Origin of the sequence: Sorangium sp. So ce176, from assembly GCF_051519835.1 — a bacterium.
GTDB lineage: Bacteria > Myxococcota_A > Polyangia > Polyangiales > Polyangiaceae > Sorangium > Sorangium cellulosum_G.
In genome coordinates, this window is sequence record NZ_CP150371.1 from 691,277 (window position 1) to 806,619 (window position 115,343).

The following is a 115,343-nucleotide window of genomic DNA, read 5'->3' on the forward strand; positions in this document are numbered from 1 at the left end:
GGAGGGAGCGCGCAGTCGTTGAAGGGTGTCGCGTGCTCCCGTGTTGCCGGAGATAGCACGCAGCGGCGTGAATCATCGCGCGAGCAGTTTCCTGTCGCGCTCACGTGAACGGGTCGCGTGGAACCCCGAAGGGGTCGCATGGGGCCCCGAAGCGGTCGCGTGGAGCCCCGAAGCGGTCGCGTGGAGCCCCGAAGGGGCCACGTGGAGCCATGAAGGGGTCGCGTGGAGCCATGAAGGGGCCGCGTGGAGCCATGAAGGGGCCGCGTGGATCCCCGAATGGGGCGCGTGGTCGATCAAAAGGTGCGTTGATGAGCTTCGACGTGGACGAACTCCGTGAACCTTTGCTCTGCCGAGCAATGTCCCACCGCTGCTGTGTGGGCGCTTGCATCCATGGAGCGAGCGGGCGAGCGTGCGCGGGCGAGAAGGATCGTGGGGTGGAGGGAATGCGTATGCGTAGGAGAACGAGGCGGCGTGCGGCCGTCGTCGCGGCGGCCTTGGCCGCCCTGGCGCTCGGCGCGACGGCGGAAGGGTGCTTGTGGCCGCGCGAGGAACACGCGCCCGGCAGGTTCTGCGCGCAAGCGAACACCAGCACTCTCGCGCACTGCGTGGACGCGAGCGAGGGCCCGGGCACCGCATGGAGCAAGGCCGAGGACGACGGCGAGCTACCCATCCAGATGTGGGCGTTGCCGCCGTTCAGCGTGTCCGACGTGTTCGTCGCGAGCGAGGCGGAGCTCAGGGGCTGGTTCGACAACCTCGATCGGGCCGTGGCGTACGTGCGCGACGAGGAGAAGCACGCCGAGTCGCTCCGGGCGACGCTGCACGGCGAGCTCCTCGGGCTGCTCCTGACACACAGGCGTCATCAGAAGGAGATCCTCGACGAGGAGCCGGTCCGCGCGGCCGACAACTTCACGCGGGCGCTGATCGACAAGGCGACCGCCGAGGAGGAGCCGCTCGCCGCCGCGCTCGCGGCCGACAAGCAGGCGATGGCGGGCGTGCAGGCCGTCTTTGACGAGGCCCGGAGCGATGCCGCGCCGCTCGTGTCCAGGTACGCGGCCGTCGCGGCGCGGTTCGCGGACTACCGCGCGACCGAGGCGGCGGAGACGGCGGCGTACGCGGCGCACTCGGCGGAGGCGTCGCGGTCGGACATCAAAGGCCTCGACGGCGTGGAGGAGGCGGTGCTCGCCGCGGCGCGCGAGGCGAGCCGGGCACCGAACGAGCTCGCCGCGGAGATCATGACGCTGTCGGCGGAGCTCCGGGCGCTCGCGGTCTCGTTCGAGGAGGCGATCGCGCCGCACAAGGAGGTGCTCGCGACGCATGGCGCGGTGGTGCCGGACATGACGTCGGGGGCGCTGCGGTCGCTCGGCGCGATGCTGGGCTACGCGCAGCGGCGCGTCACACGGAGCGACGCGACAGCGACGGCGTTGCTCGGCGGTATCGCGCTGCGCCGGCAGGCGTTCCGCGTGCTGCAGGGCGATGAGGGGGCGCGCGAGGCGAGCGCGCGGTCGCGGATCGAGCGGGCGTCGGGGCGGTTCCGCGAGGGAGTGCGCGCGCGGGCGGCGGTGCTGTCGGCGGCGCCGCCGGTGAGCGAGAAGCTCGGGCTGCCGCTGCTGGCCGAGCGGTACGGGCAGCTCCTTGTGCTCGTGCAGATGCGGCCGCTCTGCGAGGCGGCTGGGTCGTCGTGGCGCGAGGCCGGGTGCGCGGAGCTCCGAGAGAGGTTCGACGCCGCGGAGGCGGAGCTCAGGACGGACCTACCGCGGAAGATCGCGGCGGGCCTTTCGGCGCTGCGGGAGAGGGTGATGGCCGCGGCGGCGCTCGACGCGGCGCAGGCGCGGCTCGACGCGGGCGACGTGAAGGGCGCCGCGATGGCGTACGACGCCGCCGTGCGCGGCGCGGAGGGGACATGAGCTGGTCGAAGGAGATAGCGCGGCGTGGCTTTCGCGCCGCGGTGCTGCAGAAGCTCGTCGCGCTGGTCACGACGCTGGCGGTGCTCTCGCCGTCGTTCGCGCGGGCCGGCACGCCGTACACCCTCCTCTGGAGCAACCGCCAGGACGTCGGCTCGTGTGGGATCGCCGAGCTGGAGACGGAGGGCGGCGCCTTCTTCGAGGCAAACCAGACGCCGCTGCCCACGTACTCGGTTCCGGACGCGCTGCAGATCGAAGCCGATGGTTCCCAGAGCAACACGTTCGAGGCGGAGTTCGATTCGGTGCTGCTTCGCATGGGCAGCAACGACTTCCACTTCCGGGCCCACACCGTCAACGGCGGCAACTGGTGCACCCACGCGCACGACGTTGTGCACCTCGTGTCGGAGCCGCTCGGGCTGAACAAGCCGCTCTTCAACATCCGCCGCGACGGGGCCGGGTTCGAGGGCAACACCGCGGTCGACATGAGCCTCGCAGAGATCAACCCGGACCTCGCGCGCGACATCGCGGAGCTGGAGGTCAGGATCGCCCGGCTGATGACGGAGCTCCTCCGCGACGCCGCCAGCGTCGCGGACCTCCGCGCGCGGATGGACGTCTTGCGGCAGCTCGACACGGAGCTGCACGACCTGGTGCAGCGGCCGCTGGACGAGATCTCGCGGACCGACCTCGACGCGATCCTCGACCGGTACAAGGACGTTGTCGACGCGGAGACGCGGGCGGCGATGCAGCAGCTCGTCGATGACCTGAAGAAGAGCGTCAGCGACCTCGAGGACGAGCTCGCGCGGCTGCTCGACGAGTTCGGCGCGCAGGCAGATGATGTGGCGGACCTCGCGACGCAGGACGCGCGCGCCGAGGGGTGGAACCCGGACGACGCGGGGGCGTACGCGCTCGGGGAGAGCGAGGTGCCGTGGGTCGAGGTGCCGGACGTCTCGGAGGTGGACGGGGCGTTCGACGAGGGGAGGGACCCGTACGCGGCGTACGCGGATGCGGTGCTCGCGGCGCTGGAGGCCGATGTGAGCGGCCGGGTGGTTGTCCTTCGGGCGGACTTCGTGGCGAACGTGAGGGCGTGGCGGGCGAACAGCGCGGCGCTGGAGATCGCGCTGCGCGACCGGATGGGGGTGTCGGTTGCGGAGACGAACGCGTTCCTGAAGGCGCAGAACCGGATCACCGGGTTCGTGCGGCGGTTCATGGATGCGTCGGACTGGTTCGAGGACTCGCCGGTGCCGCCGGACCTGCGGGCGCAGGTGGACAGGGTGCTGAAGCCGAGGTTCGATGTGCTCGCGGATCAGATGAAGGACAGCCTGAACCAGTGGACGGGCGACGGGCTCGACCTGGAGCAGACGCAGCTCTACCAGACGATCAGCGCGTTCGCGGGGGCGATGTCGACGGTCGGCGAGGGCTTCGAGGCGTACGGGGAGGTGATGCAGACGCTCGTCCACGCGACGACGCGCATCGGGGTGGGGTTCGTTCCGGTGGTGGGGCCGGCGCTCGACCTGTGCGAGGCCGTGACGGGCAAGGCGTGGTGCCTGTCGTCGGGGGAGGAGCTCAGCGACGAGGAGCGGATCTTCTCGGGGGTGGGCTTCGGGCTCGGGGCGGTCGGGCCGATGTGGCGCGCGGTCAGCGGCGCCGGTGGGCTAACGCCAGGTGCGATCCGAGTCACCAAAAAGATCGCGGAGATCGAGGATCCCGTTTGGGCAGCGATTCGTGCAAACCGGCGCAACTGGTACAAGACGCTGCGTGGGGCGGTCACGAGCAAGCCGCTCGATGCGATGGAAAAGAAGGCGGCCAAGTTCATGCTGGACGACGGGAGGGCCTTAATCGGCGTGGGGGACGACGGCGTGCGCGATGTCCTGGGCATCCCGAGAGATGGTCGCAACGGCATTGCGAAGGCGCCCGACTTCCTCACTGTGACCAAAGGGAATAAGCTGGCGTTGAGCGAGGCGAAGTCAATCGCCAGTGAAACTGGAAAGGTTGACGTTGACAAGGCGCTCGAGCAATTGGAAAATGCGATGAAGAAGCTCGATAAGGAGTGGGGACTTGCCGGTGATGTCGAGAGGGTTGAACTCATCATGCCGAAGGGCGCGCCGCTAAATAATAACGATCTGAAGGTCGTGAGCGGCTATTTGGTCAAGGTGAGCACGGGTGAGCGGGTCCGCATCCGAGGGTACAAGAACCTCGTCATGGTGATCGAACTGTGAGCGACGGAAGTCCCTATTTCTATGCATGGTGTGACGAGGCGGACAGGGTCGATGCGTTCGCGGCGGCGATGTCTGTCCTTGTTGCTCGCGGTGCAACGTGTAATGTTGATATTCAGTCGATCGATCATCCAGATGTAACATGGCGCCGATCGATTCCCATCGACGAGGCCATCCTGGCGGTGCGTACTGCTTTTGCCCCTGGTACGTACGTCTTCGCGTCGCTCCCAGTGACGTTGAGCTCCGGATCTAGTGTTCGCTTCGCCGTTGTATGCAACGGTGATAATTACGAACGTCGCGGACCCTCCGGGCCTCTGTCTGCGTCGCCGTTCGACCGGAGGGATCTGCTTCCGTGGAGTCTCAAGATCGCTATTGGCGGCAGCATGCGCGGCGTGGAGATCGAGGCGGCGATCGCGTCGATGCAAGTCCTGCAGGACATCGAGGATCTCCTGATTCGCGTCTGCGCGCCGGAGGCGCATGTGCGCGTGAAAACCGGCGCGTGCGTGGACGTCGGGGATTGGGGCGCTCCCGTCGAGACGTGCGCGACCTACCACGCGGACGCCGCGTCGGTTGCGCGCGATCTCGCCCTCTCGTGGGTCCATCTGTACGACGGTGACAAGACAGCACTCACCGCGGGGATGTCGCTTGAGCTGCTGCGCGCGCGCATTGACGCCGCTCCGCATGGGGCCTGCGTCGGCATCGCAAGCGACATCGATCTCGTGCGCCAGCACATGCGGGTGGACTGGGCCACGGCGGCATCGAGAGAGACGCGGCCCACGCGCGCCGACGCCGCTCGTCGCGGAGCGCGCACCGCCATCGACGGGGACGCCGAGCTCACGCGCGAGACCGTCCTCAAGGCGCTTGATACACCTCCGCCCGTGCTTCTCGACGCGCTCGAAGCCTCTGCAGTGCCGGACGACGAGTGGCGCAGCGTCGAGTTGGCCGCCATGGAGACCATCGCAGCGACGAAGGCGGGCGCGCCCGCCTACGAGGCCGACCTCACCTCGCGCAAGCACGTCCGGTTCATCGAGCGCCACGCTCCCTTTCACGTCCGCCGCCTCCCGAGCGGCGGCGTGGTGCTGGCCACCCACCCCTACCGCACGCTCTGGCCGCTCTGGTCCGACGCGCTCTTCGTGCTCGGGCTGATGTCCTGACGCACGTCGTGCACGTTCTCCCTTCTCCGAACCTCATACCCCGGCCGCAGGCACCAGACGGCCCACCCCTCCCTGAGCGCGCGGAGCGCGCGATTAGGGAGGGGCGGACCGCGCGCAGGCGCGAAGCGCCGAGCACGGGCCGGGGGTGGGCATCCGCTCTCGCAGTTCCATGCTCTGCTCTCTCTCAGTCGTCCTGCCGGATTGACACCGAGGGATGGGACCCGGACGACCCGGGAGCGTACGCGCTCGGGGAGAGCGAGGTGCCGTGGGTCGAGGTGCCGGACATCGCGGAGGTGGACGGGGCGTTCGACGAGGGGAGGGACCCGTACGCGGCGTACGCGGACGCGGTGATCGCGGCGCTGGAGGCGGACGTGAGCGGCCGGGTGGTTGTCCTTCGGGCGGACTTCGTGGCGAACGTGAGGGCGTGGCGGGCGAACAGCGCGGCGCTGGAGATCGCGCTGCGCGACCGGATGGGGGTGTCGCTTTCGGAGACGAACGCGTTCCTGAAGGCGCAGACCCGGATCACCGGGCTCGTGCGGCAGTTCATGGATGCGTCGGACTGGTTCGAGGACTCGCCCGTGCCGCCGGACCTGCGGGCGCAGGTGGACACGGTGCTGAAGCCGCGGTTCGACGCGCTCGCGGACCAGATGAAGGACAGCCTGAACCAGTGGACGGGGGACGGGCTCGACCTGGAGCAGACGCAGCTCTACCAGACGATCAGCGCGTTTGCGGGGGCCATGTCGACGGTCGCGGAAGGCGTCGAGGCGTACGCGGGGGTGATGCAGACGCTGGTGCACGCGACGACGCGCATCGGGGTGGGGTTCGTGCCGGTGGTGGGGCCGGCGCTCGACCTGTGCGAGGCGGTGACGGGCAAGGCGTTCTGCCTGCCGTCGGGGCAGGAGCTGAGCGACGAGGAGCGGATCTTCTCGGGGGTGGGGTTCGGGCTCGGGGCGGTCGGGCCGATGTGGCGCGCGGTCAAGGGCGCCGGCGGGTTAACGCCCGATGCGATCCGCGTTGCCGAGGAGATCGCGCAGATGGGCGAGGAGCTCGCCACAGCGCTGCGCGAGCCCCGGCGCACATCGTACAAGACGCTGCGCGGGGCCGTCACGAGCGGGGTGATGAATGACTTCGAGAAAAAGGCAGCGCTCTATCTGATAAAGGAAGAGGGACGGGCCCTGATTGGGGTCGGCGACGACGGGGTGCGCAGGGTGCTCGGGATACCGTTCACCTCCGACATCAAGGGCGTGGCGAAAGCCCCCGACTTCGTGACGGTGACACGGGGGGAGAAGCTGGCCGTGAGCGAAGCGAAAGGTGGGACTACCGTCAACGTCACCGAAGAAGCAATTCCTCAATTGACGAACGCGATGAAGAAACTGAAGGATAAAAGACTCGACGGAGACGTTGCCAGAGTCGAGATCCTCGTCCAACGAGGGGCCACGTTGGAAAATAACTACGGCCCCAAAGACGGGTACTTGTTCAACAAGGTAACCGGCAAGACCGTCCAGATCGAAGGCTTTTCGCTCCGCTTCATCAAGGTCGTCAAGCTATGAATGAATCGGGCCCTGAATTTTACGCATGGTGTGACGAGGCCGACAGGTACGACGCGTTCGCGGCGGCCCTCTCCGCCCTTGCCTACCCCGGGGGAAGCTGCGACGTCAGGCTCTCGACGCTTGGAGCCTCTGAGGACTTATGGCGCCATGGCGTCCCCGTCGACGAGGCCCTCGCGGTGACACGTGCCGCCTTCACGACAGGGTCGGAGGTGCGTGCACAGTTCGGCGCGCGGTGGCCTTGGTTGGCCAGGACCGGCTTGAGTCTGGCGTGCTGGGGCGAAGCGTATGAACGCCGGTACCCCCACGGCCCTCTGCGTGTCGGGACGGGCGAGCGGAAGCATGTGTTTCCCGCCCGCCTCGCGATCGCCATCGGCAGCGGCGTGCGCTCCACGCAGGCCGAGGCAGCGATCTCATCGATGCAAGTCCAGCTAGAGATGGTGGAGATATTGCTTGGCCTGTGCGCACCCGACGCGCACGCCCGCGTCGTGGCCGGCGCGTGCACCGCTGTGTGGTGGAGCTGGCCCGCACCGCTCGAGGCATGCGCGACCTACCATGCGGACGCCTGGGTTGCGCGCGATCTCGCCCTCTCCTGGGCGCACCTCTACGACGGCGACATCGTAGGGCGCGCCGCGCGCTTGTCGCTGGATGCGCTCGCCGCGCGTGTCGAAGCCGCTCCGAAAGGAGCACGAGTTGGCATCGCGACCAACCTCGAGCGCATCGAGGAGCACGTTCTGCTGGATATTGAGGCGTCCCGATCGCGGACCGAACGGCCGACACGCCCCGACGCCATTCGACGCGTACCCCGCGCCGTCCTCCCGGGCGACGTCGAGCTCACACGCGAACAGGTCCTTCGGACGCTCTCCATCCCGCCCGTCACGCTGCTCGAAGCGCTCGAAGCTTCGGCGGTGCCGGACGATGAATGGCGCTCCGCCGAGACACGCGCGCGCGAGATCATCAAGGGGACGAAAGCCGGCGCGCCCACCTACGAGGCGGACGTCACCTCGCGCAAGCACGTCCAGTTCATCGAGCGCCACGCCCCCTACCACGTGAGGCGCCTTCCAAGCGGCGGCGTCGTGCTGGCGACCCACCCCTACCGCACGCTCTGGCCGCTTTGGGCGGACGCCCTCCTCCTGCTCGGTATCACATCATGATGTGAAGGATCTGTTCGCTCTGCGTCGCGGCTCGCGATATTCCATCGAAGCCGCTGTCAACCATCAGAATCGGGATACATCGTCTATGAACAATGAACATGGCGAAAGGATGGGCGAGCTCTCGCGTCTCGTTGAGCTGGTACTCGACATCGCAAAGAGTGCTCTGGAGGGACAGGGAACATTTCTCCCCGGTTCCATCGCGGTCGACGCCGCCGGGAAGTATGCCATCGGCGTGGCGCCGCACGGCGGTGTTGACGGCTGGACGCTTCTCACGACCGCGTTCCGGCAGCGCGCGGCGGCCGAGGACCTCCGAGCGGTCGCGCTCTATCGAGACGTACGGGTCCGCGAACGAGGTGCATCGGAGGACGTGGACGCCATCCATGTCGTCGTGGAGCTCGCCTCGGGCCAAGCGGTCCAGGTGTTCCAGATCTATCGCAAGAATGACGCGGGGGAGATCGTCTACGACCGACAGGAGATCGAGCAGGCACCCTCCGTCATCTTCAGATGACGCACCCCTCCCTGAGCGCGCGGAGCGCGCGATTTGGGAGGGGCGGACCGCGCGCAGGCGCGGAGCGCCGAGCACGGGCCGGGGGTGGGCATCCGCTCTCCCGGAACCGTCCTCCGCCGCCGCAGAGCGGTCCTCATCGACGGCCAACACCGCGGGGTGGGATCCGGACGACCCGCGGAGCTACGCGCTCGGGGAGAGCGAGGTGCCGTGGGGGGAGGTGCCGGACATCGCGGAGGTGGACGGCGCGTTCGAGGAGGGAGGGACCCGCAGGCGGCGTACGCGGACACGGTGAGCGCGGCGGTGAGCGGCGAGGCGGTGGTCGCGCGGGCGGACTTCGCGGCGAACGCGAGGGCGCGGCGGGTGAACGGCGCGGCGCTGGAGATCGCGCCGCGCGACCGGATGGGGGTGTCGCTGGCGACGACGCGCCAGCGTTCGGCGCGCTCCGGCGCGCCTCAGTCGATCGCCTCGACGCGGAAGCTCGACTGGACCAGGCGGTGCGGCCGGGCGCCGAGGTCGGCGACGTCGAACCCGAAGCCCGCGCCCTGGTGGTGAATGCCGCCCGACGTCGCGCCGCTCGGCATCTTCACCGACGAGCTCACCGTGACGTAGACCTTCGCGCCCTTGGCGAACGCGGCGGTCATCGCGAGCGCGCGCCCGGCGAGCTGCGCGGCGGCCTCGCGCGCCACCAGCGCCCAGAGCGCGGTGGCCCCGGCCGTCGACGAGAGCGCGCGCACCCCGAGCACCAGGCCGGCGCCGCTGAGCTGCACCTCGAACACAGCGCGCGCCGTCGCGGGCGTCTCCGACGAGCGCACCGCGTCCGCGATCACAGACGCGATCGTGCCGGCGGCGGGAAGATCCAGCCCGAGCGTCTTGTCCCGATCGCGCATCGTCTCGCGCAGCACCTCGCCGGCCCTGTCCATCGAGGTCTCGCGCCGCGCAGGCGGCGCTGTCGGCGCCGCAGCCGGCGGCGCCTGATCCGGCAGCACCCCGCGGAGCTGCCACACAGGCACGCCGTCGAGCCCCGCCACGCGCGGCGGACCCTCCGCGATCGGCGGACCGCCGTACTCGGTGGACGGCGCCGTGACGGGCGGCGCCGCGGGGCCCTCCAGCGGCGGGGCCGCAGCCTCCGGCGACGGCACCTCCCGATCGCGCCGGTCGCGGCGCGCCGTCCGCCCGAGCACCGGCGGCTCCGCCTCCTCAGGCGGACGACGCGCCGCGTCCGGCGGCGCGGCGCGCGCCTCCTCCTGCGTCGGCCGCAGCGGCTCGACCTGCTGCACCTCGATCTCCACCTCGCGGCCCGCGCCGCTCGAGCGGGCCACGAGCGCCGGCGCCGCGCTGCCCGCGATGCGCGCCAGCCCCGGGATGGCGGCGTGGAGCAGCGTCGCTGCGAGCAGGAAGCGGACCTCACGAGGGAGCAAGCGCCGAGCACCTTGGTGGGGGCGCGAAGGGGGTGCAAGTGCGCGTTTCATCGCCGCCGTGCTCGCCCAGGCGCTCGCACCCCACCCGCGCGCCGCGAGCAGATCCCGCGCGCTCCCCCGCTTCGCTGGGCGGCCGCGCTCGCTCACGCGTGATCCAGCAGGGCACAGAGTATTCCGATCTCCCTTGAATCTGCGGGCACGGCACGGTTGCCGCTTGAGCTTAGTACCGTGCTGGTCGATGCTCCCGCCGCCACGGCGCCTTCCGGGCTCGGCGGCAGGAGCAGAGACGCAGCGCGGCGCCGTCAGTGCAACGCGCTCCAGCACACGAACCAGCGCCTGGCCGGACAAGGTCGAGCGCTACGTCCCCGTTGTAGAGGAGGGGTATCGCATGAAGGGAAACGTGCGCGCTGACAGGTCGCCTGCGGACCTCTCGATGACGCCCACGCCGCCGCCCGTGACCGTGGTCCAGGATCCCCTGGAGGGCGGTCTTCCCCTCGGTCCGCCGCCCCTCGGCGCGACGCCCGCTCCGGAGGAGCAAGGGTTCCTCTTCGATCCGCCGCCCCTCGACGCGGCGCCCGCGCTGCAGGACCAGGGGTTCCCTCCGGGCCTCGACCCGGCGCTGGGCCCCTCGCCGCTCCACCTGGCCGGGGTCGCGCCGTACGGGAGCTGGGCCGCTCCCTCCCCGGACGAGCGCCGCGCCCGCCGGTGGCGCGCCCTCGGGGCGTTCGCCCTGGCCGCTGCGACAGTGATCTTCGTCGTCGTGCTCACCGCGCGCGGGATCGCCGCGCGCATGCCGGGCGCCTCCGCCGAGGCCTTCCGCGGCATGACGCCCGCCAGCCGCGCGCTCCTCGTCGCGTCGCGCGCCGCGCGCGACGGCGCCGCGGCCAAGGTGCTCGTCGCGCCCGAGGTGTTCGCCCGCTGGCAGGGGGCGACCCCGCCGCCCGCGATCCGGCACGACGGGTACGCGTCGATCCGCGGCGGCGTGCTCTTCACGCCGGAGTCGTTCCAGCCCGCCGGATCGAGCTACGACCTCCTGCTGCACTTCCACGGCAACACCCAGCTCGTCCGCGAGAGCGCCGAGATCGCCGGGCTGAACGCCGCCGTCGCCGTCATCAACCTCGGCATCGGCTCCGGGGCCTACGAGGACCTCTACGCGCAGCCGGGCATGTACGAGAGCCTGCTCGCGGACATCGACAGGGCGCTCGCGCAGCGCGGGCTGCCGACCCCGCGGCTCCGCCGGGTCGCGCTCTCGTCGTGGAGCGCGGGCTACGGCGCCGTCGCCAAGATCCTGGAGCTCCGCCGCGGCACCGAGACGCTCGACGCGATCCTGGTCACCGACGGCATCCACTGCGGCTTCGCCCCCGAGCAGCCGAGCGGGCTCAACACGCTGCAGCTCGCCTCGTTCGCGCGCGCGGCGCAGCGCGCCGCCGAGGGGCAGGTGCTGTTCACGATCACGCACTCGGAGATCGACCCGATCGCGTACGCCAGCTCCAGCGCGACGGCCAGCTACCTGCTCGGCGCGGCCGCGGGATACCCCGTCGAGCGCGCGATCGCGCTCGACGCGCCGCCGCACCTCCGGCTGCGCGCGGCCGAGGGCGCCGTCTCGAAGAAGCTCGAGAAGCACTTGATGCCGACAACGGAAGCGCACGTGGGCGAGCTCCACGTGCGCGGGTTCCGGGGCAACACCCCCGAGCACCACATGGCGCACCTGCTCCAGATGGCGTCGACCGTGCTGCCCGAGCTCGTCGAGCGCTGGAGCGAGGGCGGCGACCCCCGCCCCCTCGACAACTGAGGCCGACGCACAGCAAACCGGCGGCGCCGTACGAGCGCGCGCCCGCCGGCCAGCCGCCCGCCGCGCGTCAGCTCCGGCGCCGCGCCTCGTCGATCCAGGCCTTGATCGCCGCCGTCACCGGGTGATCCGCCCCGAGATCCGCCTCGGCGAGCGCGAGCGCCCGCTCGTACAGCGGCAGCGCCGCGGAGACCCTCCCGGCGGCGTGGTGCACCTGCGCGAGCCGGACCAGGGTCGGCCGGAGCGACGGGTGGGAGGCCCCGCCGAGCGCCTCCCGCGCGGCGAGCGCGCGCTCGTACAGCGCCGCCGCCTCGGTCGGATCGCCGAGCGCCTCCCGCGCGGCCCCGAGGTTGTGGAGGATCGACGCGACGAGCGCCCCCTCGGCGTCCGGGTGGGCCTGCTCGACGATGTCGAGCGCCCGCCGGAGCATCGCCTCCCTTTCGGCGGCCGGGCGGTCCTCCTCGAGGAACGTCGCCGCGTTGTAGAGCGTCTCCGCGACGAGCGGGTGGCGGTCGCCGAGCGCCCCCTCGCGCAGCGAAAGCGCCCGCTGGAAGAGCGGCGCCGCCTCGGCCCGCGCCCCCCGCCGGCCGAGCAGCAGGCCGAGCCGGTTCAGCAGCGCCGACAGCTCGACCGGATCCGGGTCGCGCATCCGGTCGTACCCCGCGAGCATCCGGCGGAACAGCGCCTCCACGTCCTCGGCCTTGCCCTGCCGCTCGAGGACGGCGGCGAGCTGCTCGAGCAGCCTCGGCAGCGGCGGGTCGGCGCTCGCCCCGGCCACCTCCGCGATGGAGATCGCCCGCGCGGAGCTCGCCCGCGCCTCCTCCAGCCGGCCCTGCGCGAGCTGCGCCGAGCTCAGCGCGTAGAGCGGCCCCGTGAGCTCGGCGTGCTCGGGGCCGTAGATCTCCTCGGCGATCCGGAGCGCCAGCGCGCACGTCGCCTCCGCCTCGGCGTGGCGGGAGGCGGCCAGCGCCGACGCCGCCTCGTCGAGTAGGCGCCGGTACTCTCTCCCCCTCCACCAGCGCCGCAGGGCGCGATCGGGTCGCATGCCCCTCTACTACCTCGCCCCCGGCCGTGGGGGCGAGCCCGCGCTGTGGGGGCGGGGACGTCCGGCGGACCGCGGCGGCAAGACGACGCACGGACGGTCGGAGAAGGGCATCGCGCGGACGCGGAGCGGTGTAATCTGCTCGCAGGATCTCGTGGCACGAAGGTGGGATGCGGACGCTCGATGCCAGCAACTGGCGGTTCCCGTGGATCGGGGCTATGGCGCACGACGCAGGGTGCAGCGCCCCCCGCACGGCGTGCCGCAGGGCCAGTCGGAGGGGGGAGGCGGCCTCGCGAACGGAGCGATCGAGGAAAGGTCGCCAAGGACTTTTCTTCCGTTTAGACTGCCTCGACGGCCCCACGCGTCGACGTCCCCCACGATCATGAGGTCCAGGCTCACGCATCGCGAGGCATCGATACCGAGGGGAGGGCTCGCCCGCGCCCGCACGGGGAAGGCGACGGAGTTCATATGAGTGCCAACGAAAACGTCGTCGATGAAGTAGCGCGCAGCGAGCCGATCGATCCGTTGCTCGGGAAGGTGCTCAACAGCAAGTTCAAGATCCTGTCCCAGCTCGCGACCGGCGGCATGGGCACGATCTATCGCGGCGAGCAGATCCCGCTCGGGCGCCCGGTGGCGATCAAGGTCTTGATTCCGAACCAGGCCTCGCGGCAGCTCGACCCGAACTTCCACAAGCGCTTCTTCCTCGAGGCGAGCATCCTCGCGCGTCTCCAGCACCCGAACATCGTCACCGTCTTCGACTACGGCCGCATCGAGGCCGACGATCAGGACCGGTTCTTCATGGCGATGGAGTTCCTCGAGGGCGAGACGCTCTTCCGGCGCGTGCGCCGGCAGGGGCGCCTCCCGCCGCCCGAGGCGATGCGCATCGCGCGGCAGATCGCGCGCGGGCTGCGCGAGGCGCACAAGCACGGCGTCGTCCACCGCGACCTCAAGCCGTCGAACATCATGCTCGTCTCCAACGAGGACGCGGAGGAGGCGGTCAAGATCCTCGACTTCGGCCTCGTCAAGCAGCTCGGCGACGACTCGGAGGAGCTGACGCAGCAGGGCGCGTTCCTCGGCTCGCCGCGCTTCATGTCGCCCGAGCAGATCTCGCACGGCAAGGTCGATCTCAGGACCGACATCTACTCGCTGGGCGTGATCCTCTACCAGATGCTCTGCGGGAAGGTCCCGTTCGAGTCCGAGAAGTCGATCCAGATCCTGATGGCGCACCTGCAGCAGCCGGTGCCGCGCATGAAGGAGCGGAACCCGGACGTCGACATCCCCGAGCCGCTCGAGGCGCTCGTGATGCGCTGCCTCGCGAAGGATCCGGACGGCCGGCCCGCGACGATGGACGCCCTCATCCAGGGCCTCGGCGAGTGCGCGCGCGGCATGGGCGTGACCACCGCGTTTGGCGGCACGCAGATCACCTCGTTCGAGTCGCTGCCCGGCGTGCAGATCTCGTCGCGTTCGTCCACGGTGCAAGCGCTCAAGGAGGCGGTCACGCTCCCGGCGCCGGACGACGACGCGAGCGGCCGCACCTCGGGCGTCGGCACGGGCCCGGGAGGCGTGGCGGCGGCCGCGACAGATCCGTCGAAGGGCGGGGCGGGCGCGCAGGACGCGCGCCCCAGCGGCGGGCGGAAGGCGGCGATCCTCGCCGCGATCGGGGCCATCATCGTGGCCGCGGTCGTCTTCGTGCTCACCCGCAGCCCCGCGCAGAGCGAGGCGACGACGCCGCCGCCCGAGCCGGCGCCGGCGCCGACGCCGACCGCCGCGGCCAACGAGCAGAAGGGCGCGCCCTCGTTCATGCTCATCATCGAGTCGATCCCGCCGGGCGCCGAGGTGCTCGAGGACGGCAAGTCGCTCGGGCAGACGCCGCTCCAGCTCTCGATCGAGAACGAGCAGGTGCGCGCGGCGCCTCGCCGGCTGACGCTGCAGAAGGAGGGCTTCCAGCCCTACTCCATCGTGCAGGGGCCGTCCGAGATGTCCGTGCAGACCGTCGCGCGGCTCGCGCAGGTGTCGGCGCCGCCGAAGGTCGAGGAGCAGCCGTCGCAGGGCTCGGGCAGCAGCAGGAGGAACTGGGGACGGCCCCGCGCGCCGACGCCGCCCCCGCCCACGTCGAAGCCGACCGCGACCGAGCCCTCGGCGCCGTCCATCCGGATCGACCGGTAACGATCAGGAAGCGCCCGACGTCGAGCATCGGCGCGTCCTGATCGCGCTGCGCTCGACGGCGCGGCGCGCCCCTGATTTCGCCGCGCTGGACGGCGCGGCGAAGGGGCGATGCGCTAGCTTCCTGGCTGCGCATGTCCCGCCTGCTCATCGTCTCGAACCGCCTCCCCGTGACCGTCCGCGCCGAGCAGGGCGACGTGTCCGTCGTGCCCTCGACGGGCGGCCTCGTCACCGCGATCCGGGGACCGCACGAGCGCCACGGCGGGCTCTGGCTCGGCTGGCCGGGCGACGTCTCGCGCCTCGGCGAGGAGCAGCGCCAGGAGCTCGAGGCGCAGCTCGAGCAGCTCGGCACCGTCCCGGTGCACCTCACCCCGACCGAGATCAGCCACTACTACGACGGCTTCTCGAACGGCGTCCTGTGGCCGCTGTTCCACTACCTGGTCGAGAAGGTGCACCTCGACGCGCGGCGCGACTGGGAGAGCTACCGCGCGGTGAACGAGCGCTTCGCCGACGCTGTCGCCGCCCGGTACAGGCCGGGGGACAGGGTCTGGATCCACGACTACCAGCTCACGCTCGTGCCGGCGATGCTGCGCCAGCGCATCCCCGACGCGCGGATCGGCTTCTTTTTGCACATCCCGTTCCCCGCGGCCGAGGTCTTCCGGACCCTGCCGTGGCGGGAGCAGGTGCTGCGCGGCATGCTCGGCGCCGACGTCGTCGGGTTTCACACGGCGTCGTATCGGTACCACTTCGTCTACTCCGCCGCGCGCGTGCTCGGCCTCGATCCCGACCTCGAGACGCTCGCGTACGAGGGGCGGAAGGTGCGGCTCGGCGTCTATCCGGTCAGCATCGACGTCGACGAGTTCGTGCGGCTCGCGCGGGACGAGGACGTCCGCGCCGAGGCGCAGCGCCTCCGCGCGCGCGCCCAGGGGCGCAAGATCGTGCTCGGCATCGACAGGCTCGACTACACGAAGGGGATCCCGCGGCGCATGCTCGCCATCGAGCGCTTCCTGGAGCGCGAGCCCGAGCTGCGAAGCAAGGTCCGGTTCATCCAGCTCGCGGTGCCCACGCGCGAGAAGGTCGACGCGTACGCGGACTTCCGGCGGGTCGTGAACGAGCTCGTCGGCCACATCAACGGCGCCTACGCGACGCTCGACGACGTCCCGATCCACTTCCTGCACAGGTCGATGCCGATGGCCGAGGTGGTCGCGCTCTACCTCGCGGCCGACGTGATGATGGTGACGCCGCTGCGCGACGGGATGAACCTCGTCTGCAAGGAGTACGTGGCCTCGCGGCTCGACGACACAGGCGCGCTCGTGCTGAGCGAGTTCGCGGGCGCGGCCGCCGAGCTGATCGAGGCGCTCCCGGTCAACCCGTACGACATCGACTCGGTGGCCGCGACGATCAAGCAGGCGCTCGTCATGCCGCCGTCCGAGCAGCGCGTCCGGATGCAGGCGCTCCGGCGCCGCGTGGTGACGCACGACGCGCACCGCTGGTCGCACCGCTTCCTGAGCGATCTCGAGCGCGCGTGCGCCGCGGCGCCCGCGGTGGGCGCGGCGCGGCGGCGCACCGACGCGCCCCAGCTCAACACGATCGCGAGCGCGCGCAGCGCGCCGTCGCTTGTCGTGATGCTCGACTACGACGGCACGCTCGTCCCGCTCGCGGCGATGCCCGAGCTCGCGCCGCCGGACGAGGAGCTCATCACCGATCTGCGCGATCTCGCGGCGCGCCCGCGGACGCAGGTGCACGTGGTGAGCGGCCGGCCGCGCGAGGACCTCGAGCGGTGGCTGGGCGAGCTGCCGATCAGCCTCCACGCGGAGCACGGGTTCTTCTCGCGCGCCGCGCCCGGCGAGCCGTGGGTCGCGCTGCGCGACGCCTCGCTCGACTGGAAGCCGAAGGCCCGCGACGTCCTGCAGGGCTTCGTCGACCGCACGGCGGGCAGCTTCATCGAGGAGAAGGTGGTGTCGATCGCGTGGCACTACCGGAGCGCGGATCCGGAGCTCGCCAGCCAGATGGCCCGCGAGGTGCCCGCGCAGCTCGAGGAGCTGCTGCGCGAGAGCGATCTCGAGCTGATCCCTGGGCGGAAGGTGCTGGAGGTGCGGCTGCGCGGGGTCAACAAGGGGGCGATCGTGCCGCGCGTGCTGTCGACGGTGCCGCCCGACGCGATGGTTGTCGCGCTCGGCGACGACAGGACCGACGAGGATCTGTTCGCGGCGCTCCCCCCGACGGCGCTCACGGTCCACGTGGGCGGCGGGGAGAGCTCCGCGGCGTTTCAGCTGCCGGATCCGGCCTCGGCGCGGCGCCTGCTGCGCGCGCTCGTCGCGTGAGCGCGCGCGCTGGAGCTCACGCCCTCGGGCGGCGGCCGCGCCGGAGGGCGGCGCCGACGAGCGCCGTCGCCGCGGCGAGCGCGGCGGCCGCGCCGCCGGACGAGCCGCCCGCGAGCGCCCCGCCGACGGTGCACGAGCCCGCGTGGCCGGCGCACGGGGCGTCCGCGTCCGCCGCGCCGGCGTGCTCCTCCGCGGCCGCGTCGCAGCCGACCACGTCCGCTTCGCCCTCGGCGACGTCGCGCTCGAGGTCGACGTCGTCCAGGCCGATCTCGCTCGCGTCGGCGCGCATCGCGCTCACGAGCGCCACGGGGCCGGACCCGTGCTCGTAGGCGCCGATGTCGATGGCGCCCGCGGACGGCCGCGACAGCGCCTGCGCAGCGCGCGCCGCGCGCGTCGGCGTGAACCGCGGCGCGGCGAGCGGCCGCGGGAAGGGGTGCCCGGCCGGGCTCGGCGTCCACCCGGCGCCGGCGTTGACGAGCGGGCTGTTCGCCGACGGGCGGAGGTCGAGCGCGCCCACGTCCGCGAAGCCGGGGTCGGCGCCCTGGAGCGTGCCTGTCCACCCCGCGGGGATCGACGAGGAGCCGCTCGGGACCCAGTTGTTCGCGCCCGCGATCAGCGCCTTGCCCGTCGCCCAGCTCGCCGACCGATCCACGTAGACGTCGACGCCGCCGCCGCCGGACCGATAGAACACGTTGTTGCTCATCTCGACGCTCTCGACGCCGTCGAACATCCGGATCGCCACGTTCGAGCCGGGGGCGAGCAGGAACGTGTTGTTGACGAACCGGAAGCGGCCGAACGTCTGCCCCGTCCCGTCGCCGCCGACGCGCGCCACGAAGTGCTTGCCGGTCTTGCGGAAGACGTTGCCGACCACGTCGGAGTCCTCGCGCGCGAGCCCCTCGTCCTGGCCATCGGGCCCGATCAGCTCGATCTCGTGGTATTTCGCGCCCTCGATCCAGTTGTAATAGATCTCGTTCCGCTCGGCGCGGCTCTTCACGTTGTTGCCGCCGTTGCTGTCGTGCACGTAGCAATGCCGCATGCGGAACACCGAGCCGAGGCGCGTCTCCTCGTCGGTCGCGATGTAGATGGGGTGTCGCGTGTCGCCGGAGCCGCAGGCGTAGACCTCGACGTACTCCAGGGTGAACGAGCCCGACTCGGAGTCGGCCCCGAGGATGCCGTGACCTGGGCAGTCGTGCACCACCGCGTCGCGGATCGTGACGTCGTGCGCCCGGTTGAACACGCAGCGGCCAGAGCCCCCGGTGATCTCGAAGCCCTCGAAGACATAATGATTGCCGCCGAACACCACCGTGTTCGTCCCCCCGGATAGCACGGGACGCCGGCCGTTCACGCGGACGCCGCGGATCGTGATCTTCTGCGACTCGGTGCCTGATTTCTTGAAGATCAGGTCGCCGGGGTAGGTCGCGTTACCCTCGACCTCGACGACGTCGCCGGCAGCGAGGCGGGGGGCGACCTCCGCGAGGGTCGAATAAGGCTTTCCTCGGCCCACCTCGTATGTCGCCGCGCTCGCCGGGGAGGCGGTGAGCAGCGCCGAGAGCCCGAGGGCCGGCGCGACGAGAGAGAGCGTCAGGAGGTGCCTTGTGTTGAGGTGCTGCATCGCCCCAATCTCGCGTGCTGTGGAGTCAGGGCGCAAGCAGCTTTTTAATGAAATGCATGATGGGTAATTAGGGATACGCCTTACGACAAGCAGTCTCTGCCAGTCCTTCGATGTCGCCCGGCGTTCTCCCCATTGCCGACTCTCCCTGCCCGCGGCCGCGCTCGAGGGAATGCGGGTAAAAGAGAGCGAATCGCGGCGCAAGCACGAAGAGCGCCAGTCGCATGCGAGCGGCGCTCGGCACGGTAATTGGATGTGAACATGGGATGTGATTGGAGGAGCCGCGCGGCGCCGGCGGTTCTCCTCGGCACGCGCGTCGTTCCATGCCATGGATCCGGCCATGTCCCGGATTGTCCTCGCCTCCACGTCTCCCTTCCGGCGGGCGCTCCTCGATCGCCTCGGGCTCGCGTACGAGGCGCTCGCGCCGGCGTTCGACGAGATCGCGCCCGGGGGGCTGCCGCCCGCCGCGTGCGCGCGCCTGTTCGCGGAGGGGAAGGCGCTGAGCCTCGCGCCGGCGCGCCAGGACGCCCTGATCATCGGCGCCGATCAGGCGCTCGAGCTCGACGGCGAGCTCCTGCGCAAGCCGGCCACGCTCGACGAGGCGGCCGACCAGCTCGGGCGGCTGGCGGGGCGCGTCCACGCGCTCCATACCGCCGTCGCTGTGCACGCGCCGCCGGGCGTGCCGCCCGCGCCCGGCGACCAGCGGACGCTGACCGAGGTCGCGACAGTGGAGCTGCGCGTGCGCCCGCTCGGCCGCGCGCAGATCCGGCGCTACGTCGAGCTGGATCGGCCGATCGGCAGCGCCGGCGGGTACCTCTTCGAGAGGCGCGGGCCGTGGCTGTTCGACGACGTGCGCCACGCCGACGAGACGGCCATCGTGGGGCTGCCGCTCGTCCCGCTCTGCCGCCTGCTGCGCCGCTTCGGGGTCGACCCGCTCGACGCGTGAGCGCGGGGGCGTCTCGGGGCTGCGCGCCCCCTCAGCGCGCGCAGCCGCAGGAGCGGCGGACGATGAGCTCGACAGGCAGCCGGGACCGCGGCTCCGCGACGCCGCGCTGGATGAGCTGCACGAGCTCCCGGACGGCGAGGCGCCCGACGAGCTCCGTGGGCGCGCGGACGGTCGTGAGCGCCGGATCGAGGTGCCGCGCGGGGCTGATGTCGTCGAACCCCACGACGGACACGTCGGCGGGCACGCGCATGCCCTCGCTCCGCAGCGCGTCGATCGCGCCGATCGCGGCGCCGTCGCACCAGCCCACGACGGCGTCGAACGGCGCCCGCTCGCGGAGGAGCGCGACGGTCGAGGCGCGCGCCTCCTCGGCGCTGAGGCCGCCGCGGCAGAGCTGCGGGTCGACAGGGACGCCGTGGCGCGCGAGCGACTCCCGGTAAGCCTCCTCGCGCCGCGCCGCGTCCTCGCTGCCGGGCCGGCCCCGCAGGAACGCGATGCGCCGGCGGCCGTGCGCCTCGATCAGGTGATCGACCGCCGCCCGCACGCCCGCCTCGTTGTCGATGACGACGCTCGGCAGCGCCAGGCCCTGCGGCGACGATCGATACAGCAGCAGCGCCGGGAACCCCTCGGACGAGAGCCTCCTCAGGCTCGGATCCCCCATGGCGCCGCCGAAGATCAGGACGCCATCGGTGTTGTGCCGCCCGAGCATCCGCCGCTGCGAGCCCTCGGACCGCAGCGCGATCAGGAGATCATATCCCTCGTCCGTCGCCGCGGCGGCGACGATCTGGAGGAAGCTCGACATGAAGTCGGTGCTCACGGCGGGCAGGAGCAGGCCGAGAGCCCCTGTCTTGCCCTGCGCGAGGCTCCGCGCCGCCGCGTTCACCACGTAGCCGAGATCGCGTATCGCGGCGAGCACCCGCTCGCGGGTCTCGGCGCTGCACTTGCCACGATCGTTGAGGACCCTGCTGACCGTCGCCGGAGAGACCCCGGCGTGGCGGGCCACGTCCTCCATGCGCACCGACGGCCGCAGGCCGGCGCTCGTCGTGACCGCCTCAGACGAAGATTTCATGTACATCGACAAGCCAGCCTGAAGGCAAGCGCTTGCATCCTAGGGCGCGCGGCCGATTCCTGTCAAACCGGTTCAGGGCACGTCGGTACAGTTCGGCTGTCAGGGAAAAGTTCAAGTATCACCGTGGCGCGCGCGTTGCTACCGCTGTGGATCGTCGTTCGAGCCTGACACGAGGCCCTTCCGACTGAGCACCTTCTGCCGGGCGTCGCCCACGCGGCGGGCCAGGCGCTCGATGAGGTGAGGCGATGGTGGAACGCCCGCCCTCCAAGGGGGCCGAGACGATCACGGCAGCCGAGCTGTCCATGTCGTGGCCGGACCTCGGGAGCGAGGAGCGCGCGCAGGCCTATCGCCGCCTCCGGCGCGAGGACGCGGAGGACTTCTTCCAGGGTCTCTCGTCCGCCGACCAGGCCGCGCTCCTCGTCGCGCTCACGAAGGGCGAGCGCAGGCTGTGGCTCCGCCTGCTCGCGCCCGACGACGTGGCGGACATCCTCCACGAGGCGCCGGCGGGGGAGCAGGAAGAGCTCCTCTCGCTGCTCGACGAGCCGACGAGGCAGGAGGTGAGCGCGCTCCTCGCGTACGCGGAGGACGAGGCCGGCGGGCTGATGAGCCCGTGGTTCGCGCGCGTGCGGCCGGAGGCCACCGTCGACGAGGCGATCGCCTACCTCAAGCGGCAGGCGCGGGATCACCTGGAGACCATCTATTACGGCTACGTGCTCGACGCCGAGCAGCGGCTGCTCGGGGTGGTGTCGCTGCGGCAGCTCATGATCGCGCCGGGCTACAGGCGCGTGAGCGACGTCATGAAGACCGACGTCGTGGCGGTGACCGAGGACGTCGACCAGGAGGCCGTCGCGCGGCGCTTCGCGGAGCACGATCTCGTGGCGATCCCCGTCGTCGACGGCGAGGGGCGCATGAAGGGGATCGTCACCGCCGACGACATCGTGGACGTCGTGGAGGAGGAGGCGACCGAGGACATCCAGAAGCTCGGCGGCATGCAGGCGCTCGACGCGCCGTACCTGCGGACTCCGCTGCTCAGGATGCTCGGCAAGCGCGCCGGCTGGCTCTCGGCGCTGTTCCTTGGCGAGCTGCTCACCGCCACCGCGATGGGGCATTACGAGGACGAGATCGCCCGCGCGGTCGTGCTGGCCCTGTTCGTGCCGCTCATCATCTCGAGCGGGGGCAACTCGGGCTCTCAGGCGACGACGCTTGTCATCCGCGCGATGGCGCTCGGCGAGATCCGGCTGGCCGATTTCTGGCGCGTCTGCCGCCGGGAGCTCGCGTCGGGCCTGGCGCTCGGCGGGATCCTCGGCGCGATCGGCTTCGCGCGCGTCGTGGCCTGGGAGGAGCTGTTCGGCTCCTATGGCCAGCACTACCGGCTGATCGCGCTGACGGTGGCGATCAGCCTGGTCGGCGTCGTGACGTGGGGCACGCTCTCGGGCGCGCTCCTGCCGTTCGTGCTCCGGGCGCTGCGCTTCGACCCGGCGAGCGCCTCGGCCCCGTTCGTCGCGACCCTCGTCGACGTCTCCGGCCTCGTGATCTACTTCAGCGTGGCCGAGCTGCTGCTGCGGGGCGTCCTGCTGTGAGGCGGGGCGCGCCGCCGCGCTACGGGCTCACGCGCGACGCGAGGTAGCTGGACGCGGCCTCGCCGATGATGCGCGCGTCCTCGCGCCAGCGGCCGCCGCTCGTCAGCTTGTCCTCGTCGGCCCTGCTCAGGGACGTCTTCGGGTTGGGCGACGCCGTGCGGCTCGAGAGCTCGACCTCGTCGAGCACCTTGCCGTCCAGCGTCGTGATCCGGAGCGTCAGGATGATCTGGCTGGGGGACGAGGAGACGACAGCGAAAAAGCCGGGGTTCATGTAGCTGACATAGGGCCTGAGCACGAACGGACCGGACGTGGGGTCGCTGACCTGCGCGACCTCGATGCCGTGGTCCCTGGCGCCGGCGATCAGCTCCTTCGCGAACTGCTCGTCGATGGACGCCTTGTCGCTCACGAAGCGCCGGTGCTCTTCCTTGTCCTTGCTGGCGAGGTACCTGTCCTCGGGCTCGTCGACGATGCGGAGGTTCACGAAATCGATGGGCAGCAGGGCGAAATACCGCTGGCCCACGAACGGATCGGGGTTCGCCTGGGTCACGACGCGCCAGCGCGGCGCGCACCCGGCGAGGGCCGCGGCGCCGACCAGCGTGGCCGCGATGAAGCTGCGACGGTTCATGAGGGGCTCCTTCAGGGGGCCCGCCTTGTAGGCCATGTCCGCGCGCCCTGGCAAGGGCCGCCCGGCGCGCGGCGCGGCCGCAGGCGGGCCGGCGGCCGCGCGGGCGCGCTCCGACCCGGACGGGGCGGGCCTTCGCGGGAGCGGCGCGCGCCGGCGCGTCTGTGCAATGGGCGGACATGACGCGAGCTGGCCTGTGAGATGCAATGGTCATCTCGGACGAGCGATGGGTGTTCCATCGATGTTGGAGGTGAGCACATGATCCCGCACTTCGTGGCTGGTCTCTTCGGCCTCTGGCCTTTCGTGGTAGTTCCGGTGCTCGAGGTCGACCCGCCGGGGAACGCCGGCAGCGGCGCCGATCCGGGGAGCGCCGGCGAGAGCGCTCCGCGGTACGTTTATTCGATCTCGTGCGTCGAGGGCAGCACGGGGAGGAAGTCCTTCAGCACGGAGGACGAGTACTGCAGCGCCCTGCGCGGCGAGCAGGTCTGCTCCGAGAGCGCGGCGTTCTTCGCGTTGCTCCAGGGGTGTCCCTGAGCGGGCCCGCGCGGCGAGGGCACAAAGGCTTGACATCCGAGAGGCGCCTTGCTCTTCCTAGCGGGCGCGGATCGCCCTCGCGGCCCTCCCGTTCGCCAGGTTGCGCGCCTCGGAGGCTTCTATCGTGACGAACCTCTACCTCATCCGGCACGGAGAAGCGCTCGTCAACGTCAACCATATCGTGGGCGGGATGCGGGGGGACACCGGGCTGACGCAGCTCGGCGTGCTCCAGGCCGAGCGGCTGCGCGACCGGCTGGCCGCGACGCGCGAGCTCTCCGCCGATGTCCTGATCGCCAGCACCTTCCGCCGGGCGCAGCAGACCGCCGAGATCGTCGCCCCCGCCCTGGGCCTGCCGCTCACGCTCGACGACGAGGTGCAGGAGCTCCGCCCCGGCGAGGCGGACGGCATGCCGGTCGGAGAGGCGATGGTGCGCTACGCGATCGATTTCGAGCGCGAGCCGTACCGCCCGGCGAGCCCCGGCGGCGAGAGCTGGGCTCAGTTCATGCTCCGGGTCTCCGTCGCCCTCGACCGCATCACCCGCGAGCACGAGGGCCGGACGATCGCGGTCGTCACGCACGGCGGCTTCATCGACGTCGCGTTCCTCCATTTCTTCAAGATGAACGCGCTCTCCTTCCCGGTCGCGCACTTCGCCACCCGCCACACCTCGCTCACCCACTGGCAGCGCCGGCGGCGCTGGGGTCGAAACGAGGCCTGGCACCTCGTCTATTACAATGACAGCGCTCACCTGCGCGACGTCGAGCGGACTGTGCGCATCCCCTGGGCGGAGCTCTCCACGCTGGCTCCCAGGATGGTCGATGAAGCCGGGCCGCCGTCCTCGGAGAGCGGCGAAGGCGTCTAGCGCGCGCCAGGGGCGCGAGGGGCCTCCGTCTCGCCGCGCGCGCGTTCCCCGGCCGCCGCGCGTCCCGCCGCGCAGCGGCAGCCCGCGCGGCGGCTGGGCCCTGCGTCTGAGGCGCACCGGCGCGCGCCCGCGACGGTCGGTGGCGGCCCGTCGCCCTGCGCGGCTTGCACCGCCGCCGCCGGGCGAGCTACATGACCCGCATGATGGGTCCCGTTCACGCAACCTTCCTCATCGCCGCTCCCGATCAGCCCGGTCTCGTGGCGCGACTCGCGGGGTTCTTCTACGACATCGGCCTGAACATCATCGACGCGAGCAACCACACGGATGCGTTCACGGACGAGGGACCCCGCTTCTTCATGCGCCTCGTCGTCGATCTGTCGGGCCTCTCCTCGCCGGCCGCTGTCACCGCCCTGGGCGGGTCGGCCACCCGCAGCGCGATCGAGGCCGCGTTTCGCGAGCTCGCCACGTCGCTCTCGGCGCGATGGTCGGTGGACTACAGCGATCGCGTCTCCAAGATGGCGATCCTGGTCACGAGGGATCCGGCGTGCCTTTACGACCTCGTGCTCCGGCAGCGCGCGGGCGAGCTCCGCTGCGAGATACCGCTCGTCATCTCCAATCATCCAACGCTCGAGGCGGTGGCCGAGAGCTTCAGGATCCCGTTCTTCTGTCTCCCGATCACCCAGGAGACGAAGCGCGAGCAGGAGGCCCAGGTCCTGCACCTGCTGAAGAAGCACCATGTCGATCTCGTGGTGCTGGCGCGTTACATGCAGATCCTCTCCGAGCAGATGCTCGATGACGGCCCGCCGGTCATCAACATCCATCACGGGTTCCTCCCCGCGTTCCAGGGGGCGAAGCCGTACCATCAGGCGCACGCGCGCGGGGTGAAGCTCATCGGCGCGACGGCGCACTATGCCACCCGGGATCTGGATCAGGGGCCGATCATCGAGCAGGACGTCGCGCGCGTGAGCCACCAGATGGGACCCGAGGAGATGACGCGGGTCGGGCGCGACGTGGAGCGCCTCGTCCTCTCGCGCGCCGTGCGGGCGCACCTGGAGCGGCGGGTCATCGTCGAAGGCCGCCGGACGATCGTCTTTTAGGGCGGCGGTCAGAGAGAGCGGGGTGCGCTCTCCCCGGGAGCCCGGGGAGAGCGCGCTGGTGGGGTGTTACGGGTGGTGCTGCTGGCCCATCGCCGAGGTCTGGCCGGACGCGAAGGCCCCCGCCTGCCCGACGCCGAGCTGGCCGATCATGGCGCCCTGCTGGCCGACGCCGAGCTGCCCGATCATGGCGCCCTGCTGGCCGAAGGTCGACTGCCCGATCATGGCGCCCTGCTGGCCGACGCCCGATTGCCCGATCGCGGACTGGCCATAGCCGGCCTGTTGACCCGATTGCTGGCCGGCATAGCCGCCCACGCCGGTCTTCGACGGGAACTCGCCCTTGCTCGGGCCGAAAGAGCCCTTGCTGGGGCCGAGCTTGCTGGGGCCGAGCTCACCCTTGCTCGGGCCGAAAGAGCCCTTGCTGGGGCCATACCCGAGCTTGCTGGGCCCGAACTCACCCTTGCTCGGGCCGAAAGAGCCCTTGCTGGGGCCGAGCTGACCCTTGCTGGGGCCGAGCTGGGCGGTACCCATCGTGGCGTATCCGCCCCTCGCCCCCTCGAGCGCCTGCTCGGTCGACTCGACCGCCTCGTCATCGAGCTCGGTTTGATCGAAGTCCGCCTCGTCCGCGCCCACCGCGCAACCGGCCGCCAGCGCGGCAAAGAGAAACGCAGGCACCAGCATCTTGCTATGCATCGACATGATTGGTCCCCCTGATGTCCGCGAGGGCCCATGAGGCCCGGACATCTCGGGTTCACCATAGAGCAGACTGTGTGCCTGGTAGGCGTGTGCATACGTTTCCGCTCACAGGGTCCTTGACGTTCGCGCGGGCGACGAACGATCGTACTTGCTCGATCTGTATCCGCGCGGGAGTTCTCCCGATCCGGGGAAAGCGGACCTCCGAAGGGCGCTCCTCCCGGGCAGCGTCCCCGCCCCCGTGACAGTCACCGCCGCTGGCCGGAGCCGGCGTTTCGTCGCGCAAAGGCGCGCCGCGCCGCCCGCGACAGTCGCGCCCCGCGCGTGCCGCACGACCGGAACAGACGGGGCGCGCTGCACGACAGACAGAACAAGGCATCTCGGATCCGGCGCGGGCGCACCCCGCGGACCCGAGGCGTCGGGCAAAGCCCTGCAGTAGGGCCCATCGACATGATGGTCCCGCCCTGCTCAGGACGCTGCGTGTCGGATCGCGTGTGCACCACCGGAGCGCCGGAACGGACGGTTCTCACGGGAACGACCTCCGCCCGTCCGCGGCGCAGCGATGTCAGCGCATCATTGTATGCCGGCGACGTAAGGGCGCTCCGGCGTGGGACGCCGGGGCGACGCGCCTCGCGCGCTCCGTGGACGGACGGCTCACGCCTCGGGCTTCTTCCCGAACAGCCACTTCTTCGCCTCGTCGTCCATCGGCTGGCTCTGATTCCGCAGCTCGCTCCCGGCAGCGAGCCCGCGCTGGACCGCCGGCCTCGCGCGCAGCGCCTCGATCCACCGCGCGAGGTTCGGGAGCGCGTCGAGGGAGATGCCGTACCGATCGTACAGCACCACCCAGGGGAAGCTCGCGACGTCGGCGATCGAGTACTCGCCGGCGAGGTAGGCCCGATCCGCGAGCCGCCTGTCCATCACGCCGTAGAGCCGGCGCACCTCGTTCGTGTAGCGCTCGATCGCATAAGGGATCTTCTCGGGCGCGTACTGGCCGAAGTGGCCCGCCTGGCCGCTCATCGGGCCAAGGCCGCCCATCTGCCACATGAGCCATTGCGTCACCTCGTGACGACCGCGGAGATCCGAGGGCATGAGCTGGCCCGTCTTCTCCGCGAGGTAGAGCAGGATCGCGCCCGACTCGAACACCGAGATCGGCGCGCCGCCGCCCGGCGGATCGTGATCGACGATCGCGGGCATCCGGTTGTTGGGGCTGATCGCGAGGAACTCCGGCTTGAACTGGTCGCCCCGCCCGATGTTGACCGGGATGAGCTTGTACGGGAGGCCCGTCTCCTCGAGCATTATGCTGATCTTCCAGCCGTTCGGGGTGGGCCAGTAATAGAGATCGATCATCGTGCGCTCCGCCTCCAGTGGTTCCAGGGATGGTCCGACGATCGCGACGGCGTGCTGTCTCTCGGGATCGTCCGGCAGGGGTCGTGGCGCTGCCGCGCGGCGTCGCCCGGCTCCGGGAGCATCGGTGGCACGTCGCCCCGTGGAGAGCAACCGGCGATCGGCGCCTCAGCGCGGCGAGCCCGGCGCGCGGCGCGCGGGCGCCCGCGCGTCGTCGTCGACGAGCGCGCGCAGCGCGGCGACGTGCTCGGGCCCCGTCCCGCAGCACCCGCCCACGATCGTGGCGCCCGCCTCGATCCAGCCGCGCGCGAGGTCCGCGTAGCGCGCGGCCGCCGAGCTGCCCGGCGCCGCGCGCCAGCCGAGCCCCTCGCCGGGCGCGCCCGCGTTCGCGTAGGCGCCGAACGGGGCGCCGCACGCCGCGAGCCGCTCGACGTACGCGAGCGTGCGCGCCGCAGGGGTGCAGTTGACGAGCACCGCGCGCGCGCCGCGCGCGGCGGCCTGCCGCGCGGCGACCTCGACGTCGTCCGGCGAGAGGAGATCGGCCTCCGGACCCGCCGTGAACGACGCCCACGCCTCGACGCCCGTGGCGACCGCCTCCTCGAGCGCCACGAGCGCCTCGCCGACGTGCGGGAACGTCTCGCAGAGGAGGACGTCGACGCCCGCCGACGCGAGCGCCCGCGCGAGCTCGCGGTGCTCCTCCCGCGCGGCGGCCGGGCTCAGATCCGGCCGGTAGCAGTCCTCGAGCGGCGCGATGCTCCCGGCGACCCGGTGCCCGGCGGGAACGGCCTCGCGCGCGAGCGAGACAGCGCGTGCCGCGAGCTCGGCCCACACGGCGCCCGCCTGGCGCCGCCTGGTGCGGAACGTGTTCGCCGTGTGCACCGTCGCGCCCGCGCGCGCGTAATCCCGGTGGATCGCGCGGACGACCTCGCAGCCGCGCGCGTCGAGCAGGGCCGCGGCGCTCCAGAGCGGCGCCGGCGTCTCGATCCCTCGCGCGGCGAGCTCGGTCCCGAGCGGGCCGTCGAGGATCACGAGCTCTGCCTCCGCGGCGACTGGCCCGGACGGCTGTCTAGGCACGTCCTCCATGTAGGCTCTGGTATGTCCGTGAGCGGCGCTCAAGGCAACCCCTGATTGAGACCCTGGCCCCGCTGTATCGTCGCAGGTGAGCGGCACCCGCACAGCGCACCGTCCAGACCACTGCGCCGCAGAAAGAACGATGGAATTCTCTTCCCCGCCGGGAATTTACTTGCCAGGTATGGGGGGGTTGGGGCACCGTTTGAAATGAAATCATCTCCCCTCATTCCACTCAACTCGCGGGAGTCGTGGGGTCCAACAAGCAGCCATCGCTCGAAGGACCGAAAGGGGTGGAGCTACTCTGGCCAGCCCGAGGCCAGATGACCTCCGTCAGTGAGCCCATAGAAAGGAATGCCAACATGATCCGTTCATCCAAGTCCCTCGCTCTCAGTGTTGCGCTCGGCGTCATCGCAGCGGCCGGTTTCACCGGATGCACCGCGTCGGAGCCGGTTGACCAGGATCCGATGGTCGAGCACGAGCGGATCACCCAGGCCGAGGTCTCCGCCCTCCCTGCCGGCGAGCTCCTCAGCCTCGACATGAGCCGGAACACCGTGTACGCCCTCGACTACTCGGCGGCGGCGATCGATTACAGCCGGATCAAGCTCTCCACCGCCGACGGCAAGGAGGTCCTGCTCGCGGAGCAGATGGCCGCCATCGAGAACGCCGATTACGGCGATCTCCCGGCGCCCAAGCTGACCGACGCCTCGGATCAGAGGTTCAGCGTCTCCTCGGACGAGGCCGCCTTCGGCAAGCTCTCGGGCAGCGAGCTCGACCAGCTCCGGACCGACGGGTTCTTCTACTCCGAGGTGCCGGTGAAGTCCCCGAACGCCGGCCCGCAGACCACCGACCCCGAGTGCATCCACGCGTTCTGCGAGATCTGTGTCGACAACGAGACCGGCGGGTGGCCCGAGAGCTGGTACCCCGGGACGTACACCTGCTACTACATCGAACACGTGTGGTGCTGAGCCTGGCCTGAAGCTCACCTTCTCCCCGCAAGGCATCTTCGATGCGATCGCTCTCGGTTTGGTGCGTTGCGTCGCTCGCCCTGGCGAGCGCGGCGTGCGGAGACGATGGACCGGTGCTCCCGAGCGGCCTCCCGGGGCCGATGCCGGGGGTCTACATGGACTTCGGCCCGGCGCCGGAGGGGGATCGTTTCCGCGCGCTGATCGGGTTCCCGACCCGGGATGTCCCCGGGCTCGAGGCCGCGATCGACGCCATGTACGATCCCGGCAACCCGGACGCGTTCCGGAAGTACATGTCGGTGGAGACCTGGATGGAGCGGCACGCCCCATCCGAGAGCGACGTCGCCGCCGTCGAGGCGTGGCTCACCGGGCACAAGATGGAGATCAGGCGCCGGTCCCGGAACCGGCTCCTGATCGAGTTCGCGGGCACGGTGGAGCAGTTCAACACAGCCTTCGACGTCGAGCTCCGTGACTTCGAGCGCGAGAACCCGTCGGCCGGCGGCAAGCCGCTCCGCACCTTCGGCGCGCTCGATCCGCTGAGGCCGCCGCAGAACATCATCGATCTGACGTCGGGCGTGATCGCTGTCGACGTCCCGGCGGACACCAACCCGCTCGCGGCGGAGGGCGGCTCGATCGAGACGGCGCTGCCGGAGGAGCAGGAGCGCGGGTTCACGCCCGCGCAGATCGCGCACGCGTACGGGCTCGACAAGCTGCACGAGGGCGGGCACCTCGGGCAGGGCGTCAAGCTCGGCGTCGTGGTCGGGGCGACGTTCAAGACCCGGGATCTCCAGTCGTTCTGGCGGACGTTCGGCGTCTCGCGCGACAACCCCGAGGTCGTGGTCACGGCGGATCCGATCTCGACCCGCTACGTCGAGACGACGCTGGACACGCAGTGGTCGGGCGTGATGGCGCCCAAGGCCGACGTCATCGCGTACGAGGGGCCGGACGCGCGCACCCTCTCCATCCTCTACGCGTGGAACGAGGCGATCGCCGCCGGCGAGGTGTCGGTGCTCTCGACGTCGTTCGCGCACCGCGAGGAGACGGAGGCGGCGCCGATCCAGCAGCAGTACCACGCGGCGTCTCGGATGGGCGCGGCGCTCGGGATGACGATCGTCGTCGCGGGCGGCGACTCGGGCAGGCCCGACGTGCCGTCGTCGAGCCCGTACGTGACGAGCGTCGGAGGGACATTGCTCGAGCTCGGCGCGGACGGCGAGGTCGCGCGCGAGGTGGCGTGGAGCCGCTCGGGGTCGGGCCGGTCGCGCGCCTTCAAGACGCCCTCCTGGCAGGAGGCCGTCGTCACGGACGCGCAGGGCACCCGCGCGGTCTCCGATGTGGCGCTGAACGCCTCGCCGGACGCCACGTACTGGCTCTACTACCTCGGCGAGTGGGAGCGGCGCGGCGGCACGTCGTTCGCCGCGCCGGTGTTCGCCGGGATCATGGCGTCGGTGAACAGCTACAGGATCGCCCAGGGCAAGCCGGTCGCGGGGTGGCTGAACAAGACGCTCTACGAGCGGCAAGAGGTGCAGGCCGCGTTCCGCGACATCACCGAGGGGAAGACCACCGGCGACGAGTACACCCAGGGGTTCAGCGCGGGGCCCGGATGGGACTACCCGACCGGCTGGGGCGCGCCGCTCGCGGACAAGCTCGCGGAGGCGCTCCCGTAGGAGCGCCGGAGAGCGCCGGAGAGCGCCGCGGTCTGATCGTCGTCTCTGCGGCGCGGATACGTCATCCTGCGCTCGATGACGCTCCCCGCCGCGATCCTCTCCCGATCCATCGCATGCATCTCGCTCCTCGCGGCGGTGGCGCTCGGCTGCGATCGCCCGGGCCGCGCCGCCGGCACCGCGCCCGCGCCGGCCGGCGCCGCGCCCGCGCCGGCCGGCGCGACGCCCGCGCCGGCCGCGAGCGGCGCGGAGCCTGCCGGCGACGGCGGCGCGACGCCGGCGGCCGCCAGGGAGGCCGCGGCCCCTGCGGCGGACGGCGCGGCCCTCGCGGCGCGGGCCGCGCCGCTCCGCGCGGAGGCGCCGCTCGTGGAGCTCGCCGTCGAGGGGTTCCCGAGCGCGGTGGTGTCGGTGCCGATCGGCGCCACGGCGCGGCGCCCGGTGCTCATCGCGTCGCACGGCAACTACGATCGGCCGGAGTGGCAGTGCGAGGTGTGGCGCGGCATCGCGGGGGGCGACGCCTTCATCCTGTGCCCGCGCGGCGTCGCGCGATCGGACTCGCCGTCGGCGCGCGACGTGCGCTTCACGTACGAGAGCAACGCCCGCCTCGAGCAGGAGATCGACGCGGGCCTCGCGGCGCTGCGGGCGCGCTTCCCGGAGCACGTGGACCCCGGGCCGGCGCTCTACACAGGCTTCTCGCTGGGCGCGATCATGGGCTCCGCGATCGCCGCGCGCCGGGCGTCGCTCTTCCCGCGCCTCGTGCTTGTCGAGGGCGGGCACGACAGGTGGACGCCGGCGGCGGCGAAGGCGTTCGCGGACGGCGGAGGGCAGCGCGTCCTCTTCGTCTGCGCGCAGGCCGGCTGCGGCGCCGCCGCGGCCGCGGCCGCCGCGCGCCTCGAGAAGGCGGGCGTGCTCACGCGCGTTGTGCGCGGCAAGGAGGCCGGCCACCGGTACGACGGACCGGTCGCCGAGGAGACCCGGCGGGCGCTCGGCTGGGCGATCGAGGGCGACGCGCGCTGGTGAGCGGCGCTCACCCGCTGCGGATACGGGCCCATCTCGGCGTTTTCGGTGCTCAGCGCACTGGAGTGCGCTTGCGCGCCGAAAACGCCGATCTGGACCCGTCTCCTGTGCGGGTGAGCGCCGCTCGGCGACGGTAGGGGGAAGGCGCGCGAGCGACGAGCTGCCGGGTCTGCTCGGCTGACCGGGGCGCCGGCGGTCTGGCCGGCGGGCGGCCTCTGAGCTAGACGGGGGGCCGTTGTCGATGACGGCTTGTCTTTTCCCGGAAACGCGCGCGCGGCGGCGCGGTGGCCTGGCTCGGCTGCGGCACGCGTCAGCGCTCGCTGCGTGGGCGCTCGTGGCGGCCTGCGGCCCGGGCGAGGAGCCGCCGGGGCGCTCGGCCGCCGCGCCGCCGGCGGCGCCGGAGCCGGCGCTCGCCGCCGCGCTCGCGGGGGCGCCGCTGGACGCCGGCGCGGCGAGCGAGGCCGACCCCGCGGCCACGCGGGAGGCGCTGCGCCCCGGGCGCGGCGACAAGCTCGCGAGCATCGCGATGCGCACGTTCGTGTACGCCGCGCCGGAGCGCCGCGCGGCCAAGCTCGGCTATCTGCGGGCAGGCGCGATCGTCGAGCGCGCCGCGGCTTCGTCGGGCGACGACGGGTGCCCCGGCGGCTGGTACGCCGTGCACCCGCGCGGCTTCGTGTGCGTCGGCCGGGGCGCCTCGCTCGAGCTCGGCCACGACGTTGTCGCCGCCACGCCGGCCGGCCCCCGCCGCGGCGAGCCGTACCCGTACCGCTACGTCGTCTCGCGCAAGCCGCCGCCGCACCTCTATGTCCACCTGCCGAGCGAGGCGGAGCAGCGGCGCGTCGAGGGGCGCTCGCGCAGCCAGGGCACCCCGGCCTGGTCCCGCCGCGACGAGGCGCTCCTCGGCGAGCCGGATCCGCTCACGCCCTTCTTCGAGAGCCGCCGCGACCTGCCGAAGCCGTTCGGCGCCGCCGAGAAGGTCCGCTTCCCCGCGCACCGCGGGCGCGCGCGGGCCGACTCGGCGTTCGGGCTCATCTCCACGTTCGCGTGGGCCGGCCGGCGCTTCGGCCTGACGACCGAGCTCGACCTCATCCCGATCGACCGCACCTCGGCCGTCGTCCCCACCGCGATGCGCGGCGTGGAGGTGAAGACCGAGGGGACGCCGGCGTTCGTCATGCACCACGGCGTGCGCACGCTGAAGCCGGACGCCTCGGGCGAGCTCAGGCCGGACGGCTGGGCCGCGCACCGCTCCGGCTGGGTGCTCACCGGCAAGACGGCGGCCGGCGGGGCCTACGTCGAGACGGACGCGGGCGCGTGGATCCCCGCGTCCGCGCTGCGCGTCGCGCGGCTGGGCCGCGACTTCTGGGGGCACGCGGCGCGCGGCAGGAAGTGGATCGACATCTCGATCGAGCGCCAGATGCTTGTCGCCTACGAGGGCACGCGCCCCGTGTTCGCGACCCTCGTCTCGACGGGCCGCGGCGAGCTCGGCGACCCCGCGACGACGAGCGCCACCGTGCAGGGCACGTTCTTCGTCCGCGAGAAGCACGTCACAGCGACGATGGACGGCGACGACCTCAGCGAGACGTCCGTCGACCTGCGCGACGTGCCCTACATCCAGTACTTCCACAACAGCTACGCGCTGCACGGCGTCTACTGGCACGACGCGTTCGGCAAGGTGCGGAGCAGCGGCTGCGTCAACCTCTCGCCCGCGGACGCCGCGTGGCTGTTCGAGTGGACCGATCCCCCCGTCCCTGACAGCTGGCACGCCGCGTTCAACGACAAGGGCGGGACGCTCGTCTTCATCCACGCCTGACCGACCCCGGCCGCGCGTGGAGCCCCACCGGAGACCTCGCGTCACGACGGCGGGCCCGAGGCGCGGTGAGCGCCCGTGGAGCTCGAGAGATGGCCGACGTCGCGGCCCGGGACGTGTAGCGCCGGGCGGGGAGGGAGGTTAGCTTCGGGCCATGAGCGACCCGGAGCGTTCCGGCAGCGACGTCGAGCGCGCGACGCCGGACGAAGCCATCGCGACCCTCGTCGGGGGGTACCGCGACTTTCGCCGCTTCCTGGAGCGCCGGGTGGGCAGCGAGGCCGTCGCCGAGGACATCCTCCAGGAGGCCTTCGCGCGCGGCATCGACCGCATCGGCGAGCTGCGCAGCGACGAGTCCGTCACGGCCTGGTTCTACCGCACGCTCCGGAACGCCGTGATCGACCACTACCGGCGCCGCGGCGCGTCGGAGCGCGCGATGGCCGCCCTGGCGGCCGAGCTCGACGAGGCGGTCGAGCCCGACGTCGAGGTGCGCCGCGCTGTGTGCCAGTGCGTCCGGGGGCTCGCCGGCGCGCTGAAGCCCGAGTACGCCGCCGCCCTGCAGCGCGTGGAGGTCGACGGGCTCTCGGTCCAGGCGTTCGCCGAGGAGGCGTCGATCACCCCGAACAACGCCGCGGTGCGGCTCTTCCGCGCGCGCGAGGCGCTCCGCAAGCGCGTGGCCGCCACGTGCGGGGCCTGCGCCGCCGAGGGGTGCCTCGACTGCTCCTGCGGCACGCGCCCGCCGGCCGGGGCGCCCGAGCCCGCCGGCGGCTGCTCGCACGGCGAGCGGCGCTGACCGGCTCGACAGGGCCACGGCGAGCCGCCGGGCGAGCCGAGCCCTTGCCATCGCCCCGCGTCCGCCCGGCGCCCCGCGAGCCCGCGAAGGCCTGTAATGCCGCCGGACCGCGCGCGTCGGCCGTGCAGAACCCCGCTGGAAGGTGTCCGATGCTCATCAAGCGTCTCTTCGTCGTCTCCTGTCTCTTCGCTGCCTCGCTGCTCGCCCCCTCGCTGCTCGTCTCGAGCGCCGCGGCCGAGGAGGCGCCCGCCCCTTCGCCGCAGGCCGTCCGGGAGGTCGAGATCGTGGTGGACGGCGGTTACAAGCCGAGCCGCATCGTCGTCACGGAGGGCGAGCGGATCCGCCTGAAGCTGGTCCGTCGGGACCACTCGCCCTGCACGCGCGAGATCGTGTTCGCCTCGCTCGGCATCCGGCGCGAGCTGCCGACCGACGTGCCGGTGGTGATCGACCTGCCCTCGCTGAGCCCTGGAGAGATCGAGTTCAAATGCGGCATGAACATGCTGCGGGGCGTGATCGTCGTCGAGCCCCGCAAGTGATCGCACTCGCCCCTGCTGGAGCGGCTTCCATGAATGCACCTCATCGCGCCGGGCTGAACGCCCTGCTGATCCTCGTCGCTGCGCTCGCCGGCTGCGCCCCGCGCAACCGCCCCGCGAGCTTCCCCGCGTCGTCCGCCGCGTCGCCGCAGGCCGCGGAGGCCCCCTCGCCGCGGATCGGCGTCGCCCTCGCGGAGGACCCCCCTCTGCCGGGCGCGCCCACCACGGGCTGGGTTGGCCTCGAGCCGGCGAGGGCGCCGGGCGCCGGCGCCGATCCTCACCAGCATCACCACCACCATCATCACGGCGGCGCGCCGCCCGCGAGCGCGCCGCCCGCGAGCGCGCCGCCCGCGAGCGCGCCGCCCTCGCCCCCGGAGCCGCCCCATGCCCACTGATCGGAGCCGTCCCCCGCGCCCGCGCGCGCTCGCCGCGCGCCTCCTGCCGCTCGCGGCGGGCCTCGCGCTGCTCTCTGCCGCCGGCTGCGCCGCCCCCTCGGCGACCGCCGACATGACGCGGCTCCGCGAGCTCTCCGGCGCGGCGCTCCCGCCGAGCGCCGCGTCGGACGAGGTCGACCCCGAGCCGGCCGGCGACGCGCGGGCGCTCGAGGGGCGGCCGCTCACCGCGGACGCCGCGGTGCGCATCGCGCTGCTCAACAACCGCGCGCTGCGCGCCGCGCTCAAGGAGGTCGGCATCGCGCGCGGCAACCTCGATCAGGCGGGCGCGCTGCCGAACCCGGAGATCGAGGTCGAGGTGACGCCGCGGCAGGAGGGGCTCGAGCACACGCACGTCGAGCTCGCGGTGGAGATCGACCTGACCGCCGCGCTGCTGGCGCCGCTCCGGGCGCGGGCGGCGCGGTCGGAGCACCTGGCCGCGCGCTTCCGCGCCGCCGGCGCGGTCGTCGAGCTCGGCTACCAGGTGCGCGCCGCGTTCTACGCCGCGCAGGCCGCGGAGCAGCGCCTCGGCGTCGCGAACCGCACGCTCGACGCGCTCGCCGCCGCCCGCGACGCCGCCCGCGCGCTGTTCGCGGCGGGCAACATCCCGGAGCTCGACGTGGCCACGCAGGAGGCGGGCTACGAGGAGGCCCGCGTCACGGCCGCGCAGATCGAGCTGGAGCTCCTCTCGCGGCGCGAGCGGCTGCACCGGCTGCTCGGCCTCTCCGGCGCGGCGACCACCTGGACGCTCGCCGGCGCGATCCCGAAGGCGCCCGCGGCGGTCACGACGCCGCCGCGCGCGGAGACGCAGGCCGTGCGGGCGAGCCTCGAGCTCGCGGAGCTGCGCAGCCGGCTCGACGCGGCGGCCGGCCGCGCCGGCGCCCTGCGCGCCGAGGGCTGGGTGCCGGACATGACGGTCGGCGTGCGCGGCGAGCGGGAGCTCCCCGAGAGCGGCGAGGCGGACGCCCACCCGTGGGTCATCGGCGCCGGGCTCCGCGTCGCGCTCCCGCTCTTCGACCGGCGGAGCGGCGCCCAGGCGGCGCAGGCGGCGGAGTTCGACAGCCTGCTCGAGCGCTATCACGGGCGCGCGATCGACATCCGCTCGGCGCTCCGCGAGGCGCGCAACCGGCTCGTGTCCGCGCACGCGCGGGCGCGGCACCAGGAGCGGGTCGTCGTCCCCGCGCGCAAGCGGGTGCTGGAGCAGACGCTGCTCCAGTACAACGCGATGCAGGTCGGCGTGTTCCAGCTCCTCGACGCGCAGCGCGGGCAGCTCGACGCCGAGCTCGCGGCGGTCGAGGCGCTGCGCGAGTACTGGACGGCGAAGGCCGCGTTCGACGCGCTCCTTGCGGGGCGCCTCGTCGACTCTGGGGGGGCGGACGCTCCCGCTGCGATGCCGAGGGCCTCGGGCGCCGGCGAAGGAGGGCACTGACATGGATCGACGTTCGTTCATTCACGTGGGCGGCCTGGCGGCCGGCGCCGCCCTGATCTCGCGCGGCGTCGCGCACGCGCAGGAGCGCCCGGGCGCGCCGCCTCGCCGCACCGCGGCGCCCGGGGCGCAGCCCGCCGTGGTGACGCCGAACGGCAGCACGCTCCCGCTCCGGGTGGTGGACGGCGTGAAGGTCGGCCACCTCGTCGCGGGCCCGCTCGAGCACGAGTTCACGCCCGGCCTCACGTGCGAGGTGTGGGGCTACAACGGCAGCTCCCCGGGCCCGACCATCGAGGCTGTCGAGGGCGATCGCCTGCGCATCTACGTCACGAACACCCTGCCCGAGCCCTCGACGGTCCACTGGCACGGCCTCGTGCTGCCGAACGGCATGGATGGAGTCTCCGGGCTCAACCAGCGCCCGATCCCGCCCGGCGAGACGTATGTTTACGAGTTCGTCGTGCGGTATCCGGGGACGTATATGTATCACTCGCATTTCGACGAGATGACCCAGATCGCGCTGGGCGCGGTGGGCATGTTCGTCGTGCACCCGAAGCGGCCTCGCGGCCCGCGCGTGGACCGGGATTTCGTGCTGATGACGCACGAGTGGAAGATCAACGCGGGGGCGCGCCGGCCGGACCCGAACGCGATGAGCGACTTCAACGTCCTCACGTTCAACGGCAAGGCGTTCCCCGCGACGGCGCCGCTGCTCGTCGGCCGCGGCGAGCGCGTGCGCATCCGCCTCGGGAACCTCGGCCCGATGGATCACCACCCCATCCACCTGCACGGCCTGGCGTTCAACGTCACGGCGACGGACGGCGGGTATGTCCCCGAGTCGGCGCAGTACCCGGAGACGACGGTGCTCGTGCCGGTCGGCAGCACGCGGGTGATCGAGTTCGTCCCCGAGGAGCCGGGCGACTGGGCGGTGCATTGCCACATGACGCATCACACGATGATGCAGATGGGCCATGGCCTGCCCAACATGGTCGGCGCCGACACCCGCGCGCTCGATCGTCGGATGAGCCGCGTGATGCCTGGCTACATGACGATGGGAACCACGGGGATGGGCGGCATGGGCGAGATGCAGATGCCGGTGCCCGCGAACAGCCTGCCGATGCGCGGCGGCGCCGGGCCGTTCTCGTATATCGACATGGGCGGAATGTTCACGATCCTCAAGGTCCGCGACGAGCCGGACAAGGCCGACCCGGACGGCTGGTACACGCACCCGGCCGGCACCGTGGCCGGACCGGCGAGCGCGGATCGGATGCGCGCGGACGGGATCACCCCGGCCGCAGGGGGGAATTCCACCAAACCTGGCGGATGAGCCTCACGATGGGGGCGGCTCCCGGCAATCGGGTGTTTCCTGAACGTGTCCAGTCGATCCTGCTCAAGGTGGTACGGAATCGGGCTGACCGAGGCGCCGTCCACCGACGCTGACGTCACGTTTCTCGACGTGGGCGACCCCTGGTGATCGGGTGTTTCCTGAGCGTGTCCTGTCGAGGATGGCAGGGAATCGGGTTGACCGAGGTGCAGTTCGGTCGAATACTCTGACCGCACTCATCGCTGACCAGCGGCAGTCTCATGACGGTTGATGACTGGTCGGGCAGCGACGCCGAGGGAGCGCTGGATGACTCATCGGGGCCACATCCGTCATGGCATAGGGGCTGTCAGGCCCTATGTATTCGGCCATCTCGATCTCACGGATCTCGTCAAGAAGGCCTTTGGCGCCGTGGAGCTCGAGCGTCAGCAGATGGGTCCCGAGTCCTTCCACGTCGAGCTCCAGATCGCCGACTCGGTCGTGGTGCTGGAGATGGGCGAGCCGCGCCCGGCGGACGCGACGGTGGCCTCGGTCTATGTCTACGTGGACGACGTCGACGCTGCCTACGGCCGGGCCATCGAGCTCGGCGCGGTGTCGATCTCGGCGCCCGAGGACAAGCCGTATGACGAGCGCGCCGCCGGGGTGAAGGACTCCTTCGGCAACATCTGGTGGATTGCCACGTACAAGCCGACCGCCGTATCTCCCAAGCTCGCCACCGGCTCGTGAGGGAAGAGACCACAGCGGCATAGCGGCAGAGAGGTACGGGGAGCGCAGCGTCTTCTGCTCTCCCCTCCGTGCCTCCGTGGATCGATTCCTTTCCCCATCACGGCGTGGGGGACGAGCGTTGGACGCCGCCGCACGAGCGGCGCTCGCGGCTCCCCTGGCGTCTTCCTGGACCTGCTCCCGCGAGCCGCCGGGGATGCCGATCACGCCGGCGCGGGTCGGCCGTCGCGCCGGGCACACAGGGCGCGGTCGGGCGGCCACACATCCGCCAGGAATCCTCAATGATTTCAAGGGTCAAGAAGCGGTCCGCGCCTTGCCATATCGAGCGTGGAGACGGGGACGCCCCGGAACACGGAGGAGAACTTCCATGGCGACGAAGATGGCTCGACGGATGATGTTTCTGGCGCTCGGCACGGTTTCGCTCGCTGGTTGCGGTGAGCGGCACGACGCGCGGCCTCCTGCGCCGGCCGCCGCCGCGTGCCCCGCGGCGACGCAGTGCCCCGAGCCGGTCGCCGCGGCGGCAGCGCCCGCGAGCCCGCCGGCCGCGGCGACGACGGCGCCCGTGCCGGCGCCGGCGCCGAGCGTCGCGGGGGGCAAGGAGCGCAAGGACGAGAAGGCGAGGGGGGCAGCGGAGCTCAAGGTGAAGCGGCTCGTGATCGCGGAGGGCGTGAAGGATCGCGAGCCGGTGGCGCCGGGGACGACGTTCCGCGCGCCGGAGACGGAGCGGCTCTATGCGTTCGTGGAGCTCGAGAACCGGAGCGACGTGGAAGGGGAGGTGACTGTGTCGTTCGTCCCGCCGGACGGCGGGGCGCCGGTCGGCAACGTCACGCTCGGGGTCGGCCCCTCGCCGCGGTGGCGCACGTGGGCGTTCACGCGCGGGGCGCGCAGGGCAGGGGAGTGGACGGCCGTCGTGCGGTCGGAGACGGGCGAGGAACTCGCGCGCGCGCCGTTCGAGGTGACGCTGTAACCGCCGCGGCCGGGCGCGGGGGCGCTCCGCCTCGGTCAGGGCGCGGCCGGCGGCTCATCGCCTGCCGGCGGCTCATCGCCTGTCGCGCCCTGTTCGTCTCGCCGTCCGCGTACTCGTGACGGAGCGGCGAGGAACGCTCGAAGCCTAGGTGTTCCTCGGGCGAAAGGCCGGTGCGCGCCGCGGCGTGCGCCATGGCCTGCAGCTTCAACCAGGACGCCGGGCGCGTCCACACGGAGCCCCGCGGCGGGGACGGCGACGACCGGCGTGTCAGGCGGGTACGAGCTCGACGAGCGTGATCTCCGGCGGACAGTTGATGCGCACGGGCAGCCAGCCGCCGGCGCCCGCGTTGACGTGGAGTCGCCGGCCGCGGTGCTCGTAAGAGCCGTTGTGGTAGAGCCCGGCGGGCAACATCGGCGTGAGCGCGTAATCGCCGATCCGACCCAGCGAGATCTGCCCGCCGTGCGTGTGGCCGGACAGCATCAGATCGAAGGGTAGCTCGCGCGCCGCGCGGAACGTGCCCGGGTGGTGGCTGAGCAGGACGCGCGGCGCGCCGTCGTCCTGCATCTGGCCGAGCGCCCGGGCCAGCCCGTCGACCGTCGGGCGCCGGGCGGGCTCTCCCGGGCGCGCGCGGCTGGGGTAGTCGATGGCGCCCATCCAGAGACGATCGGCGCCGAGGCGGACCTCGCGCGCCTCGTCGACGAGCACCTGGGCGCCCGCTTCTTCGAGGCCCTTCACGATCGCCGGGATGCTGGCCGAGCGCGCGGCGATGTACTCGTGGTTGCCCATGCAGAAGAAGACCTGCCCCCGGGCGGGGCGCAGGCCCCGGAGCAGCCGCGTGGAGAGCTCGAGCTGCAAGGCGTGGTGATCGAGCAGATCGCCCGTGATCACGTGGATGTCCGCGCGGACCGCGTTGATGGCGTCGCGGAGCTCGTCGAGTCGCTCCGCGTCCATGAAGCTGCCGACGTGCACGTCGCTGAGCTGCGCGATGGTGATGCCGTGCAGGCTCGTCAGCTCGCGCCGCACGGGCAGCGCGACCCGCACCACGACCGGACGCTGTCGCGAGGCGAGCACGCCGCCCATCGACACAGCGACAGCCGCCGCGGGCAGCGCCCACGTGGCGCCGACGATCAGCCGGCGCCGGGTCTCGTCGACGGCCTCCGGCCGGGTCGCGCCGACGGCTGGCGCGTTGACGGCCCGAGCGCCCATCGCGGCCTGGGCGCTCGTCGAGCCCGCGGCGTCTGCGGCGCCCGCAACATTCGTCGCGGCCGGGGCGTCCGGAGCGGCTTGCGCGTCCGTGGCAGCCCGGCGGTTCGTGGCGGGTCCCGCCCGGCGCAGCGCCCGGACGACGGCGCGCGCGACAGCGACGACACCGAGCAGCAGCCCGTACAGGAGCAGGCTCACCTGGGCGCCCAGCGCGATCATCGACAGCGGATCGGGCAGGAGGCGCTGGATCGCCCGCAGCCCCGAGAAGCTCGCCACGGCGAAGAGCAGCGCCGGGTGCCCGAGCAGCAGCAGCGCCGCGGCGCACGCCCCGTCGATCAGCGCTCCGTGCCGCGGGAACGCGGCGCGGAGCCGGCGCCAGAGGATCAGGCCGAGGAGCCCGTTGACGAGGGTGACGACCAGGCCGCCGAGCTGGAACACGTGCCGGAAAGTAGCATCGCGTCGCGCGCTCGTCCGGCCGCGGGCCCGTCAGCGCCCGAAGATCCGGGCGAGCTCGTCGCACGTGGGCGTCGTTGCGCCTTTGTGTCGTTGCGCCTTTGCGTTGGAATCTCTCTCCGGATCCATGGCCGGACGCCTGAAGGGCGGAGCTAGGCCCCAGCGTCGCTGCCAGGCAGCTCCGCGCTGACCGGGATCTCCCTTGCCTCGAGCCCCTCGAGCGACTCCTTGCCCGAGAGCGCGCCGAGGCACCCGCGCGCGTCCCGGAGGTACCCATTGAAGAACGCGGCGATGTAGCCCATGGCGATCGCCTGCTGCTCGCGCCGCGGGAGCTCGGCAGGGCCGTCGTGGGGCTCGGCGGGGCCGAGCGACGTCGTGTAGCCGAAGTGGTTTGCGCCGGGCAGGGTCACGAGGTGCTTGGGCGCGCGCGCGCGCTGGTAGAGCGCCGCCGGGACGGCGGCGGCGATGAGGTCGGCGGTGCCGCGGACGATGAGCACCGGTCGCGGCGCGAGCGCGTCGATCGGCGGAGCGCGCTCGGGCTCGCCCGCTGGCGCGAGCAGCGCGAGGGCGCGGATGTCGAACGGGCAAGCCGCGTCGAGCGCGAGCGCGAGCGCGGCCTGCGCGCCGAGCCCGTGGCCGAGGAGCCCCACCCGATCGAAGTCGGCGAGGAGCGGGCCCCGCGAGCCGGCGCGGAGGTGCGAGAGCGCGTCCCGGAGCACCGCGGCGCGGCGCAGGGGCGCGTCGTCGGGCGTGAGCCACGAGAGGTCCGGCGCGATGACGACGAAGCCCCAGCGCGCGAGGTGCGCCATGACGCCGGCGAGCTGGCGGTGGTCCTGGCCGAGACCCGAAGGCGACCCGGCGGCGGCCGCGCTCGCGGCGAGGCGCCGCTCGTGGGCGATCGCGATGACGGGGAACGGGCCTCCCGGCGAGAGCGGCGCCTCCTCGCCGTCCGCCGACGCAGGGTAGTAGAGCAGCGCGGCGCCGCGCTCGGGAGAGCGGTAGATCGCGCCCTGGAACGCCCAGATCTCCGGGTAACAGGCATCTTCCGACAGCGAGAGCGCGCCGATGCGGCGGAACCCTGCCCGGTGCGGCCCGAGGCGCAGCCGTGGCGCAGCGCTGGTGGGGCGCGGCGCAGGCGGGCGCGATGGCGAGGACGGCGGGCGCGATGGCGAGGACGGCGGGCGCGATGGCGAGGACGGCGGGCGCGATGGCGAGGACGGCGGGCGCGATGGCGAGGACGGCGGGCGCGATGGCGAGGACGGCGGGCGCGATGGCGAGGACGGCGGGCGCGATGGCGAGGACGGCGGGCGCGATGGCGAGCGCGATGGCGGAGGTGGCGCGGCAGAAGGCGAGGGCGGGCGCGGCGTCCCCGGAGAGGGAGCGGCCGACGGGAAAGACGGCCCGCCGCGGAGCACCGCGCGCCGCGACCAGACAACGCCGTCGCGCACGAGATGGGCGATCTGCCCCTCTGCGCGCACGGCGAGCTCGAGCCGCCCGAGCGGTCGGCTCTCGATCGCGGACACCGCCTCGCACCGGCCCAGATCGGTGGCGAACACCGTCGGTCCGCGGAAGCGCGCCCCGCGGGCGCCGTCGCTGCGGCACCACCGCGCGAGCCCCACGCCCGCGAGCGGCGAGAACAGCTCGATCGCGCCCTCTCCGCCGGACCCGCTCCGGAAGAGCGCCGGCGTCCCCCGGACCCCGGAGACCACCTCTTCGGGGCCCTGCCACGCGGCCCCGGGAGAGCGCCAGAACATCAGCAGGCGATCGCCGGCGCGCGCGACGACCTCGAGGTCGCCCGCGCGCTGGATCATCGCCGCCGCCTCGAACCGCCCGAGGTCGGCGCCGAAGATCGTCGGCCCGCGCCAGCCGAGCTCCGCTGTGTCGTTGTCGCGCTGGTAGTGCGCGATCCCGCCGCCCGCGTGAGGGACCACGAGCTCGAAGTTGCCGCGGCCCCCGGAGCCGCCCTGGATCAGCGCCGGGTCGCCGGCCGCGCCCTCGGCGAAGAAGCGCGGCTCGCTCCACGACGGCTCGCCCGCGGGCGCGCACCAGAACGCGGCCAGCCGATCCCCCGCGCGCGCCACCGCCTCGAGATTGCCCAAGTCGCCGAAATTGCTCTGGATCATCGACACCGCGCCGACCTGGCCGAGCTCTCTCGCGAACGTCGCCACGCGGCGCCACGGCCCGGCGGCGTCCTCGCGGCGGTGGTGCTCGACACCGGACGGCGCATCGGCGGCGGGCAGGACGAGCTCGAGCGCGCCGCTCGAGGCGCATTGCAGGAAGAAGCCGCTGATCGTGGTGGGCATGTCTCTGATCAGGTTTACCGGCGCCGGGCGGCCGCGCCTACCGCAGCATCTCCTCGATCCGCTCGCCCGTCGCCGCCGCGAGCCCCCGGGCGAGCGCCCGCGGGTTCAGCTCGACCGCGATGGCCACGGCGTCCGGCGCGTGCGTGGCGAGCGGCGGCTCGACCGGCGCGTCCAGCCCGAGCAGGTGGCCGAACGACCCGTGCGCGAGCTCGTTCCACGCGAGCAGCAGCTCCTCCGAGGCGGCCTCCCCGCTCGTCGAGAAATCGCCCGCCACCGCGATCGCGAGCGCGATCCCCTCGCGCGCGCTCGGCCTCGCGGCCGCGCCCACCGCGGTCGCCGCCGCGAGCAGCCCCCGCGCGCCGCGGGCCAGCTCCCCGTCGAACGGCCCCGGCGCGAACGCGCGCACGGGCGCCGGGCCGAACCGGGCCGCCAGCGCGGCCAGCGGCCCCTCCGAGAGCGCCGTCGGCGAGCGCTTGAGGCGCCCGAGCGCGTACAGCGACGCCACGCGCGCCGGCCCGCGCAGCGGGCTGCCGCCGTCCTGCACGCCGACGACGTCCGGGCCGAGGAGCACCAGCGCGTGCGGCGCCCTGCCGATGTCGCCCGTCACGCGCACGACGTCCGGTCGATCGAGCGCGCGCCGCTCCTTGCCCGTGAGCCGCCGCCGGAACAGGCGCTCGATGGTCCGCGGGTCGCCGCTGTGGCGCGCCACGTAGAGCCGGGCCTCGCCCGCCGCGCCCTCGCCCGACACGTACGACGCGATCGCCGCCTCGCGCACCTGCCGCAGGTCCACGCCGGTCGCGCCGGCGTGCCGGGCCACGTTCTCCTCGGGCGCCACGATCGCGATCGACGGGATGAGCCACGGCACCGCCGCGATCTCGCGGGGCCGGGCGAGGACCAGCCACCGGAGCCCCGCCTGCGGCAGGAGGCGCGTCAGGTCCGCCGTGGCGAGCGGCGGCAGCGGCGGGGCCTGGCGGGCGGGCGGCCCCGGCGCGCCGCCGCACGCGGGAAGCGCCAGGCCGAAGACGCAGCCCAGGACGCCGCCGATCACGCTGCGCCGGCGCAGCCCCCGCCCGGGCGCGTCAGCCAACGACGAGGTAGGCGAAGCGGCGGTTCTTCGAGCCGACGCGGACAAGGAATCGCTTCCCACGCTCGAGCTTGAGCTGCTCGTCCTTCACCACCTCGCCGTCGAGGTGCACCGCGCCGCCCTTCACGAGGCGCCGCGCCGCCGAGGTCGACTCGGCGAGCCCCGCCAGCGCGAGCGCGTTGCCGATGGGGATCGTGTCGCGGTCGCTCTCCACGCGGATCTCCTCGATGACGTCCGGCAGGCCGCCGGCCGCGACGCTGCGGCGGCGCTCGAGGGCCGCGCGCGCGTCCTCGGCCGAGTGGAAGCGGGTGACGATCTCCTGCGCGAAGAGCTCCTTCACCGCGATGACGCCCTGCTCGCCGCGGACGACGGCCTCCCGCAGGCGGGCGACCTCCTCGGGCGGGCGCGACGACAGGAGCTCCATGTACCGCCAGAGCACGCCGTCATCGACGAGCATCAGCTTCTGCAGCATGTCGAACGGCGGCTCGGTGATGCCGACGTAGTTGTCCGCGCTCTTCGACATCTTGGCGCCGACCACCTTGCCGTCCTCGACGCGCGCGTTCGTGCCCTCCAGCAGCGGCATCGTCATCACCATCTGGGCGCGCTTGCCGTAGCGGGGCATCAGGTCGCGCGCCACGAGCAGGTTGAAGAGCTGGTCGGTGCCGCCGAGCTCGATGTCGGCCTCGAGCTCGACCGAGTCGTAGGCCTGGAGGAGCGGGTACATGAACTCGTGCACGTAGATGGGCCGCGCCTCCTCGTAGCGCTTCTTGAAGTCGTCGCGCTCGAGCATGCGGGCGACCGTGTACTTCGCGCAGAGCTCGATCATCTGCGTCGGATCGAGCTTGTTCAGCCACTCGGAGTTGTAACGGACCTCGGTCCTGTCGCGGTCGAGGACCTTGAACGCCTGCGCCTGGTAGGTCTCCGCCGCGGCGACGACCTCCTCGCGCGAGAGCCGCGGGCGCAGCTCGTTCTTGCCGGTCGGGTCGCCGACCATGGCCGTGAAGTCGCCCACAACGAAGATGACCGTGTGCCCGAAGTCCTGGAACTCCCTCATCTTCTGCATCACGACAGTGTGGCCGAGGTGGAGATCGGGGCGGGTCGGGTCGAAGCCGGCCTTCACGCGCAGCGGCTTGCCCTCGCGGAGCCGCTCCTCGAGCTCGGCGCGGACGTGGAGGTCGACGGCACCCTTGCAGAGAATCTCGAGCTGACGTTCGGCGGGGACCATGGGGGCCCGCTTCTACCGCGCAGCGCAACCGCCCGCCAGGGGGGCGAAGGCCCCCGCGCCGCGCGCGACGTCCCCGACATCGCGCGCGCGCCGGCAGGGCAGGGGGCGCGTCAGCTCATTCGTCGTCGGTGTCCTCGTCGTCGTCGTCGTCGTCGTCGTCGCCCGAGATGGCGTAGGCGCGGCTGGCGTTGACGAGCTCCTTGAGCTCCTTGCCGACCTTGAAGAACGGGAGCCGCTTGGCCGGCACGGGCACCGGCTGGCCCGTGCGCGGGTTCCTGCCGCTGTAGGGCTTGTACGGCCTGACCGTGAAGCTGCCGAACCCGCGGATCTCGATGCCCTCGTTGCGCTGGAGCGCCTGCGTCATCGCGTCGAAGACGCAGTTCACCACGAGCTCGGCGCGAGCTTTGGTGAGCTCCCCCCGTCCCGCGATCGCGTCGATGAGCTCGCTTTTCGTCATGGTCCACCTCCCCCGCCCGAGCGGACCACCGCCGGCGCTCGGCGTACCGCCTTCACCGCAGGGCCCCGGAGGATGCGCCGGTCCAGGGGCCGCATGACAACAGAATCCTAAGAAAAGCTCGCATGTTACGGGACTAGCGGTCAACCGAATTCCCGCCCGCGACCCGGACCGCGTCGAGCGCGAAGAGGCCCTCGGCGCCGCCTTCGGTTCCCTCGTTTCCGGCGCGGCGGCGCGGGCTTTCCAGTCTTTCTGGCGGGCTCGCGGCGCGGGCGCCGGCCCCGGCGGCGCTCCTGCGCGCAAGGGAGAGCTCGATTTCGACGGCGCGCTCGGGGATCGGGCGCGGCGGGAGCTCGGCGCAGGCGAGCGGCGCGGCGGGGGCGCCCGGCGCAGCGGGCTCGATCCGCCAGACGTGGAGAAGGGCGCCGTCGACGAGGAGGCGCACCTCGCCCGCGCCGTCGCCCGAGATCGCCATGCGCGGGCTGATCCGGGCGCCGCGGAGCCACGGGGCGGGCAGGCCGACGTGCACGACGGAGGCGTCGCTCGCCGCGGAAACGCCGCCGCTCGCCGCGGAAGCGTCGCCGTTCGTCGCGGCGGTGCCGCCGCCCGCCGCCGCGTGCACCGCGAGGAGGCGCCCTCCGGAGGCGCACGTGCCGCCGGCGTGCTCGGGCAGCGCCCAGGCGCCGCGCTGGGCGCGCGGCGGCCACAGCGACTCGCCCTCGATGACGGCGTCGCGCAGGGCGTCGCCGGGGGCGTCGAAGACGAGCGGCGCGATCGAGACGGCGGCGAGGCCGCCGCCGTCCGGGATCGCGAAGCGGTAGCGGTAGGCGGGCGGGCGGCCGCGGGCCTCCCAGGCCATGCGGTCGAGCGCGTCGCCGCGGTAGCGCAGCACCGCGACGTCGCCCGGGGCGGGGTCGAAGCCGAGGTTGAACCCGTGGTCCGTGTCGACGAACACGAGGCCGCGCGCGACGCCCGCGCGCGCGACCGAGGCGGGGTCGAACATCGGTAGGCCGCCCTCGCGATCGCGCAGCGCGGCGTGGTCGAACCCCGCGCGGAAGGCGAAGCCCGCGAGCGCGAGCGCCGCCGCGACGAGCGCCGCCGCGAGCCGCGCGCGCGGGCCGCCCGCGGGGCCGCGGCCCTCGCGCGCGCGGGGTTCGACCACGCCGCGCTCCACGATGGCGAGGGCGGCCATCGCGGCGAGGACGTGCTCGATCGGGAGGACATCGGCGAAGAGGCGCGCGCCGCCGCCGGGGTAGTTGCCGTCGAAATAGAAGGGGGCGTAGGCGGCGATCTGGAGGAGCAGGGCGACCGCGAGGGGGCGCGAGCGCGGGCGCCGGAGCGCGATCGCTGCGCCGGCGATCACGAGCAGCGCGAGCGGCTCGGCGTTGAGCGCGTCGACAAGGTGGAGCTTCAGGCGGCGCAGCGTCGTGCCGGCGGCCGCCAGAAATCCGAATCCTTCCGCGAGGTTGTGGCGGACGAAGTCGCCGTGCTCGCCGAGGCAGCCGACCCCGGCGCCGAAGCCGTAGCGGAAGCAGCCGGGCGGGCCGTCGGAGACGGCGTAGTAGGCGGCCTGCGACGAGGCGAAGCCGCCCGTCGCCGCGCGCTGGTGCGCCGCGAGCAGGGCGAGGCCGGGGAGCGCGCCGAGCACCATCGCCGCGGCGAGCGCGCCGAGCCGCGGCGCAGGGACGGGCGCGGGGCCGCCCTCGCGAGGATCGGCCGCCGCGGGCCCGCGCGCGCTCCCCGGCAGCAGCACGAGGAGCAGCGCCGCGGCGAGGGCGAGCGCGCTCGGCGGGCGCGTCGCCGCGAGCCAGCCGGCCGCGAGCCCGGCGAGGGCGGCCGCGCGCACGGCCGGATCGAGGCGCCCCCTGGGCGCGCGCGTCGCCGCGCCGCGGGCCTCGTCGAGCGCGCGCCGCGCCGACGCGAGCGCGACGGTGAAGCAGAGGGCCGCGAGCCCGTGCGACATCGTGTCGGCCGTGTGGTAGCGGAGCGCGGCGCAGATCGCCGAGAAGAGCGCGGCGACGACCGGCACGAAGGGGATCCGCGCGGCGCCCCCGGCGGCGGGCGGGTCCTCCGGCGCGAACCGCGCGGCGAGGTCGTAGGTCGCGAGCGCGAGCGCGGCGGCGAGCACGGGGCCGACAGCGAGCGGCGCCCCCGCGAGGAAGCCCAGCGCGAGGAGGGCCGGGTAGCCCGGGGGGAAGATGACCGCGACGTGGCCGGCGCTGCTCGGGGCGGCGCCGCCCGGGGAGGCGGCGCCCAGGGCCGCGGCGCCGTGGGCCGCCGCGTCGCTGCGGACGAGGAAGCGGCCGAGCACCGAGGCCGCGGGCTCGTCGAGCGGCCACGCGAGGTACCCCGCCGCCATCGCGCGCGCCTCGAGCCAGTAGCTCGTGGCGTCGATGATCCGGGGGCCGCCCCGGAGGTAGACAGCGACGTACGCGGCCGAGATCAGCGCCGCGACGACAGCGAGGGCCGCGGCGATCGCGAGGCCCGGGGCCGCGCCCGCGCGGGGCGCCGGGCCCGGGCGCGAGGCCGCGGGCGAGCGGCCGCGGCGGTGGAGCCAGGCGCCCGCGAGCAGCGCGGCCAGGGAGAGCGCGAGCGCGATCCACTGCGCCGGGTCGCGGGGCAGGCCGGCGCGCACGTCACGGCCCGGCGAGCGGGCGCGCCTCGGGGCGCGCGGCGCGCTCGAGGACCCAGACGTGGTGGTCGATCCACGCCCCCTCGACAGGCGTGAGCGTGAGCGTGAACGTCTCGGCCAGGCCCTCGGGCAGCGCGATCGAGGCCTCGGTCCAGCCGTCGCTCGCGCGCAGGGCGACCTGGCCGAGCTCCCGGCCGTCCGCCGTCGCGCGGATCACGGCGGGGCGGGTCGCGGCGGTGCGGAGCACGAGCCTGCCCGGGCCGTTGCGCGGGGCGCGCAGGCGGGCGGTCTCGGTCCTGCCGCTCGGGATGACGCGGCCCGCGTCGAACCGATCGCGCCCGGACCCGCGCGGGTCGGGGAGGACGCTGAAGCCGACGAAGCCGGCCTGCGGCCTCGGGAACGTGTAGCCGTGCTCCCGCTCGCTCACGAGGTCGGCGACGTCGAGCTCGTCGAGGACCTGCTCGTCCGCGCGCATCGACGCGGGCGCCTCGCCGTGCGCGAGCGGGCTCCAGTCGGCCTTGTAGATGACCTTCTCGGCGCCGCCGCAGATCACGTTCCCGACGACGGGGACCGAGACGATCTGCTTGCCGAAGATGGCCGGGAGCTCGCCCCACCAGCCCGGGTAGATGGCCATCGCGTCGGGGCGGTCCTCGGGCGGGATGCGCTCGACGAGCTCCAGCGAGGCGCCCAGGCCGTGGACGCCCGCGCGCGCGAACGGGAGGTCGTGGTAGCCGCCGAGCCCGATGAGGTCGAGCCCGGGCCGGTCCGAGGCGTAGAGGAGCGCGCCCGCGTCGCCGACGAGGACGCGGCGCACGTCGAGCTGGGCGAGCACCTTGCCGGCGACGAGGTGCTGGTCGCGGATGTTCCGGCTGGCGCGGCCGAAGAACCAGATCTGGTCGCGCATCCTCGGGAGCTGGTGGGCCCAGAAGACAGCGGCGAGGGCGAGGGCGAGCGCGACGCGCGCGACCCAGAGGCCGCTGGCGGCCAGGCCACCCCTTGCGGCGAGGCCGCTGCGGGCGTCCAGGGCGCGCGCCGGCACGGCGGCGAGCCGCGCCAAGAGCCCGGCCAGGGCGCCCTCGCGCCGCGCCGCGCGGCCGCCGGCGCCGTCCGGCGCCGTCCATGCGGCCCGCGCGACGAGCAGGGCGAGCCCCATCGCCGCGAGGATCAGCAGCCAGGCGACAGCGGGCATCGTGTAGCGCTCGTTCTGCCAGCGCACCTGGCCGTTCAGCGCGACGAGCGCGAGCCAGCCGACGACCTGGATCCAGAGCAGCGCGGCGATCCCGCGGGTCTTGCGCGAGGCGAGGGGGACGAGCGCGAGGGCGGGGACGAGCCAGCCCCAGGGGAGGGCGTCCGAGAAGTGGTGGTTCGTGTTGCGGGTGATGACGTAGGTCGCGAGGAACTCGTACGTGTCCCACTTCTCCTCGGACGTCATGTACGGGTTGTTCAGCGCGAGCTTGGCGATGGCGCCGCTCGCCGACCACTCGCCGGTGAACACGCGGTTGGCGATCGCCTGGGCGACGAACGCGAGCGCGCCCGGCACCGACGTCCGCAGCAGGGTCGCGAGCGCGGCGCGCGCGCCGTGGGAGCGCCCCACGGCGATCGCCGCGTACACGCCCAGCGCCGCGACGCAGACGACCGACTCCGGCCGGGTGGCGTAGAGGAGCGCGCCCGCGAGGCCGGCGAGCCAGCCCAGCCGGGCGAGGCGCTTCGACGGGGGCGCGGCGCGGTCCCCAGCGCCGCCCGGATCGCGCGGCGCGCGCGGGACGCTGGCCGCGCGGGCGACCTCGAGCGCGGCGAGGGTGGCGAGGGCCCAGACGCCGAGGTGGAAGGCGTTCTCCATCCCGCTGAACAGCGACCAGTCGAGCGCGCCGATGCAGAGCGCCACGGGCGGCAGCAGGTACTTGGCCCAGCGCCCGATCGGCTCGAGGAGCCGCGCGCCCACGAGCAGGAAGCCGAGCGTCGAGGCGCACGCGACGATCGCGGCCCACTGCATCAGCAGCAGGCCGCGGAACCCGATGAGGTAGCCCAGCGCGAGGACGAACGGGTAGCTCAGGCTGGTGTTCCCGCTCGAGAACCCGTTTCCCTCGGACCACTCGAACGGGTACCCGCGCGCGGTGGCGCGGGCGTAGTCGAAATGGATGAAGACGTCGTCGAGCGGCGCCGACCACATGCCGCCCGTCTGCTGGTGCATCGCCCCGTAGAACGCGACGGCGGCGTAGAGCACGCAGGCGCCCGCATAGGCCGCGAACAGGACCGGATCGACGCGCGGCCAGGCGGCCACGAGGCGGTCGAGCCGGCCGGGCGGCGCTTCGGGGCTCGCGCCGCCGGCGGCCGCGCTCTCCAGCTCGTCGGGGGAGGCGCTGCTCGGCCGGGACGGGGGCGCAGCTCCTCCAGGCGGCGCGGAGGGCACGGGGTCGGCGCTGGACGGTGACACGCGGCTCTTTTACACGACTTTCGCGCGACCCGAGCCCGTGGAACCCCGTCCGTGGGGGAAGTCGCCGGGTCGGCGCGACGGCGCGACGGCGCGCAGCCATGCGACCTGAGCATTCGCCGTCCGTGTAGGATCCGCTGGGGGGGACCACGCCACACGAGGGGGATCATGCCAGCGCCAGCGCCGCTCTTTCGCCCATCTTACCTGCTGTTCTTCTGGATCTTGCTCGCCGCGTGCGCGCCGAGCGCGACGACGCCGCCGGCGGTCGAGCCCGCGAAGACTGTCGAGCTTCCGCCTCCTCCCGCGCCCGCCGCGCCGGCCGCCGTCGCGGCGCCCGAGCCGGACCCCGGCACGGCGGTGCCCGTCACCCGCGCCGATCCGTGGTGGGGCGACCCGCTCGCGCCGGTGACCGTGGTTGTGTGGGGGGACTACGAGTGCCCCTTCACGAGCCGGTACATGGCGACCCTGGAGCAGCTCAAGCGGGCCTACGGGCCCGAGCGGCTGCGCATCGTCTGGAAGCACAACCCGCTGCCGTTCCACAAGAACGCGCGCCCCGCGCACCTCGCCGCAGAGACGGTGTTCCAGCTCGGCGGGGCCGAGGCGTTCTGGAGGTTCCATGGGCTCGCGTTCGCCAACCAGCGCGCGCTCACCCCGGAGTCGCTCGAGGCGTGGGCCGCCGAGGCGGGCGTCGATCGGGCCGCGTTCCGCGCGTCCTTCGCGCGGCAGCAGCACGAGCCGAAGATCGACGAGGACCTCCAGGCCGGCAAGGCCGTGGGGGTCACCGGGACACCCGCGTCGCTCATCAACGGCGTGTTGGTCAGCGGCGCGCACCCCATCGACAAGTTCCAGGGCGTCATCGACGAGCAGCTCCGGGCGGCCGAGGATCTCCAGCGATCCGGCGTCCCGCGCGAGCGCCTCTACGCCGCCCTGTCCGCGCAGAACAGGGCGCGCGCGCCGGCCCCGGTGCGGTCCCCGGCCCCGGCCGAGGACGACCCGACCGTGTGGAAGGTGCCTGTCGACGGCTCGCCGACCCGGGGCGACCCGGGCGCTCCGGTCACGCTGGTCATCTTCTCGGACCTGGAGTGTCCGTTCTGTCGCAAGGTCGCCCCGACCATCGACGCCCTCGAAAAGAAGTACGGCCAGCAGCTCCGCCTCGTCTTCAAGCACAACCCGCTGCCCTTCCATCGCCGGGCCGAGCCCGCCGCGGAGCTCGCGCTCGAGGCCAGGGCGCAGAAGGGCGACGCGGCGTTCTGGCAGGCGTACGAGCTCCTGCGGCAGGGCACCCTCGAGGAAGCGGACCTCGCGGCGCACGCGAAGACCCTCGGCCTCGACGTGGCGCGCGCGCAGAAGGCGATCGCCGCCCGGCGCCACGCGGCGCGCATCGAGCGCGATCAGCTCCTCGCCGAAACCCTCAACGCGCAAGGCACGCCCCACTTCTTCATCAACGGCAGGCGGCTGCTCGGGGCCCAGCCGGCAGCGAAGTTCGAGGCCCTCATCGACGAGCAGCTCGCGCGCGCCGCGAAGCTCGTCGCCGCGGGCACGCCGCCCGCGAAGGTCTACGACGCGCTGCAAAAGGACGCCAAGGCTGGAGCGCCCCTCGAGCGGGTCCTCGCCCCCGCGCCGACCAGGGACAACCCCGGCAAGGGGGCGAAGCCCGGCGCGAAGGTGACGATCCAGATGTTCGCCGACTTCCAGTGCCCGTTCTGCAAGCGCGTCCAGCCCACGCTCGACGAGATCATCGCCGCCTATCCGGGCAAGGTCCGCGTCGTCTTCCGGCACCTGCCGCTCCCCTTCCACAAGCAGGCGCCCCTCGCCGCCGAGGCGTCCATCGAGGCGTTCCGGCAGAAGGGCGACGCCGGCTTCTGGGCGATGGCGCAGCGCCTGTGGGAGGACCCGTCCGAGACCGGGCTCAGCCGCGAGGCGATCGAGCGCCACGCGGCCGCGGTCGGCCTCGATGCGGCGAAGCTCCGCGCCGCGCTCGACTCGGGCGCGCACCGCGCCGCGGTCGAGGCGGACAGGAAGCTCGCCGCGAGCCTCCACATCACCGGCACGCCGTCCTTCGCGATCAACGACTACTTCCTCAGCGGCGCGCAGGCGACCGCGCGCTTCAAGCGGCTCGTGAACAAGGCGCTCGGCCCGCCCGATCCCCCCACGATGGAGTCGCTGCACGGCGCGAAGCCGCCCGCAGCGCCAGCGCAGCCGGCTGCGGCGCCGCAGCCGTCCGCGGCGCAGCCGTCCGCGACCCCGGGGCTCCTGGGGGCCAGGCACCTGCTCGTGATGTATGTGGGCTCACGTCGCGCCCCGCCGCACGTGACGCGCAGCCGGGACGAGGCGCGCGCGCTCGCCGAGCAGGCGCTCAAGGCAGCGCAGCAGGGGGCGAGGTTCGAGGACCTCGTGGCCCGGTACAGCGACGAGCCGGGGGCCACCGCGCGCGGCGGCGATCTCGGCAAGTTCCCGAAGGGGGCGATGGTGCGCGAGTTCGAGCAGGCGCTGGAGAGCGTCGCTGTCGGCGCGCTGAGCGGGGTCGTGGAGACGCCGTTCGGCTTCCACGTCATCCTGCGGACGCAATAGCGCTCGTCGCCGGACCCGACAGGGGTGGATCAGCGCGCGAGTGGACATGATGATGCAGAGTCGGGGCTCACGGATCGTTCCTCGGGCCGCGCGCGCCGACCACCCCCTGATCGGCCTGGATTACGCGTTCACCTGTCTGCTCGTGTCGCCGTGGGCGGCAGGGAGTACCTGGCGGCCGTTCAGTGGCCGAGCGGCTGCGGCGCCTCGCCGCGCGGGCGGCGCGATCTCAGGACAGGCCCGATTCTCCTTGCCGGCCTCGGTCTGAGAATATTTCAGGCCTTCCTCGCAAGTGTGTCCGCGCGTCCGCGTGCTCTCTCCGTGCGGCCTGCGCGTTGACCCATCTCGCGCGCGTCGAGTAGAAAGATCCTCGCGCCAGAGCGCGCGACCCGGTCAGCGCCAGCGCGGATGGGAACCGCAAACGATGCGTTGGTTCGTCGAGATCTCGTCGTTAGGCCAGAACGCACCGCCGAGCAGGAAGGTGTGCGTCGAGGCCGCGCAGTGGCAGCCCGCGCTGCAGCAGGCCCGGGCGCTCCGCGGAGACGACGGGCCGCTCAACAATTTCTCCGTGGATCTGCTGGAGACCGGCTACCGGGCGATCGATCCGGCGACGCGCGTGCGGTACATCGTGCAGCGCGCGCCGGACGACGCGGCGCTGACGGACGACGCGGGCGCATCGCCGGCCGCGGCGGCGCCCCCGGAGGCTCGCCCTCCGGCGAGGCGCGCGCCGGCGCCCACGGTCCCGTTCATCTCGATGGGGACCGCGCTCGTGGTGACGCAGCCGTCGGGCGACGCGGCGCAGCCGTCGGGCGACGCGGCGCAGCCGTCGGGCGACGCGGCGCAGCCGTCGGGCGGCGAGGCGCAGGCGGCGGGCGGCGCGGCGCAGCCGGCGAGCGACGCGGCGCAGGCGGCGGGCGGCGAGGCGCAGGCGGCGGGCGGCGAGGCGCAGGCGGCGGGCGGCGCGGCGCAACCTGCGGGCGCTGCGCCGGTGGCGGCCGCGCCGGCGCCAGCGCCCGGCGCGCTGCCGGCGTTCGAGCTCGTGTCACAGCGCGCGGAGGACCCGTCCGAGCGCTCGCCGCTCACGTACCGAGAGCTCGTCTATGCGGTCGCGACCGGCACCCCGCGCGAGCTCGTCAATGCGCTGCTGCTCGACCGGCTCGATGTGGCGCGGAAGCTCATCGACGACGCTCGTCCGGGCAAGTTCATTCACATCGCCGTGTTCGACCACGTCTTCCAGGGCCGACCTCAGCGCAGCCCGCTCGCGACCCTGGCCTGGAAGGACTGGCGCCCAGGGGAGCCCGAGATCCAGTTTCGTCCGCGCACCAGCGGCACCACCCCGCCGCCGCCCGCGGGGTCGTCCTCCACCGCGACGCCGCTGCCGGCCGCCGCGCCGCTCCCTGCCGCCTCCGCGACGCCGCTGCCGGCCGCCGCGCCGCTCCCTTCCGCCTCCGCGACGCCCGAGGAGCAAGCCTCGCCGGCGCGTCCCGAGCCCGCGTCGCCGCCGGCCGAGGCCGCTCCCCCCGCGCCGAGCCGGCCGCCGCGGCGGCGGTCGTCCTACCCTCCCAGGGACGGGCGCCTCTCCGGCGACGACCTGATCGCCGAGCTGTTCGAGGCGTGCAGCGACCTGCACTTCCTCCAGGACACCCTCGCCGGCGCGGACTTCATCCTCGCGCTCGCGCTCGACAAGATCCCGTGCGCCCTCGGGCTCGTGTCGCTGTTCGACATCAACCGGCGCGAGTTCGTCGTCGTCCGGCAGCACGGCGGCAAGACAGCGCTGCTCACCAGGCTGTCCGAGCGGGCGCCGCTCGCGCTGGCCGCGATGCGGTCGAGGCGCGCCGTCGTGGTGCCCGACGTGTCCAGCGACGAGCGCGTCATGGACGACCGCTGGAGAGCCACCGGCGTCGAGCTCCGCAGCGTCGTCTGCGCGCCGGTGGAGCTCGCGGGCCGCTACCTCGGCCTCCTCGAGATCGCCAACCCGCTCGACGGCAAGCCCTTCTCGGAGAGCGACGGCAACGCGCTCACCTACATCGGCCAGCAGTTCGCCGAGTTCGTCGGGGCGCGCGGCGTGGTCACCGAGCCGGGCCTCGTCACCGCGGCCACCAGGAGGGCCGCCCGGTAGCGGCGCGCAGCGATGGACCTCCTCCCCTCGGTCGGGCAGCGCCATCGCGTCCCGTACTTCGCCCTCGTGCCGGCCATCGTCGTGGCCGTGCTCGTGCTCGGCGGGATCGCCCTGCGCACGACGCTGCAGATCGAGAAGGCCCGCCAGCAGACCGTCTTCGACGCGACGCTCACCCTCGCCGACGAGCGCGTCGATCGGCTCGACAAGCTGATCATCGCGCAGGACAACGTCGTCGCCGCGCACGTCGACGTCGCGAACCTCTCGGTCATCGCGCGCCGGTGGCTCCCCACAGCGGCCCGCGAGACGCCGACAGTGCGCGCCATCCTCGTCCTCGACATGGACCACGAGGCGCACGACGTGCTCGCGTTCGCCTCGCGCGGCGCGTCCGGGCGGGAGGACGACGCGTTCCGCAAGCTCCTGCTCGCGCGCCTCCTGCCGCAGATGAACTTCTCGGGGGACGCGAGCGAGCTCCGCCACCTCCACCACGTCATCGACCAGCAGAGCCTGCTCGTGAGCTACTGGCAGCGCGAGCACGTGGGCCGCCGGTTCCTTGTGATCGCGTGGCACGAGGTCCCGCGCCTTGTGCACGAGGTGATGCCCCGCCTCTTCCGCGACCTCGATCGAGAGAAGAGCCGCATGAACGTCATCGACGAGGAGGGCCGCATCGTGTTCGGCCCGCCCATCATCGGCGGCGAGTTCACCGTCGGGCGCCCGTTCCCGACCACGCTCTACAACTGGCGCCTCCAGATGGCGCTCACAACGGCCGAGGAGCTCGGGGAGAAGGTGGAGCGCCAGCGGCTGATCGAGCTCTTGATGGTCGGCTTCTCCGCCCTGGTCGCCCTGGCCGGGCTGGCGATCGTGGTGGTCGCCTCCGTGAACGAGCGGCGGCTCGCGGCGCTGAAGAGCGACTTCGTCGCCAACGTGTCCCACGAGCTCAAGACGCCGCTCTCGCTGGTCCGCATGTTCGGCGAGCTCCTCCTCGGCGACCGCGTCCCCAACGACGAGAAGCGCCGCCAGTACCTGCAGATCATCGTGAGCGAGAGCGAGCGGCTCACCGCGCTCATCGAGAACGTCCTCGATTTCGCCCGGGTCGAGCGGGGCAAGGCCGCCTACGAGTTCGCGCGCGGGAGCGTGGCCGAGGTGGCGACGCGCGCCGTCGACATGTACCGCTACCGCGCCGAGCGCGAGGAGATGAGCGTCGAGCTCACGATCGCCGAGGGGCTGCCCGAGGCGCTCATCGACGCGCGCGCGCTCGAGCTCGCGATCGTGAACCTGCTCGACAACGCGCTCAAGTACGCGAAGGAGGGCGGGCGCGTCGCGGTCGCTGTCGAGGCCGAGGGCGGCGGCGGCGGGCGCCTCTCGGCGCTGACGCGCCCGGCGAGGCGCGTGGCCATCCGGGTGAGCGACAGGGGCCCGGGCATCGATCCGGACGAGCAGAAGCACATCTTCGAGCGCTTCGCGCGCGGACGGCGGGCGAGCGAGCGGCAGGTGCGCGGCAGCGGGATCGGGCTCGCGCTCGTGAAGCACATCGCCGAGAGCCACGGCGGCTCCGTGCGGGTCGAGAGCCCGCTCACGGAGGACGGGCACGGCAGCGCCTTCGTTGTGTCGCTCCCGGCGCTGGAGCACGGCCGGGAGGCGCCGGAGCGCGAGGCGCAGCTCGCCTCGAGCGCGGCCGACGAGGCGCCGGGCGCGGGGGCGACGTGACGGCGCCCCGGCGATCGAGCGGTGAGGCAGCGCCCCGGCGCGGGACCGGCGACGCGGCGCCCCGGCGCGGGACCGGCGACGCGGCGCCCCGGCGCGACGCTTCGCGGCGCGCCGCCCTGCTGGCCGCGCTCGACGAGGTGCGCGCACGGTGCGCCGTCGCGGAGCGCCGCGCGCAGGACCCCGTCTCCTTCGTGCATCGCTACACGAACCCGGCCGACCAGGAGCTCGTGGCGGTCATCGCCGCGTCGCTCGCCTTCGGCAACGTGAAGGCGCTGCGCGCCAAGATCGCCGAGGCGCTCGAGCGGCTCGGGCCGGACATCGCCCTCACGGCGGACGACCCCCGGGCCGTCTCGGCGCGGCTGCGCGGCTTCCGGCACCGGGTCTACCGCGATCGCGACGTCGCCGCGCTCCTCGTCGGCGCGCGGCGGGTGCAGCGCGCCTCGGGCTCGCTCGGCGCCGCGTTCGCGGCCGAGCTCTCGCGCACGGGCGAGCTGCGCCAGGCCCTGAGCGCGTGGGTGCGCGCGATCCGGCGCGCGGGCGGCCTCGACCGCCGCCCGGGCGACCGCGGGGCAGCGCACATCCTCCCGGACCCCGAGAAGGGCAGCGCCGCCAAGCGGCTCATGCTCCTGCTGCGCTGGATGATCCGCCCCGCCGACGGCGTGGATCTCGGCCTGTGGCCGGTACCCCCCTCCGCCCTCCTGATCCCTGTCGACACCCACATCGAGAAGCTCGGCTACAACATCGGCCTCACCGACCGCCGGGGAGCCACCTGGAAGACAGCCGAGGAGATCACCGCCGCGCTCCGCGGCTTCGATCCGGCGGACCCGGTCAAGTACGACTTCGCCCTCTGCCACCTCGGCATGCTCCAGCAGTGCCCGTCGCGGCGCGATCCGGTCCGCTGCGAGGGGTGCGGCGTGAAGGCCGTCTGCCGGTACTGGGAAGAGTGAGCACGTCGTGCACGGCCGCGTTCGTCCAGGACAGCCGTCACGCTCGTCCGACTGGAACGAAACAGCCTTCGGATCTGCATCCGATTTCAAAATTGATTTTCAAGGATGCAACGGGCGCTGGGTCGCTGGGCGATAACTATATGAAATCTTGTTTCAGATAGTTCGGCACAAAGCCTGCTCTACTGGCCATCGAGCGCCGTCGCGGAGACCTTCCCCCCCCAGGTCCGCGAGGCGCTTTTTTCATTTTGTCTCCGTTGCCTCGCCTGTCTCGCGCGAGCGCGCCTGCGTGCGTCCGTCCGGCGCGGCACACCCGGCGGCACAAAAAGAGCGCCGCAGCGGAGCCCCCCCGAGCTCCGCCGCGGCGCCCTGGTGTGCGTGCCCCGGGGTCACCGGGGTTCTTGCGGGATCCTCACCGCTTCTCTCGGCGACCTCGATGCGACCCGCATGCCACGTCGCCCGCGTCGCCCGGTGGAACCTTTATGCACGCCCCTGCTGAAGGCTTCCCTCCTCGCGCCGCAGTGGGCCTGGTCACACGGCAATGTCGCGGCCAGACGCGGCGCGGGTAAAAAGGAGCCGGCGCCGACATGCGTGTCCGTCAACGGCAGTTCCCGAGGCGCGAAGTCCTGTGCGTGAGGGCGGTGTTCTTTCCGGGCGCAGTGTTCCTTTCTCGCGCGCTCGTGGAAATGATCGCGAAACTTGCTGTTTGCATTCTTCGCATCATTGATGATCACCCGGGCGAGCGAGCCGGGAAGCGATCTCAGCGGTAACTGGCCCTCGCTCCGTCCCCGCGCCATGATGTCGAGACTGCTCGCGTGCGGAAACGGCACCGGCGGGTAGATTGGGCGTATGGTCTGGACATTCGGGGCTTACCTCCTGGTCGCGCTGGCGCTCGCGGTGCTGGCCGCGATCGGGCTGTGGGCGCACCTCTTTTACTGGGTCAAACGGCTGACCCTGCCGCTCGAGTACAGCGTGGAAGAGGCGCTGCGGACCGAGGACGGCGCGCAGATCGAGATCCGCCGCGTCCCGTGCCCGACCGGAGCGTCCGCGCAGCCGGACCTGCCGCCGATCGTCCTGGTCCACGGGATCGCCGCGAACCATAGAAACCAGGACATCCACCCCGATTACTCGCTGGCGCGCCACCTCGCCGCGCTCGGACGCGACGTGTGGCTGCTGACGTTGCGGAGCGGCCGCCTCCTCACCCGCCTGGAGCGCCGCAGCGTCCGCTTCTCGGCCATGGTCCGGTACGATCTCCCCTGCGCCTTCGGGGCGATCCTGATGCGCACCGGCGCCCGATCGCTCGATTATGTCGGCTTCTCCATGGGCGGCATGCTCCTCTATGCGGCGCTGGGGCGGAGCGTGCCGGAGCATCAGGTTCGCCGCGTCGTCGTCGTCGGCTCCCCCGGCCGCTTCACCTTGCCCGCGCGCCTCATGCGGTTCCTGCCGGGCCGGCTGCTCCCCGGCGTGCCGTTGCGCCTCATGGCGCGCAGCGTCGCGTTCGCCTCGGAGTGGCTGCCCACGCCGATTCATCACGCGGTGGCCAACCCGCGCAACGTGCCTCCGGGCGTCACGCGGCTCGCGCTCGTCAACTGCATCGAGGACATCCCCGCTGCGCTCAACGCAGACTTCGCCGCGTGGATGACGAGCGACGGTGAGATCCGCGTGGACGGAGAGAGGGTCCTCGACGGCCTCGCCTCCGTCTCGGCGCCGGCCCTGTTCATCGCGGGCAGCGCCGACAGGATAGCCCCCGTCCCGTCGGTGCGCGCGGCGTTCGACGCGTGGGGGCGCGATCACCCCGAGACCCCGAAGCGCTTTCTCGTCCTCGGGCGCGACTTCGGGGCGCGGGAAGATTACGGCCACGGCGATCTGGCGGTCGGCGCGTATACCGGCGCCGAGCTCTTCGAGCCGATCGCTCGCTTCCTCGGCCCGGATCCGCAGCCCGAGGGCGCGCCGGGGCCCGAGACGGGCGCTCCGGCGCTCGAGGCCATCCAGGCGCGTCAGCCCACCTCGGAGGAGGTCGATCCGCTGCCGGATCTCCCCGTCGGCTGACCGACGCTCGCGCGCTCGGCTCACCGATGCTTCGTCCGGGCCGCCCCCGCGGCGCCAGGCTCCACGCGTTCCATCTCATCCAGACTCATCGCGTACGTGGAAGTGGACGTGGAAGTGAAAGCCGCAACGAAATCGGACGATCCACGGCGCGGCGCGCGGGTCCGCGATTGCGGAGCGAAAGCGAACAGGCGTACTCTCGCGGACGGGTTTCTCGCGCCACACGGCGGCCACCGTGTCCGCCAAAGGATGTTCATGAGTCAACCCGGATTGCGCTCCACATTCGACCTGCCGTCGCCTCTGTCGTCGCCTCTGTCGTCGACCGCGCGCTGGCTGACGGCAGCGGCCCTCCTCGTCTCCTGCGCGTCCTGCGCGCACGGCGACGACTCCGGCGTGACGTGTGGTGAAGGCCTGTCGCCGTGCGCGGGCGCGTGCGTCGACACGCAGGCCGACGCCGACCACTGCGGCGCGTGCGGCGGCGTCTGCGCGAGCGGGCAGCGCTGCGAGGCGGGCGAGTGCGTCAGCGACCGCGGCGGACCGGGCGGCGATGACGGAGCGAGCCAGGAGGGCGGCGGCGCCGGCGGCGCGGCCTGCGCCCCCGGGCTCGAGGCGTGCGATGGCGGCTGCGTCGATCTCGACGCCAACCGCCGCCATTGCGGGGGCTGCGGCAACGTGTGCGCGGCCGAGGAGCGCTGCGAGGACGGCGCCTGCGTCTGCGACGGCGGCCTCGAGGCGTGCGGCGGCGCCTGCGTCGACCTCACGAGCGATCCACTGCACTGCGGGAGCTGCGACGCCCGGTGCGCCCCCAACCAGACGTGCACGGACGGGGCGTGCGTCTGCAACGAGGGCCTCACCGACTGCGGCGGAAAGTGCGCCGATCTGATGCACAGCCCGGCGCATTGCGGCGAATGCGGCGCGGCGTGCGGCCCGGGGCTTGTCTGCCAGGAGGGCACGTGCGCCTGCATCGTCGGCGACTACGAGGACATCGGCGGGGCGGCGCCGCAGGTCGTGACGGGCACCACGCTCGGCGCAGAGACGTATTTCGGGCTCGCCTGCGTGGCGGTCGGCTCGACCGAGGTCGTCTACAGGTTCACGGCGGACGAGGCAGGCACCTACAGGTTCGATACCGAGGGATCGAGCTACGACACCGCCGTCGGCCTCCTCGGCTTCGACCTGTGCGACGAGCGCGCGTGCAATGACGACCGCGGGGGGCCCGAGGCGAGCGCCTCGGTGCTCCTCGAGGAGGGCGAGGCGATCCTCGTCGTCGTGTCGGGCTACAACGGCGCGCAAGGCGACTTCGTCCTGAGCATCGACAAGACGGCGCCGCCCATGTGCCCGACGGGCACCATCGAGCCGACGCTCCCGCAGCGCATCACCGGCGACACGACGCTCCTCGGCGACGCCGTCGCGCCGCGCTGCGGGTCGATTGATACCCCCGACGCGAGCTACACGTTCACCGCGCCGCGCGCCGGCAGGTACATCTTCGATACGGCCGGCTCCTCGTTCAACACCGTCCTCGAGCTGCGCAACGGCACGTGCTCCGGCTCGATGATCGCCTGCAGCGACAACAACGCGGACACGGAGCAGTCCCGCGTCGTCACGAGCCTCTCCGCGGGCCAGACGGTGGTCGCCATCGTCGACGGCTTCGACGGCGACTCCGGGCCATTCACGCTCGAGGTCACCGAGTACGTGCCGCCGCCGTGCCCGGAGCACACGCTCGGCTCGACCTTCCCGCAAACGGTGACGGGCACGACCGCGATCATGGATCGCATGAGCGCGATCTCGGCGCCCTGCGCGGGTGGCAGCGGCCCTGAGGCCACCTATGCGTTCACCGCGCCCGTGGAGGCGCTCTATACCTTCGACACCTTCGGCACCAGCTTCGACACGGTCCTCCATGTCCACGACGCGACGTGCGGCGGACCGAACCTGGGGTGCAACGACGACACGTCCGGCGTCCAATCGCAGGTGAAGGTGCGGCTCGAGGAGGGACAGACGGTGGTCGTCGTCGTGGACGGCTACACCACATCGAGCTCCGGCGCCTACACGCTCAACGTCAAGCAGACCTTCATCCCCCCGTGCCCGGAGATCGATCTCGGATCGACGGTGCCTCAGACGGTGACCGGGACGACAGCGGGCGCGGTCGACATCCTGAGCTCGACCTGCGGCGGCATCGGCGGCAACGAGGCGACCTACAGCTTCACCGCGCCCGCCCTCGGTACGTACATCTTCGATACGTTCGGCTCGAGCTTCAACACGGTCCTCTCCGCGCGCGACGGCGGCTGCTCCGGGGCCGTGCTCAAATGCAACGGCGACGCGGCCGGAGGCGTGCAGTCGCGGCTGACGATGGACCTCGACGAGGGCCAGACGATCCTCCTGGTCGTGGACGGCAGCTCCGCGACCGCGTCGGGCGAGTTCACGCTCAACGTCCAGCAGTACGAAGGCGGCGGGACCTGCCCGAGGCCGATCGATCTCGGCTCCACCGTCCCGCAGGTCGTCACGGGGAGCACCGCCGATCAGCCCGAGTCCGTCACCCCGAAGTGCGGATCCTCCAGCGCTCCCGACATGATCTACAGCTTCACCGCGTCGGACGACGGAACTTACATCTTCAACACGCTGGGATCGAGCTTCGACACGATCCTCCAGATCTTCGATGGCAGCTGCGCGGGGACGCCGCTCCGGTGCAACGATGATGCGGGCGGCCCGCAGTCGCGCCTCACCATCGACCTGGTGGCCGGTCAGACCGTGCTCGTCGCCGTCGACGGTCGCAACACGAGCCGCGGCGACTACGTGCTCCAGGTCGACAAGTTCGGCGGCGAGGGGAGCTGCTCGACGGCGATCGATCTCGGCTCGGAGCTGCCGCTCACCAGGACCGGCACCACGACGGGGCAACCCGACTCCGTCACGCCGAGCTGCGCCTCCTCGTCGACCGCCTCGGAGATGGTGTTCACCTACACCGCGCCGATCGTCGGCCGCTACGTCATCGACACGGTCGGCTCGTCCTACGATACCGTCCTTCACGTCCACAGGGGCGGCTGCAGCGGCACCTCGATCGCTTGCAACGACGATACGGCCGGCTCGACGTCGCGGACGACGGTGAGGCTCACCGCCGGTCAGGTCATCACCATCGTTGTCGACGGCTACGGTGGCGCGTCGGGCGACTTCACCCTGAACATCGCCCCTCTCTGAGCCCGCGCCGCGTGCGCCCTGGAGTCCGGCCGATGATGCTGCGATTCGCTCTGCGGAGGGCGCTGGCGACGCCCTCGCGAGGCGCCGCCTGCGCCGTCCTGGCTGCGGCTCTGCGCGCGTTGCCTGGGCGAACCCGGCACACCTCCAGCGTCCCCGCCGGTTGCGATACCCTCGGACGTGCGCGTATCCTGGCGCGCGACTCGTTATCCGCTCCGCCTCAAACGGCCAGGTACCCCCAAGGATGGCTATGAACAAATCCGGATTGCGCCTCAGGCCCACCCTCTCGTCCGCTGCGCTGCTCCTCGTCGCGGGGGTTGTCCTCGCGGCGTCCTGCGCCGAGGGCGACAGCCAGCCGAGCGCGTGCACGGGCGGGCAGTCGCAGTGCGATGGCCAGTGCGTCGATATCCAGACGAGCGCCGAGCACTGCGGCGCGTGCGGCGACGCCTGCGGGGAGGGACAGCAATGCACGGACGGCCGCTGCGAGCGGGGCGGCGAGGGCGGCAGCGGCGGTGCGGGGGGCGGCGGCGGCGAGGGCGGCGATGACGAGGAGTGCGACGAGGAGGAGACCGCCTGCGGCGCGCGCTGCGTGAACGTCCAGACCGACGCGCGGAACTGCGGCGACTGCGACGTCCAGTGCGATGCGGGGGAGCTCTGCGTGGAGGGGGCCTGCGCCTGCGCCGACGGGCTGATGGAGTGCGACGGCGCGTGCGTCGACGTGCAGAGCGACAGGGCGCACTGCGGCAGCTGCGGGTCTTCCTGCGCGCCCAACCAGCTCTGCGTCGAGGGCGCCTGCTCCTGCTCCGCCGAGCTCACGGACTGCGACGGCGCGTGCGCCAACCTGCAGACGAGCGAGCTCCACTGCGGTAGCTGCGGGAACGCGTGCGAGCGGGGGGCGTTCTGCCAGGCCGGCGCGTGCACCTGCGTCGTCGGCACCCACGAGGAGCTCGGCGACACGTTCCCGCAGGTCGTGACAGGGACGACGGCGGGGGGCGAGACGAACTACGGTCTCGCGTGCGTGGCCGCCGGCGGGTCGGAGCGGGTCTATCGCTTCACGCCCTCCGAGGCGGGGACTTACACGATGGACACCTCCGGGTCCACGTTCGATACGGCCCTTGGCGTGGTGGGGGCGACCACCTGCGGTCAGCTCGCTTGCAACGACGACATCGACACAGACACCGCGCAATCCAAGGTCCGCGCGGTCATCGATGCAGACCAGTCGGTCCTCATCGTCGTGACCGGCTTCGCCGGCGCGGAAGGCGACTTCACGCTCAACCTGTCGAAGGCCGGGCCGCCCATCTGCCCCTCGGGCGACGTCGGCGACACGCTTCCGAAGGTTTTCACCGGCGACACAGCGCTGCTCGGCGACGCGATCACGCCGAGCTGCGGCCAGCCGGGCGGGCCGGACGCGAGCTACACCTTCACGGCCCCGGCGGACGGGAAGTATGTCTTCGACACGTTCGACTCCGGGTACAACACCGTCCTCGAGCTGCGGGACGGCGACTGCAACGGCGGCGTGATCGCCTGCAACAACGACTCGCGCGGAGGAGCGCAGTCGCGCATCGCGGCCGAGCTCCGCGCCGGTCAGACGGTCGTCGTCATCGTCGACGGCTTCGAGGGCGCGGGCGGGCCCTACACGCTTCACGTCTCCGAGTGGGCCCCGCCCGAGTGCCCCACGATGGATCTCGGCTCCACCTACCCGCAGACGGTGACGGGCAACACGTCGGGCCTCGACAACTACCTCGTGGCGCCCTGCGCCACGGACAACGCCCCCGAGGTCACCTACAGCTTCACGGCGCCTGTCGCCGGCCGCTACACCTTCGACACGATCGGCTCGGCCTTCGACACGGTGCTCCACGTCCATGAGGGGAGCTGCGACGGCCCGTCGCTGGCCTGCGACGACAACGGGGCGCCCTCGTCCAAGTCGAAGGTCGTCACGCCGCTCGCGGAGGGGCAGACGGTGTACGTGGCCGTGGACGGCGCGTACTCGGCCTCGGGCGCCTACACGCTCAACGTGAGCGGCATCGCCGCGCCCGCCTGCCCGGCGAACACCCTCGAGTCGGCCGTCCCGCAGGCGGTGACGGGGACGACGGCCGACCTCGGCGACTTCGTGGGCGCGCCGTGCGGCGCGGCCGGCGGCGCGGAGCAGACCTACGGCTTCACGGCGCCTTCCGACGGCGTGTACATCTTCGACACGTTCGGATCGAGCTTCGACACGGTGGTTCACGTGCACGACGGCACCTGCGGCGGCGCGTCGCTCGGCTGCAACGACAACACCGCCGGCCTCCAGTCGCGGGTCGCGGTGCCGCTCGTCGCGGGGCAGGCGGTCGTCGCCGTGGTCGACGGCTCCGGCCCCGCCGCCTCGGGCGCGTTCCACCTCAACATCACCCTGTTCGAGGGCAACGCCACCTGCGACAACCCCATCGACCTCGGCTCGACGGTCCCGCAGACGGCGACGGGCCCCACGCTGCTCCAGCCGAACTCGGGCGCGCCGAGCTGCACGGCGTCGAGCGGCAACGACAGGGTCTATCGCTTCACCGCGCCGGCGGACGGGACCTACATCATCGACACGGTGTCCTCGACCTTCGACACGGTCCTCCACGTGCACGACGGCGAGAGCTGCGCCGGCGCCGAGCTCGCGTGCAACGACAACACGAGCGGCGTCGCCTCGCGGGTGAGCGTCACCCTCACCGCAGGGCAGGTGATCACGATCGTCGGCGACAGCCGCCCCTCCTCCTCCGGCAACCTCACCCTCCACATCACCGCGGCGCCGTAACGTAGAGCGGCGCGCAGAAGGGCGGCCGGTCTGGTGCACGTGTAGAAGTGCGGCGCTGCTGCGCGCGTCGCGACAGCGCCGGCGGGCCGGCGGCTCGGTCCTGGGCGCGCGGCGCGCCGGGCTGTGCCGGGTCGGCCGCTGCGGCGTCGGCGGGGTGCGTGGGGGCAGGTGGACGAGCGTGGCGCGATGGATGGCGGGCGGCGCCAGGGGATGGCCGGCGCGCTCGATCATCGACGCGCGCAGGATAGGAGTTTTCTTGAGGGCGGCGCGCGCCCGTGCGAGTCTCGCACCCCCTGGGCTACGCGTCCTTCCTCCGGGACGCGGCCCTGTGATCCGGGTCGAACCATGCCAAAGGAACGCGTGTTCTCCCTCGATGCCGTCCGGACCGACGGCTGGTTCGAGCGCATAGGCGACGGCATCGGCAGCTTCCAGGCGCTCTGCGAGATCGTGGGCGAGGCGTTCTTTGCCTTCTCGATGATTACGGGCGCCCGCATCACGGCGCTCACCGTCGACCGCCGCAACCCGGACAACACGCTGGTCGACTTCGTTATCGCGCCGCCGGGCGAGGAGGAGATCGACGGCGACGTCCAGCGCCTCACGCTCGCGGATTTCCGCCACCGGCTCGTCGGGGCGCTCCTTACCGAGGACGCGACGCCCACGGCCCCCGAGCGCGACACCGATCTCGAGGGCATCCAGCTCCACATCGGCGTCCGCTACCTGCTGCTCGCCCCGCTCTACGGCTACAGCCTCCGCAAGCTCTCCATCGAGGGGAAGACCTCGCGCCTCCTTCTCCTGCGCGACGGCATCGAGGAGACCCACGAGCTCAACGAGTTCCGCGCCCGCATCCGCTCGCACGTGCGCGACGAGCTCGAGCGCGCCTCCGCCGGCGCGCGCTCCGCCATCGATCTCACCAAGGTCGCCGAGGCCGAGGTCGCCTCGCAGCGCGGCGACTACCCCAAGGTGATCCAGCTCCTCGGCACCTGGCCGGCGCCGCTCGCGATCTTCCTGCGCACGCCCGAGGGGCAGATGCTCACCCCGGACGCCCGCAGCCTGATCGCCAAGGGGCTCGGCCTGCTCGGCACCGCCTGCGTCAAGCTCGGCGAGGAGCACCAGGGCGAGGAGGTCATGCGCCTCGCGGTCCAGTACGCGCACGACGGGGCCGCGGCCGGCGACATCTTCCGCCGGCTGGGCGAGGCCATGCTCGAAGACGGGCGGTCGGGCGAGGCCATCGGCCCCCTCCGGCGCGCCGCCAACCTCGGCGCCCCGCCGAAGCAGATCTGGCCGCTCCTCGCGCGGGCGTTCGTGCATCGCAGGAAGTTCGTCGCCGCGCTCGCCTGCATCCGCGAGGCGCGGAGCGCCGGCGTGCCGGACGTCGAGATGGTGGAGGAGATCCGGGAGATCGAGGCCAGCCTGGGGACGGCGCTCACCGCGTGGCGAGGGCTGGTCCTCGCGGCGAACCGCTCCTAGGATTGCGGCCCGCTGGTTGCCCGCCGGTTGACGGACCGCCTCCATTGACACCCCCGCGGCGGCCGACTAGATCCGGCGCGGATTAAGCCGGGATCGCTCGGATTTTTGCTGTTTCAACCCAGCATCGCCGCGTCGCTCTCACCTTTTTGGACTGCATGGTTCGGGGCCGCGGGCCCTGAGGTCTCGCCCGAGAAGCCGCGCGCTGCGGCGAGACGGTCGACCCTCCAGGGGTCCGACCCGTAGGAGTGCTCTCTCGATGGCCACCTACATCCCCTTGTTCCTGCTGTTTCTCGTGGCCGCGGTCATCGCGCTCGCCATGTTCACGCTGACGTCGCTGCTCGGCCCGAGGAACCCGACGGTCGAGAAGATGATGCCCTACGAGTGCGGCAGCGACTCGACGGGCGGGCGGTTCGTCAAGCCGAGCGTGAAGTTCTACCTGACGGCGATCCTCTTTGTCGTGTTCGACATCGAGGCGGTCCTCATCTACCCGTGGACGGTCCAGTTCCGGTCCCTCGGGTGGACGGGCCTCGCGACGATGAGCTCGTTCATCGCGCTGCTCGTCGTCGCGCTCGTGTACGTGTGGAAGAAGGGAGCTCTGGAATGGGAGAAATGAACGGCGGAGGCCCCTCGACGCGGGTTCTGGAGGGCTCCGAGCACGGGTTCGCGACCACGCGCTTCGACGCGCTGCTCAACTGGGCGAAGAAGTACTCCCTGTTCCAGTACCCGTTCGTGACGGCCTGCTGCGGCATGGAATACATGGCCATGGCGAGCCCGCGCTACGACATGGCGCGGTTCGGCGCCGAGGTGCCGCGCTTCTCGCCGCGCCAGGCCGACCTGCTCTGGGTCGTGGGGACCATCAGCCAGCGCCAGGCGCCCGCGCTCCGGCGCATCTACGAGCAGATGGCGGACCCGAAGTGGGTGCTCGCCTTCGGCACGTGCGCCTCGTGCGGCGGCTTCTACGACAACTACACGACCGTCGCCGGCATCGACAAGATCATCCCCTGCGACGTCTACGTGCCCGGCTGTCCGCCGCGCCCCGAGGCGGTGCTCGACGGCCTCATGCTGCTCCAGGACAAGATCGCGCGCGGCGACCGCACACCGGCGATCGTCAAGCCGCGCGAGGACCCCGCGCAGACAGCGGAGCGCCTCGTCACCCTCCAGCGCAAGGAGCGGAGCCAGCCATGAGCAAGAAGGTCCTCGAGATCCTCACGGCGCAGTTCCCGGGCGCCGTCCTGGAGACGCACTCGCAGTTCGGCGACGACACGGCGGTGATCGACCCGGCCGCGTGGCGCGACGTCGCCCTGTTCCTCCGCAACGACCCGCGGACGCTGATGAACATGTTCGTCGACCTCACGGCGGTCGACTACCTCTGGCGCGGCGACGTGCCCCGCTTCGAGGTCGTCTGCCACCTGCGCTCGTTCGAGCGGAACCACCGTATCCGCATCAAGGCGCGCGTGGGCGACGAGGAGGGCAACGGAGCCGAGATCGACTCGATCGTCCCGGTGTGGAAGGGCGCGGACTGGTTCGAGCGCGAGTGTTACGACCTGCTCGGCATCGTCTTCCGCGGGCACCCCGACCTCCGGCGCATCCTGATGTACCCGGAGTTCGAGGGGCACCCGCTGCGAAAGGACTACCCGGCCAACCGGATCCAGCCGCTCATCCCGTTCCGGGAGGTGCCGAACATCGGCAAGCTGCCGCCGTTCGGCCCCGACGAGGGCATGAGCTTCGGCCGCCAGACCCACGACTTCGCGCTGCACAACCCCGGCACGGGGACGTCGCTCGAGTCGACCGGCGGGGACGAGGCCTCGGACAAGGGCAAACCGCAGGGCATCGGCGTGGGTGCGCTGCAGGAGCGAAGCTGAACGATGGAACCCCTGGATCGCGATCTCGACGAGGCCCACCTCGATCTGCCGAGCGAGCCGATGCTCCTCAACATGGGGCCCTCGCACCCGGCGATGCACGGCACGGTGCGGATCGTGCTCGAGCTCTCGGGCGAGACGATCAACAAGGCCGACGTGCAGATCGGCTACCTGCACCGCGGCTTCGAGAAGATGTGCGAGCGCGGCACGTGGACGCAGGTCTTCCCGTACGTCGACCGGCTCAACTACGTCTCGCCGATGCTCAACAACGTCGGCTTCGCGCTGGCGGTCGAGAAGATGCTCGGCGTCACGGTGCCCGAGCGCTGCCAGTACTACCGCGTGATCCTCGGCGAGATGGCGCGCATCTGCGATCACATGATCTGCAGCGGCGCCATGAGCATGGAGCTCGGCGCGTTCACGCCGTTCCTCTACCTGTGCCGCGCGCGAGAGATCTTCTGGGAGATCTTCGAGGAGGAGACCGGCGCGCGCCTGACGCACAGCTTCGGCCGCGTCGGCGGCATGGCGCGGCCGCCCACGCCCGACTTCAAGTCGATGGTGCGGTCGGGCCTCGCGCGCGTGCTCACGCTCGTGAGCGACTCCGAGAAGCTCATCCTCAAGAACCGCATCTTCCTCGATCGCCTCGACGGCATCGGCGTGATCTCGAAGGAGGACGCGCTCGCGCTCGGCTGGACCGGCGTCGTCCTCCGGGCCACCGGCGTGCCGTACGACGTGCGCCGCGCGAACCCGTACATGGTCTACGACCGGTTCGAGTTCGACGTGCCGGTCGGCACGCGGGGCGACAACTACGATCGGTTCATGTGCCGCCAGGAGGAGATCCGCCAGGCGGCGAGGATCATCGAGCAGGCGCTCGACCAGATGCCCGACGAGGGGCCGATCAACATCGACGATCCGCGCGTCGTGCTGCCGCCGAAGGAGGAGGTCTACACGACCATCGAGGCGACCATCCAGCACTTCAAGATCGTCATGGAGGGCATCAAGGTGCCCGCCGGCGAGTGCTACTCGTACACCGAGGCCGGCAACGGCGAGCTCGGCTTCTACCTGGTGTCCGACGGCAGCGGCACGCCCTACCGCGTCCGCATCCGCCCGCCGTGCTTCGCCACCACGCAGGGGCTCTCCCAGCTCATCACCGGGCTGATGATCCCGGACGTCGTGCCGACGTTCGGCTCGCTCAACATGATCGGCGGGGAGTGCGACCACTAGCGACGGCGAGAGGAGCGCTCCCGTCATCGAGCTAAGGAAGCGGGGGCCCTGCGCGGCCCCGCCTGGAATCGAGATCACGATGCCTACGATCAAGATCGACGGAAGGGAGATCCCCTTCGAGAGCGGTGACACGATCATCCGGGCGGCGCACCGCGCCGGGATCGACATCCCCCACTACTGCTGGCACCCCGGCCTCAGCGTCGCCGCCAACTGCCGGATGTGCCTGGTCGAGGTGCTCCCGCCGCCGGGTCGCCCGGCGATGAGCCTCGACATCCTCCGCTGGGACCCGGCCAAGCAGGACTACGTGCCGGCGGCGAAGCCGAAGCTCCAGCCGGCCTGCCAGATGGCGTGCGCGACCGGCATGGAGGTGCTGTCCGAGAGCAGCGACCACGTGTCCGAGGCGCGCTCGGCGGTGCAGGAGCTCCTGCTCCTGAACCACCCGGTCGACTGCCCGATCTGCGACCAGGCCGGCGAGTGCCGCCTCCAGGACTACTGGCTCGAGCACCAGCGCAAGGGCAAGCGCATGCAGCAGGAGCCGGTGCACAAGCCGAAGGCGGTCACCTTCGGGCCGACCATCGTCTACGACGCCGAGCGCTGCATCGTCTGCACGCGCTGCATCCGCGTCTGCAACGAGCTCGCCCGCGACCCGGTGCTCTCCGTCCGCGAGCGCGGCAACCTCGGGGAGATCACTGTCTCGCCGGGGCGCGAGCTCGACCACAACTACACGCTGATGACCGAGCACGTCTGCCCGGTCGGCGCGCTCACCTCGCGCGACTTCCGGTTCAAGGCGCGCGTCTGGTTCCTCCGCAGCGCCCGCACGGTCTGCCAGGGCTGCGCGACGGGGTGCAACGCGTACCTCGACTACGATCCGCGCAACAACACGCCGTACCGGCACCGCCCGCGCGAGAACATGGCGGTCAACACGTACTGGATGTGCGACGAGGGGATGCTCTCGTACCGGCACGCGGTCGAGGGGCGGCTGCTCACGGCGCTCGTCGGCAACGACGACGCGAGCATCGAGGACGCGCTCGCCGCGGCCAAGGAGCAGCTCAGCGGCCACGCCGACGACCCGGCGAAGGTGGCGATCGTCCTGTCGGCCCAGCACTCGAACGAGGACAACTTCGCGCTCTACCACCTCGCGACGACGTACCTCGGCGCGACCGACTTCTTCGTGTCGGGCAAGCCGCTCGGCCAGGGCGACGACATCCTGATCAGCGAGGACAAGAACCCGAACACCCGCGGCGCCGTGCAGATCGCGGCGGCGACCCCGCCGCGCCCGGTCGCGGAGCTGCTCCAGGGGATCGCGTCGGGGCAGTACGCGTACGTCGTCGCGCTCGGGTCGGACCTCGAGGTCGACGCTGTCGAGGCGCAGCGGGCGCTGTCGCGGCTCAAGGGGGTGGTGACGATCACCGCCCACGAGGGGCCGCTGGCGAAGGCGGCGCGCGTGTCGCTGCCGGCGTGCTCGTGGGCCGAGGCCGAGGGGACGTACGTGAACCGGAAGGGCCTGGCGCAGCGGAGCGAGCGGGCGCTGCTCCCGCACGGCGACGCGCGCCCGGCCTGGGAGCTCATCGGTCGGCTCGGGCGCACGCTCGGGTACGCGACCGGGTGGAAGACCCTCGCCGAGCTCCGCCGCGCGATGCCGCCCGGCGCTGTCGCCGGCGGGGCAGCCGCGCCCGAGGCGGTGATCGGCGCCGCGCCGCCCGCGCACGCCGCGGCGGCGGCGACAGCGATCGCCGACGGGTCGCGGGTTGAGCCGAAGAAGACGGAGGCCACGGCATGACACTCGTCGAGCTCGTTCTCGCGATCGTGAAGATCCTCATCGTCGTCATGTTCCTGCTGAACATGGCGGCGATCGCGACCTGGGCCGACCGGCGCCAGGGCGCGATGGTGCAGGACCGCGTCGGCCCGAACCGCGCGGTCGTCTACCTGCCGTCGATGCTCGCGCGCGGCGTCGTGTTCCTGCCTCCGGCGGCGCTCGGCGCGCTCGCCGTGTTCACGGCGACGCGCCCGATGTCGGTGCCCGGCGCCGTCGAGACGCTGGTGATCGCCGCGCAGTTCGCCGTCTTCGTGGCCTGGCTCAGCCTGCTCGTGATCTGCGCGTCGGCCCGCCGCGGCGGCCCGCGCAACGCGCTCGAGGAGCTGCTCGCCAGGTTCGACCCCCGCAACGTCTTCTACGCCGGCGTCATGGCCCACGTGCTCGCCTTCTTCGTCACGCAGGCGGTCCCGCTCTCGGCGGCGCCGACCGCCGCGCGGGTCGCGTGCGTGCTGCTCGGCGCGCTGCTCGTCCTGGCGGGCGGCACCACGGCGCTGCGCGTGCCCGACGGCACGGTGCCGCTGCGCCTCCTCGGCACGCTCCACGCGGCCGCGGACGCGATCAAGATGATCTGGAAGGAGGACTTCATCCCGAAGAACGCCGACCGGCTCCTCCACTCGCTCGCGCCGCTGCTCGCGATGTTCCCGGCGCTGGTGACGTTCGCGGTCATCCCCTTCGGCGACAAGCTCTGCTTCGAGGACAACGGCGACCGGGTCTTCGGCTTCGGCGACCTCCCGCTCCTCAAGCGCACGGTGGACCAGGCGTTCACGTGCAACGGCCACGTCGTGAACCTGCAGGTCGCCGACCTCAACGTCGGCATCCTCTACATCTTCGCGATGGCGGGCACGGGCATCATCGGCGCCGCGCTCGCGGGCTGGGCGAGCGACAACAAGTTCTCGCTGCTCGGCGGCCTGCGCGCCGCGAGCCAGATGGTCAGCTACGAGGTCGCGATGGGCCTCAGCGTCGTCGGGCTCTTCATGATCTACAGCAGCGTCCGGCTCGGCGACATGGTGCAGTGGCAGGCCGAGCACGCGTGGGGGATCTTCGTCCAGCCGGTCGCGTTCTTCCTGTTCCTCGCGGCGCTCGCGGCCGAGACGAAGCGCATCCCGTTCGATCAGCCCGAGGGGGAGAGCGAGATCGTCGCCGGCTACTTCGTCGAGTACTCCGGGATGAAGTTCGGCATGTTCATGACGGGCGAGTACGTGGAGCTCATCACGTCGAGCGCGCTCCTCGTGACGCTCTTCTTCGGCGGCTACCACCTGCCGTTCCTGGACCGCGACGGCATCAACATCGTCATCGGCGAGACGACGCTGTTCCAGTACAAGATGACCCACTTCGCCGTGAGCCTGACGTACTTCCTCGCGTTCTTCGGGAAGACGATCCTCATGACGTGGGTGCAGGTCTTCTTCCGCTGGACGCTGCCGCGCTTCCGGTACGACCAGGTGATGCGGCTCGGGTGGACGAAGCTCCTGCCGCTCACGATCGTCAACATGATGGTGACCGGCGTGGTGATCCTGGCGGTCGACTCGGCGCCCGCGGGGGTCCGCGGCGGTCTCCAGGTCGTGGCCGACATCACCCACGGCGTCGTGGCCCTCGGCGGGTTCGCCGCGGTCGTGGCGATGATCGCCGGGCTCCTCGAGCCGGTCGAGCGACACCGTATCCTCAATTCCACCTCGGCCCGCTTCGCCGCTGCGGCGGGGGGCACCAAGGCCACGCCGCAGCAGGCGTGAGCAGGCGAAGAGAGAGTCCCATGGCGAGAGCTACCCCCAGCAACCCCTGGACGAAGCCGGCAGGCCGGCCCGTCGTCGGCAAGCCGATCCCGCGCCCCTCCCGGAGCGTCGACGTGCAGGCCTACATCCCCGAGATGGTCAAGGGGCTGGGCATCACGATGAGGCACTTCTTCAAGAACACGAAGGAGATGGTGCTCGGCCAGAAGCCGGACCCGGTGCTCGACTCGCTCGGGCCCGGCGTCACGACGATCAGCTACCCGGAGGAGAAGCGCCCCTACCCGGAGCGCTTCCGGGGCATCCACCGGCTCACGCTGCGCGAGGACGGCTCGCCCCGCTGCGTCGCGTGCCTCTGCTGCTCGACGGCGTGCCCGGCGCAGTGCATCGCGATCGATCCGGCCGAGTACCCCGAGGGCGATCGGCGGCACGGCTACGAGCGGTACCCGAGCAGCTTCGTCATCGACGAGCTCCGCTGCGTGTTCTGCGGTTACTGCGTCGAGGCGTGCCCCGTCGACGCCATCCGGATGGACACGGGCCTGCACGCGGTGCCCTACGACTCCCGCGAGCAGTTCATCTACCGGCGCGACCTCCTCATGCGCCTCACCGATCGCACGGGCTCGCGCCTGACCGCGAACAAGCGCCACGAGCCGGGCGATCCGACGCACCCCGGCCTGACCCGCGATCACGCCGATCACTGAGCCGGCTCGCCCGGCGCGCCCCCTGGCCCGCCGCCGGCGGAGCCGGGGGCCTCTCGCCCGGGCGAGGTTCTGCTAGAAGAGCCTGCCATGGCGACGACGTACGGCCCCTTCGAGGCGGTCATCGGGCTCGAGGTCCACGCGCAGCTCCTCACCCGCACCAAGGCGTTCTGCGGCTGCGCGACCAGCTTCGGCGACCCGCCGAACACGCACACGTGCCCGGTGTGCCTCGGGCTCCCGGGGGCGCTCCCGGTGCTGAACCGCGAGGCGGTCCGGATGGCGGTGAGCGCCGCGCTCGCGCTCGGCTGCGCCATCCAGGAGAGCAGCATCTTCGCGCGGAAGAACTACTTCTATCCGGACCTGCCGAAGGGCTTCCAGCTCAGCCAGTACGACCGGCCGCTCGCCCTGAAGGGCGCGCTCGAGATCGAGACCGAGGCGGGGAAGAAGCGGGCGGGGATCACGCGCGTCCACATGGAGGAGGACGCCGGCAAGAACCTCCACGGCGTCGGGGGCCTGTCGGTCGTCGATCTCAACCGCGCCGGCACCCCGCTCATCGAGATCGTCGGCGAGCCCGACCTGAGCTCGGGCGCCGAGGCGGCCGAGTACCTGAAGCGGCTGCGCGAGATCCTGATGTTCATCGGCGTGAACGACGGCAACCTCGAGCAGGGCAGCTTCCGCTGCGACGCCAACGTCTCGGTCCGAAGGGCGGGCGAGACGAAGCTCGGCACGCGGACGGAGCTCAAGAACATCAACTCGTTCCGCTTCGTCGCCGAGGCGATCGACCTCGAGATCCGGCGGCAGATCGCGCTCATCGAGCAGGGCGGCCGGGTGCGCCAGCAGACGCGCGGGTACAACGCGGAGAAGAAGGAGACGTACCTCCTCCGCGACAAGGAGAACGAGTCCGGCTACCGCTACTTCCCCGAGCCGGACCTGCCGCCGCTCGTCGTCGACGAAGCGTTCCTCGCCGGGGTGCGCGCCGCGCTCCCGGAGCCGCCGGTCGACAAGCGGCGCCGCCTCACCGAGTCGCTCGGGCTCACGCCGTACGCGGCGTCGGTAATGACGGGCCACCCGGAGATCGCGGCGTTCTTCGAGGAGGCGGCGCGCCTGCACGGCGACGCGGTCAAGGTCGCGAACTTCGTCCAGGGCGAGGTGCTGCGCGACACCCGCACGACGGGCCTGTCGGCGACGTTCCCTGTCTCCCCGGCGCAGGTGGCCGCGCTGCTCCGCCTCGTCGACGAGGGCGCGATCAGCGGCAAGCAGGCCAAGGAGGTGTACACGGAGATGGCCGGCACCGACCGGGCGCCCGGCGACATCGTCCGCGACAAGGGGATGGCCGTCATGAGCGACGCGTCCGCGATCGAGGCGATCGCCGCGTCGGTCATCGCCGCGAACGCGAAGCAGGCGGCGGCGTACCGCGCCGGCAAGACCGCGCTGCTCGGCTACTTCGTCGGGCAGATCATGAAGCAGACGGGGGGCAGCGCGAACCCGGCGGTCGTGAACGAGGTGCTCAAGCGGCTGCTCGATGGTGCCCCTGTCGCGGGCGCGTGAAGGCGCTTTCTCCGCGCCCGAGCGTGAAATAGGGTAGCCGCTCAGCGAGCATGGCCAGCGCTCACCCCCTCGACGTCCTCCGCTTCCCCCTTCGCGCCGCCGGCTTCGTCGGCCTCACCTTCGGCATGTACGGCCTGCTCGAGGTCGACACGGCGATCTCCAGCGCGGCCGATCGCGAGGTGGTCCTGCATACATGGATGCGCCGGTACGGTCGCGCGCTCCTCAAGCTGTACGGCCTCGACGTGCGCGTGGGCGGCCTCGTCCACGGCGAGCCCGCGCCAGGGCCCGGCGCAGCCGGCCGCGATCGACCCGCCGCGGCGTACTACCCCGGCCGCGATCCCTCCGGCGTCGGGCGCGTGTTCGTGATGAACCACCGCTCCGCGCTCGACATCATGGTGACGCTCGCATTTTTCGAGGCGACGGTCGTCAGCCGCGCCGACCTCGCCGGCTGGCCGGTTGTCGGCATGGCGGCGCGCCGCGTCGGCACGCTCTTCGTCGACCGGTCGAGCAAGCGCAGCGGGTCTGCGGTCGTGCAGGCGATGTGCGCCGCGCTCAAGGGTGGCCGTGGTGTGATGGTTTACCCCGAGGGGACGACGTTCTCGGGGGACGAGGTGCGGCCGTTCCGCGCGGGCGCATTCACCGCGGCGTGCCGCGTCGGCGCGGAGATCGTCCCCGTCGGCCTCGTGTACGGCGGCGCTGAATCTTCCTACGTGGACGAGTCGTTCGCGGCGCACATGGCCCGGGTGAGCCGTGCGCGACGTATCCCCGTCGCGCTCGAGGTAGGCGAGCCCATCGCCACGGCCGGCCAGAACGTCGACGCGGTCCGCGACGAGGCGCATCTGGCCGTCCAGGCGTTGGTCCGGCGCGCCCGCGCGCGGCTCGGCTCCGACGCGTCCGACGCATAAGCGCGCCGCGCGCCGAGCGCGCGCCTGCGCCGCTGGCTTCTGCGATAGCGCCTCGCTACCATGCGGCCGGTCGTCGACCATCATGGAGCGTGAAGGCAACCCGAGCGAGGCCGCCACGGTGTGGCAGGTCCTGAAGCAGCCCCGCGGTGGAGCGATCCATAATGAGCTGATGTTCCTGGCGGACGCGAGCGAGCAGCTCACCGGATCCCTCGATCCGCACACGATCCTCGAGCGGCTCGCGCGCTTGTCGGTGCCGTTCCTCGCGGACTGGTGCACGGTCGACCTGATCGAGCGCGGCGCCGCGGACACGATGGGCCTCGTCGGCTCCGTGCCGCCGCCGTCGGACGGCGACGCGCCGCCGTTCGCGCCCGGGGCGCACGCGAGCGACGCGGCGCCCCCGCAGGGCATCTACGCCGCGCGGCGCCAGCGCGCTGCGGTCGAGGCCGCGGGCTCCGATCGCCCGGGGCCGCCGGGCGGGTCGAAGAGCCGGTTCTGCCGGGTCGCGGCGAGGCACGTGAACCCCGAGCGCGAGGGGCTCCTGCGCGCGATCGCGCCCGACGCCGAGGAGCGCCTCGGCATCGCGAAGGTGCTGCACAGCGGCGAGTCCGAGCTGCTCCACGAGCTCGACGGCGGGCAGAGCGAGGAGGCCGCCGAGCGCGCCGCCGCGCTGGAGCAGCTCGGCACGCGCTCCGCGATGGCGGTGCCGCTCATCGCGCGCGGCCGCAAGCTCGGCGTGCTCTCGTTCGGCGTCTCCGAGTCGAACCGCGTCTACTCCGCCGACGACCTCGTGCTCGCGGCCGAGCTCGCGCACCGCGTGGCGCTGGCGCTCGACAACGCCTACCTCTACCGGAAGGCGGAGGAGGCGCGGCAGTCGGCGGAGCGGAGCGCCGACCGGGCCGCGTGGCTCTTCGCTGTCACGGCCGCGCTGTCCGACGCGATCACGCCGCCCGCGGTGCTCCGCGTGCTCGCGAGCGACGTCGTCGCGGCGGCCGGCGCGATGACGGGCATGGTGGCGCTGCGCGCCGGGCTCGGCGGCGAGCTCGAGACGGTGCGCTCGACGGGCTACCTCGAGGCGCAGGTCGCGCGCTTCAAGAGCTACGATCTCAACGCGGAGCTGCCGCTCGCGCGCGCCGTCCGGGAGCGGCAGCCGATCTTCCTCGGCTCGGACGGGCGCTTCGGCGAGTTCGATCCCGGCTTCGCGGCGTGCTGCGCCACGACGGGCGAGCACGCGTACGCCGCGATCCCGCTCTTCCTCGAGGGGCGCGTGCTCGGCGCGGTGGGCTTCGGCTTCGCGACGCCGCAGTCGTTCACCGAGGACGACCGGGCGTTCATGCTCGCGCTGGTCCAGCAGAGCGCGCAGGCGCTCGAGCGGGCGCGCCTCTCCGCGCTGCAGACGGAGGAGGCGATGCACCTCTCGCACGAGGTGCTCAAGCAGATGCCCGAGGCGATCCTGGTGACGGACGTCGAGGGCAACATCCGCTACTGGATGGGCGAGGCCGAGTCGATCTTCGGCTACCTCTCCGAGGAGATCGTCGGCAAGGGCATGGCGCTCCTCCACCGCGAGGACGTCCGGGAGGAGACCACGGGCCGGATCCTCCAGCAGATCGAGGACTCGCGCACGTTCGTCGGCGAGGTCCCGTGCGTGCGGCGGGACGGCTCCGAGGTGCCGATCGAGGTCACGGCCTACGCGGTGCACGATCAGGAGGGCCGGCCGCTGTTCCTTGTCGGCATCCACCGCGACATCACCGATCGCAAGCGGGCCGAGGAGGAGCGCGCGCGGCTCATCCGCGTGCAGGCGGCGCGGGCCGAGGCCGAGGAGGCGGCGCGCCGCTTCGCGTTCCTCGCGGAGGTCAGCACGGCGCTCGCCGCGTCGCTGGACTTCACGGCCACGCTCCAGTCGCTCGCGCGGCTCGTGCTCCCGATGCTGGCCGACTTCTGCCTCGTCGACATCGACGACGGCCTCGGCCTGCGCCACGTCGCGGTCGCGCACGTGAGCCCGCTGAAGGAGCCGCTGCTCCGGTACTTCCACCCGAGCCGCGTCGACGGCGAGCCCGGCCCGGTGGCCCGCGTGCTGCGCACCGGCCGGTCGGAGCTCTACGCGGACGTGCGCGGCGACGTGCTGCTGCACGAGGCGCTGACGACGGAGGAGGCCGCGGCGAACCGCGCGCTCGCGCCGCTCTCGTACCTCGTGGTGGCGCTCCGGGCGCGCGGGCGCATCCTCGGGGCGATCTCGCTCGTGTCGTCCGAGTCGGGCCGGTTCTTCGAGCGGGCGGACGTCGCGTTCGCGGAGGAGGTCGCGCACCGCGCCGCGCTCGCGCTCGACAACGCGCGTCTTTACCGCGAGGTGCAGGACGCCAACCGGCTGAAGGACGAGTTCCTCGGGACCGTGTCGCACGAGCTGCGCACGCCGCTCAACGCGATCCTCGGCTGGGCGAGGATGATGCAGGCGGGCTCGCTCGACCGGGTGGCGGAGACGCGGGCGCTGTCGGCGATCGAGCGCAACGCCGAGCACCAGGTGACGCTCATCGACGAGCTGCTCGACGCCTCGCAGGTGGTGACGGGCACGCTGAAGATCGAGCGGCTGGCGGTGGAGCTGACGTTGCCGGTGCAGACAGCGGTCGAGTCGATCTTGCCCTCGGCGGCGGGCAAGGGGGTGGCGATCGAGACGCGGCTCGACCCGGAGGGCGTGTTCGTGGAGGGCGATCCAGCGCGGCTCCAGCAGGTGGTGTGGCACCTGCTCTCGAACGCGGTGAAGTTCGCGCGGCCGGGCGGCCTGGTTCAGGTGCAGCTCTCGCAGGACGAGCGCTTCGCCGAGGTCAAGGTGATCGACGACGGGGAGGGCATCTCGGCGGATCAGCTCCCGCATGTCTTCGAGCGCTTCCGGCACGAGGACAACCCCGGCGGCCGCCGGCACGGCGGTCTCGGGCTGGGGCTGTCGATCGTGCGGCACGTCGTCGGGCTGCACGGCGGCACGGTGCGCATGACGAGCGCCGGCCCCGGGCGCGGGACGACGTGCACGGTGCAGCTCCCGCTGTCGACGGGCGCGACGGCGACGGCGCTGACGAGCGCCGGCATCGCGCCCGACCCGCGCAACCCGTTCCCGCGGCTCACCGGCGTGCGGGTGCTCATCGCGGACGACGATCCCGACACGCTGGCGATGCTCTCGTCGGTGCTGCGGCGCTGCGGGGCCGAGGTCAGCACGGCGACGTCGAGCGTCGAGGCGCTGAAGCTGCTGGAGACGTCGGAGCCGGCGCTGCTCGTGGTCGACATCGGGATGCCCGGGGAGGACGGGTACTCGCTGATCCGGAAGGTGCGGGACCTCTTGCCGCGCAAGGTGGGGCGCACGCCGGCCTTGGCGCTGACGCCGTACGCGCGGACCGAGGACCGGGTGCGGGCGCTCGCGGCCGGCTACCAGATGCACGTGCCCAAGCCGATCGAGCCGATCGAGCTGGCGGCGGCGGTGAAGAGCCTGGCGACCGGGTTCTTGCCGTGGTCCCGGGAGGAGTGACGGAGGTTCCAGGGGGCACGCGCCGGGGTGGGGCTGTGCGCGGCAGCGCGCGGGGGGCGCTGGCCATCCGCCAAGACGGGCGGCGGGAGAGCTTGCGCATGGGAACACCGCCCGGCATGTCTCACTTCGGGCCATGCCTGCTGGGACGTTTCGTTGCGCGCCACACAAGGCGCGCCTGAGACGTGGAGCCCACGGAGACCTTATGGCACCTCGTTCGGTGCTCCAGCGCGCCCCCCGCGCGCTGCCGCGCACAGCCCCACCCCGGCGCTCACGCCTGGACGTCCGTTGAAGAGATGAATGGGGGGATCCGGCGGCAGCGGTGGGCTGGCAGGGGGCGCGGTGGAAGACGGCGGGCGATAGGCCGGGGGCCATCGCCGAACAGGGCTTGAACGAGGGGGGGACCACCCGGGGCTTGAGGCGGCAAGGGCTCCAGACCCGGGGGGGACCGGGGGTACGCGGCACCAAGGGCAGCGTTGGAGCGGTTCAGGGCAACCGTGAAGCGGTTCAGGGCAACCGTGAAGCGGTTCGGGGCAACCGTGAAGCGGTTCGGGGCAACCGTGAAGCGGTTCGGGGCAGCCGTGGAGCGGTTTGGCGCGACCGCGGAGCGGTACGAGAGGAGCCCTGGTAACACGTCAGATCGGGAGCTGCGGTGACACCTCCTTGAACTACGCGCCCGGGCGCGGCGAGGCCGCTTCGACCAGGTTCGTGGCCGGCGCGACCAAGCCGATCCGCGGCGACACCCTCATACCTCCTTGCACGCAGTCAGCCGGTAATGGTCGACGCGTTTCAGCACGACGCCTGGAGGTACCTCATGATTCATCGAATGCGACCCTCGCGGAACCTGATCGGCCGGAGCGCCGCCTTGCTCATCACAACGGCCCTCACCGTCGCGGGGTGCTGCGAAAACCCGGGAGACGACGGCCTCGAAGGGAGCGGCGGCGCGCCAACGAGCGCGGGCTCGGGCGGCGCCGGCACCTCGGGGGGCGACGGGGGCGCAGGCAGCGGCGTCGCCCCGACCCACGGCGGCCTCATCTCCATCCAGGATATCTCGATCGCCGGTGCGCCGCAGGCAGGTCACGGCCTCTCGGTACAGGTCCTGTTCACCGCGGCGAAGCCCCCAAGTTACGAGGAATCGCCCGGCCAGCCCACCGGATGCAAGGGATGGGTCTACGACGCGCAGGACAATCCGCCGCCGCCGCTCACCGACCAAGGCGTCGTCACGATCTCCGGGCTCGCGGACGGACCTATCGAATGCCGGTTCCAGGGCAGCAGCTATGTCTGCCCGATCCACGATGGATCGGGCCAGGCGAGCGTGACAGCCGGGGAGACGGGAACCGCAGCGTACTCGGTCGGAGGCGCGATGTTCTCCGCGGCCGACGTGGGTCGCACCCTGCGCGTGGACGGCGCGGCGATGGGCGGCAACAACGGGGCGTTCCCCATCGTTGCCGTCGAGTCGAGCGAGGTGGCGGTCGTGGTCAATCCGAACGCGACCGATGAAGCGTTCGCGGCCAGCTATGCCGTGCTCGCCGGCGCGGGACCCGTGCCCGGCAACCCCAGCGATCCGATCGCGCGCGGCGATGAGATCGTCGTGGGCATCGAGCCCGGCGGCTCGATGGCCTTCGAGGTCCCCGATCTGGGGCCCGTCGTGGCGGGGGAGGCGTTCGCGCTCGACGAGGCGTCGCTGGCCCTCCTCGGCGCGGTGCCGCTCGATGGCGCGTCGATGACCCTCGGCTGCGGCGGCCAGGGCGAGCGCTGCGGAGCCGCGCAGGGCACGATCGTGCGCATCACAAGCACCGACGGCGACATCGAGGGAACATCGCCGTTCGCGATGCCGCCTCCCGCCGACAAGCAGGTCGAGATCCAGTGCATCGCGCTGGGAGGGGACGGCTCGATCACGGTCCCGGCCGAGGCGATGCGGCTGCTCCAGGAGGCCCATCAGGCGTCCTCCATCACACGCATCCGGACCGCGTTCATGCGCGAGGGCGTGGCGAGCGCCACGAACACCGCGCCAGACCCCCCGAACACCGTTCACGCGCTGGTCGGGCACGGGATCCTCGGCTTCACGAGCCCCTGAGCCCGCACGACGGTCATGCTCCCCTGACGCCAGCGTCATGCCCGACGCGCCAAGAAAGCTGCCCGCTGCGCCGATCGCCGTTCACGGCGAGCGCCGGGCGCTGGCATGCGGAATGCTGGCGCCGAGCGCATGGTGCGACCCCGACCGACCGTCGTGGCGGGCGTGGTTCAGCGTGTCGTGGACCACGCGCTGCGGGCCGGCGTGCGGCCGGACGCCATGCGCCGCGCGACCGGCGTCCCGCTGGCGCTCGCCGAGGACCCGGCGAGGCGCGTCGTTTTCGATCACCTGCTCGACCTGTGGACGTATCTGGGGCAGACGCTCGATGATCCGTCGTTGCCGATCCGGGTCGCGCAACAGGCGGTCATCGAGGATCTGCACGTGCTCGGCTTCGCGATGATGACAGCGCCTTCCGTGCGCGACGCGCTCGACACCGTCGCTCGCTACGGCGCGCTGCTCACCGACTCGGGCCGCTGGGAGGTGACGGAGGCCGCCAGACGCGTCCACGTCCGGTGGTACCGCACGGGGCCTCTCACCCTCGGACACCGGCTGTCCAACGAGACGGCCGTCGCGCAGGGCCTCGGCGGCCTGCGGCGGATCGCCGGCCCCGATCTCACGCTCGTCGAGGTGACCTTCCGCCACCCCGCGCCGCCTCGCCGGGCCGGGCACAGCGCGTTCTTCGGTTGCGCCGTGCGCTTTGACGCCCCGCACGACGGGTTCTCCTTCCGTCGCGAGATCCTCGACGCGGCGCCCCCCTCTGCAAACCGGGTGCTCTGGGAATACCTGTGCAGGTCCGCCGAGGCGCTGTCGGAGCCGCTCACGCCGCGCTCGATCGTTGACGCCGTCCGGCACCAGATCGTCCGCGAGCTGTCGCGCGTCGACGGCGGCATCCCGTCGCTCTCGCTCGTTGCGTGCGCCCTCGGCACGACGGAGCGGACCTTGCGCCGGCGCCTGGACGCCGAGGGGACGAGCTTCCGGCGCCTCGTCGAGGAGGTGCGCCGCGAGCGCGCCAGCGACTTGCTCCGGGGGGCGACGGCCAGCGTGACAGAGATCGCGCTGCAGCTCGGCTTCGCGGACACGACAGCGTTCAGCCACGCCTGCCAGCGGTGGTTCGGCCGCGCCCCGCGGGAGCTGCGGAGCTGCCTCCGCGCCACGCCGGAGCCGCGTCCTCCCTCGCCACGCGGGTGACCTCAGCGCCCCTCTCAGCGCCGCCTCGCGCACGCCGGGCACGCGATCCTGCCCTGCGCGTTCGGCGCGCACGCCTCGCAGAGCAGGTGCATCCGATCGTCGCAGGCCGCCGGCCTCGACGTCGCCGCGCCGCACGCCTCGCACGTGAGCCTGTCCAGGCTCGACGCGCCCGCCGGGAGCCGGACGACGAGCTCCCGCGCCTCCTTGCGGCGCCGGAGACGCAGGCTCACGAGCGCCGCCGGGATCTCGGCGCTCACGAGCGCCGCGACAGCGCAGGTCACCTTCGCCGCGAACCGCCCGGGCAAGGCCTCGAGCTTCCTCTCGCTGGCCCATCCGGTGCAGCCGCCCGATCCGCTGCTCGATGAGCATGGGATTGTAGGGGAGATCGAAGTTCACGAGGACATGGCAGTGATGGAGGTTGTGCCCCTCGCCGCCGGCGTCGGTGGAGACGAGCACGCGCGCGCGCCCTTCGCGGAACGCCGAGAGGGCCGCGCGCCTGTCCGCCGCGGAGAGGCCGCCGTGGAACGCGGCGGACGCGACGCCGGCGTCGCGGAGCACGGCCTCGATGTCCGAGAGCGTGTCGCGGAACCGGGTGAAGACGAGGATCTGCTCGTCGTGAGCGCGCGCGAGGTCGACGAGCGCGCCGCCCTTCCGGGACGCGCGGACCGAGGCCGCGAGCGTCGCGAGCTCGGCCAGCGCGGCGCGCAGCGCGGGCGCCCGCCTGTCGCTCGCGCTCATGCGCTCCAGGCTCCCGCGCACAGCGGCGGGGCTCGAGCCGGCGCCGAGCAGGAGCGTCGACGCCACCAGCCGTGCGCCCGCGTCGGCCCCGCGCGCGCGCACGAGATCGAGGACGCGCTCGTAGAGCGCGCGCTCCTCCGGCAACGGATCGACAATCACCGTGCTCACATAGCGGGGCGGCAGCGCGAGGCCGCTGTCGGCGCGGGTGTTGCGCACCATCACCTCGGCGAGCAGGGCGCGCAGCCGCTCCCGGTTCTTCGGCGACAGCGGGTCCTTCGGGTCGACGAACTGCGCGCGGAACGCGGCCGGGGTCGCGAACTGCCCGGGCTTGAGCAGCGTCACGAGGTTGTAGAGCTCCTCGAGATCGGTCTCGATGGGCGTCGCCGTGAGCATCAGGAGGAACCGGCTGTGCAGGCCGTCGACCAGCTTGAAGCTGGCGGTGGTGCGGCTCTTGACGTGATGGGCCTCGTCGACGATCACGAGGTCCCACGAGGCGGCCTGGACGAGCGGCGCGTGCTTCGAGCTCCTCGCGAGGGCGAGCGACGCGACGACCACGCCCTCGTCGCGCCAGAAGGCGTCTGGATCCGCGGTGCGCGCGGCGTCGTCGGTCGTCCGCGCCGCGATCCCGGCCTTCTCCGCGAGCTCGCCCGTCCACTGGCCGACGAGCGCCGGGGGGACGAGGACGAGCGCCCGCCGGACCATCCCGCGGAGCTGGTACTCGCGCAGGATCATGAGCGCCTCGACGGTCTTGCCGAGCCCGACCTCGTCGGCGAGCAGCGCGCGCCCGCGGAACACGCGGAGGACGCGGCGCGCTGTCTCGATCTGGTAGCGGTGCGGCTCGACGCCGGCGAGCGCGGCGAGCGCGAGCAGCTCCTCGAACTGCTCGGCCGAGGCGAGCAGGTGGGCGCGCAGCGCGTGGCTCACCGCCGCGAGCGAGGACGGCGGGCCCTGCAGCTTCCGGAGCAGCTCGGACCGGTCGAGGCCGGAGATCAGGAGCGGCGCGGGCTTCCTGGGCGGCGGGGGCGGCAGCGGTGGAGCGGGCCCGGGCGGGCGCGCCGGGGTCGGCGCGGTGGGAGGCCGTCGCGTCGGCGCAGCGGGCGCGTCGGTCCGCCGAGCCCGCGCTGGAGGGCGGGCGGCAGGGCGCTCCAGCGGCGGCGGCTCCGCGCGGTGCGCCCGGAGGAGCTGCTGGACGTCGTGCCGGAGGACGAGCTGGCCGAGCCGGCGCGAGAGACCGACCTTGCGGTCGAGGCAGAACGTCCTCGTGTTGTAGACCAGGAACGCCGGATCCGCGCTCGTCGATTCGCGCATCCGCTCGATGAGCTCATCCCCCGCGAGCGCCTGCGGAAGGCCGTTTGCCAACAGCAGGTCACGCGCCTCATCGAGCGTCAGCGGCTGCCTGTGCGACCGGCCCGAGAGCGCGAATGCCAGGGTGAAGAGATCAGCGCCGGAGAGCAGCCTGCCACTGGCGCTCGCGGCGAGCAGCCCTCTCACGTCACTCGCGGTGATGCCCGTGATGGGCGCTGTGGAGACCTGCATGCCTCCGCCGCCTGTATCCCGCGGGCACGGGGATGTCGAGGTGTCATGAGCGGGCGGGCGGCGGAGCGCAGGATGATTATTGTTGATAATATACGCTTCCCGAACGGAATGCGTTGTTCTCCGCGTCGCGCCACATGGAGGCTGTCGTTGATGGAAGGTGTGCGCTCGTGGCCGAGGGGTTTCGAAGCCGATCGGGTTGACCTTCGTCGATGAGCGGACTGAGCGTCTCGTTTCGGAGCGGGGGTGCCGCATCGCGTCGCGAACGAGCACGGTGGTCTTGCCTCGCCGTGTGCGCCCGGGCAGGCTTGGACCATGGGCCAGTCTGCCGCGAAGACGTGCCGCGCCACCTGCGCCGACCTCGAGGCCGTCCCGCCGAAATGTACGCACGCGAAGGCGTGCGGCACGCCTGGCTCGTCGAGCCCGTCAAGCGCACGCTCGAGGCCTTCTCGCTCGTCCCTGGTCCGGGGTGGGAGCGCGGCCCGGTCGATCGCGACGCCGCGTGCGTCCGCCTCGTGCCCTTCGAGGCCATCGAGCTCGACCTCTCCGTGCTCTGGGCGACGTAGCACGGCGATCACGGCGGCTCTGGCCGCATGCTTCACGGGGCTGCGGCGGGGATCCCCCGGCGCAGCAAGGCGCGATCGCGGATCTCCTGCTCATGTCGCCTGCAGGTGCTCGATCAGGATCTTCACGCCAAGGCCGATGAGCACGACGCCGCCGGCCGCGTCGAGCCGCTTGCCGAGCATCGCGCCGAAGCGCCTGCCGGCGAAGAGGCCGATCGCGCTCAGGACCGCTGTCGTGATCCCGATGGTGACGAGGGAGAGCACGAGCGGTGCATTCAACATCGGAAGGGTGAAGCCGACAGCGAGCGCGTCGATGCTGGTCGCGACGGCCAGGACGAACATGACGTTCAAGGCGAACAGGTCCTTCGGGGCGTCGTCGTCATCGTCAGCGCTGGCCCGCGCCTCCCACAGCATCTTGCCGCCGATGGCTGCGAGGAGCCCGAAGGCGATCCAGTGATCCCACGCCTGCACGAGGGGCCCGACACGCGCACCGAGGAACCACCCGATCAAGGGCATGAGCGCCTGGAACCCGCCGAAGAAACCCGCGACGAGCGCAACGTGCCGGGCGCGAATCTCGGGGACTGCCAGCCCCCGCGCGGCCGAGACCGCCGTCGCATCCATGGCCAGGCCGAGAGCGAGGAGCAAGATGGCGCCGAAGCTCACGATACCCCCGCCGGCGGACCATCGGTGTCCAGGGCGGGCGAGCTCGAGCTCGGCGCGCATGCAACGGTGAGCTCGACGACTGTCATCACGAATGTGAGCGCGACGTCCCAGCGCGTCTTCGCCTCGGGGCAGGCCATCTCGGTGCCGCGATCGCGGGAGTGCCTCTTGTCGGGCAGCTCGGCCGTTGCGTTGCTTGTCATGGCGTCTCTCAAGTAACATGGGTGCGCGCGATCTGGACCAGCTCTCGACGGCTTCGCGCTGCGATGCCGTCCCGGGGGCCGGGGCCATGACGTGGGGCCGGATGTGGCCCCGATGAGCTCGCCCACGACGCGCCGGGCTCGGCGAGCGGCCCGAGCCAGCCGGCGAGCTCCGCGACCGGGGCGGCCAGGGCGCGCGCGCTCCAGGTGGGGGGCCACCCGGGGTCAACGGCCGAGGAGAACGCGCAGCCTTCGTCGAGCTCGGCCGATCTCTCGCGCCGCCGTCGAGCTCGGCATGCCGAGTGTGCGCGCGACCTCGCGGACGCCGTGGCCGGCCGCGCAGAGGGCGAGCATCTGCCGATCGCGCTGCGGCAGCCTGGAGAGGGCGAGGCGCACGGCGAGGAGGCGCTCGCGCGCCGCGACGAGGAGCTCGTCGTCCCGCGGCGGCTCCGGATGCACGCGCCACGGATCCGCCACCGGGATCTCCCGGCGGACGCAGGCGCGCTGGCCGTGGTGCCCCACCTTGCGCCAGACGATGCCATGGATCCAGCCGCGGAGCGCTCGCCGGGGATCGACGGACGCGTCCGGACAGTACCTGCCCCCCTCGACAGCCATCCATGCAGCCATGAGCACGGCCTGCACCATATCCTCGCGGTCGCGGGGCGATACACCGCCGGCGGTGACGAGCGCGGCGATCCAGGGGCGCTCGGCGAGGATGCGCTCCACGGGAATGCGGATCGCGGGGTGGCTGGCGAACAACGGACGATGGCGCCGGGGAGCGCTGCGCTCGCGGACAGCGGTGGTCGTGCGGCGTCGAGTCTGCATACCGGACCTCGGCAAGACGTGTCTGTCGAGGAGCCCTCGACGCCATCGCGCGCCCGTGGAAGCCGCGCGCAGGCCGTGCGCGCAGGCCGACATCGCAGCTCGCCGATCGAGCTGGCCAGCGTCGAGGCCCTCGGGCGCCGATGCTCGTGAGTCGTCGCCGTCGAGGCGCTTGTCCTCAGCGAACGCGCGCCGCGGGTGTCGCGAAAGCCAGGGGCTCGCCGCGGTCGGACCCGGGAGCGCTGCCCGGCACGCCGTGGCGGCGCCGCTCCAGCAGCGCACGCGCCAGCGCGTCGTTCCCGATGGCGCGCGCGGCGGCGGCCATCCTCCGGCGCTCCTGCTCGTCGCCCTGCGCGACGGGCCAGCGCTGCGGCGGGCGCGACATGTCTCGAGGACGACGAGGCGCGCTGTCGTTGACCTTCGAGGCCGTCATGGCTCCTGGCGAAGGTAGCTTGTCGTTCGCGGATGGATACGATAGCTCGCGCGCTGGCGCCGCCGGCGCGGCGCTCGACGAGGCGTGAGCACGCGCCGCGGGAGAAGAGCCCGACAGCGCAGCGCCTCCGGCGCGAAGACCGCCGTGCCCGGCGAGCAGGAGCCCTGCTGCCAGGACGACGCTCCAGGCGCCCGCCGCGAGCGAGGCGCAGGCGTGAGCGATCGTCCGTATCCGCGGAGCCCTCGCGCCGCGCAATGCATCCCGGAGCGCGCGCCGGGCGCGCTGCAGCAGGTGCTCCCGCGATGCGGCGCGGCGGGAACGCTCCCCCGAGCAACCGGTCGCGCGCATCGGCAGCAGCGCGGCGAGGCGGCGGTGATGGCGCGCCTGCCAGCGGCGCGCGGCCGCCTTGAGCTCCTCGCGGCCGTGGCGGACCCGGCTCTTCGCGGTGGTGGCGGGTATCGAGAGCAGCTCCGCCACGTGCCCGATACCGACCTCGTCCAGCTCGTGGGCGATCACCGCCTGGCGCCGCTCCGGCGGCAGCTCGAGGAGCAGCGTTATCAGGAGCTGCCGTCGCTCGTGCTGCATCTGGCGCTCCTCGGAGCTCGGCGCCTCGTCGGCGACCTCCAGCGGCCCTTCCGGCCACGGCTGCTCGCGCCGCCGGTAGGCGCGGCGCCGGTAGTTGGATGCATGGTTGTGGACGATGGCCTTCAGCCAGGCACGAAGCTCGCCACGCGCCGGATCAAAGGTGCTGATGGCCCGCGAGATGCTGTGCAGCACCTCCTGAAGCACATCCTCCCTGTCGGCCTCCGGGATCCTCTCCGACGCGACGCAGCCGCGCAGGTAACGGAGGTGCTGGCGGACGACGGTCTCCCAGGTGGGCTGCGCTCCGGCGGGCAGACCGCGCGGGTCCTTTGCATCCATGCCCGTTCCATTAGCCGCCAGTTACCCGATGGTGCTCGAAATCGTTCCCGCGCCGCCGGGCTGCCGAGGTTGCGTTCCTGGTGGATTCTGGAGCCCGACCGGGCGCTGAACCGACGTGCGAGGCGTCAGGAAAGGACGGTTTCTCGCCGCATTACGTGGACATCTTCTGATTCGCCATGAAAAACGTCGCACGCCCGCCGCCCGGGATGCGCGCTTGCGGGCGATCGGTGAGCTGAATAAGGTCGCCGCCCATGCGCTGGACGAGGGGCCTGGGGCTTGCGCTGTCGTTGTGCGCTTCAGGCTGGAGCCGCGGCGCGCTGGCCGAGGCGCCGTCATCGCCTGGAACGGGGGCAGGGGGCTCGCCCTCGGCGGGCTCGCCGTCAGGAGCCGCGCGCGCGGCAGCTTCGCCGCCGGGCGTCTCGTCCGCGGCGCTCGCGGAGACGCTCCGCCGCGCGGAGCAGGCGCGGCGCGCCGGGCGATGGGAGGACGCGGCGGCGGCATATCGAGCGGCGTGGGAGTCGACGGGCGACCCTCGCTGGGCCGGGGAGCTCGGGCTGGCGGAGCTCTCGCTGCATCGATATCGCGACGCCGCGGAGCACCTGCGCCGGGCGCTCGACGGGGCGGACGCGCTCGCGCCCGGCGTGAGGGCTCGGTTTCAGCAGGGGCTCCAGCGCGCCGCGCAGGAGGTCGCCGCGGTCGCGATCGTGGTGGGCGAGCCCGAGGCCGAGGTGTTCATGGACGGCCGGCGCGTCGGCCAGGGGCTCGCCACATACGTGGTCTATGTCGAGCCCGGCAGCCATGAGGCGCGGGCGACGCTCGCTGGTCACGAGGACGGCGTGGGGCGCTTCGAGGCGCAGCGCGGCGACACGCCGGCGATCGGCCTGGCCCTGAAGGAGAGGCCGCCGGCGCCGGTCCCGGCGGTACGGCCGCGCGCCGCTGCGCAGGCGCCGGGGCCGGCGGCATCGCGGCCCGGGGCCGAGGGGACGGTGATCGGCCCGGCGATCCGGGTCGGGGGGCTCGCGCTCGCGTCGGCCGGCGTCGTTGTCGGCGCGGGGTTCGCGATCGCCTGGGCGGTCAAGGACGGCGAGGCCGCGACGCTGCGCGAGCAGATCAGCGGCGAGAGCGGGGCGCACGCGTGCGGCCCGGGCAAGGCGGTCCCCGACACGCGATGCGCCCATCTGCGGGACGCGGTCGATGCCCGCGACGCCCTGGGCCTTGTCGCGATCGCGAGCTTCGTGGCGAGCGGCGTGGTCGGCGCGGCGGCGCTCTCGTCGTTCTGGTGGGCGCCCGCGCCGGACCAGGGCGGCGTCCGCGTGGTCCCGCGGATGACGGCGCACGGCAGCGGCGTCCGGATCGAGGGGGCGTGGTGAGGTCCGGCGGGCAGAAGGAGGAGCGGCGATGAGGTGGTGGGAGGCCGGGCGGGTCCTGGCGGCGCTGGCGAGCGCCGGCGGCGCGGCGGTCGCGGCGGCGAGCGGCTGCGGGGCGGTCGACGGCTACGACTGCGACGAGTACCTGGCGTGCGAGGTCATCAACGCCGACGGCTCCAGCAACGGCGGCTGCGAGGGGACCTGTGTCCCCACCGAGATCTATGGTTTTCGATCGGGCGTGTACCTCGTCGGCAGGAAGGCAGGGCTCGACGACCCGGGGTGCGCCGACGCGCTGCTGCGGACCGAGGGGCTGGATCTGGAGGAGCGCAAGGAGATGAGCCCGCCGCCCCACGGCGACTTCTTCGTCGCGCCGGGAGCGCATCCAGGGTGCGCGCCGTGCGCGTGCACCGCGCCCGCGTGCGCCTTCCCGGCCGGGCTCACGGTGAGCTCCGGCTGGATGTGCGACGACAGCCCCGGCGTGACGCTGACCCCGTTCGACGCGCCGGCCGGCTGGGACGGCTCGTGCGTCGCGCCCGGCGCGGTCGGGGCCGAGGCGTTCGGCTCGTTCCGGATCGCGCCCGTCACCGCGCGCGCCTGCGAGGTCGTGCCGTCCCCGGTGCCGCGCGACGGCGATGCGCACGCAGGAGGACAGGCCGTGGTCACCTGCGACGCGAGCGGAGGAGACAAATGCCCGGCCCCCGGGCACGCCTGTGTCTTCGGCGCGGCGGAGCTCCGCCCGGGCTGGCGCCGGTGCCTCCTCGCGGAGGACAAGGACGTCGAGTGTCCCTCCAGCGACAGGACAGCGGGGCTCCACTTCTCGGAGAAGCTCACCTTCTGGAAGGAGGTCGACGACAGCCGCGCATGCACGCCGTGCGCGTGCACCGAGACCGCGCCGAGCACGTGCGAGGCGCTCGTGTCGACGTTCGAGGACGGCGCGTGCCGCGATCTCGTCGCCGCCGTCGTCGTCGCCGGGAACGGCGGCTGCCACGACGCCGAGCCGGGCTCCGCGCTCGGGAGCCTGAGCGCGGCGTGGCTTGTCGACGCGCCGGGGAGCTGCGCGCCGAGCGGCGGGGAGCTCGTGGGCGAGCTGAGCTTGAGCGGCCAGGTGACAGCCTGCTGTTTGCCGGAGGGAACATGACGCGCGCGATCAAGACGACGAGGAACCGGGTGACATCGATGGCGGCGGCGATCCTCGCGCTCGGCGCCGGAGCGGCGCTGCTCGGGGCGTCGTGCCACTACGGCCAGTGTCGCGGCCCGGGTTGCCCTCAGCCCCTCACCGGCACCTGTCCCTGGCATTGCGCAGAGACCTTGTGGGACGGCACCAGCTACTCCGTGGACGGTTTCCGCAACAGCGCGGTCTTCGCCGTCTGGGTGGGGAGGCCGCGCGACGCGCCGAGCTGTGAATCGTCCAACTACTTCCCTTCGAGAGACTACTATCAAGAGCCGAAGTCCATCGACCGCTGCCCCCGCTGCGTCGCCGAGCCGCACACGGAGGAGCGGTACAAGAGGGTCGCCCTCCGCAAGGGGGGCCACTGTGGCGATGGCACATACAACGATGCCCTCATCGTCGGCGAGTTCGTCGTCCCGGCCGGGTGGGACGGGAGCTGCGTGTCCCAGAGGTCGGACATGGCGCCCCCACCGGAAGACTTCGATCTCGCCATGGGCAGCACCGAGCCTGTAGCTTACGCCTGCCGGACGTCGTTCTCCCTGGACGACGTGGACGCCCTCTGGGGGAAGATGGTCCGGACGTGCCGCCGCTCCTGGGATCTCGACCAGGATTGCGACAACCTTGACGCCCTGTGCATCCCGGACATGGCGCCAGGCTTCCGTGAGTGCCTTGAGTACCGCGGGGATGGCGAGCTCGAGGCGTGTCCCCGCAGTCACCCGGAGCTCGTGCAGGCCTACTTGGGCGTGGGCGGGTGCCCCTTGTGCGAGGCCGACCTGATAGACGGGTCCTGGAAGCGCCAGCAGGCGCTCACCTTCTACGCCGACGAGCACTGTACGGAGCCGATGCCAGCCACCGACACCTGGGGTTCCGGTCAATGCTACGACCTGCCGCCGGGCGTTTCTCCGCGGAGCGTCAGCGCGACGTACACCCTCGAGAGCATCGCCGAGTGCGCGCCCAAAGGCGGCGAGCAGAGCGGCGAGCTCCGTCCGGTGGGCTCTGTGAGTTATTGCTGCCGGCCGCCCGCCTGACGTCGCGGCGCTCGCGAGCCCCTGTGCTTCAGGTCGCCTTCCCCGCGGCGCGGAGTTCGTGCTCTGGCGTCCTGCCATGCTTGCCAGTGTAGACACGCCATCTTACGGTGTGCGCTCGCAACCGCAGCACGGGAGGAGAGATCAATGCCCTCGAAGAAGAAGGATTCGAACTGGACCACCTGGGAAGACATGCCGATCGACGAGTTCCGGTCGCGCGCCGAGAAGGCCAAGGCGATGGCCGCGGAGCTCGTCGAGAAGCTCGATGAGCTCTTCCCGGGGCTCGTGACGCTGACGAAGGAGCAGCGGCAGACCGCGCCGCGGCTGCGTGACGGCGAGCACGCGATGCTGCACAAGGTGCTCGACGTGGTGGACATGAAGCCTGCCCTGTTCGAGTCGCTCGCCGATCAGGACGAAGGGATGGACCCGAACCGCTTCGAGACAGCGCTGCTCCGGGAGCGCATCGAGAAGCACCTGCTCTTCAGCAAGGTCGCGGAGAGCCTCGCGCCTGTCGGCGGAGAGCTCGGCGACTCGACGCTCTACACGGCCATCAAGTTCCGCGAGACGCTCTATGCGGCCTACCGGATCGCCAAGACGCACGCGCAGACAGACCGGAAGATCATGGACGTCCTGGCGCCGGTCATCGACTTCATGCGGAAGAACACCGCCGCGGGGGCCGCGACGAAGAAGAACCGCAAGGCGGCGCCGAGCGCGAGCCAGGACGCCGTCGCCGGCGACGCGTAGCCTGGGAGAGGGCGGGGGATCCCGCCGCGCGTCTCTCGCCTCCTCGGCCCGTTCGCGGTCGAGGAGGCGAGGCGGTTTGTGACATCGGCTCGCCCGATGGCGTCCACCCCTGCGTGCGTGGGGACGACCCGCCCTACGAGCTCCCCGGGGGCTCGACCAAGTAGCCGGCAACGTCAACGCAGCCTCGCGCTCGAGAACCTCACGTCGGCGACGCTGAAGACGTCGCCGGCGCTGTCGTCGAGCCGGTTACAGCCGACATCCACCCCGAGCGACCAGTCCTGCACCGCAGCGACGCACCCCGAGCCTGTACCCTGTTGCCCGAGACCAGACGATGGTCGCGTAGGGGGTCGCGTACGGACATAAATTGTGGCCTTGATCACTATTGACGCTGCGCTTCAGTGAGAGAACCATCGGCGTGCTCGCAATGAACGAGATCGAGCGGCTGGTCTTGTAACAAATAATACTTCTTCTCTCTCCGGTTTGGTGCTGCTCGCTAACAGAGCGCGCGCCTCGGGTCCGGACGCGACGCCGCACCCCTGGACGCCAGCGATCCGGGCAAGGTCTTGACCCTCCAAGGAGAACCGCATGAGACGATCCGTTTCGCGTACAGTGGTGCTTGTGTTCGCTCTTTGTTCAATCGGGGCGCAGGAATGTACTCCTGGCAGCGCCCAGTTCGATCAAGAATCGGGCCTGCCCTTCTGCCATACCGATCCGCCGGTCTTCTGCGCCGCATACTGTTCGGGTGTTCGTCAGGTTACATTCACGAGTGGGTGCAGCGATGTCGGTGCCGACAAGCTGGAGATCCTATTTGAGTTGAAAGTGATGGAGGGGGTGAGACAGTTGGAGGCCCAGGGAACGCAGGTATGTCCCAGAGCCGATCCAGCATCGTTCGTCACGCCTTGTTCGGTCGACATCATTCCTCAGGAATGGCCGAACCAAGATCATGCTTCTTGTCAGCCTGTACCTCCAGGCTGTCCGATGTTCTAGCGAGACAAGTGATGACACTTCGCAACTGTCTTGCCCTCGCACTGATTGCTGGCGTAGCTGGTGCCTTCATCGGGCGCGCCGCACCGCGCGACGCTCGGAGCGCTCCACCGGCCCGGAGCGCATTGCCCGCGCCTCCAGCCGCTGTACGCGCGGGCAATGGCTGCGAGGAAAAACGCACCGAGCTGAGATCGGTCAAGGCGCAACTGGATGTGTGCACGATGTTGAGCTCGCTCGAAGCCGAACCGTCCGGCGCCGCCGGCGCGCCTGAGCCAGCTCAACGGGTGGAGCCCGTTCACCCGCAGAGCATGCCAGGCACGGCAGAGATCCGGCGGAATCGTGAGCTCCTGGACAGCTATCCCGAGGCCGTGATCGTCCGGCACCACGATGGAAGCACGGGCATCTACAAACCAGACGACTGGCCGATCGATGGTGATGGCGAGATCGTGGCAAGAAAGTTACCCAGCGGAGAGATCGGATGGTACGCCGGGCCTGATGCCGGACCTCGCTCGGATCCTGCCGCATTCCGTCCTTCCGAGCCTGCAAAGATTCCACCGACCACCTGGGGGCTTGCGCCAGATGGAACGATCACGATTGACGGTAAGCCTGCACCTGCTGAGCTGCAGCGCATGTTCGGCGGAAATGTCGATGGATCGGCCAAGCCGTAGCAGCGAGACGACCCCGTGATGATTCATCGATTCACCGCATCCCTGATCATCGTCGGCGCAGGCGTCACCGGCGCCCTTATCGGACGCGCCGTGCCACGCGGCGAACCAGGCGCCCGAGCGGTAGCGAGCGCATCGCGGCCTCCTTCGGCCACGACGCCTGCCGCGAATGGATGTGAAGCTGAGCGCAGCGAGCTCAACTCGGCCAAGGTGCAACTGGCGCTCTGCATGTCCCTTGGCAAACGCGATCCAGAGACTTCGCCGTCCGGAGCCGCCGGGCTATCTGAGCCCGTTGCTCCGCCTGATTCTGAGTCCGTGATTCTCGCAGAGATGAGGCGCGATCGCGAGCGGTTGGATGCCTTGCCGGAGGCCGTGATCGTTCAGCACGCGAATGGTACGATCGGTATCTACAAACCAGAGGACTGGCCGATCGACGGTGACGGCTTGATCGTTGGGCGAAAGCTGCCGAGCGGGGACATCGGTTGGTATGCCGGTTCAGATGCCGGATCACGTCTGGACCCCGCCGCCTTCCGGCGGCCGGATTCCACCGTCATCCTGGGGCCCAACATCGTGCGCGAGGCAGACGGGACGATCAGGGTGCGTCGAGGTGCTTCGCCTGCGGTGAAGCGCATGTTCGGCGAAAGGGCTGATGAACCGGCGAGTCCGTAGCTTGTTGAGAACGCCGCGCAAGCGGGGAGTCGTGGCGGCCGCGATGCAATAGCGAGCGATGCCTGGACCTGAGGCCCGGCGAGGTTTCGCGGAGCGTCAGCTCGAGGTTCATCGTCGATCACCCCTACCTCTGTGAGGTCATCGGCGGCGAGCAGGCGGGCGGGCTCGCGCCGCGAGGCCTGGTGGATTTCTGCTACGCACCCGAAAGGGGAGCCTGAGCGGTCGCGGCGAAAGCGGAGCGAACTCCTCGGCTCGCGTCCAGCAATCCAGCAAGGCTCGCTCCCGCCAGCGAACTGCTCGTCGCGGGTGAGGCAGCCGCCTACCCGCCAGGCGCCACCACCCACCGGCTCGGCGTCCCCGAGTACGTGACCACCAGCCGCTCCCGCGCCCGCGTGCACGCCACGTAGAGCAAGTGCCGCTCTTGCTCCAGGAACGCCTCGCGGTCCGCCTCGTCGACCAGCTCCTTCTGCAGGTACGTGAGCGGCACCAGATCCGCGTCGCACCCGACGACGACCACGACCTTGAACTCGAGCCCCTTGGCCCGGTGAATCGTGCCCACCGACACGTCCGTCGCCGACGGGGGCTGGTCGTCGCTCAGCGGATGGCCCGTGAGCCCGGCCTTGGCCAGCGCCGGCTCGACGCGATCTCGGAGCACGCTCTCGCTCCGGGCGAAGAGCGCGATGTCTCGCTGCTTGTAGCCCGACGCCAGCAGGTCCTTCAGGAGGCCGGCCACCCCCTCGGCCTCCTTCGCGGCGTTCGCGAACCCCTGGACCTCGGGGGGCGGGCCGTTGAGCACGGACACGGTGCTCCGCTTCTCCGTCTCCCCGTCGCCCTCGTCCAGGGCCTCCGGCAGGATCCGATCGGAGAACCGGCGGATCTGGTCGGTCGTCCGATAGTTGATCGACAGCCGCGTGGAGCGGCCTCGCACGTCGATACCCGCTGACGACCAGGCCACGGCCGCCCTGTAGATCCGCTGGCCCGCGTCGCTGCAGAGGAACAGGTCGTCCGGCCCCGGCTCCGCGAGCGCGCGGAGCAGCGTGAGCTCCGCCGGTCCGAAGTCCTGGCACTCGTCGGCGATCACGTGGTCGTAGGGCCGCGCGTCGTACAGGCGCTCCGCCGCCATGTAGCAGAGCCCGGTCCAGGTCGTGAGGCGCCGCTCGGCGAGGAGGCGCTGGAGCTCCTCGAAGATCTTCCAGATCGAGAGCCGCTGCTTCGCTCCCAGGGGAGTCGCTCGCCCGGCGCGAGACACCCCCTTGTAGGCCGGCCACGACCGGATCCCCCACGGGTCGACGATGGCGTTCCACTCCGATCGGAGGAAGGCGAGAGAGAACTCCGCGCCGGGGGCAACACGGCTCTTCGCGGTCTCGATGAGTCCATCCAGCTTCTTCGGATCGAGGACCGAGAGCGGCTTCCCGGTGGACTGCACCGAGATGTCCTTCGCGATCTTGTGCAGGTGATCGATCGCCAGGCGCTTGCGCTCCTTCGTGGCGCTCCCGAGCAGCAGATCGGCGCTGTGGCCGAGCCGGACAGCGAGCGTGCGCGTGAACGTGGTGAGCAGGACCCGCGCGCCGGGGTCCGCCTTCAGGAGGTGCGCGGCGCGATGGATCGCGACGACCGACTTCCCCGTTCCAGCGCTGCCGGTCACGCGGGCCGGCCCCTTGAACTTCCTCTCCACGACCGCGCGCTGCGTCGGGTGGAGGAACACGAGCCACTGCTCCCAGGGGGCGTCGAGCGCGCGGCGGAGCTCCGCGTGGCTGTCGAGCACGCGGAAGCGGCGCTTGGCGTCGGGATGCTCGAACGGGTCCTGCGTCGCGACGGAGACCGGCCTCGGCACAGGCTCGCCGCACGCGAGCTGGAGCAGCCGCTCCGCAGCCTCGGCGGGCAGATGCCCGAAGAGCTTGTCGAGCCCCGACTCGCCGACCGCGCGCACGGCATCGAGCCACTCGGGCGGCACGCCCAGCGCGAGCAGGTAGTCCGGCTCGTGCTTCGCGAAGGCCGCAGGCTCGCGCTCGTCCGTGCGCACGACCTGCCGCACGACCTCTTCGACCCGCTCCTTGACCTCGACGATCTGCGCGGCGCCCGTCTGGGGGTGCACCTCGAGCCTGCGCGCCTCGGCCCACGCGTACGCGGCGTCATGGTCATCCGCATAGCAGAGCACGAACGACGACTCGCTCTTGTGCACGATGATCCGGAGGTCCCTGTTCACACGGAAGGACCAGAAGTCCTTGTCCCTCACGCCGTCGAGCCTGTGGAGCTTGAAGCCGGGGCTCGCGGGGTTGACCTGGAAGTCGAACGCCGCTTGCTTGATGGCGCTTTGCGACTGGCCATCCAGCCTGGCGAGGCTCTTCGTGAACGTGTCGGCGATGAGGAACTTCACGGATTCCCTCCGAGTCGCTCGAGCAGCACGGCAGCGAGCCCTGTCGGGTCGCTCGCCGGCTGGACCTTGATGAGACGGCCGTGCTTCTCGTCGATCGCGACGTCCGTGTCCACCAGCGCGACCAGCGGCGTCGACTGGGCCCACAGCAGCACCGCCGTGTCGGTCGCGACCCGCCCGTTGACGAGGAGGTCTGCGTGCGCGTCGTCCGGGACCGGGACGCCGGCGTCGCGGAGCCCGGCGGCCAGCGCGTGCCACGGCTCGTCGAGCAGCGCGATGATCTCGTTCCAGCCGCTGCCGAGCGACGGCGGTGGGTGGTCGGACGCGTGAGCGGCGCGGGCCTCCTCGAACCACGACGTGTCGTCCCGGATCTGGGCCGCGCGCTCCTTCCCCAGGAGGATGCGGGCGAGCCGCGCGAACTTCTCGCGCATCGCTCCCTGATCGGAGAGCTGGCCGTAGGTGATCTCGATGACCTCGTAGAAGCGGTTGCGCAGCTCCTCGCGAATGGCCCGATCCCTGGTCTGCGTGGCGGGGTTTCCATGGATCGCCTGGCTCATCCCGTCGAGGTAGAGACACACGCCCTCGGTCCGCTCCGTCGGGTCCTCGAAGAAGAAGTCGGGGATGGTGACCCCGAGCGGCTTGCCGAGGTCGATCTCGCGCTGCGCCTGCGCATTGTGGAACCCGGCGCGCTCGAGCATGTAACGGAGCGACGTCTCGGCCTGGTTCACCGGCTGGCCCGCGCCGACATGGGCGGGCAGCAGCGGCGGGATCTCGTGCGTGATCGCCAGGGTGCCGCCGCGCTGCCGCAGGAGCTCGGCCGCCACGTGGCGGTCGAGGTGGGCGTGATAGAACGAGTTCCGGTAATTGAGCAGGCAGTCGACGCAGGCGCTCGTGCACCCGGCGGGGCAGCCCTCCACGAGCTCGCTGGCGGCGCTCACCACCTCGGGCCAGCGCGACACGAGCTGATCGAGGAGCCCGGAGCCGCCGGGCATCGGGTCGTAGAGGAGCACCTTGCGCTGCGCCTCGCCGGCGCGGCCCACGACCAGGAGCTGCAGGTCGCCGAGCTCCATCTCCAGCACCTCGGCGGCGCCCTTCCGGAGCGCCTCGGCCACGCTGTAGGCCTCCCCGAGGTCGGCGCAGCCGTCGATGGCCACGGCATCCGCCACGACGTCGGCGTAGAAGCCCACCCTGTTCACCGGCCGGCCGCAGCGCTGCTGGTGATCGGTCGAAAAGGCATCCAGATCTTTCTTCGAGGCGAGCGGCGAGCGGCTCTGTCCGCACACCAGGCACACCGGGTATCCGAACCTGCTCTCACGAACGCCCGACGTCGGCCCCACGTTGACGAGCCGCAGGTGCACCGAGGCGCGGCTGGTCACCACGCGGTCACCCCACGTGAACGCCTTGCCCCCGCCGTGCCGCGGCTGCTCGTAGCCGTACACGGTCACCGGGAGCTGGAACCGGAACTCCTCGTCGTCGGTGATGTGGGACTGGTGCGGCAGATCGACGTCGCAGATCGGCACAGCGGGCAGCGCCGCCGCGCCGAGCCCGACCGCCGCGCCGTCGCGCCCGAGCCCCGCCTCGCTCACGGCCCCGTTGGTGACGTCGACCTGGAAGAGCGTCGGCTCCTCGAGCGCGGCGAGGTGGAAGAAGCGCGGGAGGAACCGGTGCCCGTTCGCATAGATCAGGTTGCCGGGTACGTACTCGCGCAGGGCCAGCGGCAGCGCGCGCCGGAGCTCCCAGTCGCGCATGCCGGTCCCGTAGCGCGCTGCCTGGTGGAAGCCGACCACCGCGCCGACGTCGAGCCCGTAGCCGGGCAGGAGCCCCTCGGCCGCGAGCACCGCGTAGGTGTACGTGTCGTCAAACCCCTCGGCGTCGCGGCGGGCGCGCGCCTGCTTGCCCTTGAGCCGCTTGATCAGCCGGTCGCACCGGGCGAGCAGCGCGTCCTCGTCCGGGTCGAGCGTCCCCTTCTGGGCGCGCACCGCCTCCAGGCGCCGCATCTGATCCAGCGCCCAGCGCAGGCGCCGCTCGAGCCGGGCGATGACCTCGGCCAGCGATCCGGCCATGTCGGCGATGACGGCGCGCAGGGCGGCCGGCTCGACGACGGCGCTGTCCTGCGACGGCCACCCCTGCGTGAACGCCTTCCTCACCTCCCCGAGGATCAGCTCCTCGTGGCGCGACACGACCCGCGCGAGCGGACCCACGTCGAACGGCACCGCGCGCACGTTGTCCGCCGCGTCGAAGAGGTACGTCTTGATCTGCGTCGGGATGCTGTGCTCGAGCGCCTGCGCGATCTCGTCGCGCGCGGCCTGGTCGAGCGACGCCTCGCGGGCGCGGATCGGCGCGCCGCCGGCGGCGCGAGCCCCTCCGGTCGCGAGCTGCCCGAGCACGGTCAGCACCGTGGCGTGCACGTGCTTGCGCACCATCGGCTCGTTCTTGAGGTTGAAGCGCGGCGGCTGGATAACCCCGTCGAGCAGCTTGAGCGGGTTCGTGAAATAGGCCCGGTCGTGGCTCGACCCCCGCGCATAGGTGAGGTTCACCGCCATCCGGTGGCGGCGCCCCGCCCGGCCGGCGCGCTGCCAGTAGTTGGCCGGGAGCGGCGGCACGTTGCGCATCAGCACCGAGTCGAGCCCGCCGATGTCGACGCCGAGCTCCAGCGTGGGCGTGCACACAAGCGTGTTGAGGAGCTGGCTGTCGCCCTTGAACGACCGCTCCAGCATCTCGCGCTCGTCGGCGGGGATCTGCGCCGAGTGCTCGCGCGGCCTGACCATCGCGAAGCGCTGGTCGAGCACCATCAGGTCGTAGTTGTCGCTGCTCTCCGGAGCGTGCACGAGCGTCCCGGAGCACGTCCGCGCGGTGCACGTCCTCCGCGGCGTCGCCCGCAGGCTCGTCCGGCGGCATACGTTGCACCGGAAGAAGCCCTTGTGGGCCGTGAGCAGCAGGCGGTCGGCGTCGATCTGCATGGCCCCCGAGCAGCCCGGGAGCGCGTTGTCGCGATACCCCGTCAAGGTCACAGGGACCAGCAGCGCGAGCTCCTCGGTGAGCAGCCTCCACAACCCCTCGAAGAAGGGCTCTAACTGCTCGTCCGGGAGCCCCCAGCGGAGCGCGAGCAGGCGTGCCGTCGTCGCCCCGCGGGCGCTCAGGATCTGCTTGATCCGGGCGTCGTCATCGTTCGCGCCGCGCCTCAGCTTCAGCCCCTTGGGGCCGCCGGGCATCTGCGGGAAATAGCCGTTCTGGATCTCCCGCGCCCCATCGGGCCAGAAGCGCGAGTAGATCCTCACCTCCCTGTCGAAGACGATCGCCGCGCGCCGGTTCATGTCGAGCAGCGCGGCCACCCCCTCCAGGAGGTCGGCCGGCGAGGCATCGAAGCGAGGCGCCCACGCCTTGAAGAACGGGTGCTCCTGGGTGAGCCCGGCGTAGTTCACCACCATCCGTCCCCAGGGCTCCAGGCCGAGCCGCTGCCGCGCGCCGGTGGCGATCTCGCGCAGCACCTGGATCCGCAGGAAGCGCTTCCGCTCGAACGCGTGCCGCGTACCGGCGGTCTCCTTGCGCTCGACGCGCCACACCTCGGGGATCAGGGCGCGGGACAGCTCGTCCTCGCCGTGGAGCAGGTCGTCGAGCGCGCCCGTGAGATCGCCGACCGAGATGGGCCGGCGCTCGATCTGCTCGTAGAGAAGCGAGCGCAGGCGGAACCGCCGCGCGTGATCCTGCATCCAGCCGGCCTGAAACGCGGCGTCCTGGCGGTTGTCGGTGAAGATGAGGAGCCGGGGCCGCTCGGCGTGGTGCAGCATGCTCTGCGCGAGCACGTGCACGTCCGACACGTTCTGCGCGCGCACAGGCCGGGCCGGCTCGCGGTAGTCGCCCATCCTGGAGCGGCCCGGCGCGCGACACGCGACGCAGGCGACGAGCTTGCCCGGGAAGTCCTTGTGTTGCTGGACCGCGAACAGCCCCACCAGCGGCAGCGCCTCGCCGCAGGCGTCGCAGCGCTCTTGAGGTTTCGGGTGAAGCGCGCCGCAGCGCCGGCACAGGAACACCGTCGCGGTGTTCCTCGGCTCGTCGTCGTCCTCGGCGTCGCCGTCGGAGACCAGCCGATCGAGCAGCACAACGCGCTGGCCTCCCGACTTCTCCTCCAGCGGCCGCCACACGACCCGGTCCTCGATCGCCTCACCGCCCCCCGGCGCACGGCCCGTGAAGCTGAAGTCGGCGACGAAGTGCACGAAGTAGTGCTGTCCGCAGGTCGTGCACGTGGTCACGTCGAGGCGCGCCGAGCGGCCCCCTTCCGGCTCGGCAGCCGCGGCGTCCTCGCGGGACAGCCAGAGCCGTGGCGTCTCCTGGCCCGGCGGGAACGTCACGACGGCGCCCGCGAGCCCGCGGACGAAGCCGTGCACCACGGGACGGAGCAGCGGCCGGCCTTCTCGACGCGACGCCGCCCCGAGGGCGAGCCACGCCACGATCTCCTCCTCGGGCACCGGCCGGCCGACGCGCGCCTCGAGCTCCCGCACGAGCTGCGTCAGCGGCTTGACCGCCCGGAGCGCCTCGGCGATCTGGTAGACGACCTCGTTGGCGGCGAGCCGGTCGTAGAGGCTCTCCTGCCAGCGGGACAGGTCGAGCGACGAGCCGGTCATCGCCTGGAAGGCGCTCTTCAGCACCCGCAGGTCCTGCTTCGAGGGCTGCTCCTTCTCCACCGCGGCGACGGCCTCGAGCACCGTCTGGAGCTGCACCGCCGGGTCGCCGGGCAGCGGCTTCGACGCCACGCGCTGCGGCGCCCAGACGTCGTCCTCGTGCTCCTCGCCCACGAGCGCCACGTTCTCCGGCGAGACGCCGAAGAAGCGGCTGGCGAAATCGCGCCCGGCCTCGGGCCCGCGCTCCGGGTCGGCGATGGTGGCCGAGGTCGCGATGCACACCGTCTCGTCGGGTCGCTTGCCGCAGAAGCTGCGGAGCCGCCGGATGAGGCACGCCGTCTCGGCGCCCGCGGCGCCGCTGAAGGTGTGCGCCTCGTCGAACACGAGGAAGTCGAGCGTCGCCCCCGCGAAGAGCTCGATGTCGCGCTGCCGCGTCAGGAGCAGCTCGAGCTGCTTCACGTTGGTGAGGAGGATGCGCGGCCGCTTGCCCGGCGCGCGCATCTCGTCGCGCGAGGGGCGCTCCTCGGGCGGGAAGACCGCGACGTGCTGCTTCTCCGCGCGCAGCCGCCGCAGCGTGGCCTCGTAGTCGCCGCGCGAGGCCCCGGCCTCGAGCCGCGCGCCCACCGCGTCGGCGGCCTTCTCCGGCGTCTTGCCGACGTACATCCCGAAGCTGATCCCCGTGCCGGTCAGGAGCGAGCGGAGCCGGCCGAGCTGGTCCTCGGCCAGCGCGTTCATCGGGTACACGAGCACAGCGGCGATCCCGTCCGGCGCCTGCTCGTCGCGCAGCCGGAGGCAGTGGCTGATGATCGGATAGAGGAAGCACTCCGTCTTGCCCGAGCCGGTGCCGGTGGCGACGAGCGTGGTCTTCCGCTGCGCGATGGCCTCGAACGCGGACTGCTGATGGCCGTAGACGTGGGGATGGGGCGCGAGGCTCGCGAGGGCGGGGTGGAGCAGGCCCTCGGCGACGAGGGAGGCGACCGAGGCGCCGGTGCGAAACGAGCGGCTAAGTCCGATGTAGGGCCCGCGCAGGAGCGGGGTCTGGCGGGTCTGCTCCAGGCTCAGGAGGGCGCGGAGCTGCTCGTAGAGGCCGGGGGAGGCGAAGGGATAGGTGGTGAGCTGGTAGCGGAGGAAGTCGCTGACGACCTTCTCGCTGTACGTGATCGGGTTCAGCATGGTCGATGGTCGGTCCGCCGCGGCCCTCGCGCGGCCTCGGGCCGCGCGGAGCCCCGCGCCATGCCAGTGGACCCGAGCCGGCGAGGCGTGGCAAGGCGCCTCTCGCGGGGCACCTCCTCGCACGCCGCTCCGCGTCCTGTCCCGGAGGGCCTTACAGCCGGGCGAGCCGGACATCTTTGACCAGCACCCACATGACTCGAAGCTGCATGCCTCGCCCGGTGAGGCGGTAGACCTCCGTGGGCATCGAGCAGCCGGCGCCAGCCGGCTTCGGGCCAGGTGCGCGCTCCACGGCCGCGCTCGAGCCGTGGTCTGTCAGTGCGTGCTCCAGCCGACGTGGGAGGAACTTCAGATTGTGAAGCTCGCGAAGGGCCGCAGCGCATGCCTTCGGAACACCAGCTCACTTACGCTGCTTTGGAGGCACGTGTCCTTCGATCCAGTTGGCTTGCGCGGCAACTTGCGCCGCCTGATAAGCCGACGCGCACGATTGCTGGGACAGCGAGAGCGACACGGGCGAGTTGTCATGGGGCCCCTTCTTCCACCGCACGATCGCGTCGTTCTGCTGTGCATCTAGCGACGCATAAAACGCCTCATAGCGCCACTGGTCGAGATGTACCGGTGGCATTGGCTCATTGTTCCGGTCTCGGGGGGCATTGCACCACGATTCGATATCGCGACCGTTTACGAGCGCCTTGCGGTGGTGGTTCCAGTAATACCAGAGGCATTCAGTCAGATCGCTGGTTACCATGGTAATTCCCTTTCATCCGTCAGCAACTCGTGTGCTTCTGCAACGGAGAATACATTTGTCCGCTCCCACCTGGTCCGCGGGCATGCTGAACAAGTCGAGGTCCAGCGAGCGACGGTGGCGTAGATTCACTGCGACGGCCATCCCCCCCGGCCAGGTAGAGCCGCTCGATCCCTGGCCATGGTTGGGTGTCCGATGCGTACGATCACGCTCTCCTCGCTGCCATCCTTCCCCTTCAGCTTTCGACTAAAGAGCTCGGAGACCGTCTCGGAAGGCGCGGAAGCTCCTGGAAGCGTTCCTCTCTGGGTCCATGTTCGCCGCGACCTCCCGCGCCACCTGGATCTTGGGGAGACCGCCCGGGAAATGCCCTGCTTTCTGGAGCGCAGCCTGGAGCGCCTCCCATGTACCGCCCTTGATCGCGTCGGGATCACGATAGCGCGCCTGCTGGCCGAGCGTCGATGGGACGCCGGGATACGTCATGGCGAGCGCCTGCGCGTCTCCGAGGAGCCACGCCTCGAGCTCCTCGACGGCGATGCGCGTCAGCACCTGGAACGATGCGCTCCTGTGCGACCTGGGGACGAGGCCGGCGTCCCGCGCCATCTTCTCGATCTCGACCTTGAGCTTCACGCAGTCCTTCCGGTCCTCGTCGCGGACGACGACGACCCGCTGGTCGTCGCCGAGCCAGGCAGCGTAGCCGCGAAAGCGCGCGGGGAGCTTCGCGAGCATGTCGGAGATCCCCTGGAACGCGTGCACCTGAAAGCCGAGATCGGGCCGGATCTTCGGCACCAGCGCCTGGAGCGCGGCCTCCATCGACGGCTCTTCGACGAGGATCTCGATCCACGTGACGCTGCTCATCGCCGCCTGCCCCTGGCGCGGGGCTCGACGGGGCCGCCGGCGCGGACCAGCGGGTCGCCGACGTCGAAGTACCCCTCCATCCAGAGGTGGCCGAGCTTGCCGCCGGCCTCGTACATCGCTCGGGCCCGCTCCATGTCGGCGACGCGGCGGGCCTGCGTGTAGCCGAGCTCGTCGCGGTAGAGCACGCGGAGCTCCTCGGGCCGGAGATCGGAGACGAAGAACGGCGAGTGCGAGGTCACGAGGAGCTGGGTCCTCTCCGAAGCGTTGCGGCACTCCTCTGCGAGCTCGGGCAGGAGGCGCGGGTGGAGGTAATTCTCGGGCTCCTCGATCCCGACGAGCTGCGGAGGGGAAGGATCGTAGAGGACGGTGAGGTAGGCCAGGAGCTTGAGCGTCCCGTCCGACGCGTACCTGGCGAGGACGGGCCTCTCGAACGGCGCGTCCTTGATCTGGAGCAGCAAGCGCCCGTCCTGCATCGGCTCTGCGGTGACCCTTTCGAGCTTGGGGACACGGCGCGCGAGCACCTTCAGGATCGTGTCGAGGCGCTCCTCGTGCTGCTCCTTGAGGTACTGGATGACGTTGGGCAGGTTGTCGCCCGTCTGGGAGAGCCGCTCCTGGGGTCCAGCCTCCGGCGTGCTGCGGGCGCTGTCCGCGGAGAGGTAGGTCATGTACCAGCTCGTGATGAACCGCCGCAGCGCGCCGACGCGTGGATGCTTGGCGAGCTGGCCGAGGGTGTTCACGGCGAGGAGCTCGGGCGAGTCGAGGCGCTCCTCGATGCGCTCGGCCGTCTCGTCGGGGGCCTCGCCGGAGACGACCACGCCCTCACCCCGCTTGAAGTCGAGGAAACGCCACGGCCGGCCGCGTTCCCCGCGCCGCCAGCGCAGCCACTCGCTGGCGACCACGGGGCCGCGGGGCTCCTCGTCGATCTCGAGGTGGTAGGTGATGAGCGGGGTTCCGGGCCTCTCTCGGTACTGGAGCTCGAGGATGATGGGCCCCTCGGCGCACCGGGTGCGGAGCTCCTTGAAGCGGCCGCGCCGGTCCCAGGCCTTGCGGAGGCCCAGCGAGAAGGCTTCGGAGAGGAAGGCGAACACGTCGAAGACGGTCGACTTGCCGCTCCCGTTCGGTCCGAGGAGCACGGTGAGCGGCGTGATCGCGCCCAGCTCGAGGCGCCTCAGCGCACGGTAGTTCTCGACGTGGAGCGACTCGATCCGCGGCACGCTCGCCTGGTTGGTTGGACCGGGCTGCGGGGCGCCTGGCGGTGCCCTCCGCCCCGGGTCCCGGGGGGTCTTCGTCATCGCTTCTTCTTCCCCCTCCGCGCCGCCGGTTCCACGGCGTTGCCGAACAGATCCTTCTGCACCGGCTCGGCGGCGAACAGCACGGCTTGCCCCTGGGGGTTGACCTCGTAGGGCTTGTCCGCCGGCGGCGTCTGGCCGGTGGCCGCCGCCGGGGCGGGCTCTTTCGCCACCGGGGCGGGCTCCTTGGCCGCCGGCCCCAGGATCTTCTCGATGAGCTCGGCGTGCCGCCGGCACTCCTCCCACGACTCGTCGACGCCCTGCTCGAGCTGCCAGGGCAGGAAGCGGTCTCCGAGCCGGGCGGCCACGGGCTGGGGCTCCCTGGCGCGCGCGTCGTGCCCGAGGCCGTAGTCCGCGAGCCGGAGGGTCTCGGGGAGCATCCAGCCGTCGCCGTCGTTGAGGGCGAGGAAGGCGTCGAGGCCGATGCGCTTGAGCTCGTGGAAGGCGACGAGGGAGAGCACGGGGTGGCGCAGCTCGGGGTCCTGCTCCTTGTCGACGCGCCAGAAGCCCTTGGGATTGAGCGTGCGGGAGAACGGCTTGTTGCAGACCTTCGCGACGGGGTGGTCGCATTCGCGGAGGATCCAGGCGAAATCGTCGATGTCGAGGCCGTAAAGCTCGGCGACGGCGGCGTCGAGGATGGCCCGGAGGCGGAGGCGCTCGTGGGGGGTGACGGCCCAGAGACGACGCCAGGGCTGCCGCCGGCAAGTCATCGGCGTACTAGTGAACCAGTCGTGTGAGAATCTTGGCGAGCACCCTGCCAGTCGCAACGAGACTGATTCGCAGCGAGCCGCAGCGGTTGCAGGCGGGAGAACCGTCTCCTCGAGTAGGAAATAGTTGAGGTGAAGTCCGCCGCACCGCATCCTCACGACAAAATCATACGCGAAGCTGTTCATGACGGCGACCAACGTGTGACAATGCGCCCCAGGTCGAAGCAGTGGCGCTGAATTGCCGCAAGGTGCATTCGACAGATAAGCGGCGATGGCCGTTCTCTCGTTGGTAGCCGACGTGATATCCATGAATGCCAGCTTCCCCGCGAGTGCGCTGGGCGGCAGGTGAGAGCGAGAAATTAAATATTGTGGCTCAATGACCTTCTTGTTCCAGGGGATGCTTCTCCATTGAGCTGTGCGACCCTTTCCGGAGACCCAGCCTTTTTCACTGAAGTCGAACTGGTTGATCATTCGGCCCTCATACAAGGGCAGAGCTACGTCGTCGATCTCGTTGATGGCAATCGTGTCTGCTAAGTCCGCAGATGAAACCATGCTCTCGCCAGCGGGCCCATGGCGCGGGGCCCATCGACCTTTCAACCAATTGCCATACTGGTCTGGTCGGTAACCCGCCGCTCGCCACTCCGTGAGCGGCGGGAACAGCTTGGAGTCCGAAGTCATGTTGAAGTCGCCCTGCTGGTAACGAATCTCCCATCCGCTTGTGTTTGGGTCACTAAGCGGTGCGCCGTTGTTGTATATCTTTTGTAGCAGCTTAAGAGCGCGATCTGACGAGACTTCCAGGAGGGTTTTTGATGAGGGGCTCAGCCGTTCCACTTGGTCCACGGGGTACGCCACCACGTGACGGCCAATCTCTTCGAGATCGGAGAGCGAGCGGCGCATGAACGCGGCCTGTATGACGGTGGCTGGCGTACCCTTGCGAGCCTCGATGATGCAAAATTTGAATCTGCCGTCGATGTCGAATACCTTGTCGCGGTTTTCGAAGCTAAAGAGTAGGTTCCATGCGTAATGTCTCAGGAGTAATTCCCGAAGAGGCATCGACCCCTTGTCGGTGTAGATGGCGGCAGGAATAAGCAACGCCATCATGCCCTCGTGGGCGAGTATGGAGTGTCCAATTTCGATGAATAGCTTGTACGTCGACGGCTTGCCGGTTCCCTGGTGTCGGAAAGGATGTTTTGGCGCGCCGTGTGCAACGGCGGCCGAGTCTCGATGGCGAGAGATTTGTGGCGTTAAAGGCTGGCGTTCGGGCGAGATGCGGATGTCGTCTGGGTTCGCAGCGTTTGCTATCCAATTGGACGTGGCCTTGAACGTTGCGCAGTAGCTGAGCCAGTCAGATTCGGTATGTGGAATCGTTTGGAAATAGTCCATTTGTTGCTGGACTGCTTCCTGCTTTCCGTAGGTCCGATAGAGGGGGTCGATGTTGGAGAAGAATTCCAGTGATGTTGGCTGCACCGTCTCCCATGGAGGGTTCCCCATAATGGCGTGGAACCCATCTTTGGCGGCTGTGAAGACGTCGGGAAACTCGAGCTCCCAGTGGAAGAATCGATGCTGCTCGCCGAGGCGCGTTATGACTGCTCGCGACTGCTCGTTCGGTACGAAAAAGTCTTTGGGCGTGGGCGCACTGTCGATCTCTTCGCCCGGCCAGAACCAGAGCGCGCACCATGTGTCGAACGCCTCGCGAAGCCGCTGAATCGGCCTGCTTCCCTGAATCTTCTCCCGGTACAGCGCCTCTCGCCTCTCCGCCTCGTGCACCGGCAGGGCGTGCAGCTCCTCGAAGATCGTGAGCGCCTCGGCATGCAGCGCGTCGGCATCCTTGCCCTCGGTCCCCCACATCGAGGCCTGTTTCGGATCCCGCTGCGTCAGCCACGAGACGAGCTCCGGCTTGATCACCCCGTCCCGCCGCTCCTTGATCGCCGCCGTCCATTTGTCCCCGAGCCGCTGCGCTTTCCCCTTGTCCTTCCCCTTCGTGGCCACGACCTCGCGGTAGTGGTGCACGAACTGGGTATGCCCCTTGTCCCCGCCCTCCCGCTCCCAGGCCATGATGGGGTAGTCCTGGAACCGGTCGAACCAGCACCCGACAAGGGAGTTGCCGCACTTGAGCTTGTGGTCGAGGAACCCGAACGGAAGCTGCCGGTCCATCGTCTCGACCCACAGCGCCGTGCGCCCGAGCTCCACGGCCAGCGGGTCGAGGTCCACCCCGTAGAGGCAGCGCTCCACGACATAGCGCTTCAGCCGGGCGCGGAGCTTGTCCTCGAAGTCCGGGTGGTCCTTCGGCACGGGGAGGGTCTCGTGCGACGGGTGGTCGGCCGGCAGCCCGTCCGCAAGCCGGCAGATCGTCTGGTCGGCCCGCTCCTCGATCCGCCCGTGATGATGGAGGCTCTCGACGAGCGCCCCGGTGAGGTAGCGCAGCGCCGAGATCAGGAACGATCCCGAGCCCATCGCGGGATCGCAGACCTTGAGGGCGAGGATCTCCTCCGGCTTTCTCGGCGCCCACTCGGTCACGGTGACGAGCCCCGTGACCTCGTCCTTCTCCTCGCGTACAGGCGCATACGCGAGCGGCTGGAGCGCGCGGCGCACGATGGGGCTCGCGAGCTGGGGCCGGGTGTAGAAGGTCCCTGATCCCTTGCGCGTGCCGCCCCAGCGCACGAGGAACCATCCCCCGGGCAGGATGAGCCGCTGCACGAGCCCCCGCGCCGTGGCCGCCACGTCGCGGTTCCACTGCTCGCGTACCCTGGGATCGGTGTCCTTCTTCGGGTACTTCACGAGCTTCGCGGCCTTCACCGCCCGCTCGGCCCAGGTCTGCGCCATCTCGCGGACCACGCGCGCCCGGTCGTCGCCTCCGAGCTCGTCGAGCGGGTCGGCGGCAGGGGCTGCCGCGCTGTCTTCCGCTTCCGGCTCGCTCCCGGCGTCGTCCTCCGACTCGGCGTCCTCGGCGCCCTCCTCGGCGGCGGCGTCCTCGCCCTCGTCTTCGCCCTCGGCCTGCACCTTCTCGCCCGACTTCTTCAGCTTGTCGAGTAGCTGTCCCAGCTCCTCGTTCTTCATCCGGTCGAGGCGCTGGAGCGGCAGCGCGGGCTGGTCACCGAGGTTCAGGAACACCATCGCATCATCCGCGGGCGCGCGGCGGAGCTCGAAGTCGAGCAGACCCTCGTAGAGGATGCCGAGGTACTCGGACGACAGGTCCGAGAAGTCGACCGGCGCCTCCACCCACTTGCTAGTGCGGCCCTGGCGCACGCGGACTCGGCTCTTGCAGAGCAGCTCGAGCATCCCGTGGACGGCGTGGTCGGTGGGCTCATTCCTCGCGCTCTCGAAGGCCGCGAGCGCGCGCAGCACGGGATCGGGCGACGCCGCGTCGCCGGGCGTGAACAGGCCGCCGCCGTAGCGCGGCACGGGGAGCGCCTCGTGCGCGGAGCCCTGGTAGACGAGCCGGAAGAGCGACAGGAGCCGCGGCCAGGCGCCGTGGCTGTGGCGGAGGCGCTCGGCGGCGCGCCCTCCGGCCATGCGATCGAGCTGCGCGCGCAGGCCCTCGAGGCCATACGACCCCTCGTACACGGCGTTGCTGCGCGGCAGCAGCTCGCGCGCCTCGGCGAAGAGGATCACCACGCACCGCATGACGAGGCGCGTCGCGGCGACGTAGATGTGGCGCCGGGCGACGCGGCCCGCGTCGCCGGAGCTGCCGTGCTCCCCGGCGTCGATCGACTCGAGCACCGGCGCCGACTCGCGGATGAGCAGCTCGACGGCCTGTCGAACGCGCTCGCCCAGCGCGGACGAGAGCTCGGCCTGGCCCTGGCGCGATGCCTGGATGGCCTCGACGAGCTTCGGCGGCTTCCCCTCGGCCGGCGGCGTCAGGGCCTCGGCCGAGAGCAGGGCCCGGATCGCCTGCACCTGCGGGCCCGGGGCGCCGCCGGAGAACCAGAGCGCCGTGTCCCACTCGCAGAACGCGTCGTAGTCGGTGCCCGCGTGGATGAGCCGGAGCTGGCGCGCGTTGGCGAGCAGCGCAACGCTCGGCGGGGCGACGCCGAGGACCTTGAACCCGGGATCCTGCCCGATGCGGCGGAGCCACTCCACGACGCGCGAGACCGGTCGCTTGCCACGGCCGACGCCGAGGCGCCCGGCCGCGGTGTCGACGAACACAGGCAGCGCGGCGCCGTTCGGGCCGAGCCAGACGCGGCGGGGCCGGATGATCTCGCCCGTGACCGCGGCCTGGGACCACGTCTTGTCGACCTCGTTCCCCTTCTTGAAGCGCGCCTTGTGCAGGCCGAGCAGGTCCTCGAGCACGGTATCGAGGAACGCCGCGAGCCGCTCGTCCCCGCCCTGTTGAAGACGGGTGAGGTCGCGGCGCAGGCGCTCGCTCATGGCCGCGGGGAGTGGCTCGACGCGGGCCGGGAAGCGCTCCGCGAGCTTGGAGGGGGCGATGAGCAGGCCGCCGTGGTTGAGCGACGCCCACCAGGCGTAGGGCTCCTCCGCCGGAGCGCTCGAGGCGCGCAGGCGCGCGGGATCGGCGAACAGGAGGTCGTTCATCGGGCCCCTCCGGAGCGGGCGGCCGGCAGCCGGATCTCGACGGCCACGGGGAAGACCTGGGCCGCGCCGTGGAGCGCGTAGCGGCGCGGGAGCATGCGCGTGAGCACGCGGTCCTGGTCGGCCTCGAGCACCCGCAGCAGCTCCTGGTAATGCGTCTTCCGCCGGTGGAGCTCGTCGTTGAGGTCGGCGAGCCGGGCCTCCGTCTCGCGGGCGATGTCGGGGAACAGGATCCCCTGCTTCAGCTCCTTGATCAGCTTGTCGCGCTCCTTCTCGAGCTTCGCGAGCGTTGTCTCGCGCATGGCGGCCTCGACCTCCTTGAGGCGGTGCTGGTAGCGCTTCTTCTCCTCGGCCATCGCCCGCTTGCCGGCGGCCGCGAGGTGCTCGCGGAGCCGATCACCGAGCTCGGCGGCGAGCTTCCTGAGGGCGGGGCCGAGGTCGAGCGACACGTCGTCCCAGCAGGCCAGGGCGGCGCGGTACGTGTCGTCGTCGATCGGGCCGGGCGCGACCTCTTCGTCGGCCGGCGCCACGTAGCCCGCGGGCGCGCCGAGCTCGCCCCCCGTCATCGGGATCCGAATCGTCCGCACCCAGTGATGGAAGGGCTCGCGCAGCTCGTTCACGCCGAGCTCCTCGACGGTCACCAGCAGGAGCGCGTCCGCGCCGGCGGGGACCGCGCCGCGGCGGGCCGTCCACCGGCTCACGATGACCTCCTTCTCGCCGGGGAAGCGGAGGCGCGCGAAGGTCGTGAGCGCCTCGCGGAACATGGGATGCCCGAGGTGGAGCAGCACCGTGTCCCTCGTGGGCCGGAAGACCGGGCGGCCGCCGTGGTCCGTGACGAACTGCTTCGCGTCGAAGATGAGCCCGGGCAAGCCGCCGCGGCCGCGCCCGTCGGCGCTCGTCGACAGCCGGAGGCTGTCATCGACAAGCGCGTCCCAGCGCGGCGGGATGGGCTGCTTCAGTTGCATGCGTCCGCGCCCGTCGGGGCCGGTGAGGCGAGGTCGGCCGACCCCGAGGCCGAGGGCGACCTCGAGCGTGCTCCGGAGCGTCTCGGGCGCGAGGTCGATGTGGCGGCAGAGGCGCTGGAGCCGCTCCGATTCCTCGGCGGTGGCCGTGTCGACGGCCTGCCGCGGGAGGGCCGCGCGGTCCTTCTGCCGTGCGACGTCCGCGTCGAG

79 protein-coding genes and 1 pseudogene (2 of these 80 running past the window's edge) are annotated in these 115,343 nt (G+C 71.8%); 52 read left to right on the forward strand and 28 right to left on the reverse strand.

The window, feature by feature from the left end; translation table 11 throughout:
* Positions 1-76, reverse strand: partial view of a hypothetical protein gene (locus WMF42_RS02635; RefSeq protein WP_437689985.1) — the 5' portion only. The gene continues 578 nt to the left of window position 1, outside the view; the window shows 76 of its 654 coding nt (coding positions 1-76); its start codon is at positions 74-76; the stop codon falls past the left edge of the window.
* Positions 77-449: 373 nt separating this feature from the next.
* Here WMF42_RS02635 and WMF42_RS02640 point away from each other — a divergent pair, with 373 nt between their 5' ends.
* The 6 genes from WMF42_RS02640 to WMF42_RS02665 all read left to right on the forward strand — a co-directional run bounded on the left by WMF42_RS02640 (position 450) and on the right by WMF42_RS02665 (position 8,477).
* On the forward strand, positions 450-1,904 hold the full coding sequence (locus WMF42_RS02640) for a hypothetical protein (protein ID WP_437689986.1): 1,455 nt from the start codon (positions 450-452) through the stop codon (positions 1,902-1,904).
* On the forward strand, positions 1,901-4,117 hold the full coding sequence (locus tag WMF42_RS02645; protein ID WP_437689987.1) for a hypothetical protein: 2,217 nt from the start codon (positions 1,901-1,903) through the stop codon (positions 4,115-4,117). Before WMF42_RS02640 ends, WMF42_RS02645 begins: the two co-directional genes overlap by 4 nt.
* Positions 4,118-4,497: 380 nt before the next feature.
* Positions 4,498-5,268, forward strand: a complete 771-nt coding sequence (locus WMF42_RS02650; protein WP_437689988.1) for a hypothetical protein — start codon at positions 4,498-4,500, stop codon at positions 5,266-5,268.
* Between the two features lie 260 nt (positions 5,269-5,528).
* A complete protein-coding gene (locus tag WMF42_RS02655; protein ID WP_437689989.1) occupies positions 5,529-6,818 on the forward strand; it encodes a hypothetical protein in 1,290 nt (429 codons plus the stop codon).
* A gap of 341 nt (positions 6,819-7,159) precedes the next feature.
* A complete protein-coding gene (locus WMF42_RS02660) occupies positions 7,160-7,969 on the forward strand; it encodes a hypothetical protein (protein WP_437689990.1) in 810 nt (269 codons plus the stop codon).
* Between the two features lie 109 nt (positions 7,970-8,078).
* Positions 8,079-8,477: a hypothetical protein gene (locus WMF42_RS02665; protein ID WP_437689991.1), complete on the forward strand. Its 399-nt coding sequence runs from the start codon at positions 8,079-8,081 to the stop codon at positions 8,475-8,477.
* A 452-nt stretch (positions 8,478-8,929) separates the two neighbouring features.
* Here WMF42_RS02665 and WMF42_RS02670 read toward each other — a convergent pair whose 3' ends face one another.
* Positions 8,930-9,895: a hypothetical protein gene (locus WMF42_RS02670; RefSeq protein ID WP_061605640.1), complete on the reverse strand. Its 966-nt coding sequence runs from the start codon at positions 9,893-9,895 to the stop codon at positions 8,930-8,932.
* 388 nt (positions 9,896-10,283) lie between these two features.
* Between WMF42_RS02670 and WMF42_RS02675 the strand changes: the two genes are divergently transcribed.
* Positions 10,284-11,687: a hypothetical protein gene (locus WMF42_RS02675; protein WP_437689992.1), complete on the forward strand. Its 1,404-nt coding sequence runs from the start codon at positions 10,284-10,286 to the stop codon at positions 11,685-11,687.
* A 67-nt stretch (positions 11,688-11,754) separates the two neighbouring features.
* On the opposite strand, the gene WMF42_RS02680 is transcribed toward WMF42_RS02675, so the two are convergent.
* On the reverse strand, positions 11,755-12,729 hold the full coding sequence (locus WMF42_RS02680; protein ID WP_061605642.1) for a tetratricopeptide repeat protein: 975 nt from the start codon (positions 12,727-12,729) through the stop codon (positions 11,755-11,757).
* Positions 12,730-13,194: 465 nt separating this feature from the next.
* Here WMF42_RS02680 and WMF42_RS02685 point away from each other — a divergent pair, with 465 nt between their 5' ends.
* Positions 13,195-14,892, forward strand: coding sequence for a serine/threonine protein kinase (locus WMF42_RS02685; protein WP_061605643.1), 1,698 nt, complete (start codon positions 13,195-13,197; stop codon positions 14,890-14,892).
* A 131-nt stretch (positions 14,893-15,023) separates the two neighbouring features.
* Entirely contained in the window at positions 15,024-17,213 is a 2,190-nt protein-coding gene (locus WMF42_RS02690; protein WP_437689993.1) for a bifunctional alpha,alpha-trehalose-phosphate synthase (UDP-forming)/trehalose-phosphatase, read from the forward strand.
* A gap of 16 nt (positions 17,214-17,229) precedes the next feature.
* On the opposite strand, the gene WMF42_RS02695 is transcribed toward WMF42_RS02690, so the two are convergent.
* Positions 17,230-18,825: a right-handed parallel beta-helix repeat-containing protein gene (locus WMF42_RS02695; RefSeq protein ID WP_437689994.1), complete on the reverse strand. Its 1,596-nt coding sequence runs from the start codon at positions 18,823-18,825 to the stop codon at positions 17,230-17,232.
* A gap of 337 nt (positions 18,826-19,162) precedes the next feature.
* On the opposite strand from WMF42_RS02695, the gene WMF42_RS02700 reads away from it, so the two are divergent.
* Positions 19,163-19,768: a Maf family protein gene (locus tag WMF42_RS02700; protein ID WP_063815823.1), complete on the forward strand. Its 606-nt coding sequence runs from the start codon at positions 19,163-19,165 to the stop codon at positions 19,766-19,768.
* A 31-nt stretch (positions 19,769-19,799) separates the two neighbouring features.
* Here WMF42_RS02700 and WMF42_RS02705 read toward each other — a convergent pair whose 3' ends face one another.
* Positions 19,800-20,834: a LacI family DNA-binding transcriptional regulator gene (locus WMF42_RS02705; protein ID WP_437689995.1), complete on the reverse strand. Its 1,035-nt coding sequence runs from the start codon at positions 20,832-20,834 to the stop codon at positions 19,800-19,802.
* 245 nt (positions 20,835-21,079) lie between these two features.
* On the opposite strand from WMF42_RS02705, the gene mgtE reads away from it, so the two are divergent.
* Positions 21,080-22,414: a magnesium transporter gene (mgtE, locus tag WMF42_RS02710; RefSeq protein ID WP_061608915.1), complete on the forward strand. Its 1,335-nt coding sequence runs from the start codon at positions 21,080-21,082 to the stop codon at positions 22,412-22,414.
* Between the two features lie 19 nt (positions 22,415-22,433).
* Here the strand turns inward: mgtE and WMF42_RS02715 are convergent, their stop codons facing one another.
* Positions 22,434-23,039 carry a hypothetical protein gene (locus WMF42_RS02715; protein ID WP_155798472.1) on the reverse strand — a complete coding sequence of 202 codons (606 nt, stop codon included), beginning with the start codon at positions 23,037-23,039 and terminating at the stop codon, positions 22,434-22,436.
* Positions 23,040-23,294: 255 nt separating this feature from the next.
* On the opposite strand from WMF42_RS02715, the gene WMF42_RS02720 reads away from it, so the two are divergent.
* The 3 genes from WMF42_RS02720 (at position 23,295) to purU (ending at position 25,526) form a co-directional block, all read left to right on the forward strand.
* Positions 23,295-23,570, forward strand: coding sequence for a hypothetical protein (locus WMF42_RS02720; RefSeq protein WP_061609791.1), 276 nt, complete (start codon positions 23,295-23,297; stop codon positions 23,568-23,570).
* A gap of 124 nt (positions 23,571-23,694) precedes the next feature.
* The gene (locus WMF42_RS02725) at positions 23,695-24,429 is read left to right on the forward strand and encodes a histidine phosphatase family protein (protein WP_061609792.1); all 735 of its coding nucleotides are present in this window, start codon (positions 23,695-23,697) and stop codon (positions 24,427-24,429) included.
* Positions 24,430-24,632: 203 nt separating this feature from the next.
* Positions 24,633-25,526 (forward strand): formyltetrahydrofolate deformylase, encoded by an 894-nt coding sequence (gene purU, locus WMF42_RS02730; protein WP_061609798.1) that lies wholly within the window; start codon positions 24,633-24,635, stop codon positions 25,524-25,526.
* Between the two features lie 66 nt (positions 25,527-25,592).
* On the opposite strand, the gene WMF42_RS02735 is transcribed toward purU, so the two are convergent.
* From WMF42_RS02735 to WMF42_RS02745, 3 genes are all read right to left on the reverse strand, one after another.
* Entirely contained in the window at positions 25,593-26,222 is a 630-nt protein-coding gene (locus tag WMF42_RS02735) for a hypothetical protein (RefSeq protein WP_061609793.1), read from the reverse strand.
* 648 nt (positions 26,223-26,870) lie between these two features.
* On the reverse strand, positions 26,871-27,563 hold the full coding sequence (locus WMF42_RS02740; protein ID WP_434045364.1) for a glutathione S-transferase N-terminal domain-containing protein: 693 nt from the start codon (positions 27,561-27,563) through the stop codon (positions 26,871-26,873).
* Between the two features lie 165 nt (positions 27,564-27,728).
* Positions 27,729-28,643, reverse strand: coding sequence for a homocysteine S-methyltransferase family protein (locus WMF42_RS02745; protein ID WP_437689996.1), 915 nt, complete (start codon positions 28,641-28,643; stop codon positions 27,729-27,731).
* Positions 28,644-28,990: 347 nt separating this feature from the next.
* Here WMF42_RS02745 and WMF42_RS02750 point away from each other — a divergent pair, with 347 nt between their 5' ends.
* From WMF42_RS02750 to WMF42_RS02800, 11 genes are all read left to right on the forward strand, one after another.
* Positions 28,991-29,596, forward strand: a complete 606-nt coding sequence (locus WMF42_RS02750) for a hypothetical protein (protein ID WP_061609796.1) — start codon at positions 28,991-28,993, stop codon at positions 29,594-29,596.
* A gap of 41 nt (positions 29,597-29,637) precedes the next feature.
* Positions 29,638-31,257 carry a S53 family peptidase gene (locus WMF42_RS02755; protein ID WP_081426682.1) on the forward strand — a complete coding sequence of 540 codons (1,620 nt, stop codon included), beginning with the start codon at positions 29,638-29,640 and terminating at the stop codon, positions 31,255-31,257.
* 75 nt (positions 31,258-31,332) lie between these two features.
* A complete protein-coding gene (locus tag WMF42_RS02760) occupies positions 31,333-32,274 on the forward strand; it encodes a hypothetical protein (protein WP_437689997.1) in 942 nt (313 codons plus the stop codon).
* A gap of 331 nt (positions 32,275-32,605) precedes the next feature.
* The gene (locus WMF42_RS02765) at positions 32,606-34,081 is read left to right on the forward strand and encodes a L,D-transpeptidase (RefSeq protein ID WP_437689998.1); all 1,476 of its coding nucleotides are present in this window, start codon (positions 32,606-32,608) and stop codon (positions 34,079-34,081) included.
* A gap of 151 nt (positions 34,082-34,232) precedes the next feature.
* The gene (locus WMF42_RS02770; RefSeq protein WP_061607752.1) at positions 34,233-34,868 is read left to right on the forward strand and encodes an RNA polymerase sigma factor; all 636 of its coding nucleotides are present in this window, start codon (positions 34,233-34,235) and stop codon (positions 34,866-34,868) included.
* A gap of 149 nt (positions 34,869-35,017) precedes the next feature.
* Positions 35,018-35,404 carry a cupredoxin domain-containing protein gene (locus tag WMF42_RS02775; protein ID WP_061607753.1) on the forward strand — a complete coding sequence of 129 codons (387 nt, stop codon included), beginning with the start codon at positions 35,018-35,020 and terminating at the stop codon, positions 35,402-35,404.
* A 29-nt stretch (positions 35,405-35,433) separates the two neighbouring features.
* Complete coding sequence (locus WMF42_RS02780) at positions 35,434-35,796, forward strand: hypothetical protein (RefSeq protein ID WP_061607754.1); 363 nt, start codon at positions 35,434-35,436, stop codon at positions 35,794-35,796.
* On the forward strand, positions 35,786-37,261 hold the full coding sequence (locus WMF42_RS02785) for a TolC family protein (protein WP_437689999.1): 1,476 nt from the start codon (positions 35,786-35,788) through the stop codon (positions 37,259-37,261). The genes WMF42_RS02780 and WMF42_RS02785 overlap by 11 nt, the downstream gene beginning before the upstream one ends.
* A 1-nt stretch (position 37,262) precedes the next feature.
* A complete protein-coding gene (locus WMF42_RS02790; protein WP_061607756.1) occupies positions 37,263-38,579 on the forward strand; it encodes a multicopper oxidase family protein in 1,317 nt (438 codons plus the stop codon).
* A 405-nt stretch (positions 38,580-38,984) separates the two neighbouring features.
* Complete coding sequence (locus WMF42_RS02795; protein WP_437690000.1) at positions 38,985-39,299, forward strand: VOC family protein; 315 nt, start codon at positions 38,985-38,987, stop codon at positions 39,297-39,299.
* Positions 39,300-39,663: 364 nt separating this feature from the next.
* Positions 39,664-40,263 carry a DUF2914 domain-containing protein gene (locus tag WMF42_RS02800; RefSeq protein WP_437690001.1) on the forward strand — a complete coding sequence of 200 codons (600 nt, stop codon included), beginning with the start codon at positions 39,664-39,666 and terminating at the stop codon, positions 40,261-40,263.
* Between the two features lie 267 nt (positions 40,264-40,530).
* On the opposite strand, the gene WMF42_RS02805 is transcribed toward WMF42_RS02800, so the two are convergent.
* The 7 genes from WMF42_RS02805 to WMF42_RS02835 form a co-directional block, all read right to left on the reverse strand.
* The gene (locus WMF42_RS02805) at positions 40,531-41,904 is read right to left on the reverse strand and encodes a metallophosphoesterase (protein ID WP_437690002.1); all 1,374 of its coding nucleotides are present in this window, start codon (positions 41,902-41,904) and stop codon (positions 40,531-40,533) included.
* A 167-nt stretch (positions 41,905-42,071) separates the two neighbouring features.
* A complete protein-coding gene (locus WMF42_RS02810) occupies positions 42,072-44,222 on the reverse strand; it encodes an alpha/beta hydrolase (RefSeq protein WP_437690003.1) in 2,151 nt (716 codons plus the stop codon).
* Between the two features lie 37 nt (positions 44,223-44,259).
* The gene (locus WMF42_RS02815) at positions 44,260-45,309 is read right to left on the reverse strand and encodes a hypothetical protein (protein WP_081426634.1); all 1,050 of its coding nucleotides are present in this window, start codon (positions 45,307-45,309) and stop codon (positions 44,260-44,262) included.
* The gene (gene tyrS, locus WMF42_RS02820) at positions 45,302-46,531 is read right to left on the reverse strand and encodes a tyrosine--tRNA ligase (protein ID WP_061609382.1); all 1,230 of its coding nucleotides are present in this window, start codon (positions 46,529-46,531) and stop codon (positions 45,302-45,304) included. Before tyrS ends, WMF42_RS02815 begins: the two co-directional genes overlap by 8 nt.
* Positions 46,532-46,646: 115 nt before the next feature.
* Entirely contained in the window at positions 46,647-46,988 is a 342-nt protein-coding gene (locus WMF42_RS02825; protein WP_061609381.1) for an HU family DNA-binding protein, read from the reverse strand.
* A 133-nt stretch (positions 46,989-47,121) separates the two neighbouring features.
* Positions 47,122-49,620, reverse strand: coding sequence for a hypothetical protein (locus WMF42_RS02830; protein ID WP_437690004.1), 2,499 nt, complete (start codon positions 49,618-49,620; stop codon positions 47,122-47,124).
* 1 nt (position 49,621) lies between these two features.
* Positions 49,622-52,051, reverse strand: a complete 2,430-nt coding sequence (locus WMF42_RS02835; protein WP_437690005.1) for a hypothetical protein — start codon at positions 52,049-52,051, stop codon at positions 49,622-49,624.
* 165 nt (positions 52,052-52,216) lie between these two features.
* Here WMF42_RS02835 and WMF42_RS02840 point away from each other — a divergent pair, with 165 nt between their 5' ends.
* From WMF42_RS02840 to WMF42_RS02935, 20 genes are all read left to right on the forward strand, one after another.
* On the forward strand, positions 52,217-54,619 hold the full coding sequence (locus WMF42_RS02840) for a thioredoxin domain-containing protein (protein WP_437690006.1): 2,403 nt from the start codon (positions 52,217-52,219) through the stop codon (positions 54,617-54,619).
* Between the two features lie 421 nt (positions 54,620-55,040).
* Positions 55,041-56,735 carry a GAF domain-containing protein gene (locus tag WMF42_RS02845; RefSeq protein WP_437690007.1) on the forward strand — a complete coding sequence of 565 codons (1,695 nt, stop codon included), beginning with the start codon at positions 55,041-55,043 and terminating at the stop codon, positions 56,733-56,735.
* A 12-nt stretch (positions 56,736-56,747) separates the two neighbouring features.
* On the forward strand, positions 56,748-58,439 hold the full coding sequence (locus WMF42_RS02850) for a sensor histidine kinase (protein ID WP_061612303.1): 1,692 nt from the start codon (positions 56,748-56,750) through the stop codon (positions 58,437-58,439).
* On the forward strand, positions 58,436-59,386 hold the full coding sequence (locus WMF42_RS02855) for a TIGR02757 family protein (protein ID WP_437690008.1): 951 nt from the start codon (positions 58,436-58,438) through the stop codon (positions 59,384-59,386). The genes WMF42_RS02850 and WMF42_RS02855 overlap by 4 nt, the downstream gene beginning before the upstream one ends.
* Positions 59,387-60,232: 846 nt before the next feature.
* Positions 60,233-61,432 carry a lipase family alpha/beta hydrolase gene (locus tag WMF42_RS02860; protein WP_437690009.1) on the forward strand — a complete coding sequence of 400 codons (1,200 nt, stop codon included), beginning with the start codon at positions 60,233-60,235 and terminating at the stop codon, positions 61,430-61,432.
* Positions 61,433-61,684: 252 nt separating this feature from the next.
* Positions 61,685-64,615: an MXAN_6577-like cysteine-rich protein gene (locus WMF42_RS02865; protein ID WP_437690010.1), complete on the forward strand. Its 2,931-nt coding sequence runs from the start codon at positions 61,685-61,687 to the stop codon at positions 64,613-64,615.
* A 247-nt stretch (positions 64,616-64,862) separates the two neighbouring features.
* Positions 64,863-67,388 (forward strand): MXAN_6577-like cysteine-rich protein, encoded by a 2,526-nt coding sequence (locus WMF42_RS02870; RefSeq protein ID WP_437690011.1) that lies wholly within the window; start codon positions 64,863-64,865, stop codon positions 67,386-67,388.
* A gap of 345 nt (positions 67,389-67,733) precedes the next feature.
* The gene (locus WMF42_RS02875) at positions 67,734-68,855 is read left to right on the forward strand and encodes a hypothetical protein (RefSeq protein ID WP_061610854.1); all 1,122 of its coding nucleotides are present in this window, start codon (positions 67,734-67,736) and stop codon (positions 68,853-68,855) included.
* Positions 68,856-69,111: 256 nt separating this feature from the next.
* Positions 69,112-69,468 (forward strand): NADH-quinone oxidoreductase subunit A, encoded by a 357-nt coding sequence (locus tag WMF42_RS02880; protein WP_061610853.1) that lies wholly within the window; start codon positions 69,112-69,114, stop codon positions 69,466-69,468.
* Complete coding sequence (locus WMF42_RS02885) at positions 69,456-70,040, forward strand: NADH-quinone oxidoreductase subunit B (RefSeq protein WP_155798769.1); 585 nt, start codon at positions 69,456-69,458, stop codon at positions 70,038-70,040. The genes WMF42_RS02880 and WMF42_RS02885 overlap by 13 nt, the downstream gene beginning before the upstream one ends.
* A complete protein-coding gene (locus WMF42_RS02890) occupies positions 70,037-70,717 on the forward strand; it encodes an NADH-quinone oxidoreductase subunit C (protein ID WP_061610852.1) in 681 nt (226 codons plus the stop codon). Before WMF42_RS02885 ends, WMF42_RS02890 begins: the two co-directional genes overlap by 4 nt.
* Positions 70,718-70,720: 3 nt before the next feature.
* The gene (locus tag WMF42_RS02895) at positions 70,721-71,935 is read left to right on the forward strand and encodes an NADH-quinone oxidoreductase subunit D (RefSeq protein ID WP_061610851.1); all 1,215 of its coding nucleotides are present in this window, start codon (positions 70,721-70,723) and stop codon (positions 71,933-71,935) included.
* A gap of 79 nt (positions 71,936-72,014) precedes the next feature.
* Complete coding sequence (locus WMF42_RS02900; protein WP_061610850.1) at positions 72,015-73,715, forward strand: 2Fe-2S iron-sulfur cluster-binding protein; 1,701 nt, start codon at positions 72,015-72,017, stop codon at positions 73,713-73,715.
* Positions 73,712-75,478, forward strand: coding sequence for a complex I subunit 1/NuoH family protein (locus tag WMF42_RS02905; protein WP_437690012.1), 1,767 nt, complete (start codon positions 73,712-73,714; stop codon positions 75,476-75,478). Before WMF42_RS02900 ends, WMF42_RS02905 begins: the two co-directional genes overlap by 4 nt.
* Before the next feature lie 20 nt (positions 75,479-75,498).
* Complete coding sequence (locus tag WMF42_RS02910) at positions 75,499-76,173, forward strand: NuoI/complex I 23 kDa subunit family protein (protein ID WP_061610848.1); 675 nt, start codon at positions 75,499-75,501, stop codon at positions 76,171-76,173.
* Positions 76,174-76,260: 87 nt separating this feature from the next.
* Positions 76,261-77,718 (forward strand): Asp-tRNA(Asn)/Glu-tRNA(Gln) amidotransferase subunit GatB, encoded by a 1,458-nt coding sequence (gene gatB / locus WMF42_RS02915; RefSeq protein WP_437690013.1) that lies wholly within the window; start codon positions 76,261-76,263, stop codon positions 77,716-77,718.
* Positions 77,719-77,768: 50 nt separating this feature from the next.
* Complete coding sequence (locus tag WMF42_RS02920) at positions 77,769-78,623, forward strand: lysophospholipid acyltransferase family protein (RefSeq protein ID WP_061610846.1); 855 nt, start codon at positions 77,769-77,771, stop codon at positions 78,621-78,623.
* An 82-nt stretch (positions 78,624-78,705) separates the two neighbouring features.
* Positions 78,706-82,131: a GAF domain-containing protein gene (locus tag WMF42_RS02925; protein WP_437690014.1), complete on the forward strand. Its 3,426-nt coding sequence runs from the start codon at positions 78,706-78,708 to the stop codon at positions 82,129-82,131.
* A gap of 811 nt (positions 82,132-82,942) precedes the next feature.
* Positions 82,943-84,205 carry a hypothetical protein gene (locus tag WMF42_RS02930; protein WP_437690015.1) on the forward strand — a complete coding sequence of 421 codons (1,263 nt, stop codon included), beginning with the start codon at positions 82,943-82,945 and terminating at the stop codon, positions 84,203-84,205.
* A 216-nt stretch (positions 84,206-84,421) separates the two neighbouring features.
* On the forward strand, positions 84,422-85,390 hold the full coding sequence (locus WMF42_RS02935) for an AraC family transcriptional regulator (RefSeq protein WP_437694198.1): 969 nt from the start codon (positions 84,422-84,424) through the stop codon (positions 85,388-85,390).
* 339 nt (positions 85,391-85,729) lie between these two features.
* On the opposite strand, the pseudogene WMF42_RS02940 reads toward WMF42_RS02935, so the two are convergent.
* Positions 85,730-87,916, reverse strand: a pseudogene (locus WMF42_RS02940) (DEAD/DEAH box helicase); the annotation flags it as partial.
* 125 nt (positions 87,917-88,041) lie between these two features.
* Here WMF42_RS02940 and WMF42_RS02945 point away from each other — a divergent pair.
* The gene (locus WMF42_RS02945; protein ID WP_338111471.1) at positions 88,042-88,227 is read left to right on the forward strand and encodes a hypothetical protein; all 186 of its coding nucleotides are present in this window, start codon (positions 88,042-88,044) and stop codon (positions 88,225-88,227) included.
* Between the two features lie 90 nt (positions 88,228-88,317).
* Here WMF42_RS02945 and WMF42_RS02950 read toward each other — a convergent pair whose 3' ends face one another.
* The 4 genes from WMF42_RS02950 to WMF42_RS02965 all read right to left on the reverse strand — a co-directional run bounded on the left by WMF42_RS02950 (position 88,318) and on the right by WMF42_RS02965 (position 91,260).
* On the reverse strand, positions 88,318-88,887 hold the full coding sequence (locus WMF42_RS02950) for a manganese efflux pump MntP (protein ID WP_437690016.1): 570 nt from the start codon (positions 88,885-88,887) through the stop codon (positions 88,318-88,320).
* On the reverse strand, positions 88,884-89,087 hold the full coding sequence (locus WMF42_RS02955) for a hypothetical protein (protein WP_437690017.1): 204 nt from the start codon (positions 89,085-89,087) through the stop codon (positions 88,884-88,886). Before WMF42_RS02955 ends, WMF42_RS02950 begins: the two co-directional genes overlap by 4 nt.
* Before the next feature lie 222 nt (positions 89,088-89,309).
* Positions 89,310-89,810, reverse strand: coding sequence for an RNA polymerase sigma factor (locus WMF42_RS02960; protein ID WP_437690018.1), 501 nt, complete (start codon positions 89,808-89,810; stop codon positions 89,310-89,312).
* 274 nt (positions 89,811-90,084) lie between these two features.
* Entirely contained in the window at positions 90,085-91,260 is a 1,176-nt protein-coding gene (locus tag WMF42_RS02965; RefSeq protein WP_437690019.1) for an RNA polymerase sigma factor, read from the reverse strand.
* 251 nt (positions 91,261-91,511) lie between these two features.
* Here WMF42_RS02965 and WMF42_RS02970 point away from each other — a divergent pair, with 251 nt between their 5' ends.
* The 6 genes from WMF42_RS02970 to WMF42_RS02995 all read left to right on the forward strand — a co-directional run bounded on the left by WMF42_RS02970 (position 91,512) and on the right by WMF42_RS02995 (position 97,882).
* The gene (locus WMF42_RS02970; protein ID WP_437690020.1) at positions 91,512-92,630 is read left to right on the forward strand and encodes a hypothetical protein; all 1,119 of its coding nucleotides are present in this window, start codon (positions 91,512-91,514) and stop codon (positions 92,628-92,630) included.
* A 28-nt stretch (positions 92,631-92,658) separates the two neighbouring features.
* Positions 92,659-93,765 (forward strand): hypothetical protein, encoded by a 1,107-nt coding sequence (locus WMF42_RS02975; protein ID WP_437690021.1) that lies wholly within the window; start codon positions 92,659-92,661, stop codon positions 93,763-93,765.
* A complete protein-coding gene (locus WMF42_RS02980) occupies positions 93,762-94,823 on the forward strand; it encodes a hypothetical protein (protein ID WP_437690022.1) in 1,062 nt (353 codons plus the stop codon). Before WMF42_RS02975 ends, WMF42_RS02980 begins: the two co-directional genes overlap by 4 nt.
* A 144-nt stretch (positions 94,824-94,967) precedes the next feature.
* A complete protein-coding gene (locus tag WMF42_RS02985; protein WP_437690023.1) occupies positions 94,968-95,564 on the forward strand; it encodes a hypothetical protein in 597 nt (198 codons plus the stop codon).
* 998 nt (positions 95,565-96,562) lie between these two features.
* A complete protein-coding gene (locus WMF42_RS02990) occupies positions 96,563-97,216 on the forward strand; it encodes a hypothetical protein (RefSeq protein ID WP_437690024.1) in 654 nt (217 codons plus the stop codon).
* 18 nt (positions 97,217-97,234) lie between these two features.
* A complete protein-coding gene (locus tag WMF42_RS02995; protein ID WP_437690025.1) occupies positions 97,235-97,882 on the forward strand; it encodes a hypothetical protein in 648 nt (215 codons plus the stop codon).
* A gap of 319 nt (positions 97,883-98,201) precedes the next feature.
* Here the strand turns inward: WMF42_RS02995 and WMF42_RS03000 are convergent, their stop codons facing one another.
* From WMF42_RS03000 to drmD, 7 genes are all read right to left on the reverse strand, one after another.
* Positions 98,202-100,259: a 3'-5' exonuclease gene (locus tag WMF42_RS03000; protein ID WP_437690026.1), complete on the reverse strand. Its 2,058-nt coding sequence runs from the start codon at positions 100,257-100,259 to the stop codon at positions 98,202-98,204.
* On the reverse strand, positions 100,256-106,048 hold the full coding sequence (locus WMF42_RS03005; RefSeq protein ID WP_437690027.1) for a DEAD/DEAH box helicase: 5,793 nt from the start codon (positions 106,046-106,048) through the stop codon (positions 100,256-100,258). Before WMF42_RS03005 ends, WMF42_RS03000 begins: the two co-directional genes overlap by 4 nt.
* Positions 106,049-106,445: 397 nt before the next feature.
* On the reverse strand, positions 106,446-106,793 hold the full coding sequence (locus tag WMF42_RS03010; protein ID WP_437690028.1) for a hypothetical protein: 348 nt from the start codon (positions 106,791-106,793) through the stop codon (positions 106,446-106,448).
* Positions 106,794-107,036: 243 nt separating this feature from the next.
* The gene (locus WMF42_RS03015) at positions 107,037-107,645 is read right to left on the reverse strand and encodes a DUF4276 family protein (protein WP_437690030.1); all 609 of its coding nucleotides are present in this window, start codon (positions 107,643-107,645) and stop codon (positions 107,037-107,039) included.
* A complete protein-coding gene (locus tag WMF42_RS03020) occupies positions 107,642-108,937 on the reverse strand; it encodes an AAA family ATPase (RefSeq protein WP_437690032.1) in 1,296 nt (431 codons plus the stop codon). Before WMF42_RS03020 ends, WMF42_RS03015 begins: the two co-directional genes overlap by 4 nt.
* Positions 108,934-114,174, reverse strand: a complete 5,241-nt coding sequence (locus tag WMF42_RS03025; RefSeq protein ID WP_437690034.1) for a hypothetical protein — start codon at positions 114,172-114,174, stop codon at positions 108,934-108,936. Before WMF42_RS03025 ends, WMF42_RS03020 begins: the two co-directional genes overlap by 4 nt.
* Positions 114,171-115,343, reverse strand: partial view of a DISARM system SNF2-like helicase DrmD gene (drmD, locus tag WMF42_RS03030; RefSeq protein ID WP_437690036.1) — the 3' end only. 2,187 nt of this gene lie beyond the right edge of the window; 1,173 of the gene's 3,360 nt are visible here — the last part of the coding sequence; its start codon lies off the right edge, out of view — the gene reads right to left on this strand; the stop codon is at positions 114,171-114,173. The genes WMF42_RS03025 and drmD overlap by 4 nt, the downstream gene beginning before the upstream one ends.

What these genes read in the sequence shown, in the direction of transcription:
- WMF42_RS02775 (WP_061607753.1), top strand. Translation starts at nt 35,018, where the DNA reads ATGCTCATCAAGCGTCTCTTCGTCGTCTCCTGTCTCTTCGCTGCCTCG.
- WMF42_RS02720 (WP_061609791.1), top strand. Translation starts at nt 23,295, where the DNA reads ATGATCCCGCACTTCGTGGCTGGTCTCTTCGGCCTCTGGCCTTTCGTG.
- WMF42_RS02845 (WP_437690007.1), top strand. Translation starts at nt 55,041, where the DNA reads ATGCGTTGGTTCGTCGAGATCTCGTCGTTAGGCCAGAACGCACCGCCG.
- WMF42_RS02975 (WP_437690021.1), top strand. Translation starts at nt 92,659, where the DNA reads ATGAGGTGGTGGGAGGCCGGGCGGGTCCTGGCGGCGCTGGCGAGCGCC.
- gatB (WP_437690013.1), top strand. Translation starts at nt 76,261, where the DNA reads ATGGCGACGACGTACGGCCCCTTCGAGGCGGTCATCGGGCTCGAGGTC.
- WMF42_RS02785 (WP_437689999.1), top strand. Translation starts at nt 35,786, where the DNA reads ATGCCCACTGATCGGAGCCGTCCCCCGCGCCCGCGCGCGCTCGCCGCG.
- WMF42_RS02700 (WP_063815823.1), top strand. Translation starts at nt 19,163, where the DNA reads ATGTCCCGGATTGTCCTCGCCTCCACGTCTCCCTTCCGGCGGGCGCTC.
- WMF42_RS03025 (WP_437690034.1), bottom strand. Translation starts at nt 114,174, where the DNA reads ATGAACGACCTCCTGTTCGCCGATCCCGCGCGCCTGCGCGCCTCGAGC.
- WMF42_RS02705 (WP_437689995.1), bottom strand. Translation starts at nt 20,834, where the DNA reads ATGAAATCTTCGTCTGAGGCGGTCACGACGAGCGCCGGCCTGCGGCCG.
- WMF42_RS02970 (WP_437690020.1), top strand. Translation starts at nt 91,512, where the DNA reads ATGCGCTGGACGAGGGGCCTGGGGCTTGCGCTGTCGTTGTGCGCTTCA.
- WMF42_RS02755 (WP_081426682.1), top strand. Translation starts at nt 29,638, where the DNA reads ATGCGATCGCTCTCGGTTTGGTGCGTTGCGTCGCTCGCCCTGGCGAGC.
- WMF42_RS02645 (WP_437689987.1), top strand. Translation starts at nt 1,901, where the DNA reads ATGAGCTGGTCGAAGGAGATAGCGCGGCGTGGCTTTCGCGCCGCGGTG.
- WMF42_RS02905 (WP_437690012.1), top strand. Translation starts at nt 73,712, where the DNA reads ATGACACTCGTCGAGCTCGTTCTCGCGATCGTGAAGATCCTCATCGTC.
- WMF42_RS02895 (WP_061610851.1), top strand. Translation starts at nt 70,721, where the DNA reads ATGGAACCCCTGGATCGCGATCTCGACGAGGCCCACCTCGATCTGCCG.
- WMF42_RS02935 (WP_437694198.1), top strand. Translation starts at nt 84,422, where the DNA reads ATGCGCCGCGCGACCGGCGTCCCGCTGGCGCTCGCCGAGGACCCGGCG.
- WMF42_RS02685 (WP_061605643.1), top strand. Translation starts at nt 13,195, where the DNA reads ATGAGTGCCAACGAAAACGTCGTCGATGAAGTAGCGCGCAGCGAGCCG.
- WMF42_RS02945 (WP_338111471.1), top strand. Translation starts at nt 88,042, where the DNA reads ATGTACGCACGCGAAGGCGTGCGGCACGCCTGGCTCGTCGAGCCCGTC.
- WMF42_RS03015 (WP_437690030.1), bottom strand. Translation starts at nt 107,645, where the DNA reads ATGAGCAGCGTCACGTGGATCGAGATCCTCGTCGAAGAGCCGTCGATG.
- WMF42_RS02800 (WP_437690001.1), top strand. Translation starts at nt 39,664, where the DNA reads ATGGCGACGAAGATGGCTCGACGGATGATGTTTCTGGCGCTCGGCACG.
- WMF42_RS03010 (WP_437690028.1), bottom strand. Translation starts at nt 106,793, where the DNA reads ATGGTAACCAGCGATCTGACTGAATGCCTCTGGTATTACTGGAACCAC.
- WMF42_RS02890 (WP_061610852.1), top strand. Translation starts at nt 70,037, where the DNA reads ATGAGCAAGAAGGTCCTCGAGATCCTCACGGCGCAGTTCCCGGGCGCC.
- WMF42_RS02985 (WP_437690023.1), top strand. Translation starts at nt 94,968, where the DNA reads ATGCCCTCGAAGAAGAAGGATTCGAACTGGACCACCTGGGAAGACATG.
- WMF42_RS02640 (WP_437689986.1), top strand. Translation starts at nt 450, where the DNA reads ATGCGTAGGAGAACGAGGCGGCGTGCGGCCGTCGTCGCGGCGGCCTTG.
- WMF42_RS02825 (WP_061609381.1), bottom strand. Translation starts at nt 46,988, where the DNA reads ATGACGAAAAGCGAGCTCATCGACGCGATCGCGGGACGGGGGGAGCTC.
- WMF42_RS02675 (WP_437689992.1), top strand. Translation starts at nt 10,284, where the DNA reads ATGAAGGGAAACGTGCGCGCTGACAGGTCGCCTGCGGACCTCTCGATG.
- WMF42_RS02930 (WP_437690015.1), top strand. Translation starts at nt 82,943, where the DNA reads ATGATTCATCGAATGCGACCCTCGCGGAACCTGATCGGCCGGAGCGCC.
- WMF42_RS02650 (WP_437689988.1), top strand. Translation starts at nt 4,498, where the DNA reads ATGCGCGGCGTGGAGATCGAGGCGGCGATCGCGTCGATGCAAGTCCTG.
- WMF42_RS02990 (WP_437690024.1), top strand. Translation starts at nt 96,563, where the DNA reads ATGACACTTCGCAACTGTCTTGCCCTCGCACTGATTGCTGGCGTAGCT.
- WMF42_RS02925 (WP_437690014.1), top strand. Translation starts at nt 78,706, where the DNA reads ATGGAGCGTGAAGGCAACCCGAGCGAGGCCGCCACGGTGTGGCAGGTC.
- WMF42_RS02870 (WP_437690011.1), top strand. Translation starts at nt 64,863, where the DNA reads ATGAACAAATCCGGATTGCGCCTCAGGCCCACCCTCTCGTCCGCTGCG.
- WMF42_RS02665 (WP_437689991.1), top strand. Translation starts at nt 8,079, where the DNA reads ATGGGCGAGCTCTCGCGTCTCGTTGAGCTGGTACTCGACATCGCAAAG.
- WMF42_RS02880 (WP_061610853.1), top strand. Translation starts at nt 69,112, where the DNA reads ATGGCCACCTACATCCCCTTGTTCCTGCTGTTTCTCGTGGCCGCGGTC.
- WMF42_RS02790 (WP_061607756.1), top strand. Translation starts at nt 37,263, where the DNA reads ATGGATCGACGTTCGTTCATTCACGTGGGCGGCCTGGCGGCCGGCGCC.
- mgtE (WP_061608915.1), top strand. Translation starts at nt 21,080, where the DNA reads ATGGTGGAACGCCCGCCCTCCAAGGGGGCCGAGACGATCACGGCAGCC.
- WMF42_RS03020 (WP_437690032.1), bottom strand. Translation starts at nt 108,937, where the DNA reads ATGACGAAGACCCCCCGGGACCCGGGGCGGAGGGCACCGCCAGGCGCC.
- WMF42_RS02965 (WP_437690019.1), bottom strand. Translation starts at nt 91,260, where the DNA reads ATGGATGCAAAGGACCCGCGCGGTCTGCCCGCCGGAGCGCAGCCCACC.
- WMF42_RS02735 (WP_061609793.1), bottom strand. Translation starts at nt 26,222, where the DNA reads ATGTCGATGCATAGCAAGATGCTGGTGCCTGCGTTTCTCTTTGCCGCG.
- WMF42_RS02745 (WP_437689996.1), bottom strand. Translation starts at nt 28,643, where the DNA reads ATGGAGGACGTGCCTAGACAGCCGTCCGGGCCAGTCGCCGCGGAGGCA.
- WMF42_RS02865 (WP_437690010.1), top strand. Translation starts at nt 61,685, where the DNA reads ATGAGTCAACCCGGATTGCGCTCCACATTCGACCTGCCGTCGCCTCTG.
- WMF42_RS02770 (WP_061607752.1), top strand. Translation starts at nt 34,233, where the DNA reads ATGAGCGACCCGGAGCGTTCCGGCAGCGACGTCGAGCGCGCGACGCCG.
- WMF42_RS02690 (WP_437689993.1), top strand. Translation starts at nt 15,024, where the DNA reads ATGTCCCGCCTGCTCATCGTCTCGAACCGCCTCCCCGTGACCGTCCGC.
- WMF42_RS02760 (WP_437689997.1), top strand. Translation starts at nt 31,333, where the DNA reads ATGACGCTCCCCGCCGCGATCCTCTCCCGATCCATCGCATGCATCTCG.
- WMF42_RS02980 (WP_437690022.1), top strand. Translation starts at nt 93,762, where the DNA reads ATGACGCGCGCGATCAAGACGACGAGGAACCGGGTGACATCGATGGCG.
- WMF42_RS02715 (WP_155798472.1), bottom strand. Translation starts at nt 23,039, where the DNA reads ATGAACCGTCGCAGCTTCATCGCGGCCACGCTGGTCGGCGCCGCGGCC.
- WMF42_RS02840 (WP_437690006.1), top strand. Translation starts at nt 52,217, where the DNA reads ATGCCAGCGCCAGCGCCGCTCTTTCGCCCATCTTACCTGCTGTTCTTC.
- WMF42_RS02955 (WP_437690017.1), bottom strand. Translation starts at nt 89,087, where the DNA reads ATGACAAGCAACGCAACGGCCGAGCTGCCCGACAAGAGGCACTCCCGC.
- WMF42_RS02680 (WP_061605642.1), bottom strand. Translation starts at nt 12,729, where the DNA reads ATGCGACCCGATCGCGCCCTGCGGCGCTGGTGGAGGGGGAGAGAGTAC.
- WMF42_RS02875 (WP_061610854.1), top strand. Translation starts at nt 67,734, where the DNA reads ATGCCAAAGGAACGCGTGTTCTCCCTCGATGCCGTCCGGACCGACGGC.
- WMF42_RS02860 (WP_437690009.1), top strand. Translation starts at nt 60,233, where the DNA reads ATGGTCTGGACATTCGGGGCTTACCTCCTGGTCGCGCTGGCGCTCGCG.
- WMF42_RS02885 (WP_155798769.1), top strand. Translation starts at nt 69,456, where the DNA reads ATGGGAGAAATGAACGGCGGAGGCCCCTCGACGCGGGTTCTGGAGGGC.
- WMF42_RS02910 (WP_061610848.1), top strand. Translation starts at nt 75,499, where the DNA reads ATGGCGAGAGCTACCCCCAGCAACCCCTGGACGAAGCCGGCAGGCCGG.
- purU (WP_061609798.1), top strand. Translation starts at nt 24,633, where the DNA reads ATGGGTCCCGTTCACGCAACCTTCCTCATCGCCGCTCCCGATCAGCCC.
- WMF42_RS02750 (WP_061609796.1), top strand. Translation starts at nt 28,991, where the DNA reads ATGATCCGTTCATCCAAGTCCCTCGCTCTCAGTGTTGCGCTCGGCGTC.
- WMF42_RS02780 (WP_061607754.1), top strand. Translation starts at nt 35,434, where the DNA reads ATGAATGCACCTCATCGCGCCGGGCTGAACGCCCTGCTGATCCTCGTC.
- WMF42_RS02740 (WP_434045364.1), bottom strand. Translation starts at nt 27,563, where the DNA reads ATGATCGATCTCTATTACTGGCCCACCCCGAACGGCTGGAAGATCAGC.
- WMF42_RS02920 (WP_061610846.1), top strand. Translation starts at nt 77,769, where the DNA reads ATGGCCAGCGCTCACCCCCTCGACGTCCTCCGCTTCCCCCTTCGCGCC.
- WMF42_RS02900 (WP_061610850.1), top strand. Translation starts at nt 72,015, where the DNA reads ATGCCTACGATCAAGATCGACGGAAGGGAGATCCCCTTCGAGAGCGGT.
- WMF42_RS02850 (WP_061612303.1), top strand. Translation starts at nt 56,748, where the DNA reads ATGGACCTCCTCCCCTCGGTCGGGCAGCGCCATCGCGTCCCGTACTTC.
- tyrS (WP_061609382.1), bottom strand. Translation starts at nt 46,531, where the DNA reads ATGGTCCCCGCCGAACGTCAGCTCGAGATTCTCTGCAAGGGTGCCGTC.
- WMF42_RS02810 (WP_437690003.1), bottom strand. Translation starts at nt 44,222, where the DNA reads ATGCCCACCACGATCAGCGGCTTCTTCCTGCAATGCGCCTCGAGCGGC.
- WMF42_RS03005 (WP_437690027.1), bottom strand. Translation starts at nt 106,048, where the DNA reads ATGCTGAACCCGATCACGTACAGCGAGAAGGTCGTCAGCGACTTCCTC.
- WMF42_RS02995 (WP_437690025.1), top strand. Translation starts at nt 97,235, where the DNA reads ATGATTCATCGATTCACCGCATCCCTGATCATCGTCGGCGCAGGCGTC.
- WMF42_RS02695 (WP_437689994.1), bottom strand. Translation starts at nt 18,825, where the DNA reads ATGCAGCACCTCAACACAAGGCACCTCCTGACGCTCTCTCTCGTCGCG.